We start from the raw sequence: 115,343 nt of genomic DNA, 5'->3' as shown, positions 1-115,343 counted from the left end.
GGCTATGCTATTGTTCAAAAAGATAATCACATTATTCAATCAACCCAACAGATCAAAAAAGGAGATCACTTGCATCTTGAAATGAAAGATGGGCAGATCCAAGTGGAGGTAGAAAATGTCAAACAAGAAGAAAACATTTGAAGAAAATTTACAGGATTTAGAAGAAATTGTGAACCAGTTAGAAAATGGCGAAGTTCCTCTCGAAGAAGCTATTGCTCAATTCCAAAAAGGAATGGTGCTTTCTAAAGACTTACAGAAAACCTTGGAGTCTGCTGAGAAGACCTTGGTCAAAGTCATGCAGGCTGATGGCAGTGAAGCAGAAATGGACGAGTTGTGAAAAATAAGATTAAATCCATTAATCAAGCTATTAAGCATTATTATGCGCAAACTCATGTGTCTCAGGATTTGGTTGAAGCGGTCTTGTACTCTGTTGATGCAGGCGGTAAACGGATTCGGCCTCTCTTACTATTGGAAATCTTGCAAGGCTTTGGTTTGGTACTTACAGAAGCTCACTATCAGGTGGCAGCAAGTCTAGAGATGATTCATACCGGCAGTCTCATTCATGATGACCTGCCTGCTATGGATAATGATGATTATAGGCGGGGACAGCTGACTAATCATAAGAAATTTGGTGAAGCAGCAGCCATCTTAGCAGGTGACAGTCTTTTTCTAGACCCTTTTGGTTTGCTGGCTAAGGCGGACTTAAGGGCTGATATCAAGATAAAATTAGTGGCAGAATTGTCAGATGCTGCAGGAAGCTATGGTATGGTCGGTGGACAAATGTTGGATATTAAGGGCGAACATGTTCAACTTGATTTAGACCAATTAGCTCACATTCATGCCAATAAAACAGGAAAACTCTTGACTTTTCCTTTTGTGGCCGCGGGAATCATAGCAGAGCTATCAGAAAAATCCCTTGCTCGGCTCCGTCAGGCGGGTGAATTAGTTGGTTTGGCTTTTCAAGTACGTGATGATATTTTAGATGTAACAGCTAGTTTTTCAGAACTTGGTAAGACCCCACAAAAGGATATCGAAGCTGATAAATCAACCTATCCCAGTCTCTTGGGCTTGGACAAGTCCTATGCCATTTTGGAAGATTCTCTCAACCAAGCGCAGGCTATTTTCCAAAATTTAGCTTTAGAAGAGCAATTTAATGCTGCTGGAATTGGAACAATAATAGAAAGGTTGCGTCTTCATGCCTAAGGAAAGAGTGGATGTTCTAGCCTATAAACAAGGACTTTTTGACACAAGAGAACAAGCCAGGCGAGGTGTTATGGCAGGTTTGGTTGTCAATGTCATCAATGGAGAACGTTATGATAAACCCGGCGAGAAAATTGATGAAGCGACTGAGTTAAAATTAAAGGGAGATAAATTAAAGTATGTCAGCCGCGGCGGTTTAAAATTGGAAAAGGCATTAAAAGTTTTTGCCATTTCAGTAGATAGACAGATAACTTTGGACATTGGCGCTTCAACGGGTGGTTTTACAGATGTTATGCTGCAAAATGGTGCTCAATTGGTTTATGCCGTTGATGTTGGAACCAATCAATTGGTGTGGAAATTACGTCAAGATGGGCGCGTTTGCAGTATGGAACAGTATAATTTCCGCTATGCAAAACGTGAAGATTTTGATCGAGGACGGCCAACTTTTGCTACCATTGATGTGAGTTTTATTTCACTCAATTTAATATTACCAGCCTTAGCTAAGATTTTAGCTGATGGTGGTCAAGTTGTTGCTTTAATTAAACCGCAATTTGAGGCAGGCCGTGAACATATTGGTAAGCACGGTATTGTTAAGGACAAGTCAGTCCACGAAACTGTTTTGAAGACAGTGACAACTTTTGCGACGAATTACGGATTCACAGTTAAAGGACTTGATTTTTCTCCCATTCAGGGTGGTCATGGCAATATTGAATTTTTAGCATATTTAGAAAAGTCCTCTCAAGCCCAAAATCAAGTCTTGGCTAAGATTAAATCAATTATTGAACAAGCACATAAGGAATTTTAAAAAAATGAAGAAAAGTGAACGATTAGAATTAATTAAAAAAATTGTTTTAGAAAATGAAATTGAAACACAAAAAGAATTGGTCAAACTTTTAGAGAACGAAGGCTTACAAGCAACGCAAGCGACAATTTCCCGTGATATTAATGAGGTCGGTATCATTAAAGTACCAGCTTCAAATGGGCGCTATATTTATGGCCTTTCTAAAGAGATAAGCAAAAAAGAGGTGTCAACACCAAAACCAGCTGAGACAGCAATCAAGGCTGTTTCAGATCAGATAGCAGGCTTAGAGCATCTCATTCATATTGATGTTGTTCCTGGAAATAGCTATTTATTGAAACGTTTTTTACTAGAGAGATTTAAAGGAATGATTTTTAGTTTGCTGGCAGATGATGACAGCTTGCTTTTGATTACTAAAAATGCTAAAGATAGTGATAAGATTCGTCGAGAAATCAAATCTTGGATGGCCAATTAGATCGATAAGGAGTGGGTATGCTTTTAGAAATTGCCATTAAAAATTTTGCTATTATTGAAGAAATCTCACTCAATTTTGAAAGGGGAATGACTGTTCTGACCGGTGAAACAGGTGCAGGGAAGTCTATTATCATTGATGCCATGAATATGATGCTAGGCAGCAGAGCCAGCATAGATGTCATTCGCCATGGCAGTCCTAAAGCAGAAATTGAGGGATTTTTCTCTGTGGATAAAAATCCCTCTTTAGAGCAGTTACTGTCTGATCAGGGAATTACTTTTTCAGATGAACTAATCATTCGCCGTGAGATTTTACAAAATGGGCGCAGCATTAGTCGTATCAATGGTCAAATGGTTAATCTGGCAACTCTGCGTGCCGTTGGGCAGTATTTAGTTGATATTCATGGACAGCATGATCAAGAAGAACTGATGCGGCCGCAAAAGCATATTCAATTGTTGGATGAATTTGGTGATGAGGCGTTTCAGGTAAGCAAGCAGCATTATCAGGACTTATTTGACCGCTATCGGGACTTACGTAAGCGCGTCTTGAATAAACGTAAGAATGAGCAGGAACATCAAGCACGTATTGAAATGTTGGAGTATCAGATAGGAGAGATTGAAGCAGCAGACTTACAATCTGGTGAAGATACCAAGCTCTTAAAACAACGTGATAAACTTATGAATCATAAGTTTATTGTTGATACCTTAACCAATGCTTATGTTTTGCTTGATAATGAAGATTTTTCGAGCTTAACCAATGTTCGTTCAGCTATGAATGATTTACAGAGTTTGGAAGAATATGATGCTGAGTACAAGGATTTGTCCAATAATCTCAGTGAATCTTACTATATTTTAGAAGATGTTAGCAAACGTCTAGAGACCATACTGGATCATATGGATTTTGATGCCAATGCTTTGGTTAAACTTGAAGCGCGTCTTGATGTTATCAACACCATCACGCGTAAGTATGGTGGCTCAGTTGATGATGTCTTGGCTTATTTAGACAATATCAGTAAGGAATACAATCATTTGACGGGAAATGACCTCGCTTTTGATGATATGGAAAAAGAACTTAAAACATTAGAACACTCATTATTGGAAGCAGCAGCTCAATTAAGTCAACAACGCCATAGCATTGCAGACGCTTTGTCTCAAGAGATAAAGCAAGAGCTTAAAGATCTCTATATGGATAAGGCTGATTTTAAAGTTGTTTTTGCTAAAGGAAAATTTAATCGCGAGGGAAATGAAACAGTTGTTTTTCATATTTCAACCAATCCTGGTGAAGACTTTAAGCCTTTGGTCAAAGTCGCTTCTGGCGGAGAGCTATCTCGTCTCATGTTAGCCATTAAGTCAGCTTTTTCACGTCGTGAAGATAAGACCAGCATTGTTTTTGATGAAGTCGATACAGGTGTTTCAGGACGTGTCGCGCAGGCCATTGCCCAAAAAATTTACAAAATAGGCAGTCACGGTCAAGTTTTAGCTATCTCCCATCTCCCGCAAGTCATTGCCATCAGTGATTATCAGTACTTTATTGAAAAACAAAGCAGCAAAGCCACAACTGTCTCAACGGTTCGCCTTTTAAATCAGGAGGAAAGAATTGAAGAAATCGCTAAGATGTTGGCAGGGGATAATGTGACCCAAGCTGCGCGCCAGCAAGCTAAAGAACTATTAAAAAAATAAGAGATTGGGGTATAGAAAGTATTTTAATAAATATGCTCTTACTTCAATCTTTTTGCTTTAATTTAGACTATTACTTCTAGTAGAAGAACTATTTTTAACTATCTTAAAGTTTAACAGCAAAGTGATTTTAATCCTTTCTGTCTTTTAAAATTTTCCCTAAATCTTGATTATTTGGTATAATAACAATACTAATATAATTTAGAAAAGAAAATGAAGCAGGATAGGAAATGAGTAAAATTAAAATTGTAACTGATTCTTCTATTACAATCGAGCCCGATTTAATTGAGGCATTGGATATCACTGTTGTTCCTTTAACCGTTATGGTTGATGGCATTGTTTATTCTGATAACGATCTTAAGGAAGATGGGAAATTTCTTTCTTTAATGCGAAACAGTAAGTCACTCCCTAAAACAAGCCAACCACCTGTTGGTCTGTTCGCAGAAACTTATGAAAAGCTTATTAAAGAGGGGGCGGAACAAATTGTTGCTATTCATATTACCCATTCTTTATCTGGAACAGTTGAGGCCTCACGTCAGGGAGCTAATATTGCTGGAGCAGATGTCACTGTACTAGATTCTGCCTTTACAGATCAAGCCATGAAATTTCAAGTTATTGCGGCTGCTAAGCTAGCTCAAAAGGGTAGCAGTCTAGAAGAAATTTTGGCAAGGGTTGAAAAAGTAAAAAAGAAAACCGAACTTTTTATTGGTGTCTCAACCTTAGAAAATCTGGTTAAGGGTGGACGAATTGGCCGTGTGACAGGCTTAATCAGTTCTCTTCTCAATATCAGAGTTGTTATGGAACTGAAAAACCATGCTCTTAATCCTATTGCAAAGGGACGCGGTAATAAAACGTTTAACAAATGGCTGGATAATTTGATTGTGACTATCAAAGACCGCAAAATTGCTGAGATCGGTATTTCCTATGCTGGGGCTTCAGATTTTGCTAATGGTCTTAGAGACAAATTGCAGGCTTATGTTGAGAAAGATATTGCTGTTTTAGAAACGGGCTCAATTATTCAGACTCATACAGGTGAAGGTGCTTTTGCAGTAATGGTGCATTATGAGTAAAAAAATTCCTAAAGGACCTGCTTTCTTTCTTGCAAACCTTCTTATTTTTAGCTTATTATTTTATTTTTTCATTCCAACAGCGAAGTTATCTTTTAAAAATAGCGGTCAGAAATCTTCATTAAACAAATCCAAAGCGACATTTTTTCACTATATTGCTATCGGTGATTCTTTAACACAAGGCGTTGGTGACACAACTGATCAAGGCGGTTTTATTCCCCTTTTATCGCAAGAGTTGAAATCGAATTATCACTATAATGTTTTAAGCAGTAATTATGGTGTTTCAGGCAATACAAGCCAGCAAATTTTGATACGGATGCGAAAAGAGAGAAAAATTCAAAAAAGTTTGAACAAGGCTAATTTAATGACCTTAACAGTCGGTGGAAATGATGTTATGACTGTTGTTCGAAAGGGATTAACAAACTTAAAAGTATCTTCTTTTAAGCGGCCAGCTAAAACTTATCAGAAGCATTTGCGAAAAATTATTCAGGTTGCTAGAAGAAAGAATAAGAATTTACCCATTTATATCATTGGTATTTACAATCCTTATTATTTAAATTTCCCTAATATGACGCAAATGCAGGATATTATTGACAATTGGAATAAAGGAACGCAAAAGGTTGTTGCAGAGTATAAAAATGTTTATTTTGTTCCCATAAATGATTTACTTTATAAAGGTGTTAATGGGGAGCAAAAGGCTGTTGGAACATCTGATAGTGAGGCGGAGTCAGGAGAAGTAACCAATGATGCTCTTTCTGAAGGAGATCGTTTCCATCCCAATAATATTGGTTATCAAATCATGTCAAAAGCAATAATGGAGAAAATTAGTGAAACAAAGAAGAACTGGAAATAAAAAAATTGGTGGAAATGGGCTTTTCTGCTTCTATTGGCCCTTAATATTGCTTTTTGGGGAGTGATTATTAGTCGTGTTTTGAGCGGCTACCATTCTAATACAACAACAAGTCAAACTGTAAGAAATCCTGTTAAGGTTGGAACAATTACGACAACCAAAGAACAATTAAATCAGACCTTGGCAAGTTATTTGAATGATTATCAGTCTAAGGGTATGACCTACAGTGTTCAACTAACTTCAACAAACATTGAATTTCAAGGGACTTATAAACTTCTAGGTTATAACGTACCTCTTTATATCTATTTTGAACCTTATCAATTAAAAAGCGGAGCTGTCCAGCTTAAAGTGGCTTCCTTTTCAGTAGGCAATCTTCCTCTGCCAGCATCAGAGGTTCTTAGTTATATTAAATCAAGTTACAAACTGCCAAATTTTGTTGATATCATTCCAGAGAAGTCTGTTGTTAATATCAATTTGCAAAAAATAGATAATGATGCAGGCATTTATTTAAAGTCAACAGCTATAAATTTGGTTAGTGATGAAATAAACTTTGATATTTTAAAGAAAAACGTTAAAATGGCATTAAATACTTGACCTATCTAAGTTTTTTAGGTAAGATAGAACCTGTTAAAGCCTATAAAGGCTTATAAAAATATTGGAGGATTTGTTAAATGGCTAACAAACAAGATTTGATTGCAAAAGTAGCAGAAGCTACTGAATTGACTAAGAAAGATTCAGCTGCAGCAGTAGACGCTGTCTTCTCAGCAGTATCATCTTACCTTGCAAAAGGTGAAAAAGTACAACTTATTGGTTTTGGTAACTTTGAAGTTCGCGAACGTGCAGCACGCAAAGGTCGCAACCCTCAAACAGGTGAAGAAATCAAAATCAAAGCTTCTAAAGTTCCAGCATTCAAGGCTGGTAAAGCTCTTAAAGACGCTGTAAAATAAGATTTCAGCAAATGTACGTTTCTAAAATTTAATCTTTAGATTTTAGAGTGTACAAACGTTTCAACTAAAAAGGCCATAGATTATGTACTGGCCCCAAAAAGTTGGACAAGAAATTATTGAAAGGATTTAGTCCTGTATTGCACAGGGCTGAGTCCTTTTAATTTTGTCTTGATTCGTTTATTATTGTAGTAAAAAATGAAGTTGGTGATGGCTTTTTCAAGTTGGTCGCGCATTTGAAAGTCTTTTCATATATGTTAATTTCATCAAAAAACACCCCTATCGTTAGATTTTCTGTCCAACTTTTAGGGTGCAGGTCAGTTTGTTATGGTCTTTTTAATGTTCTATTAGCATGTTTTCTTTTACAGTGAGTGCTACCATAATACTTGTTTGCTACTTCCCGTTCTAGCTGTGTCATATAGCTAAGTTATAATAATAGCAGATTATTTTTTCACAGTAATATAATCTTTTAAATTTCGACGAGGACCAACATTTTTACCATAACTGTTAACATAACCTACTCGTAGAATTAATTGAACAGGTTGTGATTTACCTAAATTTTGCTGCAACTTTTGATTATAGGAGGGAATTTCAATCATGGCACTAATCGGTTGAACTGCAATGTTATTTCTAACACAATCATACCAGAAAGCTTGCGATTTTTCACCAACAGCAATCCATTTAGAAATATTCTGTTCACCTGTAATTACAAAAAAACCTGCGCAGTTCTCTACTTGATTAATTAAAGTGTTCTTACTCTGTTTGACAAAATTATTACTCGTGGCATTCTTATGATTACTTGTTAGATAATAAAAGGTTTTAATTATAGGATTTAACCCTAACATATCACCAGAGATACCATCTTGTTTTTTCTCAGCTTCCTGATTAGAAAAACGCAACCATTTTCCCTGTTCTTTTAAAAAATCTTGACTTTTATACTGTTTAGCAGCAGCCGCGAGACTCCCTTTTTGTAGATATTTAAATATTTTACTTCCCTTAGCATAGTAGTAAACATTATCATATTTTTTAATTAAACTTGAAACGACTGTTCTATTAATTGGTTTTTTCTGGAATTTTCTTTTATCAGTATGACGTTTTTGGATGATATCCAATTGTTTATTGTTAATTTTATTATTTTTTATTTTTTGATAATTTATCAATACAACTTGATATTTGTTTTCTTTAGAAGGAGCAATATTAGAAATGCTAACATTATATCCATAAGCTTCGAATGATTTTTTTAGAGATTGAATATAACAACCAATTGAAATATAAAGTTCTCGATTATTTGGGTCAACGACATTTAAAGAACGCTTATTATTTAGAAAAACCCCTAATCTCTTTTGCTTAGGATCTAAATTAACTTTCCAACTCTGAGTATTATGAGAATTAGCTGCGAAAGAAGCATAGTATAACGCGTGTTCGATGTCTGATGAAGTTCTTTCTAATTGAATATTAGTTTGGGTATTAGCGGTTTTTCCAATAGTAAAAATAATGGCTCCTACACTAAAAAGAATAAATAAAAAGGCTGCTATTGTTGTAATAATAACTTTTTTCTTCATGTTCTTTTATCCTTTCTTGTAACATGCTAATAAAGTTAGAAATTCTTCTTCTAAAAAGGTTTTGTTATCAAGACCAAGTAAGCGATAATATTCTTTTTTGTTTTCTGCCATACGAATGATACCCGATAGTGCACTCCAGAAAAAAAGAGTTGATTGGTTAAAATCTAATTCTGTCTGAAGATAATTTAAGTGAACACCATCTTCAATAAGTTTGTTAATTAACTGATTTATATCTAACCCTAATTGGTAAATATCTCTATATACTTGAGGTGTTTCTTTAGAGGTAATATCAACATTGATATTACCAATCATTCCGTCAAAATATATTGGATAGTTTTCACATAGTTTTTGCAATGCAAAACAAATTTTTAAATAATTTTTCTGCCACTCTTCTTGAGTGCTTGGTTGAATCTGAATAATTTTTTCCATAGTCTCGTAAAGCCATTTGGCATGTTTATAAACTAATGAGAAAAAGATTTCTTCTTTATTTTCAAAATAAACATATAAAGTTGCTTTACTATATCCAGCTAATTTAGCAATATTATCCATTGTTGTATCAGTAATACCTTTACTGATAAAGAGTGTGTTAGCAGCATCTGAAATATTTTTACGATGAATACGAGCAGGTTCTTTTTTTCGTCTCGCCATAAGAGATCCTCCTATAATTAATTAAACTATTAGTTTAATTAATTATAGTATATTTCTTTTTTTGTCAATTTTAAACTTCTTTGAATTAATTATCTTAGGATTGTTTGAATGATTTTTAGAGTTAAAATTGATAGATAGTTTTTGGCATATTTTTTATCATTTAGGGAAAGTAAAGGCTGCTTGATGATGCTAGGCACTGATTTTCCTGTATCTTTAAAAAATAGTGTATAATAGAAAAAAAGAATAACGAAGGAGTCAAAAATGAGTCTGCATTCTCATAATAATGATCCGAATAAGGATGTTTATGATCATGTATTAACGCATTTAAAAGAAAAGCATATTCGTATTACTAAAACACGGGAAGCTGTTATTGCTTACATGATTAACTCCCATCACCATCCGAGTGCAGAACAAATTCATAAGGATCTTCTTCCTCAGTATCCAAGTATGAGTTTAGCAACGGTCTATAATAATTTGAAAGTCCTGATTGATGAAGGCTTTGTTGTTGAATTAAAGCTAAGCAATGATAATACAGCTTATTTTGATTTTATGGGGCATCAGCATTTGCATGTTGTTTGTGAGTTTTGTGGTAAGATTACTGATTTTGTAGACACTGATATTTCTCATATCAAGCAAGAAGCATACAAGCAGACAAATTATGTGATTACGAGAGCGCAGCTTTTGATTTATGGTATTTGTCCAGACTGTCAAAGCAAGAAAACAAAAAAAGCTGATTAATTTGCTTGTTGATTAGAGAGAGAAAACTTATCATATGAGGAACTAGGAGGTGAGTCATGAAATGAAATTTATTATCATTGTTTTAATGGTGTTTTCTATTGTTAAAATCATTAGTATTATTTGGGTAAGTAAAATAATGAAGCCAAAGCCGATGCCTCCAAAAGAAATTGAGGAGTATGATCACAAGGAAGATCAAAAAGATGGCTTTGATTTTTAAAAAGGCCTGACTGAGGAGATTCTCAGTCAGGCCTTTTTGTATACAGAAATAAAAAGATTTCTTTAAGCCATAGCCTTCAGCTTGCCACGAAAGTCTTCCAAAGTTTCATAACCTTTTTCTGTCATGATGGCTTTTAACTCTTTAGTAATGCGTTTGAAAATTTGAGGGCCTTCTTGATGAAGAGCTGTCCCGATTTGAACCATGCTGGCACCACAGAGAATATGCTCGAAAGCATCGCGACCTGTTTTGACACCGCCGGTTCCGATAATTTGAATAGATGGATTAAGCCGTTTGTAAAAAGCATGGACATTAGCCAGCGCTGTTGGTTTGACGTAATCCCCACCGATGCCTCCAAAGCCATTTTTGGTTTAATAACGACCGTTTCATCTTCAATAACTAAGCCGTTTCCAATAGAATTAATACAATTAACAAATGTCAGAGGATATTTATTGAAAATAGCAGCTGCTTGATCAAAATGTACAATGTCAAAATAAGGTGGTAACTTGATACCTAGTGGTTTAGTGAAGTAAGAGAAAACTTCTGAAAGGATTTGGTTCGTTGTTTCAAAATCATAGGCAATTTGTGGTTTACCGGGAACATTTGGACAGGAAAGATTGAGTTCCACTAAACCTTGATATTCGCTGGCTTCAACCATCTTAAGAATGGTATGGGTTTCTTCTGGTGACATGCCAACTAGGGATAAAAAGTGATTTTTGCTATCGGGCTGTTTTTGTAATTCTGTGACATAGTCTAAGTAATAGCTAATACCTAGATTAGGCAAGCCCATTGAATTAATAGAGCCTAATTTTGTGTCAGCATAGCGGGGTTGAGGATTGCCTGCACGTTCTTCTAGTGTACCAGTCTTGGTAACAAAAGAACCTGCTTCCGAATGATCAATAGCCGCTAATTCGTCACGTGTCATGCAGTAAACCCCTGCAGCATTCATGAGACAATTATCAAAGTCAAAAGAGCCAATTGTTGTATGAGTTGAAACCATGTGACCTCCAAAATAATAAATTTTTTCTATTGTAACACTAGATAGGGGCCGCTGCAAGCTTATTTAAGAATCTTCTTATGATTTTATGGCTTTCTTATTGGTGTCGACTTCTTTTTATTACTATATTTTTTCGGGTAATTTACGTTTTTTTATGAAATATACAGTTATGTTAAATTCAGTCGAATAGTCTTGATTCAGAAACATTAAATGCTAAAATGATTTTTAAATACTAAATTAACGCTTTAAGAGCTTGCTGCAAGCTGATAGAAGCTTAGATAAGGGGATTTTTATGAATACGGTAACTTTGGATTCAATGGCCCTTGACAACTTTGAGGTAGCAGATATGGCTGTTCTTTCAGATGCTGAAGGGGGAGGCTTGTTACTTGGCCTTGCGGGAGCTACTTTTGGATTCATTGGCGGAGCGGCTGTAGGTGCAGGGCTTGGTACGGTAACTGTGCCTATCTTTGGGACAGTGTCTGGAGCGGGAGCTGTAGGTGCGAGTACTGGCTTTGCCTGTATGATGGCCGGATTAAGTTATGATAAATGTGGACCATTGATTTAATAGGATTGCTTATGTTTTTAGAGAAATATCGGCGCTATATATTTTTAAGTTATATGCTCCTAGCTTTATTGTGTGTATTGATTCCCAACAATGACGCCAAGTTAATTATATTTACTTTGCTAATATTGCAATCTCTTTTTGTTATTGTAATATACTTAAAAAGTAATAGGTGATAATAATTAAGCTATTAGATAACTATTCATTAACTATACTAGTTGGGCTAACATTTACCACTATCCTTGTACCTAACGATTTCATAAGGCGACTGTCCGTAAGTTTAATTGTGATTGAGAGTATATAATATTAATCTTAATTTATACAGTAAAGATTATTTTCTTTCTTAAGAGAAGAAAATAATCTCCCTTGAATCTTTAAATCGCCCCGCTTCCGTCACAATGCCGGGGTAATTTTCTGAAATCTTCTTTTATATCTCTCTGAGGTGTTTTTTCATATACCCAAGTGGCTAACTTCATTTTAGAACTTTGGACTTTTGCTTTTGAAACAGGAGATTTCAATCTTTTTAGAAAATTTAGTAGATTTTTTCATGATATTTTTGTAAAATAAAACAGTAAACTATTTGACCTGTCGTCAAGAATAAAAGGAGAATTTTAATGGTAAAATTAGTATTTGCTCGTCATGGTGAATCAGAATGGAACAAGGCTAACCTTTTTACTGGCTGGGCTGATGTTGACCTTTCAGAAGAAGGAACGCAACAAGCAATTGATGCCGGCAAACTCATTAAAGAAGCAGACATCAAATTTGATATTGCTTTCACATCAGTTTTGACACGTGCAATCAAGACAACTAATTTGGCGCTTGAATATTCTGATCAACTTTGGGTCCCAGTTGAAAAGTCATGGCGTTTGAATGAACGTCACTATGGTGGCTTGACTGGTAAAAATAAAGCGGAAGCTGCGGAAAAATTTGGAGACGAACAAGTTCACATTTGGCGTCGCTCATATGATGTATTGCCGCCAGCTATGGCTAAAGACGATCCATACTCAGCACACACTGACCGTCGTTATGCAAACCTTGATGATACGGTTATTCCAGATGCAGAAAACTTAAAAGTCACCTTGGAACGTGCTCTTCCATACTGGGAAGATAAAATTGCTCCAGCTCTTAAAGATGGAAAAAATGTATTTGTTGGAGCACATGGTAACTCTATCCGTGCTCTTGTAAAACATATCAAACAATTGTCAGATGATGACATTATGGGTGTTGAAATTCCAAACTTCCCACCATTAGTTTTTGAATTTGACGAAAACTTGAATGTCACTGCTGAATACTATCTTGGTAAATAAGAAATAACAATTGTTTAAAAGTCTTATTTGTTTGGTTATAGAAGAAATTGGAATAATCAAGGATTAAGAGCTGGTTTTCTCCTATTTTCTTCTTTGATAATAGTGATTTGAGAGGTTAGGATTTTGTTATCTCGACCTCTTTTTTCTTGTTTTCATAATATTTTGTTAATTTTTGCACAGATTTGACGAAAATATCATAAGTTTTTATTTAAATTGTGATAAAATAAAAGACATAGTTTCATAAATAGGAGGAAAAATGGTATCCCAAAAAAATAAATCTAAAAAGGGTCAATCTAAAACGTTTACCTTAATTTCAAATAGAATTAATCTCCTATTTTTTTTGATTGTCGCTTTGTTTACTATTTTGCTTTTGAGGTTAGCTCAGATGCAGCTTTATGATGCAAAGTTTTACAAATCTAAATTGACAGAGTCAACAACATATACTATAAAGACCTCCAGCCCTCGCGGACAAATTTATGATGCTAAAGGGGTGGCTTTAGTGGAAAACGAGGTTAAAGAGGTTGTTGCCTTTACAAGAAGCAATACCATGACTGCCAAGGATATTAAAGCAAATGCAAAAAAGTTAGCAGATATGGTGACTTTAACTGAGTCTAAGGTAACCAAACGTCAGAAGAAGGATTACTATCTGGCAGATCCAAAAAATTATCAAAAAATCGTTAAAAAATTACCAAATAATAAAAAATATGATAACTTTGGAAATAACCTAACGGAATCGAAGATCTATGCAAATGCTGTTAAAGCAGTTCCAAACAGTGCTATTGATTATTCTGAAGATGAGAAAAAAATCATTCATATTTTCAGCCAGATGAATGCAACTTCTGTTTTTAATACAGCTTCATTAACAACAGGAGATTTAACAGCTGAGCAAATTGCAGTATTGGCTACAAGCAAATCAGATTTAAAGGGAATTTCTGTTAAGACTGACTGGGAACGTAAAACAGATAAAAATTCTATTACTTCTATTATCGGTAAAGTTTCCAGTCAAAAAACCGGTCTGCCTGCTGAAGAAGCCAATAACTATGTTAAAAAAGGCTATTCTCTGAATGACCGCGTTGGGACATCCTACCTTGAAAAGCAATATGAAAATGATTTGCAAGGCAGTCGTACTGTTCAAGCAATCAAGGTTAACAAAGAAGGTAAAATTATCAGTGATAAGACCACTGCCAAAGGAACTAAAGGAAAAAATCTGAAGTTAACCCTTGATCTTGAATTTCAAAAAGGTGTTGAACAAATTCTTAACCAATATTTTAATTCTGAATTAGCATCTGGAAATACCAAGTATTCTGAAGGCGTTTATGCTGTTGTTCTTAACCCGAACACAGGGGCAGTTCTTTCTATGGCTGGTTTGGAACATGACCTTAAAACGGGCGAAGTATCTTCTAATGCTCTTGGAGCAGTTACTGAAGTCTTTACTCCGGGTTCCGTTGTTAAAGGGGCGACTTTGACAGCTGGTTGGGGAAATGGTGTTTTATCAGGCAATCAAGTACTCAATGACCAGCCTATTCAATTTGCGGGTTCAAGCCCTATTAACTCTTGGTTTACCAATGGTTCAACTCCGCTTACAGCAAGTCAATCCTTAGAGTATTCTTCTAATACTTATATGGTTCAATTGGCTTTAAAATTAATGGGACAAGATTATCATAGTGGTATGACCTTATCAACAGATGGCTATAAGGAAGCTATGGAGAAATTAAGAGCTACTTATGCTCAATATGGTTTGGGTGTCTCAACGGGAATTGACCTCCCGGGAGAGTCAAAGGGCTATACGCCAGAACATTATGATCCTTCTAATGTTTTAACAGAATCATTTGGGCAGTTTGATAACTATACGACTATGCAGCTGGCACAATATGCTGCTGCTGTCGCAAATGGCGGCAAACGTATTGCTCCTCATTTGGTTGAAGGTATCTATGATAATAATAAAACAGGCGGTTTAGGAAATCTTGTTCAATCTATTGACACCAAAGTTTTAAATAATGTTTCTATCTCTAGCGATGACATGGGGATTATCAAGGAAGGTTTCTATAATGTTGTTAACGGTGGTAGTTATGCAACAGGGAAGACTCTTGCAAAAGGGGCAAGTGTTCCCATTTCGGCAAAAACAGGGACAGCCGAAGCTTACGTGACAGGAGATGATGGTAAGTCTGTTTATACATCCAATTTAAACGTTGTTGCCTATGCACCAAGCAGTAATCCTCAAATTGCTGTAGCTGTTGTCTTGCCACATGAGACAGACCTTCATGGAACCACTAGCCATGCTATTACGAGGGATATTATCAATCTTTATCAAAAGATGTATCCAATGAATCAGTGAGGAAAAAAAGAATGCTCTACCCAACACCTATTGCCAAACTTATTGAGAGTTTCACAAAATTACCGGGTATTGGTATCAAAACAGCGACTCGCTTGGCTTTTTATACGATTGGTATGAATGATGAAGACGTTAATAACTTTGCTAAAAATCTTCTAGCTGCTAAACGAGAATTGACCTACTGTTCTGTTTGTGGCAATCTGACAGATGATGATCCTTGCAATATTTGTACAGATGAAAGCAGAGACCGCTCGACTGTTTTAGTAGTTGAAGATAGTAAGGATGTTTCTGCAATGGAAAAAATTCAGGAATATCATGGTCTTTATCATGTTTTACACGGTCTGATTTCTCCCATGAATGGTATTGGTCCTGATGATATTAATTTGAAAAGTCTTCTGACACGCCTACGCGATAATAGTGATATTCATGAAGTCATTATCGCAACTAATGCCACAGCAGATGGAGAAGCAACGGCTATGTATATTTCCAGAGTTCTCAAACCTGCTGGTATTACAGTTACACGTTTAGCGCGTGGGCTTGCTGTTGGTTCTGACATTGAGTATGCTGATGAAGTAACTCTGCTTCGAGCAATTGAAAACAGGACAGAGTTATAAAGGAGTGGCATTGCATACCTCTTCTTTTGGTATTTATTTTTCTATAAAAAACCAATTGGCCGATATTTCCAATTGGTTTTTCGTTGAATTGGGAAAACATGATATTTCTTGTAAACTCTAGTCTGCAGCATATCTTTCCAATATTTTTTGAAAATGCTTCCTATTTGTGATATGATTATTAAGAATTATTAGAATAGAAAAGGAATCTTATGTCTAAAGAAACGCTTGTTTTATTATATGGTGGTCGTTCTGCAGAACGTGATGTTTCTGTGCTCTCAGCTGAGAGTGTCATGCGGGCCATAAATTATGACAACTTTTTAGTCAAAACTTATTTCATTACGCAAGCGGGTGAATTTATCAAAACACAGGAGTTTGACAGCCAACCATCAGAAACCGACAAACTGATGACAAATGACACGATTATTGCTTCTCAAAAGATTAAGCCAAGTGATATTTATGAGGAAGGAGCAGTTGTTTTTCCTGTCCTTCATGGACCTATGGGAGAGGATGGTTCTATTCAGGGCTTTCTTGAAGTTTTAAAAATGCCTTATGTGGGAACCAATATTCTGTCATCTAGTGTAGCTATGGATAAGATTACAACAAAGCAAGTTTTAGAAAGTACGGCTACTATTCCTCAAGTAGCTTATGTTGCTCTTGTTGAAGGCGAGCCTTTAGAAAGCAAGTTGGCAGAAGTTGAAGAAAGATTGATTTATCCTGTATTTGTTAAACCAGCCAATATGGGTTCTAGTGTTGGTATTTCTAAAGCGGAAAATCGCACTGACTTAAAACAAGCTATTGCACTTGCTTTGAAATATGACAGTCGTGTTTTAATTGAACAAGGTGTGGATGCACGTGAGATTGAGGTTGGTATTTTAGGAAATACTGATGTTAAAACAACTTTACCGGGAGAGGTTGTCAAAGATGTGGCCTTTTATGATTATGAAGCCAAGTATATTGATAATAAGATCACCATGGCTATTCCGGCAGAAATAGATCCTGTTATCACTGAAAAAATGCGGGAGTATGCTGCAATAGCTTTTCGAACTTTGGGCTGCTGTGGGCTTTCTCGCTGTGATTTCTTCCTAACAGAGGATGGGAAAGTTTATTTGAATGAACTCAACACTATGCCCGGCTTTACGCAATGGTCTATGTATCCCCTTCTTTGGGAAAATATGGGGCTGTCTTATTCAGATTTGATTGAAGAATTAGTTAGTCTTGCTAAAGAAATGTTTGTCAAACGTGAAGGCCATTTGATTTAAAGATAATAAAGCTCTTGCTTCATATCTTGTTCTTTAAGAAGAATAGATATGAAGCTAGGGTCTTTTTTCTTGCTTTTTGCAAAGCGTAAACTTGTCTATATTTGATTTTTATGGTCTGAAAATGTTGCTTTATGGGCTACAAAAAATCAGAGAGGGATGTCTCTCTGATTGACCATTTAAAAATTTGCAAGTTTTCGTAATTCTGGAATCCGCTGCAACTGAGGCACAATTGCCATAGTGACTAGGATCCAAACGGGAATTTCAAAGATTTTTAACCAACGCCCTGCTGCAAATTGTGCCCAAAATGGGACACCATAGTAAATCTGGATGAGCAATGGAGTGAAGATAAAGCTTCCGATAAGCATAATGACTGCTGTAGCCATAGTAACGTGCAGCCAGTCTTTTTATTTGCCCAGTTTAGTGATTTTTGATAAAAGAAAAGTCCATAAAAAAATCCCTGAATGGCTTTTAGTAGTGTCCACCAGATGATAAAGTTACCTGCACCACTAGATAAGTTATCCACCACATCCAAAATCGCTAGGCTAATAAAGGACCAGATTGGTCCGCCAATCATACCAATCATCACATTAACAATGAAAGTTGGGCTGATAATCAGTTGTTGGGGAATAATGGGAATGGAAAATTTTCCAATCGCAAAAGCTAAGGCAATCAACATGGCCAAAGTGACCAAGCGCTGCGGACTAAGCTTAGGTGATTTAAACATAGTATTCATTTTTGGCTCCTTAATGTAAAATGGAGCTGTTTAATCAAGCTGGTAGAGCTTGAGAACAGCGGATGCAATGATTCACCGCGCTTATAGCTTCGTTGTGTGACGACATCCCATTCACACACACTTAACGCGAATCATCTACTCTGTGCAAAGCAGGCTTTGCTCTTTTATTTTATCACAAATTTTAATGATGGCTAGAAAAATTTTGAAAATTCAGGAAATAGTTTTTGCAAATATATTGAAAATTCAAAAATTAAGCGTATAATGAAGTTTAAAAGGTGAAAATCTTATTTTCTCCCCTAGCCTTTTGGTTAGTAGATCTCTCTTTTTATTATTTTAGGAGGCAATGATGGAAAGTTTAACTCAATTTTCAAAAAAACTTAGTAAATGGTTTACACTTGTTGTCGTTATCTGGGCCGTTTTTAATTACTTTTTGCCCACAGCTAGTAGCTGGGTTATTCCCAATACGTCTTACTTGTTAGGTATTATTTTGTTCGGAATGGGGCTAACCTTGACTACTGAAGATTTTGTAAGAATCTCCAAACGTCCAGTGCCCGTTGCTTTGGGGACAGTCGCTCACTATGTTATCATGCCTAGTTTGGCATGGCTGCTCTGCTTGATTTTTCATTTGAAGGGTGCAACAGCAGCAGGAGTCATTTTAGTTGGTTCTTGTCCTAGTGGAACATCGTCTAGTGTTATGGCTTTCCTATCTGGTGGGGATGTGGCTTTGGACGTATCTATTGAAATCTTATCGACTTTGCTGGCACCTGTAATGCTGCCTTTGCTCTTATCTGTTTTGGCTGGGCAATATATTGCAGTGCCAGCGCTCAGCCTCTTTTTATCTACTTTACGAATTGTTGTTGTTCCCATCATTTTAGGGGTGCTGATTCATACCCTTTTTGGCAAGAAAATCGCTGCTATCATTAAGCTAATGCCCTTGATCTCACAGGTCGCTATTCTTTTGATTATTGGTGCTGTTGTTTCAGCTAATCATGCCAATATTTTCACAGCAGCTACAGCCTTAGTGATTCCGGTTGTTATGCTTCATAACCTGTGTGGATATAGTCTGGGGTATGCTTTTGCCAAATTATTGCATTTAGAAGAACCACAGCAAAAGGCTATTACTTTTGAGGTTGGTATGCAAGACTCTAGCTTGGGGGCAACACTTGCCATGAAATATTTTGTTCCGCAAGCAGCTATTCCTTCAACTATTTTTTCGATTTGGCATAATATTTCTGGTTCCATTCTATCATCTTGGTGGAAAAATCATTCACAATCTCATTTAACAGAAAGAAAGTAAATCCGCTGAGAATCTCTAATTTGTTTATGTTATAATAAAAGAGCGAAAAGCTCTTTTTATTTTTTAGGAGAAGCAAAATGAAGTTAACTTTACAAGAGATAGCCTCGGTTGTAGGTGCTCAAAATGATGTCAGTCTTTTTGAAGATCTTACCATCAATGCTATTGAATTTGACAGCCGCCAGATAAAGACAGGTGATTTATTTTTACCACTGCAGGGTGCACGTGATGGCCATGAGTTTATTGGTACTGCTTTTGCAAATGGTGCTGTTGCTACTTTTTCTGAAAAAAACATAACCAGTAATTATCCCTATATTTTAGTTGTCGATTGCTTGAAAGCTTTTCAGGATTTGGCGCAATACTATTTGGAGAAAATGCGGGTTGATGTTATTGCTATAACAGGCTCTAACGGAAAAACGACCACAAAGGACATGATAGCAGCTATTTTAGCAACTACTTACAAGACTTACAAGACACAAGGTAATTATAATAATGAAATTGGTCTGCCTTATACGGTTTTACACATGCCTGATGATACTGAAAAAATTGTACTTGAAATGGGTCAGGATCATCTTGGTGATATTGCCCTTTTGTCTAATCTTGCCCATCCCCACATCTCTGTTGTCACCTTGATTGGTGAAGCTCATTTAGAGTTCTTTGGCAGCCGTGAGAAAATTGCTGAAGGAAAAATGCAAATTACTCAAGGAATGGATGGTCATGGGATTCTTATTGCACCAGCGGATAAAATCATTAATTCATTTTTACCAGAAAAGCAAAAGGTTATTCGTTTTGGAGCTGATGAAGATATTTTTGTGACCGAATTAGAAGAGCATAAAAACTATCTGAACTTTAAAACGAATTTCCTAGATAATGAGATTAAATTGCCAGTAACTGGTAAATATAATGCTACCAATGCCATGATTGCTAGCTATGTTGGAAAACTGCTTAATGTCTCTGAAGAAAAGATTATCTCTGCACTGGCTCAGCTCAATCTAACCCGTAATCGGACTGAATGGAAAAAAGCAGCTAATGGTGCAGATATCTTATCTGATGTTTATAATGCTAATCCAACAGCCATGAAGCTTATTTTGGAGACATTTTCCAGCATTCCAGCAAATGATGGCGGCAAGAAAATTGCTGTTCTAGCTGATATGAAAGAATTAGGAGACAGTGAGTTAGCCTTACATGCAGCTATGATTAAAAGTCTAGATCCTGCAGTGATAGATTATGTCTTTCTTTTTGGACCACTAATGCAAGCTCTAGCAGATGAAGTCGCTAAGGTCTATCCAACAGATAAGTGGCACTACCTTGCTCAAGCTGATCAGGTAGATGACCTCACTGAGCAAATTCAAAAAGTATTAGGCCCTAATGATCAAATACTCCTAAAGGGTTCAAATTCCATGAAATTAACTCAAGTTGTGGAGTGCTTGGAGAAGTGAAAAGCAAAATCTTTTCTTTCTCTTTGATGATTGTTCCTAATCTATCTGAGAAACTTAAAAATAGTTATTCTTTAATAAAAGCAATAAACAATTGAAAAAAATTAACAATGAAAGCATTTTTAACGCCACACCAAACGCAGCCACCAGAAATCTCACCACTTTTATATCTTTTAATGGTAACCGTTTTGCTCTTACTCAGTTATACGTCTTTTAAGTATTACCAAAGTTCTTTATATACTCGAACTTTTAAAATGATTCAGGCTATTCAGTTACTTACTCTTTATAGTTGGTATCTGTTTTTTGCTATTCCGATTTCTAATAGTTTGCCGTTTTATCATTGTCGTCTTGCTATGTTTGCCCTTTTATTGCTACCGGATAAAACGAAATTGAAACAGTATTTTGCACTTATGGGAGTTAGTGGTGCTATTTTTGCTATTGGTTATCCTATCATGGATGCTTATACTTTTCCACATATTACTGCTTTTTCATTTATCATTGGGCACTATGCTCTTTTGGTTGGAAGTATTATTTACCTTATGCGTTATTATAAGTCAAATGTTCTCAGTTGGAAAGCTATTATTCTCTACACGTTTGTCTTAAACCTCTTTTTAGTGATTATTAATTATTTGACCGGCGGCAATTATGGGATCCTGCGTTATACACCCTTTATTGCCAATAGGCCCCTCCTAGTGCGCTATCTAGCCGTAACCCTTATTTTAACTGCTATGCTGCTGCTAATTGATTGGGTATTTATCAGGAGGGAATATGGAAAAAGCAAGAGCAGAAAAGGTAAGGTGACATTTTGAAAAGACTGAAGGGGACAACTGCGGGCTTTTTCCTTATTTGAATTCCTTTTTATTTTCTATTATAATAAAAGAACTGTTGTGGATGCAGCTCTTTTTGCATATCAAAAATAGCATTTTAGTATGAACACTATTAAAAGCTCTGCTATTAAACATAAAAAGAAAAGGAAATAAGATGAACTTACAAGAAGAAATTAAGAAACGTCGGACTTTCGCCATTATCTCTCACCCAGATGCTGGTAAGACGACAATTACAGAGCAATTGCTCTATTTTGGAGGCGAAATCCGAGAGGCTGGTACTGTTAAAGGAAAGAAAACGGGGAATTTTGCCAAGTCTGACTGGATGGATATTGAGAAACAACGTGGGATTTCGGTAACTTCGTCTGTCATGCAGTTTGACTATGCGGGAAAACGGGTCAATATCCTTGATACACCAGGGCATGAGGATTTTTCTGAGGATACTTACCGAACACTGATGGCGGTAGATGCTGCTGTTATGGTCGTGGACTCTGCCAAGGGGATCGAAGCACAGACAAAAAAGCTTTTTGAAGTTGTCAAGCATCGTGGTATCCCTGTCTTTACTTTTATCAATAAATTGGACCGTGATGGTCGCGAACCGCTGGATTTATTGGAAGAATTAGAAGAGGTATTGGGGATTGCCTCTTATCCTATGAATTGGCCTATTGGTATGGGAAGATCTTTTGAGGGTCTCTATGATTTGTACAATCAGCGTCTTGAACTCTACAAAGGTGATGAGCGTTTTGCCTCTATTGAAAATGGTGACAAGCTCTTTGCTAACAATCCTTTCTATGAACAAGTCAAAGAAGATATTGAACTTTTGACTGAAGCGGGAAATGAATTTTCAGAAGAAGCCATTTTAAAGGGTGAACTGACGCCTGTCTTCTTTGGCTCGGCCCTAACCAACTTTGGTGTCCAAACTTTCTTGGATTCTTTCTTAGCATTTGCACCAGAACCACACGGTCACAAGACCACTGACGATAAAGTGGTTGATCCTTTAGATAAAGACTTTTCAGGTTTTGTTTTTAAAATCCAAGCTAATATGGATCCCCGTCACCGTGACCGTATTGCCTTTGTGCGGATTGTCTCAGGTGAATTTGAACGCGGCATGTCTGTCAACCTTGCCCGCACTGGTAAGAGCGTTAAGCTATCAAACGTCACTCAGTTTATGGCAGAATCTCGTGAAAATGTGATGAATGCTGTTGCTGGTGATATTATCGGAGTTTACGATACAGGAACTTATCAGGTTGGTGATACCCTAACTGTTGGTAAAAATAAATTTGAATTTGAGCCACTGCCAACCTTTACACCAGAGCTCTTTATGAAAGTTTCTGCTAAAAATGTTATGAAGCAGAAGTCTTTTCATAAGGGCATTGAGCAATTGGTGCAAGAAGGTGCTATACAGCTTTATACCAACTATCAAACTGGTGAATATATGCTTGGAGCAGTCGGCCAGCTCCAGTTTGAAGTTTTCAAACACCGCATGGAAAATGAATACAATGCGGAAGTTGTCATGACACCTATGGGTAAGAAAACGGTGCGTTGGATTAAGGAGGAAGATCTTGATGAACGTATGTCTTCCAGCCGCAATATATTGGCTAAAGACCGCTTTGACAAGCCCGTTTTTCTCTTCGAAAATGACTTTGCTCTTCATTGGTTTGCAGATAAATATCCAGATATAGTTTTGGAAGAGAAGATGTAAAATGATTTGTTTAAAACTCACAGATAAGCATCAACCATTTTTGGTTTGGTGTTTTTTAGATAGAAAAAATCTCAAAAATACATTACGTAAGTATTGCTAAATATTTCTTTTATGTTACAATATAGATGAAAAAAAGAAGATGGAGAAAGATTATGAATCAAAAAGTAGTCGTTATTTCATCATTTTACATGTTCGTCGTCTATTAATTTTCAAGGGCAGTGTATCATAATGATAGGAGTGTGAAACTTATGAAAAGAATTGATATTAATCATCAAGCACAACGTTTTTCTATTCGCAAATATGCATTTGGAGCTGCATCTGTTTTAATTGGCTGTATCTTATTTTTAGGTACCCAAAATGTTGCTGCACAAGAGCAAGGTTCCCAATTGCCAGCAAGTGAGGACGCAGTTGTTAATGTAGCTGAAAATTCGGTTGCTGTCAACCAAGCAGTTACAGATAAGGCAGCAGATCAAACAACTTTAACAGAAACACCAGTAGTTGCAGTTGAGGAGAAAGAAAATAATGATGACAAAGGTGCAAAACCCGTCAAAGAAGATGTGAATCCTACTGTTTCAAAGACAGCAAATGAAGGGGAAGCTTCTGCAGTAACAGCTGTTGATACTAAAAATTCAGAACCGCAAGCCAGTGTTGAAACTGTCTCAAGTGAAAAAGCCGAAAAAGAAATGGTCGCTTCGGCTCCAGCTAAGGAGACAGAGACAGGACGAAATGAGAAAGCGATAGCAGCAAATCTTATGCAAAGACAAGCTAAGGCTGTCTCAATTCCATCGCAAGGCAATTATGTTTTCCAAGAAACAACTCCTGTTAAAAATGCAGCCAGTATGTCCAGTCCAACCCAATTTCATTTTAATAAAGGTGATAAAGTCTTTTATGATAAGGTTTTAGAAGCGGATGGACATCAATGGATTAGCTATGTGTCTTACAGTGGTATTCGTCGCTATGCTCCTATTGCTGTGACAATTGAAGAATTGAAGCAAAAAGAAATTGTTCAGCAAAATTTACCGGCACAAGGAACTTATCACTTTACTAAACAAGCAGACGTTAAAAATGATGCTAAACTGTCTAGTCCGACCCAATTCTCTTTTTACAACGGAGATCACGTTTTTTATGATAAGGTTTTAGAAGCGGATGGACATCAATGGATTAGCTATGTGTCCTACAGTGGTATCCGTCGTTATGTTGTTATTGGAAAGCTTACGACACAACCCTCTCCAATTGAAACTAAAGTATCAGGTACTATTGCCATCCAAAATAAAACGGCTCAACAATTCGATGTTATCATTTCTAATGCTTCCAGCAATCAAGGCATAAAAGAGGTATTAGTGCCAGTTTGGTCAGAACAAAACGGACAGGATGACATTGTTTGGTATCAAGCAGCTAAGCAAGGCGAAGGCGTTTATAAGGTGACCGTTAAGGTCAGTGACCATAAAAATAATAGCGGTAACTATCATGTCCATCTTTATTATCTTTTGGATAATGGTGAACAAAGAGGAGTCGGGGCAACAATGACTGAGGTGGAAGCACCGAAGCCTGTAGAAACAACAGGTATCATTAGCATTGCCAATAAGAGCAGCCAAGGATTTGATGTTTTGATTACTAATGCTTCTAGCAATCAAGACATAAAAGAGGTATTAGTGCCAGTTTGGTCAGAACAAAACGGACAGGATGACATTGTTTGGTATCAAGCAGCCAAACAAGGCGAAGGCGTTTATAAGGTGACCGTTAAGGTCAGTGACCATAAAAATAATAGCGGTAACTATCATGTCCATCTTTATTATCTTTTGGATAATGGTGAACAAAGAGGAGTTGGGGCAACAATGACTGAGGTGGAAGCACCGAAGCCTGTAGAAACAACAGGTATCATTAGCATTGCCAATAAGAGCAGCCAAGGATTTGATGTTTTGATTACTAATGCTTCCAGCAATCAAGGCATAAAAGAGGTATTAGTGCCAGTTTGGTCAGAACAAAACGGGCAAGATGACATTGTTTGGTATCAAGCAGCTAAGCAAGGCGAAGGCGTTTATAAGGTGACCGTTAAGGTCAGTGACCATAAAAATAACAGTGGTAGTTATAACATTCACCTTTATTATCGCCTTTCAACTGGTGAATTAAGGGTTGTTGGAGGAAAGACAACTGAGGTGGAAGCACCTAATAGGGTCACTCTTCCAGCACAAGGAACTTATGTTTTCACTAATAAAGTTGAGGTTAAAAATGAGGCTAGAATATCTAGTCCAACTCAGTTTACTTTTAATAAGGGAGAAAGCATTTATTATGACAGTGTCTTGAATGCTGATGGACATCAATGGATTAGCTATCGTTCATACAGTGGTATTCGTCGCTATATTATCATTGATTGAAGTAAAAAAGGTTAGGATGACAAAATCCTGACCTTTTTGTGCTTTAGAATTAATGTTGGATAAAGTGTGGAGTTTGCACTCAAAAAATAGCAGCGGTTGAATGTATTTATAATTTAAGTTTTTATTTTCAAGCAAAAAATTTGACAAATCAAATCAATTATATTACAATTTTTTAACGTATATTACAAAAATATATTTAGAAGATTTATTCAGATTTGGAGGATTTATGAAAGTCAAAAAACTTACGGTTTTCGTAAAAGTAAAATTAGTAAAACACTGTGTGGTGCTGTTCTAGGAACAGTAGCGGCAGTCTCTGTAGCAGGACAAAAAGTTTTTGCCGATGAAACGACCACTACTAGTGATGTAGATACTAAAGTAGTTGGGACACAAACCGGAAATCCAGCGACCAATTTGCCAGAAGCTCAAGAAAATGCGAGTAAAGAAGCTGAACAAAGTCAAAAGCAAGCTGGAGAGATAAATGGTTCAATACCAGTTGAAGTGCCTAAAACTGATCTTGATCAAGCAGCAAAGGATGCTAAGTCTGCTGGTGTCAATGTTGTTCAAGACGCCGATGTAGATAAAGGAACTGTTAAAACAGCTGAAGAAGCAGCCCAAAAAGAAACTGAAATTAAAGAAGATTACACAAAACAAACTGAGGATATAAAGAAGACAACAGATCAATATAAGTCGGATGTAGCTGCTCATGAGGCAGAAGTTGCTAAAATCAATGCTAAAAATCAGGCAACTAAAGAACAGTACGAAAAAGATATGGCAGCTCATAAAGCCGAGGTTGAACGCATTAATGCTGCAAATGCTGCTAGCAAAGCAGCCTATGAAGCTAAATTGGCTCAATATCAAGCTGATTTGGCGGCTGTTCAAAAGACAAATGCTGATAATCAAGCAGCCTATCAAAAAGCTCTTGCTGCTTATCAAGCTGAACTGAAACGTGTTCAGGAAGCTAATGCAGCCGCCAAAGCTGCTTATGATACTGCTGTAGCAGCAAATAATGCCAAAAATACAGAAATTGCTGCTGCCAATGAAGAAATTAGAAAGCGCAATGCAACAGCCAAAGCTGAATATGAGACTAAGTTAGCTCAATATCAAGCTGAACTAAAGCGTGTTCAGGAAGCTAATGCCGCAAATGAAGCAGATTATAAAGCTAAATTAGCGGCTTATCAAACAGAATTAGAACGTGTCCAAAAAGCTAATGCAGCTGCTAAGGCTGCTTATGAAAAAGCGGTCGCAGAAAATGTAGCTACCAATGCAGCCATTACAGCAGAAAATGCAGCGATAAAACAGCGTAACGCGACAGCAAAAGCAAATTATGAAGCTGCACTCAAACAATATGAGACTGATTTGTCAGCGGTGAAAAAAGCTAATGCCGCAAATGAAGCGGACTATCAAGCTAAATTAGCCGCTTATCAAACAGAGCTCGCTCGTGTTCAAAAAGCCAATGCGGATGCTAAAGCGGCCTATGAAGCAGCTGTAGCAGCAAATAATGCCGAAAACGCGGCGATCACAGCTGAAAACACTGCAATTAAAAAGCGCAATGCGGAAGCTAAAGCTGATTACGAAGCAAAACTTGCTAAGTATCAGACAGATCTTGCCAAATATCAAAAAGACTTAGCAGACTATCCGGTTAAGCTAAAGGCCTATGAAGATGAACAAGCTGCTATCAAGGCTGCACTGGCAGAGCTTGAAAAACATAAAAATGAAGACGGAAACTTGACAGAGCCATCTGCCCAAAATTTGGTCTATGATCTTGAGCCAAATGCTCAGTTAGCACTCACAACTGACGGAAAATTTCTCAAGGCTTCTGCTGTGGATGACGCTTTTAGCAAAAGCACTTCAAAAGCGAAATATGACCAAAAAATTCTTCAATTAGATGATCTAGATATAACTAACTTAGAACAATCTAATGATGTTGCTTCTTCTATGGAACTCTATGGGAATTTTGGTGATAAAGCTGGCTGGTCAACAACAGTAAGCAATAACTCACAGGTTAAATGGGCTTCTGTACTTTTAGAGCGCGGTCAAAGCGCAACAGCTACATACACTAACTTGCAGAATTCTTATTACAATGGTAAAAAGATTTCTAAACTTGTCTACAAGTATACAGTGGATCCTGAGTCCAAGTTTCAAGGTCAAAAGGTTTGGTTAGGTATTTTTACCGATCCAACTTTAGGTGTTTTTGCTTCCGCTTATACAGGTCAAGTTGAAAAAAATACCTCTATTTTTATTAAAAATGAATTCACCTTCTATGACGAAGATGGAAAACCAATTAATTTTGACAATGCCCTTCTCTCAGTAGCTTCTCTTAACCGTGAACATAACTCTATTGAGATGGCTAAAGATTATAGTGGTAAATTTGTCAAAATCTCTGGTTCATCTATCGGTGAAAAGAATGGCATGATTTATGCTACAGATACTCTTAACTTTAAACAGGGTGAAGGCGGCTCTCGCTGGACTATGTATAAAAATAGTCAAGCTGGTTCAGGATGGGATACTTCAGATGCGCCGAATTCTTGGTATGGAGCAGGGGCCATTAAAATGTCTGGTCCGAATAACCATGTTACTGTAGGAGCAACTTCTGCAACAAATGTGATGCCAGTTTCTGACATGCCTGTTGTTCCTGGTAAGGACAATACTGATGGCAAAAAACCAAATATTTGGTATTCTTTAAATGGTAAAATTCGTGCGGTTAATGTTCCTAAAGTTACCAAGGAAAAACCCACACCGCCGGTCGAGCCGACAGCTCCAACTAAACCAACTTATGAAACAGAAAAGCCATTAAAACCGGCACCAGTAGCTCCAAATTATGAAAAGGAGCCAACACCGCCGACAAGGACACCGGATCAATCAGAGCCAAACAAACCCACACCACCGACCTATGAAACAGAAAAGCCGTTGGAGCCAGCGCCTGTTGAGCCAAGCTATGAAGCAGAGCCAACGCCGCCGACAAGGACACCGGATCAATCAGAGCCAAACAAACCCACACCACCGACCTATGAAACAGAAAAGCCGTTGGAGCCAGCGCCTGTTGAGCCAAGCTATGAAGCAGAGCCAACGCCGCCGACACCAACACCAGATCAACCAGAACCAAACAAACCTGTTGAACCAACTTATGAGGTCATTCCCACACCGCCGACTGATCCTGTTTATCAAGAGCTTCCCACACCTCCATCTGTACCAACTGTTCATTTCCATTACTTTAAATTAGCCGTGCAACCGCAAGTTAATAAGCAAATTAAGAATAATAACGATGCTGATATTGACAGAACTTTGGTGGCTAAGCAATCTGTTGTTAAGTTCCAGCTGAAGACAGCAGATCTTCCTGCTGGACGTGATGAAACGACTTCCTTTGTCTTGGTAGATCCTCTGCCATCTGGTTATCGATTTAATCTTGAAGCTACAAAAGCTGCCAGCCCTGGCTTTGATGTCACTCATGATAAAGCAACTAATACAGTCACCTTCAAGGCAACTGCAGCAACTTTGGCTACGTTTAATGCTGATTTGACTAAGTCAGTGGCAACGATTTATCCAACAGTGGTCGGACAAGTTCTTAACGATGGCGCAACTTATAAGAATAATTTCACGCTCACAGTCAATGATGCTTATGGCATTAAATCCAATGTTGTTCGGGTGACAACTCCTGGTAAACCAAATGATCCAGATAACCCAAATAATAATTACATTAAGCCAACTAAGGTTAATAAAAATGAAAATGGCGTTGTTATTGATGGTAAAACAGTTCTTGCCGGTTCAACGAATTATTATGAACTAACTTGGGATTTGGATCAATATAAGAACGACCGCTCTTCAGCAGATACCATTCAAAAAGGATTTTACTATGTAGATGATTATCCAGAAGAAGCGCTTGAATTGCGTCAGGATTTAGTGAAGATTACAGATGCTAATGGTAATGAAGTTACTGGTGTTAGTGTGGATAATTACACTAGTCTTGAAGCAGCCCCTCAAGAAATTAGAGATGTTCTTTCCAAGGCAGAAATTAAACCTAAAGGTGCTTTCCAAATTTTCCGTGCCGATAATCCAAGAGAATTTTATGATACTTATGTTAAAACTGGAATTGATTTGAAGATTGTATCACCAATGGTTGTTAAAAACAAATGGGACAAACAGGCGGCAGTTATGAAAATCAAGCTTACCAAATTGACTTTGGTAATGGTTATGCATCAAATATCGTTATCAATAATGTTCCTAAGATTAACCCTAAGAAAGATGTGACTTTAACACTTGATCCGGCTGATACAAATAATGTTGATGGTCAGACTATTCCACTTAATACAGTCTTTAATTACCGTTTGATTGGTGGCATTATTCCTGCAAATCACTCAGAAGAACTCTTTGAATACAATTTCTATGATGATTATGATCAAACAGGAGATCGCTATACTGGTCAGTATAAAGTTTTTGCTAAGGTTGATATCACTCTTAAAGACGGTTCTATTATCAAGTCAGGTGCTGAGTTAACTCAGTATACGACAGCGGAAGTTGATACCGCTAAAGGTGCTATCACAATTAAGTTCAAGGAAGACTTTCTGCGTTCTGTTTCAATTGATTCAGCTTTCCAAGCTGAAAGTTATATCCAAATGAAACGTATTGCGGTTGGTACTTTTGAAAATACTTATATTAATACTGTCAATGGGGTAACTTACAGTTCAAATACAGTGAAAACAACTACTCCTGAGGATCCTACAGACCCTACTGATCCGCAAGATCCATCATCACCGCGGACTTCAACTGTAATTAACTACAAACCTCAATCAACTGCTTATCAACCGAGCTCTGTTCAAGAAACATTACCAAATACGGGAGTAACAAACAATGCTTATATGCCTTTACTTGGTATTATTGGCTTAGTTACTAGTTTTAGTTTGCTTGGTTTAAAGGCTAAGAAAGATTGACAGCATAGACATTACATTAGAAATTAAAAAGTGAGATAGAAGCGATAAATCACAGATTGAGCTTTTATCTCATTTTTTGATCAATTAAAAGAGAAATGACTAGCCTGCCTTTGTCCTGTTAAAAAAACAGTTAGGTTTACATAGGAATATCATTAACTAATTTTTGAAAATGATCATTTAGTGTGAGTCTTTAACTATCTTTCTTAAAGAAAAAATGCTATAATAACTTAGTTGCACATTACTAACGTTTGATAAGGTGGCTTCGCACTGCCTTTTAGAAAGAGAAAACATTGAAATTTACAGAATTACATTTAGCAGAAGACATTCTTTCTGCCGTTGCAAAAGTCGGCTTTGTTGAGCCATCACCCATCCAAGAATTGACTATTCCTCTTGCTCTTGAAGGAAAAGATGTTATTGGTCAAGCACAGACTGGGACAGGCAAAACAGCGGCTTTTGGCCTACCAACTCTAAACAAGATTGATGTGACTAATAATGTTGTTCAGGCTCTTGTTATTGCGCCAACACGAGAATTAGCCGTTCAAAGTCAAGAAGAGCTCTTCCGTTTTGGGCGTGAAAAGAAAGTTAAAGTTCGTTCGGTTTATGGTGGTTCAAGCATTGAAAAGCAAATCAAAGCTCTTAAATCGGGTGCCCATATTGTTGTTGGAACACCGGGACGTCTGCTTGATTTGATTAAACGTAAGGCGCTTAAATTAAATCATGTGGAAACCCTTATTTTAGATGAAGCAGATGAAATGCTTAACATGGGCTTTTTAGAAGATATTGAAGCTATTATTTCGCGTGTTCCTGAAACACGTCAAACTTTACTCTTTTCAGCAACCATGCCCGATGCTATTAAACGTATTGGCGTAAAGTTTATGAAAGAGCCAGAACATGTTAAGATTGCTGCCAAAGAATTAACAACAGATTTAGTTGACCAATATTATATTCGCATCAAAGAAAATGAAAAATTTGATACGATGACCCGTCTTATGGATGTGGAACAGCCAGAGCTTTCTATCGTTTTTGGCCGTACTAAGCGCCGTGTTGATGAGTTAACAAGAGGATTAAAACTGCGTGGCTATCGTGCGGAAGGTATCCATGGAGATCTCGACCAAGGGAAACGTCTGCGTGTCCTTCGTGATTTTAAAAATGACAACCTTGATATTTTGGTTGCGACAGATGTAGCGGCTCGTGGTCTCGATATTTCGGGCGTCACTCATGTTTATAACTATGATATTCCGCAAGACCCTGAAAGCTATGTTCACCGTATTGGTCGTACGGGTCGTGCTGGTAAGCACGGTCAGTCCATTACTTTTGTGGCTCCCAATGAAATGGGCTATCTTCAAATTATTGAAAAGCTCACTAAAAAACGCATGAAAGGCATGAAACCTGCTACAGCGCAAGAAGCCTTTCAAGCAAGCAAAAAAGTGGCCCTCAAAAAGATTGAGCGTGACTTTGCTGATGAAAAGATTCGTTCTAATTTTGATAAGTTTACCAAAGCTGCTGAAAAATTGGCTGCTGAATTTTCACCAGAAGAATTAGCACAATATATTTTGACTCTAACTGTTCAAGATCCAGAAATGCTGCCTAAGGTTGAAATTGCTCGCGAAAAACCCTTGCCATTTAAATTTGCTGGTAAAGGAAAGGGCGGCAATCGTCGTCGTGAGGATCGTCGGGGAGGTCGCGACAGTCGCCGTAATCATCGTGACGGTGGCCGTCGTGAATTTAAACGGATTTCTAACAAAAATCGCAAAGATTTTGAAAATAAGAGCAATAAACGTCCTCACCGTACTTCCAGCGAAAAGAAAAGCGGCTTTACCATTCGCAATAAAGGTGACAGATAATCATTCAAACTCTCTTGAAACATGTGTTTCAGGAGAGTTTTTTGAAAAGTTTGAAGAAAAAGTTTATTTTGAGACTTTCCCTTCAACTTCAAACCGTCCTTTAGACTGTTTGAGCCGTCGCCAGTAGATGATTTCAGGAATCTAGGATCCTATCCTCTTTCGAGTAGCAGAAATATTGAAGTTTCAGACGTATCACAACGGTGAGAAGTCTCGTTTAAAGCTCACTTCGCTTGCAATAAGGAAAATAATTTTGAATTTGCAGAGCTAAAAAAGATTTGTCTATAAGCAAGTTAATATTTTAAAAGTATTCAGAAAATTTTCTGATTTTTTACTATTAAATATCTTTTTATTAAATGAACCAAATTCCTTTGAATAAGAAAAAGTTAAGGATTAAAATGTACTTGTCGTTTTCACAAGGAGGCTTTTAAAAATATTTCATGTTTTATTAGAAAACTTGTAAGCTGATAAGCTTACTGTGAATTTTAGGAGGATTTTATGAACACAGTAACATTGATTCAATAGCCTTTGATAGTTTTGAAGTGGCGGACACAGATTGTTTAGCTGCTGTAGAAGGTGAGGGTTTTGTCTCGGCTGTTGCTGAAGGATTTGTGGGAGCTTGTATAGGGGCTACCGCTGCTTATAGACCTGCTACGTGGCTATGGAATATTCCGGCAGTAGGACCCTACTTAGCCTTAGGGACTGAAGCAATCGGTATCGTTTCAGGTGCCTATGCTGGTGCTAAAAATGGTTGGGGAGACGGTGGCTTCTGGTGATATATCGTTTTTTGATTAACTTCGCTCCGCCTTATTGTAATGGTTATACTATTTTATCAAATAAAGCAGACTTAGAAAAGGAAGGATAATGTCATGGAAAGATTTTCTGGATTTCTATTAATGCTGGTGCTCTGTGCTCTAGCAGTTATTTCTTACCGCAGTAAACACATTATTGTCTCATTTATTTGCTTTTTCTTTTGTCGGCCTTTGTATTTACGGCATTTTACATTAGAAAAGAAAAAGCAACAGGTGTTATTAACGGTGGCATTATTAGCGGTATTTATCTACTTACATGTGCTACTGCAGAAGGAGCTTGGACAGGTGCAGTAGGTGGTGGTATTGCAGGAGCAGTCGGAGGAGATGTGGTATTGCCCATTTTAGGAACAGTACCTGGTTATGTAGGTGGCGCAATTTTAGGCGGTATTGGCGGTGCCGTTGCAAACGGAAGTTGGTATTTAATAACGGGAGGCGATTGAGATTAATTATGAAGTATATTGTGCTTATAGTCATCGGTGCTATATCAGCAATTGTAGGACGAATTATTTTGAATAAAATAAATAATAAATAAAAACATGGTAACAAAGTGATGAAGTCTTCTCCTATCAGAGGTTTTGTCACTACTTTCTTGATGATTTTGTGGCAGTGGATATCACTTATCTTTCTGAATCAGAAGGAGGCGGTTTGATACTTGGTATTACGAGTGCTATCGTAGCGGTGTAATTTGTGATGTGCTTGCTGGCAGATTTGCAGGACTTGCAATCACAGCCCCTATTTTTGGACTATAATTTTCTGTAAAGAATACTGAGATTAAACAGTATTACTTAAGTATTTGTTGTTCTTGCTTCACTGTTCATAATAAAAGTGACAGATAATCATTCAAACTCTCTTGAAACATATGTTTCAAGAGAGTTTTTTGAAAAGTTTGGAAAAAAGCCTCAAATCTTCCGAGCAGCAGAAGCCTCAACGCTTCTGGTATTTTATCACAGCGAAAATTCTCGTTTAAAGCTCACTTCGCTCGCAATAAGGAAAATAATTCTGAATTTGCAGAGCTGAAAAAAGATTTGTCTATAAGCAAGTTAATATTCTAAAAGTATTCAGAAAGATTTCCTAATTTTTAATATTAAATATCTTTTTATTAAATGAACCAAATTCCCTTGAATAAGAAAAAGTTAAGGATTAAAATATACTTGTAGTTTTCACAAGGGAGCTTTTAAAATTATTTCATGTTTTATTAGAAAACTTGTGAAAGTAAAAAACTTGTAAGCTAATAAGCTTATCGTGAATTTTAGGAGGATTTTATGAACACAGTAACATTAGACTCAATGGCCTTTGACAATTTTGAAGTTGCAGATAGTCAACTGCTTTCTACCATGGAAGCTGGAGATGGTGTGGACTCTATCCTTGGCGGTGTCGCTACCTATGGTGCTGCAACAATGGGGCTTTGTGCAGTATCTGGTCCAATTGGATGGGGACTTGGAGGTGCTTATTTACTTACATGTGCCGCTGCAGGAGGGATGATAGGTTATGGTGCAGCAACATTAGATTAAAATGATTTGATTATAATATTTTCAATCATTTGAGGTATTGATAATGACAAAAAAATGGTCGTTTATTTTTGTTCATCTCTAAATGTTATAGCTAATTTATTAATGATTTGGCCTTTCAATAATGGGGAAGGAGTATTTTCTAATCTATTTTTGATTATTATTACGTTAATGTTACTTCCAGGTTTTTTACGAACCGTTGATAATCAAATGACTTCCCTGATTAGAATTGAATCCTCGTTGTTGATCATACTTACAGTCCTTTCATTTATGCGACTGTTATATAGAGTTGATGCTATATCTGGGACAGTTGCCAGTACAGCAGCACTTATCGCTTGCGGTTTAATAACAGTATTGTTGGTTGCTGGTATTGTCAGGTGGATAAAGACAGATAAAAATCATTGATTGCTAGCTTCTTTTTCTTTACTTCCGAAAAGTAAAACGGCTTCACTGTTCGCAATAAAGGTGACAGAAATCATTCAAACTCTCTTGAAACATGTGTTTCAGGAGAGTTTTTTGAAAAGTTTGAATAAAAGTCTTCTTTTGAGATCGAGATCGTCCTTTAACTTCAATAGTCTCCCAGACTGTTTTAGCTTAATACCTTAAATATTCCGAAAAGAAATAATCTTGAATATTATAGAAAATAAAAGAAAAGTTGATAATAGAACAAACAGTTTGTATTGTTTTATTAGTTGTAGGATTTAATGGTCTTACTTGAAGTCATTAAGCGTTTGACTAGAGGTGGAGCTATTGACTATTTAGTATCATGTTGGTAAGGAATAAGTGATGAAGTATTTTTTTATAGGTGTCATCTCATTTATCATTTTGGCGATAATTTTATACATATTTAATTTTATTAAATTTAAAAAATAAACATTTTTAAAGATATCTCTGTCTTCCTGTCTCCGTTTAGGGGTCGGGAAGTTTTATTTGTGGGAAAGCTAGCCTCTCTTATTTATGTTATCGGCACTTGAACATCACCAACAGATCAATCTTATTGAAATCTAGTAGAGATTTGTGAGGATAAGATTTTATGACTTGTGCTAAAGTAATGTCAAAGGAGTGCAGAAGTTTATCTAACACTACATTTTTATTAGTGCCAGTAAATTAATAGCAGCTGTCTAAAGAAATGTTGTAAAGAGACTTTGACATTCTTTAAGAAAATAAAAGAACAGCCCTATTAATACTGGTTCTTCAGTTGAAATTTTTTGTCCAACTTGAAGAAAGTAGTAAGCTTATTTTAAGGCTGTTCCTTTAAAATTGTGAGACTAAATTGATATGCTGGTGTTCTTCAATATAGTGCAATTTTTGAGCGCGTGTCTTTTGTTTCAATTTACCTTCTGCACTCATAGCAGCGTTTTTATGGTTAAACTGTTCAACATAAATTAATTCGACAGGCAGTCTTGCTCTTGTGTACTTAGCGCCCTTACCAGCATTGTGAGTAGCTAAGCGCTTTTTAATATCCGTTGTGTAGCCTGTGTAAAGACTATCATCAGCACATTTCAATACGTACATGTAGGCTTGATGACCTTTACCAAAATAGATTTCGTGGATGTCATCTGTGTAATCCCCATTGTCCTTATGTACGATTAGAGGTGGTAAAATTTTCATCCCATTAGGCGAGCCATCCTTAATTGCTTCGATGAGCAACATATTAGCGTCTTTTCCCAGCTTTGGATAAACAAATTGAAGGCGTTTGGGAGCCAGTTTGTATTTTTTAAACGTATCAATGATTTCAAGGAAGCGGTCAGGACGATGGACCATGGCCAAACGACCATTGGTTTTTAGCACTTGTTGGCTGATTTTGCAGATTTCCTCCAAATTAGTTGTTATCTCATGGCGAGCAAGCAGATAATGTTCAGAAAGGTTTTTCTTTGAAGTCTCTGCCGCTTTGAAATAAGGAGGATTGCAAAGGATAAGGTCAACTTTTGAACGCGGAACATGATCCAACAAATTTTTTAAGTCATCTCTAATCATCGAAACTTGATTGGTAAGGTTATTGAGATGAATGGAGCGCTGCGCCATATCTGCCAGTCGTTCCTGCAATTCAACTTCAATAATTTTAGCTTTCGTTCTGGTTGCAGCAAAAAGACCAACGGCTCCATTACCAGAGCAAAGGTCAACAATCAGACCTCTGCTAGGAATCTTGGGAAAACGAGAAAGCAAAACGCTGTCAATGGAGTAGGAAAAAACTTCCTTATTTTGAATAATTTTGACATCAGTTGAAAAAAGCTGATCGACACGTTCTTTCTTTTTTAAAATTGGTTTTGTCATAGTCTTTATTATAGCAAAAAAGTAAGACTGATGATAGTTGGGAAATTAGCTGTTCAACCATTTAGAAAAATGCTTACCTAGCCTGAGAGCAAGCAAGAGATTGAAGATAACAATTAGTAACCCAATCAAACCAAAACAGAACAATTCCATCACATTGACATGCAGAAAATGACAACTATTTAGGATAATGACAGAGCTAATTGGTAGACATAAAAGAGACGTTCCCACAGCTGGGATATACTGTCTTAGTATAAAGGCTTGTATGATATGAAACAGCAAATGTAAATTAAAGGCTATTAGTCCGCCTAACCAAATCAAATAAAGAAATCGGCTTTGACTGCAAAAAGCTGCTAGGGAGACAAGGAGAATCAAGCAGAATTCCTCAAAAACAGCCAGAGCGAAGCCCTCTGTTGTCAAATCCTTATGCGCCTTTAAAAGAAGAGGGGCTTTTTCTTTAAGAAGATCACTTTTTTTCACTATCCAAGGCATGAAACCAATGATTTCTTCTAAGTCATGAAAGATAAAAAGTAAAGGAAATAACCAAACATAAGTAGTCATTAATCGACCTCCTATTGATTAGATTGCCAAAAAATTTTTTCTGCTACTTGAAAAACAGAATGATAAAAAAGCAGAAAGTTATCTTTCTACTTTAAAATAGCAAATGTATAACCGCGATCTTTATAATAACGAATAATTTGCGGTAAACTTGCGAGAGTAACAGTTTTTTCAGAAATATCATGCATGAGAACAACCTGTACGTTAGGGTTGGTAGCAATCTTAGCACTGCCATCAAGAAAGGCTAACATGCTTGCTACTGTTGTAGGTCTTGTAGCCAGAGGTTCAGCATCACCAACAGCAGCATTCCAATCCATCCACTGAATACCTTGAGCTGCTAATTGTTTGTCAGCTGCTTCTAAGCCTGTCCAAGATAAATGTCCGCCGGGGTAACGCCAAACACCTGTCTTAAAATTTTGCCCTAATTGAGCCTTGAGGGCATTTTGCGTACGAGTCACTTCGCTGACTATTTGCTGTGTATTACCGACTCGATTAGGATATAAAAGTGAATAGACATGTGAAAAGCTATGGATACCAAGAGCATGCCCTTCTGTAATTTGTCTTTGTAAAATGGGTTTTACTTTATCAGTGATATTACAGCCGACAAGAAAAAAAGTAGCGTGAACGTGTTGTTGCGCAAGGACATCTAAAATTTTAGGTGTCATATTAGGGTCAACGCCATCATCAAAGGTAAGAAAAACTAATTTTTGTTTAGCAGAAGCTTGCTTATTGTTCATCATTTGTCTGACTGCTTCCGCAGAATAAGCATATCCTTCGGCCTGATTGTTATGATTGCTGCCTGACTTCAAGGCAGTCGGGTTAGGCTTAGGAGTGCTTATTGTTTTTTGAGAAATGTTGCTGGCTCTGATGTGGTTTCGCTGCTGTTTCTGCGCAGGGCGTATTTTTACAAGAAGGACTCCTAAAACCAGTCCAATAATTAAAAGACTAAATAACAGATTAGGTCTATTGTCTGCAGAGAAAATTTTGGTTTGCCATTTTTTCCAGTATTGTTGATATTTCATGTTATCTCCTAAATCTTATCTTTTTTATTATACACCAATTATTGCTTTTAGAATTACTTCTATCAAAAATTTTAAATTTTTAGTATAATAAGGTGGTTATATTGTAATTAAAAGGAGATTTTACAGTGTTTTATACCTACCTGCGCTCTTTGTTAGTTTTCTTAATTTGGGCTGCTAATGGTAATATTCATTACCATCATCGAGATAAGTTGTTGCCTGAAGATGACAATTATATTTTAGTTGCACCTCACCGTACACTATGGGATCCTATCTTTTTAGCCTTTGCAGCTCGGCCTAAGCAATTTATCTTTATGGCTAAGAAGGAATTATTTGGCAATCGTGCTTTCGGCTGGTGGATTCGCATGTGTGGAGCTTTTCCGATTGATCGTGAAAACCCAGGGACTGAGGCTGTCCGTTATCCTGTTAAAATGCTTAGGAAAAGTGACCGTTCTTTGATTATGTTTCCAAGCGGCAGTCGCCATTCCTCTGATGTTAAAGGTGGCGTTGCAGTTATTGCCAAAACAGCAAAAGTTAAGATTATGCCTGCAGCCTATACGGGGCCAAGATCCATCAAAGGCTTGCTTAAACATGACCGTATTGATGTTACTTTTGGCAATCCCATTGATATTTCAGATATTAAGCGCATGAATGATGATGGCATCGAAGAAGTGGCTCATCGTATTGAAAAAGAATTTGACCAAATGGATACAGAAGTTGCAACTTTCAAAGATGATGAGCGACCAAGCTGGTGGAGCTTGATTTATCGTTTGCCAGCTATGGTTTTGGTGGCTATTGTGCTGGCTTTCACCTACCTCTTTTCTTGGTTTGCTAGCTTTGTCTGGAACCCAGAAAAGCATCGTGATAAAAAGATAAAATAACAACAGGGAATTTGTACAAAGATAAAGAAATCTTAAAATCGGTTTATCCAATTGTCTTGCAAGTTTTTATACCTAAAAAGGAAGTTTAGGATTTTTCCTAATCTTCTTTTTTTACGAATAAAGAAGTAAGGAGGTTAAAATGATTGACGAATTTTTAGATAAACTCAGGGAAAAGAAAAGTGTTTTTGCCCTAGTAGGCGGTCTTGTAGTCTTACTGGGTTTGGGTGCTTATTTCTTTTTTCCTTCTGCCAATAAGCAGGAAGATAGTCTGGCTCGTTTAAAGGAACAATCCCTTCAGGTAACCACAAGGACTGGCAAAGAAAGTCAGAAGAAGACGCAGGTGACGAGTGCCAAATCAACAATAACTGTTGATATTAAAGGAGCCGTTAAGCATGAAGGCGTCTATACTTTACCAATGGACAGCCGCATTGATGATGTGATAAAAAAAGCGGGCGGTTTTTCTGAAAAAGCTGATCGCAAATCTGTTAATCTGGCTCAAAAATTACAAGACGAAGCAGTTATTTATGTGGCAGCTATTGGTGAGAATATTAGTGTCATTAGGGATTCTCAGGAAAGTAAAACCAATCAGACAGATAAAGCAAATACTAAAGAAACTTCGGTAAAAAGTAAGGTTAATCTTAATACTGCCACTTTGGCTGATTTGCAGACTATTTCTGGAATTGGTGAGAAGAGAGCTCAGGATATTCTTGATTATCGTGAAGCCAATGGAGGTTTTAAGTCAGTGGATGATTTGAAAAATATTTCAGGGATTGGCGATAAAACATTTGAGAAGTTAAAGGATTTAGTCAGTGTTGATTAGATTTTTTCCTATCAAGCCAATCTATTTAGCCTTTTTAACGGTTTTGCTTTATTTTGTTATTTGCTGCTTTTCTTTTTTGCCAGTTGGCTTATTTGTTTTAGCTTTAGTCTTTCTTGTTTTTCAATATGATAGGAAAACCTGTATCAAAACGCTTTTGTTTTTATTGCCTTTTACCGCTTTCTTTTTCTATTCTCATCAAAAAAGGCAAAGTGAGTATCAGATGGTACCCAAGCAGGTTCAAAAGTTAACTATCATTCCAGATACACTTAGTGTAAATGGCGACAGCTTGAGTTTTCATGCGAAATCAGGTCATTGGACTTATCAGGTCTTTTATAAATTAAAATCTGAAACAGAGAAACATTATTTTGAGCAATTATGGCAGACAGCAGAAATTCAAGTGACAGCAGATGTGACAGAAGCAGAAGAGCAGCGTAATTTCAAGGGATTCGATTATAGACACTATTTAAAGATGCAGGGAATTTACCGACTTGTTAATGTCACAGACATTAAAACAATTAAACTGAGCTCTAAACGCTCTTGGTTTGCTCGTTTGCATGAATGGCGACGAAGAGCCTTGGTATCCATTCAAACAAAATTTCCAGACCCCATGAAACACTATATGACTGGCCTGCTTTTTGGCTATTTAGACAAATCCTTTGATGAAATGAATGCTATTTATTCTAGCTTAGGTATTATTCACCTTTTTGCTTTGTCAGGTATGCAGGTTAGTTTTTTTATCGGGAAATTTCGTTATTTGGGTTTGCGTTTAGGTATCAGACAGGAATATATGAATGCTATTCAGCTGCCCTTTTCTTTGCTTTATGCTGGTTTGACTGGTTTTGCAGTATCTGTTGTGCGCAGTCTGATTCAAAGTAATCTTACTCATTTTGGTTTTAAAAAGCAGGATAATTTTGCTTTAACTTTATTTATTATGTTTTTTCTGATGCCTAATTTCTTATTAACAACAGGAGGTGTGCTTAGTTTTGCCTATGCTTTTATTTTGACCATGATTGATTTTGATGCTTTGTCACCCTTAAAACGGAGTCTATTTCAAGCCTTTTCTCTTTCTTTAGGAATTTTACCGCTGTTGATGTGGTATTTTAGCAGCTTTCAGCCCTTATCTGTCCTATTGACTGCCCTCTTTTCTTTCATTTTTGATGGTTTGATGTTACCCTTTTTGACACTTGCCTATTTTCTGTCGCCTTTTGTATCACTTGCTTGCTTCAATCCAGCTTTTAGATTATTAGAAAGAATAATTGTTCAAATTCACTTAATCTTTAGTCGTCCTTTTATTTTGGGCAGTCCGGCTTTGCCCATTCTCTTAATTTTATTGTGCCTTTTAGCCTTACTCTATGATTTTCATCAGAAGAAAAGAGTGGTATTAGTACTTAGCAGCATTCTCACCCTGCTATTTTTCATCAGCAAAAATCCTTTGACTAATGAAGTAACTGTTATTGATATTGGTCAGGGGGATAGTATTCTTCTTCGAGATATCAGCGGTAAGACTATTTTAATTGATGTAGGAGGAAAGGTAACTTTTAGACAGGCTGATAAATGGCGGCGGCGTATCAGTGATGCTAATGCTGAAAAGACTTTGATTCCCTATCTCAAAAGCAGAGGCATTGGTAAGATTGACCAATTGGTTTTGACTCATACTGATACAGATCATATGGGAGATATGGAAGTGGTGGCAAAGGCCTTTCATGTTGGTCAAGTTTTAGTTAGTCCAGGTAGTTTAACTAAAACAAATTTTGTCAATAAATTGAGAAGAATGAAAGTTAAGGTACACACCACTAAGCCAGAGGAGACATTATCCATTATGGGGAGTCATTTACAAGTACTTTATCCATTGAAAACAGGTGATGGCGGCAATAATGATTCTATTGTTCTTTATGGGCGCTTGCTAGGTTTAAATTTTCTCTTCACAGGAGATTTAGAAAAAGAAGGAGAAGCAGAATTGCTAAAGGCTTATCCCAATTTAAAAGTTGATGTCTTAAAAGCTGGACACCATGGTTCAAAAGGCTCTTCTTCACCTGAATTATTAGCTCAAATAGAGCCTAAAATTGCTCTTATTTCGGCAGGAAAGAACAATCATTATAAACATCCCCATCAAGAGACATTGGATAGATTTGCGCAAATAAAAAGTCGGATTTATCGGACGGATCAAGAGGGCGCCATTCGTTTTAAGGGTCTTAAGCATTGGCAGATTGAGACTGTACGATAAATACTTTATTTTCTTTCATCGTGTCAAAGTTTTTTTAAGTGATTATGATGTTAACTATTGATTTTTAGGTTGCTCAAATGATGATTTTTCTAGTAGAAATAACCTAAGCAATCCTTTTAGTGAACTTGTTTTCCCTTCAAAATTATGTTATCCTTGTAGAGAAAAAATTATTAGGGAGTTTCTTTTATGTTTACAGCTTATAAAAAGTTTTGGACAAATTATGTCAATTTTACAGGCCGTTCAAGTCGTTCAGATTATTGGTGGGCAATCTTGTGTAATTCTTTAATTATGTTGCCATTTGTTTTTACGGCTACCTCAATTTTCTATTCCAATTTAATTGAATTTATTAGGGGTTCTGCTATTTCTGCTTTTTCTGGTGAAGAATCAGTTTGGTCTATTTACTCAATAGATATTATTATTCTCTTTGTTATTATTGTCCTTTTTTCATTGGCTATTTTATTACCTACTTTAGCTATTTCTATCCGTCGCTTACGTGATGCCGGTTTTCATTGGTCCTTAATTTTTGTTCCGATAGGAGCAGCTTTATTTTCATTCTTAGAGCTGATTCCATTTTTACGTGCAATTGTATCTATCATAGTCTGGTTTGCATTGATCTTTTATTACATCTTGCTTTGCCAACCAAGTAAACCTTATCAGGCGCCTGTACAACCAATTGCTCCTCAGCAGCCTCAGCAAATGGCTCCACAAGGACAGCCAGTTCAGGCACAACCGCAACCACAGCCACAGACAACTCCTCAACAGCCGCAAACCCCACCAGTGCAGCAACCACAAGCACCTACTAATCAACAGTAAGATAACTTTATTTATCAAGGGAGTCAGAGATAAACGAATCTCAGACTCCTTTTTTATATGGTCATTAATAGAAGAAGCGCATAGGCTCACAAAAATGAAAAAAGAGTATTGGAGATTTTTCTAACCTTAATGTTCATGCTCTTTTTAATTTTTGCTATAATAAAAACATGATTGCTATAGAAATGATTGAAAAGTTAAAAAAGAGGAACTTGCATCCATTACTGTTTTAAGTGGAGAAGATTTTGGTCAATATGGGCAAATGAAAAAACTCTTTTTTAATAAAATTGGCTTTGAACCGAGTGATTTGAATTTTTCTTATTTTGATATGTCTGAAACGTCTTATCAGGATGCAGAAATGGATTTAGAAAGTTTACCTTTTTTTGCTGATGAAAAGATTGTTATTTTTGATAATTTTGCAGACATCACAACGGATAAAAAAACTTTTTTAAATAATAGCGAATTGAAGCGCTTTGAGGACTATCTAGGAAATCCTCTTGCCAGTACAAAATTAGTTATTTGTGCTTCTGGGAAATTAGATGGCAAACGCCGTTTAGTTAAATTGTTAAAACGAGATGCTCAGCTTTTCGAAGCGAAAGTGCTCAAAGAAGCAGAGCTTCGTACTTATTTTCAAAAGCGGGCACACAAGGATGGTCTTGTTTTTGAATCAGGTGTATTTGAAAGTTTGTTGATAAAGTCTAATTTTGATTTTAGTGAAGTTGCTAAAAATCTTACTTTCTTAACTTCCTATAAAAAGGATGGGCATATTAGAGCTCAAGACATCAGTGAGGCTATTCCCAAGACTTTACAGGATAATATTTTTGATTTAACACAATTTATTTTGACAGGACAGATTGATGCAGCGCGTGATTTAATCCGTGATTTGCGTCTTCAGGGAGAAGATGAGATTAAGTTACTTGCAGTCATGTTGGGACAATTCCGCATGTTCACTCAGGTAAAAATTTTAAGTAGCCAAAATAAATCTGAGACTCAAATAGTGACAGCTTTATCAGATTATTTAGGGCGAAAAGTTAACCCCTATCAGGTTAAATTTGCTTTACGTGATTCAAGAACACTCACTTTACCTTTTTTGAAAAAGGCTATGATGTTGTTAATTGAAACAGATTATGCTATTAAGAGCGGGACTTACGATAAGGACTATCTTTTTGATGTCGCTTTGCTTAAATTAGCTCATGAAAATCGGGGATGATTTCTGTCAAAGCAAGAATGTACATCTAGAATTATTTTACTAAGACCTCTTGCATGCCGTGTAAAATAAGTAAGCAGAATAGTTGTAAGCTCTATTTTTTTACGATATGATGAAGATGTATCAAAAAAGAAAAGAGGAAAATGATATGGCTATTCTTTTACCGGATCTTCCATATGCTTATGATGCACTTGAACCATATATTGATGCTGAAACGATGACCCTTCATCATGATAAGCATCATGCAACTTATGTCGCAAACGCTAATGCAGCTCTTGAAAAACATCCAGAAATCGGAGAAAATTTGGAAGTGCTTTTGGCTGATGTGGAACAAATTCCAGCGGATATTCGTCAGGCTTTGATTAATAATGGTGGCGGTCATCTTAATCACGCTCTTTTCTGGAAACTCTTGTCGCCAGAAAAGACAAAAGTTACTGCGGAAGTAGCCGCAGCAATCAATGAGGCTTTTGGTTCATTTGATGATTTTAAAGCAGCTTTTACAGCTGCTGCAACGACGCGTTTTGGCTCAGGTTGGGCTTGGTTAGTAGTTGATAAAGAAGGAAAACTTGAAGTGACCTCAACAGCTAACCAAGATACTCCAATTTCACAAGGCTTGAAACCGATTCTAGCACTTGATGTTTGGGAACACGCCTATTATCTCAATTATCGTAATGTTCGTCCAAACTATATTAAAGCCTTCTTTGAAGTTATCAATTGGAACACCGTTGCACGTCTCTATGCCGAAGCTCTTGCTAAATAAACCTTAAAACCTGTATTCACAGAAACTCTTTTGGCTATGAGATAAGTGCTACTTAGTAAACGCAACCGTAAGGCCGCTATAAAGGAATAGTTCCCGTCGTAGTGCAAAAATGCTGACCATCAGAGGCAATGAGAAGATTTTCGAGACCTTCAGTTTGACGTTTAAAAGGGGACTGAGGAAAGCTTCTGCGTTTTGTTTTCTCTTGCGACCTAAGAAAACTGTTAAAAGGGTTATAAATACAAGTTTCTAAAAAAGGAGAAAGCAGCGTTTTGCCTTCTCCTTTTTTAGTTGGTCAGTTTTCTGGGAAAATTTCATCGAATTTTTTGTATGACATCAATGCCTAGCCTATGTAATTGAGGAGCGAAGTAAATCCGTATGCAGCTGTGTCATAAAGTGATTATTTACCTTCTGTTTATAAGAATGGAATAGCTCGTTACAATTATGAGGTTATTTCTTTTTTGTTTCAAAAAAATTTCTATCTTACAAAATTTTTCTAATTCTCTTGTTATTCTGCTAATGGTCCTTTATAATGATAAGGCTAGGAGAAAATTTGTGAATAAAAAACAGTCAGTTATATTAGGTATTTGCATTGCTTTAGCTATCATATGTTTAGCATTTGTTTTACAATCGAAACACGTTATGAAGCAGTCCTTTTTTAATAATCACTCAATGGGTCAAAGAAAGAAAAACAGTAGTGCTAAGACTCCCGAATCAAGTGAGCCAGCTCCTCAAGTTATTGAAAAAACAGCAGAAGAGAAACAGGCTATCGTAGATGTCGATGCAGCAAGAATGGATGCTCTTGGCTTACATTATGATTATGCCAATCTCACACTTCCGCAAGTTGTTCAAACTTATATGGATGAAAGGGGGATTGATCATTCAAATATCGCTTTCTCTTATAAAAATACAAAGACCAATGAGGTCATTGCGATGAATGAAACACAGCCTATGACAGCAGGTTCAACTTATAAATTACCTTTAAATATGTTAGCCGTTGATGCTGTTAAAAAGAAAACTCTCAATGGATACTCCCTATGATATTACAGAACTTGATTATGAATATGCTGGGGAATATCAGGCCTATCGTCATCAATTTGGTAATGATATGACAATTTCTGAGATGCAGGAATATTCTTTGGTTTACTCTGAGAATACGCCTGCTTACGCTATGGCCAAGGCGCTTGGCGGTTTTGATAAGGTTTATCCACTGTTTAAGCGCTATGGTCAATCCAAGGGTGATGTCAAAACAATTGACCAAAATGGTAATAAGACAACGACAGATTATTATATCCAAGTACTTGATTATCTTTGGAAACACCAAGATAAGTATGCTGATATTCTTAATTTTTTAGGTCAATCTTTCCCAGATTTATATTATAAAACCTATCTTCCTGACATTGATATTCGTCAGAAACCTGGTTATGTGAGAGAAGCTTTAAATATTGATGCTATTGTTTATGAGCAGACACCATACTTGATTGCAATTTATACAGCTGGTTTAGGTGGTGTAACACCTGAAAATGATGAGGTTAATGGCCTTGGCTATTCACAGTTGTGTCAGCTTACTTATGTTATCAATGAATGGCATCGTGTTAATCGGAATTAATCATAAGAGAGGTTGGTCATGTTGATATGACAAACATGAACAGTTGGCGGCTTCTTTTGTTTTTGAAACTATTTAGAAAAAAATCAAAATACTTATTGACAATTTCCAGGCAAAGTAGTACAGTCTCTTTAGAAAATAGTCTAAATAAGAAAGAAGTTAAAAATGTTAATTCTTCTGGGGTCTGCCTTGTTCGTTTTACTTGTTGCTTTTCTTGTCGTTTTTATTTTCTGAAAAGAAAATATCAGTTTCGTTTTGCTCTTGTTGGTCTTGGAGCTCTGGGTTTTTTGGTCTCGTCACAGCTTTTGGAAAGACTGCTGCATCTGCTGATTTTACAGCCTCGGATGGATGGTAGTAACTGGTTGATGACTTCCCATCCTTATCTTTATGCTCTTTATGGCATTTTAGCTGCTGGTCTCTTTGAAGAAACTGCCCGTTTTCTGATTTTTAAGTACTTATCAGCTAGGCAAACCTTACAAAATAGAGATGCTATTGGTTATGGTTTGGGTCATGGTGGCATTGAGTTGTTACTTTTAGGAGTGTTACAATTACTTAATTTCCTGCTCATCTCACAGATGATAGCGTCGGGTCAAACAGAAGGACTTTCTCAAATAGTCATCAAACAAATGGAGAGCTTGACACCTTTATCAATTTTTTTGCCTGTCTTTGAGCGTCTTATAGCCTTAGCTGTACAAATTTTGTTGAGTATTTGGGTCTATTTGGCTGTCAAGAAAAAGCGAGTGAATCTCTATGTTATGGCTATTATTTGGCATGCTCTCATTGATTTACCAGCAATGCTTTATCAAGAAAAGATTTTGTCAAACATGCTTTTGACTGAGCTGATTCTACTAGGGGCTAGTCTTTTGCTTTGGTTCTTAACAAAGAGGATGATAAAAAAGGAGGGAGAAAAGGGACTTATCTGAAATTTTTATCTTCGTTCTCTTGACATTCAGCTGCTATATGTTAAGATACTTAACAAAGAGGTTTTTTTATGGATAGACAATCACTTATTGCTTTTAATCAGAAATTTCAAGATTTTCTTGAGGCCTATACTCAATTAGAAAAAAATCAGCATGTGATAAAAGGTGCTATCCCTCTCAATACAGCAGAAGTGCACACCCTTGTTAGTATTGCTCAAAATCAGCCTATTAATCTAGTTGGTTTGTCAAATTTACGGGGAATTTCTCGTAGTGCTGTGACTCAAATGGTTTCAAGATTAGAAAGTAAAGGGCTTTTAATTAAAGTTCCTAATGAAAGTAATCGTCAGGAAATGTTATTGTCTTTAACAAGGGCTGGTCAGAAAATTTATCAGGTTCATCAAAAGCAGCACGCTTATCTTGAAAAGAAAGTGATGGCTGTTTTACAAGCCTATCCTCAAGATTTCTTGGCCAATTTGGAAGCGATGATGGTTGAGCTGGAAAAGGTTTGGAAAGAATTGCCTTGGTTATCAAGGTAATTCTTTAAAAGTTTTGTTAAGCAACTTAACAAAATATGGAGGAAAGATGTTAACATTTAAACTAAAAAGTCAAAGTCATTTAGCAGATAGTCCTTTTGGACTCATCATTGAACATTTGCCCCCTTGCTGTCAAGTTAAAGTGAGACTAGATCTTGATCATTATTATAATATTAATGCTCCAATGAATCTATCTTCTCAGACACCTTGGCAGGCAGAAGCTTTGTTTTATTCAGATGATAAGGGAAGATTAGATTTATCGGAATCAAATCTTTATCGCAATATATCCATTATGGAGCTCTTTTTTAAGAATCAGCCGAGATCTTGTAAGAAGGAAAAGTTAAGTCAGCGCTTAGAAAGCATTCCTTTAAATCCTTTTTATGATCTGAAAATTAGTGTTTTTAAAGGTCACTCTTTATTGGGGGAGACAAACGTTAGACGCTATTATCAGCTTCCAAGCATTAGTCATTTAGATTTGAACTTTTCAAGAGCCAAAGGACGGTTTTTTTATGATAAAATGTCTTCTCAACAACCAGCAATCATCGTGTTAAGCGGCAGTGATGGCAGAATTGAAAAGGCACAAAACATTGCGCAGTTATTAGCTAGTCATGGTTTTACCACATTAGCTCTTGCTTATTTTGGTTTAGAAGGTCTTGCTTCTCATTTAGAGAAAATTCCGCTTGAAATTATCCAAGAAGCCATCGATTATTTGAAAAAGTCACCCTATGCGGATAGTATTCGCCTTGGACTTTATGGGCGTTCAAAAGGAGCAGAATTTGCTCTTTTGGCGGCTAGTCATTATGCTGATTTTAAGTGTCTAGTGCTTAATTCTCCTTCTTATCTTTGTTTGGAAGGTCTTAAGCAATGGCGCAATTCTAAGACCTCTTCGTGGACTTATCAAGGGCAAGAACTCCCTTATCATCCTTTTTTGTGGAAAGATTTTTTCCAACGTCTTATTTTTAAAAAAGATTTAAAGAATGTGAATCATCAGGCTGTTATTCCTGTTGAGAAAATTAATGGTCCTTTATTGCTCTTAGTTTCCAAGAAGGACGAAGTTTGGAACGCTTACGGTTCTGCTGTAACTATTGTTAACCGATTGCAGCAGAAAAGATTTAAATATCCTTATCAAGTAGAAAGTTATGAAAATTGTGGTCATATGATGACAGTAGCCTATCAGCCCAATCACCGTTATCAAAAGGTTGCCCTTGAAAAAATTATGGCAGATACGAATGATTCTTGGCAAAAGACGCTTGCATTTTTTAGAAATCATTTATAGCAGGGACTGGGCGGTTTGTAAAACAATATAAGACAGAGTCTATCAGATTTCTGATTTCAAAATAAATGCTTGCAAAATTTTTGATGGACAGAATAAAAGAAAAATTCCCCAAGATGATTTGCCTTGCCAAGGTTGGTGATTTGTCCTAACTTTTGGTAAGTTGTTCATTTTGAGGAATTCTTTTTATTTTACAAACATAGCATCGCCAAAGCTAAAGAAGCGATAATGTTTATCAACCGCATGTTTATAGGCTTTAAGGATAAAATCACGTCCTGCAAAAGCTGAAACCAGCATGACCAGAGTTGATTTTGGAAGATGAAAATTAGTTGAAAAAGCATCAACAATTTTAAATTGATAGCCCGGTTTAATAAAAATGTTGGTCCAGCCAGAATCTGCTTCAATTTGCCCAGCAAATTTATTACCGATAGTTTCTAAAGTACGAATTGATGTTGTCCCAACTGCCACAATACGACCACCATTTGCTTTGACATCTTTTAGTGTTTGGGCAGCCTCTGGTGATAGGCTGTAGAATTCGGAATGCATTTGGTGCTCTTCTACATTGTCAACTGAGACTGGACGAAAAGTTCCTAGTCCTACATGCAGAGTCAAATAGACTAGTTTAACGCCTTTGGCTTCGATTTTGCTTAAGAGCTCTTCTGTAAAATGGAGGCCAGCTGTTGGAGCGGCAGCGGAGCCATTTTCCTTAGCATAAACGGTCTGATAACGGTCACGGTCTTCTAATTTTTCATGAATATAAGGTGGCAAGGGCATCTCTCCGAGGCTTTCTAAGACTTCCAGAAAGATACCCTCATAAGAAAATTCCACAATGCGTCCACCATGATCTAATTCTTCTTTGATGGTAGCTTTTAAGCGGCCATCTCCAAAGGAAATGTGACTGCCAACCTTAAGACGTTTAGCCGGTTTTGCTAAAACCTCCCATTGATCTCCCTGAATATTTTTTAGAAGCAGCAATTCTACATGGCCGTGTGTCACTGTTTTCTCACCATGAAGACGGGCAGGCAAGACACGTGTATCATTCATAACTAAAGCATCACCTGAATTGAGCTCATCAATAATATGATCAAAATGAGTATCTTTCATTGTTTTTTTCTGATGATCAACGACTAAAAGTCTGGAACTGTCACGCTGTTTAAGGGGAGTTTGGGCAATTAATGCTTCAGGCAGGTTAAAATCAAAGTCACTTGTGTTCAAGAGATTCTCCTTTATCAGATATATAGCTTATCTATTATAACATGAGAGCCTTAATAAGGCTAAGAATGTTGCTATTTATTTTAAAGATAGGTTATTTATTTGTAATCATTCTAAATAAGATGTATAATAATATTATATGACAAAAGGAATTGGAACTATGGGGGAAGAAAAAATAGTACAAAAAGATGATAATTTTTCAGGACGTCTCAATATTTTAAGAGCAAGTGTCTTAGGAGCTAATGATGGTATTATTTCGGTCGCAGGAGTCGTCATTGGGGTTGCCAGTGCAACAACAAATATTTGGTTTATCTTTTTGTCAGGGCTTTCGGCTATTCTTGCAGGGGCTTTTTCTATGGCAGGCGGAGAATATGTCAGTGTTAGTACGCAAAAGGATACTGAAGAAGCTGCTGTTAAGCGAGAAAAGGCTCTTTTATTGACTGATAGTGAAAAGGCAAGACGCTCCCTTCATAATGCCTATCTTAAAAATGGTGAATGTGAAACTTCCGCTGAACTTTTAACCAGAAAGGCTTTTTTAAAATCACCTGTAAAGGCTATGGTTGAAGAAAAATATGGGATTGAGTACGAAGAGTTTGTTAATCCTTGGCATGCTGCTGTTTCAAGCTTTTTTGCTTTTACAATCGGTTCTATATTTCCTGTAATAACCATTTTGCTGTTTCCAGTCACGATTCGCATTCCGGCAACAGTCATTGTTGTTGGTTTAGCGCTTCTCATGACCGGCTATATCAGTGCTAGACTTGGCAGTGCGCCAACTAGGCCAGCGATGAGACGTAATTTGGTAGTAGGACTATTAACCATGCTAGTTACTTATTTAGTGGGACAACTTTTTTCAGTTTAAGTTTTTGAAGAAATTAGATCAGACGGTCGGGATTATACCATATTCTGATAGTCTGTTTTTTTATCTAAAGCTTGACAAAAATTGGTCTATACCTTATACTATTTGTATAGACCAATTAACAAGGAGATTATCATGAGAATTATTAAAGTAAAAAATAAAGCAGAAGGCAGCAAGGCTGCTTTTAAGATCTTACAAGAAGAGATAGAACCTGGTGCTAAGACTCTGGGGCTAGCAACTGGCAGCACCCCTTTAGAGCTCTACAAAGAAATGAGAGAGTCTGATTTAGACTTTTCAGATATGGTATCTATTAATCTTGATGAGTATGTTGGCTTATCAGCTGATGATAAGCAATCTTATGCTTATTTTATGAAGCAAAATCTCTTTGCTGCTAAACCCTTTAAAAAGACCTATCTGCCCAATGGATGTGCTGTGGATTTGGCAAAGGAGACAGCCCGCTATGATCAAATAATTGCTAAACATCCTATTGATTTACAGATTTTAGGGATTGGCCGCAATGCTCACATTGGTTTTAATGAGCCAGGAACAGCATTTTCAAGTCAAACGCATTTAGTTGATTTAACACCGTCTACAATTACAGCTAATAGCCGTTTTTTTGAGAAAGCAGAAGATGTTCCAAAACAAGCTATTTCTATGGGACTGGCCTCTATTATGTCTGCCAAGATGATTTTACTGCTAGCCTTCGGCGAGGAAAAGGCTGATGCTGTTTCTGCCATGGTTCATGGCCCTGTAACAGAAGAAATACCAGCTAGTATACTGCAAACACATCCTAACGTTATTTTGATTGTTGATGAAAAAGCAGGAGCAGGAATTTAAATTAATAGTCGCATTATATTTATTCACAGTGTAACTGTGAATAAATAAGTAAAATCAGATCGAAGAAAGGGATCATTTTGATCCTTCAGACTGAAGACAAATCTATTTTTCAGCGTAAAAAATTTTTAAGCCCTGCAAATTTCAATTTTAATTTTCCTTATTTGCGAGCGAAGCGAGCTCTAAACGAAATTTTCCGCCGTGATAAAAGTGCCTGAAACGTTAAAGTTTCAGGCACTCGGAAGATTTGAGACCTTGGGATCAAATTCTAACTGAACACCGGGCTACGGACGGCTGCAAAAAGATAAACATACCCTAGACGCATGCGTCGTCGGTTAGTTTCCTATTTTGCTCTTGTCCGCTTAACGCCCTTTGTATCTTGGTTTAACTGAACACGGGCTGCGGATTGTGGCAAAAAGATGAGTCCTCCTAGAATCTTAATGATTCCGCGTCGTACTCCCTATTTTGCCTTTATCCGCTTAACGCCCTTTGTATCTTAGTTTAGGTTGGGACATAAGGAAACGAAAGTTTCCTCATCGCTACCGTCCGTACCACCTAAGGAAAGTCTCAAAAGAAGACTTTTTCTACATTCTCAGGGATCATTTTGATCCTTTTCTTTTTGCTTGGGAACATAAAACTCTTATAGGATGTTTGCCTATGTTTTGAATTTTTAGTGTCTTTTTTAAAGATGCTAATCTAAATCTGGTCCGACAGAAACGATACTTGTAGGATTGATGGTCTTGTGGCTGCCGTAGTAATGTTTTTCATATGCTTAAAGTTAACCGTAGCAGCAATGCTAGAGATATTGTAAATGCGCTTGGTGTGATTCCAGTAATTGGGATGGTCAACGAGGCGACGGAGATTGCATTTGAAATATCCATAATAAACAGAGTCAAAATGTACAAGTGTTGTGAAGAGACCGATATTTGCCTCTGAGTAATGTGTCACTCATTTTAGTTTAATCTTTTCTCAGTGATGACTTGATTTATTTCTCTAATATAGATTTTAAAATATTGAGTCCTTTGTCAAGCTCCTCTAGTGTATTTGGTGAGCAAGTTGCAATGCGCAAAGCAGACTGTTCTGTCAGTCCACCGACAAGAAAGTGTTCCGCGCATAAAACGTCAACACCTTTTCTTTGGCCAAGGATTCAAATTGATAGCCGCTTCTATTTTTAGGTAATGGTAGCCATTGAAATAAATTATAGGGATTGGAAGAAGTGGATTCTGGGAAATAATGATGATAGAGAGCATTTCGTTCCTGAGATAAATGATGTTTTTGCGCTATTGTCCTGTCTGCTTGACCGTTTGAAATGAGATCGCTCGTAATCTTAGTATTTAATAGAGGCGGACGGGCATTGATAGCATCAGCAGTGAGATTAATCTCTTGAATAAGATAATCAGGAACCATCATATAAGCCATTCGCAGACCAGCAAACAAGGCTTTTGATAAGCCATGAATATAAATCGCTTGTTTAGGAATCATGGTTGTCAACGCGGGTAATTTTTCATAGTTTGTAAAAGCATAAGTGTCATCTTCTATTAACAGGAGATGGCTTTTTCTTATCAAAGCCGCCAGTTCCTGCCTTCGTTTCAATGGCATTGTTACTCCAGTAGGATTGTTGGAGGTCGGAACCAAGTAAATGCCTTTGATCATTTGCTGACGACATTTCTTTTTCAAGTCTTCTGGAATGATTCCTTTATGATCAGATATTATTGGGACAAGCTCAATCTTGAATTGCTGAGCTAAGGCAATGAAATTGGTATAAGTAAATGTATCGGTTGCTATTTTATCGCCTGCTTTAAACACTGTTAAGAACAGCAAGGCTAAAGCATTTTGTGTGCCATAAGTTAAAAAGATATTCTCTTTGGGAGTATTGATTTGAAACTTTTTCAACCATTGTTGAGCGATGGCTTTATGCTCTTGCGTATTGTTTTTTGTGTCAAATTCAAAAAGCCTATCAACAGATTGACTCTGTAAGATTCGTCTGGAAATATCAGATACAATATAATTGAGTTGGTAATAAGGGCACAGACTACCTAGAGAAATAAGGGATTCATTTTTTTGTAAAGCGGCTAAAGGTTTCGCCCTATTAGGTGAAATAAAGGTTCCTTTGCCGATAATAGCGTAAATAAGACCTTTTTGTTCACAGAGTTTAACAGCTCTTGTCACTGTACTTAGATTGAGATCCAAAAAGTCAGCTAATTCACGTTGGGGTGGCAATTTTGTTTCAGCAGTCAAACGTCCTTCTATAATATCTTTCTCTAAGAGTTCAGCTAGGCTGGCATATAGAGGAGCTTTTAATAATTGTTTATCTGGTTTCCAAGTCATAGGATAATTGTCAAAGGAATTAACAGGCATGTTTTTCTCCTTAAAATTGTCTTGCCTACAATTTTGGGCATATAAAGCAAACAGTTTCTTTTATAATGAATACATGGATTATTGCTATCATTGTAACATGTTTTAGAAAAAAGAGGGAAGGTGGAATATGAAGGCAGTTTATATTCAAAAAAAGGGAGGCCCCGCAAGGATTATTGTTGGTTCATTACCTGTTCCTAAAGTTAGACCGAAATCTGTTTTAATAAAAGTTATCGCCGCTTCTATTAATTATGTCGATCTCTTTATTCGTTCAGGTATTTATCAGACAAATCTGCCGAATCCTTATATTTTGGGACGGGATGCTATCGGCCAAGTTGTGGAGATTGGAAAAGATGTAACTCGGTTTAAAATAGGCGATTGCGTTTGGACAAATAGTATGGGCTATGATGGAAGGCAAGGTATCACTAGCGAGTATGCATTAATTCCAGAAGAGCGCCTTTTTCTTACTCCCAAGAATGCTGACTCTTTAAAGTTAATTGCTGCTGTTCATTCTGCGGCTACAGCAGCTATTGTCCTGCAAGATATCATGAAGTTGAAACCAAAACAAAAACTCCTTATTGAAGGAGCAGCTGGCCATGTGGGAAGTAAGTTGGTTTATCTTGCTAATGAGATGGGGGCAGAGGTGGTAACAACCTCTAGTTTACAGGATTTTTCAAGATTTAAACAATTGAGCAATGCTATCTGTTTTGATTATCATGATAAATTGCTCTTTCAGAAATTAAAAAGTGCTTGTCTTGATGGTTTTGACCATATTGTTGATACTTCTGGGGAAATACCTTTGCAGTTTAATTGCGATTTGTTAGCTCAAAAGGGTGTCATTAGTTTAATTACAGCACCGAAAGACAGTCAATTTGACAGTAGACAATTTTATATGAACTGTCAGCAAATGAAAGGGTTCGTGATTAGTCACGCCAGTTTAGAACAGCTGCAGAAGGCAGGAGGAATTTTAAACAGTGCTTTTGAAAAAGGACTGTTATTAGAAGAGGACATTGCCGTCAGAACATTTGATGAAGCAGCCCAAGCCCATCAGCTGATGGAAGATAAAAAGAAAAGTCGGAAAATTGTCTTAATTCCGTAAAGAAAAGGAGACTATCATGAAAATTAAAACACAGGCACTTTGGAGTGAACAAGAAAAAGCTGCTGTCACTTATACAGCTTATTTGGTTGAAAAAACAGCAGATATTAAAAATAGTAATCCTCGTCCGGCCGTCATTATTTGTGGCGGTGGCGGCTTTTTCAAGGTAACAGATAGGGAGAAAGAGCCTGTAGCACTATATTTTCTTAATAAAGGTTTTCAAGCCATTACGCTTGATTATACCGTTGGAAAAGGCAGTGGTTATCCTAAACCGCTTTATGATTTGGCCAAAATGCTTTTAGTTGTTAGAGAAAATGCACAAAATTGGAATATTGATACTGAAAAAGTCATTTTTATTGGTTTTTCAGCGGGAGCCACTCACAGTGCTTCTTTAGCAAATAGTTGGAACGAACCGTTTTTACAGAAATACTTTGATTATCCCGGAGAAGCTTTGAAACCAAATTTAGTTATCTTGTCTTATCCCTTGCTGGACTTTAATTATCAGTATGAGCAAGTATCAGCTGATCCAGATAATCAGATACCAACAAAATTATCACCAATGCCTAAAATAGATTTTCTAACAGGTGCCTTGAAAACAGTTGTAGGTAAAGCATTAACAACAGAAAATTTAAAAGAATATAGTCCTATAGCTCACATTTCTCCAGCCACTGTACCAACTTTTATTTGGGGAATGCAAGATGATGATTGCATTTATAATAACGCTCTTTTAGAATATGCTAAACGCTTGAAAGATAATGGTATCTTATATGAACTTCATATGTTTGCGGTAGGAGAGCACGGTTTATCCATGATTAATAGCAATACACAAGCGGAATTTTCGGATTACGAAGAGCTTGGTATTTGGAAAAAATTGTGCATACAATTTATTAATCGCGTTTTGCATTTAAAGTGAGGTTAGGTAAAAATAATAATACTTTAAAAATTTGGCTTAAAAATTTTCGAGAGTCTGATTCCTTGTCTTTCCTTCGCTGTTTAAAGTTAAAGTGCGGACTAAATTTTATTGATGACACTAAAAATTAAAAACTTTGAAAAAGGCATCAATTTTTGCTGGGATTTACGAATAATATAAGTGAAATCTACTTTAATTCTTTTTAAACTATTTGTTTGGAAATTTATTATTGATCATAATTGAAGTTGTAGCTTTTAAAACCTGCCTTTGCGCGGGCTTTTTTAACTATCCATTTAGAAAGGAATTTTTGATGTTAGTTGCAAGAGATAAAAATGGAAAGTTGATTAATCTTCTGGATGGCATTCCTGATAAAAGTGATTTTTATTGTCCTGCCTGCCAGTCGCCTGTACGTCTCAAAAACGGCAGGGTTATACGTCCGCATTTTGCCCATGTTGCTTTGCAAGGCTGCCAATTTTACAGTGAAAATGAGTCCGCTGAGCACCTAAACTTGAAAGCAGAACTCTATCAGTCATTATCTCAGACAGAAAGTGTTGAGATCGAAAAAGTCATACCAGAACCTGAACAAATCGCAGATTTGTTAGTCAATCATAACCTAGCTTTAGAAGTTCAGTGTTCCCGCTTGTCCGAAGCTCGTCTGTGTGAGCGAACGCAGGCCTATCAGAACAATGGTTATCAGGTACTGTGGCTGCTTGGGGAGAAACTCTGGTTGGGTAGGCGCTTATCCAGCTTGCACAAACAGTTTCTTTGTTTTTCGCAAAACATGGGCTTTCATCTCTGGGAATTGAATATTAATAGGCGTGAATTGCGACTCAAGTACTTGATTTATGAAGATATTTTTGGCAAAGTCTATTATCAGACCAAATCTTGTTCTTTCGATAATCACATGATGCTCTTTTTACGCCTGCCCTATGCTAAACAAGGATTAGTTTCTTATCACGTTCAGCAACGTAGGCAGGTTGGTTTAGCTATTCAAAAACAACTGCTAGCACGCAATCCGCGTTGGCTGCGTCAGCAAGAACTTGCTTATTCACAAGGGTGTAATCTGATAGCACAATCAGATGTTGACTTTTTCCCGCAGGTAAGACCACCGCAATGTTCAAGGGGCTTTTGTCAAATTAATCAGGATGTATCTCATTTTAGCGCAGCTTTTTTTCAATATTATCAAAAGCAAAAAGACAAAGAAACTCAAACACTGTATCCACCAGCCTTTTATGATAAAATGAAAGAAGAATAATCATAAAAGGAGAGGTTTATGTCTGATAATCGCAGTCATATTGAAGAAAAATACCAGTGGGATTTGACCACCATTTTTTCAAACGATCAAGCTTGGGAAAAAGAGGAGAAATCTTTAGTTAAGGATTTGGAAATAGCTGCTAAAAGAGCAGGTCATCTGCTTGACTCCAGTCAAAGTCTGTTGGAGATTACAGAGCTTTATCTGGTTCTTAGCCGTCGTTTGGAAAAACTTTATGTTTATGCTTCGATGAAGAATGACCAAGATACTACGGTCAGTTACTATCAAGAATTACAAGCTAAGGCAACAGCTTTGGTCGCTAAATTTAATCAAACTTTTGCTTTCTATGAGCCTGAATTTATGCTTTTATCGGCAGAAAAATATCAGGATTTTGTGAAGCAATGTCCAGATTTGTTGGTTTACCACCATTTTTTTGAAAAACTATTCAAGCAAAAAGAGCACGTCCTTTCTCAAAAGGAAGAGGCACTTTTGGCTGGGGCCAGTGAAATTTTTGGTGCTGCTGGTGAAACCTTTGAAATTCTTGATAATGCCGATATTGTCTTTCCTTGGGTAAAAGACGAGACAGGAGAAAAAATTGAACTGTCTCATGGTAATTTTATCAGTTTGATGGAATCCAAAAATCGTAAAGTTCGACAAGAAGCTTATCAGGCCATGTACAGCATTTATGAGCAGTATCAACACACTTATGCTAAAATGCTGCAAACCAATGTTAAAGTTAATAATTTCCAAGCGAAAATCAGAAACTATAAGAGTGCGCGTGAAGCTGCTCTGGCAGCTAATTTTATTCCCGAAACTGTTTATGACACTTTAGTAGAAGCGGTCCATAATCACTTACCTTTGTTACGGCGTTATATGAAGCTAAGGCAAAACGTTTTAGGCCTTGATGATCTTAAGATGTATGATATTTACGTACCACTCTCAGAAATGGATATGACTTTTACTTATGAAGCAGCCTTGGACAAAGCAGAAGAAGTGTTAGCTATTTTTGGGCGAGACTATGCTGAGCGTGTGCATCGTGCATTTAGGGAGCGTTGGATTGATGTACGAGTCAATAAAGGCAAGCGTTCAGGCGCTTATTCAGGCGGTTCCTATGACACCAATGCTTTTATATTGCTTAACTGGCAGGATACTTTGGATAACCTCTTCACTCTTGTGCATGAAACAGGACATTCTTTGCATTCTACTTTTACACGTGAAAACCAACCCTATGTTTATGGTGATTATTCTATTTTTCTGGCAGAAATTGCTTCGACAACCAATGAAAATATTTTGACAGAGACACTGCTCAAAGAAGCAACAGATGAGAAACAGCGTTTTGCGATTTTGAATCATTACCTTGATGGTTTCAAAGGAACGGTTTTCCGCCAAACACAATTTGCAGAATTTGAAGACTTGATTTATAAGGCTGATCAAGCAGGTGACGTTTTGACCAGTGATTATTTGAATAATCTCTATGCGGATCTCAATGAAAAATACTATGGTTTAAGCAAGAAAAATAATCCGGAAATTCAGTATGAATGGGCTAGGATTCCGCATTTCTATTACAATTTTTATGTTTATCAGTATGCCACAGGCTTTGCTGCAGCCAGTTTTTTGGCTCACAAAATTGTTCATGGCAATCAAGAAGATAAGGACAAATATCTCAATTATCTCAAAGCTGGAAATTCAGACTATCCTCTCAATGTTATTGCTAAAGCAGGTCTTGATATGACTGAGTCGACCTATATTGATCAAGCTTTCAAAGTCTTTGAAGAACGGTTAATAGAGTTGGAAGAATTGGTCGAAAAAGGATTTGATTAATAAGATAGCTTAAAAGCTATCTCAGACTGAAGACAAAGTCTTTAGAATTCATTTTCTAAGGGCTTTTATTGTTTCGCGTTTTTTTGCTATAATGATAAAATAAATCTTAATGAGATGAAAACGAAAAAGGTTCAGGAGGTCCGCTATGTTAGACATTCGTCAATTACAGTTGAATGATGCGCTTGCCTTTGAGCGCTTTCAAGCGAGTTTATTGGCTGAAGCTAAGAACAATCCCTTTGTTGAGCCTTTTGTTACGACAATAACCTCTTTTACTCAATTTCTTGAACGTAGCAAGCAATGTGAGCTTTCTGTAGGAAATAGTGCTTGGTCTATTTTTTCAAGTTACTATGCTTTTATTGATGGAGAAATCGTTGGGAAGTTACAGTGTTTTTGGCAATCAGATAAAGCTGATATCAAAAGGATTGGTAATATTGGTTACATCACTTTGGCATCTCATAGAAGGCAAGGGATTGCTGAGAAGATGTTGTCTTTTGCTTTAGAACGGTTTAAAGAACGTGGTCATCAAAAAGTTTTAGTGACTGTACCTGAAAACAATCTTCCCAGTCGTTCTCTGCTTGAAAAAATTGGTGGTCAATTGGAAGGAATTGTTAGGGAAACTTATCGTGGACAAGACATTCAATTAGCACGTTATTGGATAGATTTAGAATAGAAAGTAATCAAATATGCTATTCATTATTTTTGATGGTGGGAAATTTTAATGAAATGGAGAAAATATGCCACAAACAGCTTTTATTTGGGATTTAGATGGAACCCTGATTGATTCTTATGAGGCTATTATGGAAGCACTTGCGGTCACTTATGAAACTTTTGGTTTTGATTTTCAAGCGGAGTCCATTCGGCACTATATTATCAAAGAATCGGTTGGAAAACTCTTAGATATACTGGCAAAGCAGCACGGCTTTTCTTTCAAAAAATTAAAAACCTTCTTCACCCAAGAGCAAGTTAAGCGTGATGATAAGATCAAGTTGATGCCCTTTGCCAAAGAAGCGCTGCAGTGGGCCAAAGACAGAGGAATTAAGCAGTTTATGTATACCCATAAAGGTGCATCTACTGGAGCGGTGCTGGCAGAATTAGGGATTGCGTCTTATTTTACTGAGGTATTAACAAGTGTGTCGGGATTTGAACGCAAACCGCATCCGCAGGGAATCTTTTACCTGTTGGAGAAATACCATTTGGATAAGGATAGAACTTACTATATTGGTGATAGACGTCTAGATGTAGAAGTTGCTGAAAATGCAGGCATCAAATCTATTAATCTAGCTCAACCCCATTCAGCTGTTAATCAGAAAATTGACAATCTGCAAGTCTTGACTCAGTTGAAAGAATTCTAGAAATGTCTTCCTTAACCTAAGTTAGGGAATTTTTGTTATAATAAAAATCATGGTTAAATCTTACAGTAAAAATGCAAATCGCAACATGCGACGCCCTGTTGTCAAAAAAGAGATTCTTCATTACATGCGTCAGGAACAAAAGGAAAACAGTGGCTTTCTCAAGGAGATGGAACTATTTGCTCATGAGGAGAATATTCCAATCATTCCCCAAGAGACTGTGGTGTATTTTCGTTTTCTCTTGCAGACTTTTCAGCCTAAGAATATCTTAGAAATTGGGACAGCTATTGGTTTTTCAGCACTTTTGATGGCTGAAAATGCTCCGCAGGCAACTATCACAACGATAGAGCGCAATCCTGAAATGGTTGCTCTAGCTAAGGAAAATTTTGCAAACTATGATAGTCGAAAGCAGATTAGCTTGCTAGAAGGAGATGCTGCCGATATTTTAACTAAACTGAATGGAAATTACGATTTCGTCTTTATGGATTCGGCCAAGTCAAAATATATTGCTTTCTTGCCAACTGTTCTAGAGTATTTAGAGATTGGCGGTATCATTGTTTTAGATGATGTTTTTCAAGGCGGCGATATTGTCAAGCCAATTGACGAAGTTCATCGCAGTCAGCGTACCATTTATCGTGGTTTACAAAAGCTATTTGACGCAACACTGAAACATCCTGATTTGACTGCCAGCTTGCTGCCACTTGGTGATGGTTTGCTGCTGATTCGTAAAAACCGCAAAGAGATTGGTTTGATTGATTAAGTCATTTTTAAGAAATTATGATATAATAAAGGGGTTAATGACAAAAAGGAGTTTATCAAGAATGAAAAAACGTACGATTGCTACAGGACTTGTGACCTTGCTTTCTATTGTGACTTTAGCGGCTTGTTCAAAAACAAGCCAAAACAGTAAAATTGCCACAATGAAAGGTGACACGATTACTGTTGCAGATTTTTATAATGAAGTAAAGAATTCAACAGCTTCGAAGCAGGCTGTACTGTCGCTCTTAGTTTCAAAAGTTTTTGAAAAGCAATACGGCGATAAGGTTTCTGATAAGGAAGTGACAAAAGCTTATAATCAAGCTGCTAAGTACTATGGCGATTCTTTCTCAAGTGCTTTGGCTTCACGCGGCTATACAAAAGAAGATTATAAGAAACAAATTCGTTCTGAAAAATTAATAGAATATGCTGTTAAGGAAGAAGCTAAGAAAGAAATAACAGACGCTAGTTATAAGTCAGCTTATAAGGATTATAAACCGGAAGTAACAGCTCAAGTGATTCAATTGGATAGTGAAGATAAAGCAAAATCTGTTTTAGAAGAAGCTAAGGCAGATGGTGCAGACTTTGCTAAAATTGCCAAAGATAATACCAAAGGAGATAAGACCGAATATAGCTTTGATTCAGGCTCAACTAATCTTCCCAGTCAAGTTTTATCGGCTGCGTTGAATCTTGATAAGGATGGTGTTTCAGATGTCATTAAGGCGTCTGATTCAACGACTTATAAACCTGTTTACTATATTGTCAAAATCACGAAAAAGACTGACAAAAACGCCGATTGGAAAGCTTATAAGAAACGTCTGAAAGAAATTATCGTTTCTCAAAAATTAAATGACAGTAATTTCCGTAATGCTGTTATTGGAAAAGCCTTTAAGAAAGCTAATGTCAAAATTAAAGACAAGGCCTTTAGTGAGATCTTATCACAATATGCAGCAGCCAGCGGAAGTGGCTCTTCAGGGTCAGCGACAACTACAACAGCCGCTTCAAGCGCTGCAACAACGGCCGCTGATGATCAAACAACAGCAGCAGAGACAACAGCAGCAGAATAAAGGGCTTGTAAAGATTGACGAATGTTGAAAAAGTCAGTATAATTATCTTGTCAAGAATAATTTTTCTCTCATTTGCTTCAGAAAAATAGCGGTTGATGTGAGCTATGCAAATAGAAAAATTTGGCTGCTTGATTGATAAACAGAATAACATAATAAGAATGACAAGTTCATTGAATGAAGGTGGTACCGCGGTTTTTTCGCCCTTCTTACAGTGAACTTGTTTTTTGGAGAAAAAGCTATGAAGAGTTTTCAAATCAAACAAAAAATGTGGTCGCTCGGTGGTAAATTTACCATTACAGATGAGTTAGGAATCCCAACTTATCAGGTAGAGGGCTCCCTCTTTAAAATTCCAAAGACATTTATCATTTCGGATATGCAGGGTAAACAGATCAGTCGCATCCAAAGGAAAACTTGGACCTTCCTTCCTAAGTTTTATGTCAATTTACACGACGGTTCTACATTTTTTCTGAAAAGAGATCTGTCATTTTTTAAACCTCACTATACCATCAAAGATCTAGGTATGGAAATTCAAGGCGATTTCTGGGATATGAATTTTCGGCTCTTTCAAAATGGTCAAGAAGTTGCTAGTATTTCTCAGGAATGGCTGCGCCTGACCTCGACTTATAATATTGAAGTATATGATGATCAATATGCAGACTTAGTGATATCACTGGTCATTGCTATTGACTATGTCAAGGCGATTGAAAATAGCTCTGCAGCTAATGGTGGTAGCTAATTAAAAGAAAATAATAGAAAAGGACAAGAATTAAATGAAACAATTAACATCAGCTCAAGTCCGCCAAATGTGGTTAGATTTTTGGAAATCAAAGGATCATGCTATCGAACCGTCGGCTAATCTCGTCCCTGTTAATGATCCCACACTGCTGTGGATTAATTCAGGTGTTGCAACGCTGAAAAAATATTTTGATGGTTCTGTTATCCCTGAAAACCCACGCATTACCAATGCGCAAAAGGCCATCCGCACTAATGATATTGAAAATGTAGGGAAAACAGCTCGCCATCATACCATGTTTGAAATGCTGGGAAATTTTTCCGTTGGAGATTACTTCCGTGATGATGCTATCAAATGGGGCTTTGAACTTTTGACCAGCCCTGAGTGGTTTGATTTACCAAAAGATAAGCTCTATGTGACCTATTATCCAGATGATAAGGATTCTTACAATCGCTGGATTGAATGCGGTGTTGAGCCAAGTCACCTGATTCCGATTGAAGATAATTTTTGGGAAATCGGAGCTGGACCTTCAGGACCAGACACGGAAATTTTCTTTGATCGTGGAGAAGATTTTGATCCAGACCATATTGGTGTGCGCCTTTTGGCCGAGGATATCGAAAACGACCGCTACATTGAAATCTGGAACATCGTTTTGTCCCAATTCAATGCTGATCCAGCTGTTCCGCGTTCTAAATACAAGGAACTGCCTCATAAAAATATCGATACGGGAGCTGGTTTAGAGCGCTTGGTTGCGGTTATGCAAGGAGCGAAAACCAATTTTGAAACGGATCTTTTCATGCCAATCATTCGTGAGATTGAAAAATTATCTGGTAAAACGTATGACCAAGATGGTGACAATATGAGCTTCAAGGTCATTGCAGACCATATTCGCTCTCTCTCATTTGCTATTGGTGATGGTGCTCTGCCGGGAAACGAAGGCCGTGGTTATGTCCTTCGCCGTCTTCTTCGTCGTGCAGTTATGCACGGCCGTCGTTTAGGCATCAATGAACCCTTCTTGTACAAATTGGTTCCAACCGTTGGTAAGATTATGGAATCCTACTATCCAGAAGTGCTTGAAAAACAGGATTTTATTGAAAAAATTGTCAAGCGTGAAGAAGAAACCTTTGCACGCACCATTGATGCGGGCTCAAACATGTTAGATCAACTTTTGGCTGATTTGAAGGCCGCTAATAAAGACACGCTTGAAGGAAAAGCTATTTTCAGACTTTATGATACTTATGGCTTCCCAGTAGAATTGACCGAAGAATTGGCTGAGGATCAAGGTTTCAAGATAGATCATAAAGGTTTCCAAGCTGCCATGAAAGAACAACAAGAACGTGCGCGTGCCAATGTTGTCAAAGGCGGCTCCATGGGTATGCAAAATGAAACGCTGTCAAATATTACTGAGAAATCTGTTTTCAATTATGAAAAAGAAGTACTTGACAGCAGCCTTTCTGTCATCATTGCTGACAATGAGCGTATAGAAGCAGTATCAGAAGGTCAAGCTCTGCTTGTTTTTGCGGAGACACCATTCTATGCTGAAATGGGTGGACAAGTAGCTGACCATGGGCTTATCAAGAATGATAAGGGGGACACCGTTGCTCGTGTGACAGATGTGCAAAGAGCACCAAATGGTCAAGCCCTTCACACGGTTGATGTTTTGGGCAGCTTATCAGTAGGACAAGTCTATCATTTGGAAATTGATCATAAACGCCGCAATCGAGTTATGAAAAATCATACAGCTACTCATCTTCTCCATGCAGCTCTTCACAATGTCATTGGTAATCACGCCACTCAGGCAGGTTCTCTCAATGAAGTGGAATTCTTGCGTTTTGACTTTACCCACTTTGAAGCGGTAACGCCAGAAGAGCTCCGCCGAATTGAAGAAGAGGTTAATGAACAAATTTGGAAGGCTATTCCTGTGACAACCATTGAAACAGACCTTGATACCGCTAAGGGTATGGGTGCCATGGCTCTCTTTGGTGAAAAATATGGTAAAAATGTACGCGTGGTTTCTATTGGTGACTATTCCGTTGAACTTTGTGGTGGTACCCATCTTAAAAATACTTCTGAGATTGGCATCTTCAAGATTGTCAAAGAAGAAGGTATTGGTTCGGGAACTCGCCGTATCCTAGCTGTGACCAGTAAAGAAGCCTTTGAAGCTTACCGTCAAGAAGAAGATAGTCTAAAAGAAATTGCCGCAGCGCTTAAAGCGCCTCAAATGAATCAGGTAGCTAGCAAGGTAGTTTCGCTGCAAGACCAATTGCATAAACTGCAAAAGGAGAATGCCGAGCTGAAAGAAAAAGCAGCCGCAGCAGCCGCAGGCGATATCTTCAAAGATGTTAAGGAAGCCAAGGGTCTGCGCTATATTGCAAGTCAAGTAGAAGTTGCCGATGCAGGCGCGCTCCGCACCTTTGCTGACCAATGGAAACAAAAAGACTACTCTGACGTTCTCGTTTTAGTTGCTAGCATTGGTAAAAAGGTCAATGTTCTTGTTGCTAGCAAGTCTCAAGACGTTCACGCTGGTAATCTCATTAAGACTTTGGCACCAATCGTTTCAGGCCGCGGTGGCGGAAAATCAGATATGGCTATGGCCGGTGGTTCAGATGCAGCAGCCATCAAAGATTTGATTGCCGCAGTGGCAGAAAATTTGTAAAATTTATCTTTGCAAAAAATGATTTAATAACTAATCAAAAGGTTTTGGGTATGCCCCAAAACCTTTTTTGTAATGGTATAACTTTAGACCGTTTCCTGACTTCGTGTGAAACAAACCATGTGCAATTAAACCGCACCTCAATTGATAGATTTTGTATTCATCTTTTTTGGGGCGATATTGACAGGCTCCTGATTTTATAAGTGCTTTATTTAACACTTTTCACTTTTAAGAAGGAATTGGTTCTTAAAGCTTTTAGATCAACATCATTAGATAAAATGCCAATTTTTAGCAAGTCGCTGGCTACAGTATCGAAACTGTCATAAGCACCTGAATAGCTCGGTTTAAAAGTATAGCTCTTTAGACTGGTAAGATTGCTGTCTTTACTACCAGCAACATAGTTTTTATTTAGTTGAATATCAACCATTTCTTCTTTGTGTTTTTGTATCCAGTCAGCTGCTTTTTGCATAGCTAGCGTATATTTGGCTGCGACAGCCGGATGTTTTTTGGCTATATCGTTTGATACATAAGCGACACAGCAATATTCGTTTTTGAATCCTTTGTCAGTTGATGAATTAGCCAATGTTTTAAAGCCGTATTGTTTTTTAAGAACTTCAGTGTCCGGATCGCCGAGGGCAATGGCATCAACTTCGCCTTTGTCCAGAACCTGCCCTAACTGATCGCTTTGGTAAGTAACAAAACTGACATCGCCTTTCTCATCAGAGACTTTTAAACCAGATTTTGCCAGAACACGTTTAGCAAAGATAGCAGGACTACCCGCAACAGCAGTCACCCCGATTTTTTTACCTTTTAGATCAGCAGCAGACTTGATTTTGCCGTCCTTTGTTAATACCTGCAGACAGCCGGTATGCAGGCCGGTTGTGATTTTAAGTTTAGCACCATTAGTTAGAGGCTGGATAATACTTGCCATCAAAGAGTTAGAGGCATCAATCTTACCGGCATTTAAAGCATCAAGATTAGAAGTATCTTGTCCGATTTTAATAACCTTGTATTTCAATCCTAAATCATCAAAAAAGCCTTTTTCAATAGCTATCTGTTGGGGAGCACCGCAAAGATCAGAGTTTTCAGAAATTTTTAGGACGTAAGAATCTTTTTCAGAAGCATTATAATTTTCAGATGTCGAAGTAGAGGACTTTGAACAGGCTGCCAAGCTCACTGATATGATGAATAAAACAAGTCCAAGTCTGAGACATTTTGGGGTTGATGATTTTATCATTAGCGTTTTCCTCTTTTCTTTAGAAATTCAATATGTGTAAGATCTTTTCTTTAATAGCAATAAAGTTCTGAGAATCTCTTTCTCTTGGTCTTTTCAAGTCAACTGCAATCTTTTCCTTAATGACAGCTGGTCTTGGTGTCATGGCAAACACGCGCTCAGAGAGAAAAACAGCTTCTTCGACATCATGAGTTACCATAATCATAGTAATTTTGCGTTTTTGCCAAATATCAATAAGATCAGCCTGCATCTTGCTTCTGGTAAAGGCATCCAAAGCGCCAAATGGCTCATCAAGAAGTAAGACATCAGGATTATTAATCAATGCTCTAGCAATATTGACCCGTTGCTGCATACCACCAGATAGATGATGAGGATAGGCTTTTTCAAAACCACTTAGTCCAACTAAATTGATATAATCTTTAACTTCTGTCAGACGTTCTTTTTCTTTATTCAACTTTAGACCTAGGGCGATGTTATCATAAACAGTTAGCCAAGGATAAAGGGTTGCTTCTTGAAAGACAAAGCCAAGCTTTCGCGAGGGTTGGGTAATTATCTGATTATCCAGCCAAACCTCACCTTGACTGGCTTTCTCCAGACCTGCAATGATACGCAGAAGAGTTGTTTTGCCGCTTCCTGAAGGGCCGACAAGCGAAATAAATTCACCAGCATCAATATCCGTATTAATCTGATGCAGCGCCTCAATTTCTGTATGCGCATCATTAGTTGCTTTAAAGATCTTTTGAACGTGATTAATCCTGAGAGATCCTACCATTTAATAAATCCTTTCTGCCATGAGAGTAATCTGTCACGAACCTTGAAAAGAAGTGTAATAATCAAGCTAAAAGTAACAGCGATAGTAATTAGTCCAGCATAGACATTAGCATAGCCTAAGACTTCTCTCTGCCAGTTGATATACCAGCCAATACCGTATTTAACGCCCAGCATTTCTGCTGTCATCAGGGTTATAAAACTGGTACAGGCACCATTGAAAATACCGACAAAAACATTGGGCAGACTGGCTGGAAAAGCAACGTGAGCAATCTTTTGAAAAGTTGTAGCTCCAAGAGTATCAGCAACTTCAAAATAAGTCTTTTTGACATTCTGAATACCGGAGTTGGTTAAAATTGTTACAGGAAACCAGACAGAAAGACTAATCAGAAAAATACTGGCTGCAAAGCTTGTAGGAAAAGCCGTTAAAGCTAGAGGAACAAAGGCTGTGGATGGAATCGGTCCTAGAATTTTGACAATTGGATCTAACCAGTAATTAAAGGAGGTAAACCAACCAACTAAAACACCTGTTAATAAACCTAAAGCAATTCCGACAGCCCACGAAATAGCAAGTAACCGCAGTGAAAAGAGATCACATTTTAGAATAAAAGGACCACTTTTGACAAAGACCGCTAGAATTTTATTGGGACTGGGAAAGAAAATCTCAGGTAGTAAGCCCAACTTTTCAGTGACAAGATTATAGATAGCCAATGCCAAATAGCTGGTGCCAATAAAATAGCTTTTGTGATAAAAGTTTCCTTTTTTATGGCTTACAATACTGAAAAGGGCCGCTATGAGCGAAAGGGCAAAAGAAATCCAAAGAAAATATAAATACCAAGGCTGGATTTTAGTAAAACTGACAGCAGATTTAGGAATGAGAAGCTGTGCTAAAATCGTCAGTAAAATAGCAGAACTAGTGAAAAATAAACGATAATAGTCTTTTGCAGTCTTCAAAAAAAATCATCTCCTTTCTTTATTTTCCTCATTATACTACCAGTCAAATTATTTGCATAATTAATAAAAATTAGACTGGGGCATAAGAAATTTTTATAGGGTTTAAAATAAAAATAACTTTCCTTATAAAATCTTTAAATTTGTTTTTTATAACTAGAAAGCAGAGAAGGAGGATGGCATGATGGATTATATGCTAGAGACGAAAAATTTAACCAAACAGTTTGGGAAGCAAACAGCGGTTAACCAATTAAATTTGAAAGTTGAACGTCATTCAATTTATGGTTTGCTGGGCCCTAATGGTTCCGGCAAGTCAACAACACTTAAAATGGTTACAGGAATGCTGAGAAAGACATCTGGTCACATTCTTATAGATGGACACGATTGGAGTCGCGAGGATTTAGAAAATATCGGGGCTCTGATTGAATCACCGCCGCTTTATGAAAACCTGACTGCGCGTGAAAATTTAAAGGTAAGAACCTTGATGCTGGGTTTACCTGACAGTCGCATTGATGAGGTTTTAAAAATAGTGGATCTAACCAATACGGGTAAAAAAAGAGCAGGACAGTTTTCTATGGGCATGAAGCAGCGTTTGGGAATTGCGATTTCTCTGCTTAACCGTCCCAAGCTCCTGATTTTAGACGAGCCGACCAACGGCCTTGATCCTATTGGTATTCAGGAGCTGCGTGAACTCATTCTATCCTTCCCTACACAAGGAATTACAGTCATTATTTCCAGTCATATCTTATCTGAGATTCAGATGACAGCGGATCATATTGGTATCATTTCTAATGGCGTACTGGGTTATCAGGAGAAGATTCACCAAGATGAAGACTTGGAAAAACTCTTTACAGAGGTTGTGATGAAATATCGAGGAGGTAAGTGATATGCTGGGCATGTTTCAGGCAGAAAGATTAAAACTGAAGCGTACGATGGCAAAGAAATTATTATTTCTTGGTCCACTATTGGTAGTAATACATGGTTTTATGGTACCTCAGTATTTGATTACGAATGCTTATAATTGGTGGTATGTCATGATTTTTCCAGGGCTGCTGGCCTTATTTGCTGCTTTAATAAATACTTACGAAGAAAAAAAGCTGCATTATCGAGCAGTCTTTCCTTTGCCCATTTCTTTAAGAAAATTTTGGATAAATAAAGTGCTGACTTTGGCTTATTATTTGACTCTGAGCAGCTTCTTGCATTGTTTTATTTTAGTCTTGTTGAAATATTTTATTTTTCCTCATTATGGAGAAACTTACCTTATTAGTCAAATGCTTCTTGCTTCTATGGTCTTATTGCTCAGTGTACTTTGGCAGCTTCCATTTTGTTTATGGCTAGCAAAGAAATTGGGCTTAGTTATCACCGTGTTAGTCAATTTCACAGCTAATGTTATTTTGGGAATTGCTTTTTCAACGACTGCTTATTGGTTGCTGTGTCCTTATGCTTGGGGTATACGATTGATGATACCCCTTATGAAAATATATCCCAATGGTTTGAAAGCTGGATCAGAAGCCGCAGCACCGCTATTAGCAACCAGCAACTGGTCTATTATGCTCAGTTTAACTTTGGCGCTTACCCTCTTTGCAGGACTGACCTGGCTAACGGCTCTTTGGTTTGAAAAACAGGAGGTCAAGTAATGGTTAAATTGATTTGTGCAGAGTTTTTAAAATATAACCGTACCTTTTTACCTTGGATACATATTATTTTACCAGTTAGCATCGCTGTTTTAACGGCTGTCTTTGGTCTGGTGACACCTGCTTATTCTTGGGGGAGTATTACGAGTGGTTATTTACAAGTGCTGGGGATTGCTTTTCCGTTAGTCATTGCTATTATTTGCAGCAAAGCTGTTGAATTAGAGGCGGAAGCTGGTCATTTTCAAACTGTCCTAGCAAATAGTCAACGAAAAGTTCTTTATTTTATAAAGCTTGTCAGTCTTATGCTGATGGAAATTATCGCTGTTTGTCTAGCTTTGTCTGTCTTTGGTCTATTGTATCGTTCAAAAGCAGATGTCCCTTATCTTGCCTTTTACGGTTATGCGGGATTACTTTTGATAGCATCAACAGTTATTTTATATTTACTGCATCTGGTTATTGCTTTTTTATTTGGTAACGGGGCAACGATTGGCCTAGGCATTTTTGAAGTTCTGGTTTCGGCCTTGCTGTTAACAGGATTAGGTGATAGTATCTGGCAATTTGTGCCTGCTGCTTGGCCAGCACGGTTGATGGGAACCTTGTTTGAAATGCTGCAGTACCCAGATCAAAATCCTATTTTTACCCAGCAACTTCTCTTTTGGCTGGAAGTTGCTTGTCCGGCAACCTTACTTGGTTTATTTATCAGTCTTCTTTGGTTCGACAGATGGCAGGGGCGTAGCAGTGGGGAATAGGGTCGTCTATTTATTTGCTGATAAGAGGAGTTCTATTTATGGAAAAATTTAAAAGCTGACGGGCTTCCATCTCAAATACATTGCCTTGGTGCTAATGTTGCTAGACCATATTCATTATTTTTTTGTCTACACAGGAAAAATTCCGCTGTGGTTCACTCAGCTGGGGAGATTATCGGCTCCTTTATTCTTGTTTGCTATTATTGAAGGGTTTATCCATACGCATGACCGCAAAAAATATTTCCTAAAAATTTATGGCTTAGCTGTTGCCATGGGACTTATTCAGTTTGGCTTTCATAATGGGCTTCATCCTTTGGTGCGTGGGGATGGCTTTTTTCCAAGAAACATGATGCTGTCCTCATTTGCAATTTTGTTGGTTGCTTTACAAGGGATTGCATGGATTGAGGAGAAGAAGTACCTTCGAGGCATTCCGACTCTTCTTTTTCCGATTCTTCTGCCTTTTCTTTTCATGCCTTTCTACCGCATCTTTATGGATTCTGGTAATCAACTGGGGATGTTCTTTGTTAACTTGCTCAATTTCACTGTCCTGCCACTGCATCTTTCCATTATGGACGGTGGAACGGTGACTTTGATTGTAGGCATTGCCATGTATCTCTGCCGAAAAACACTCAAAAGGGAAGTTCTTGCCTTTGTCATTGTGTCTCTAATAGTTAATTTAGGTCGTGGTTTTCTTGGAGGTGCTCCGCTGACGCTTCACGCATTTTTATTTCTTAATTTGGAGTGGATGGAAATTTTTGCAGCGCCGCTCATGCTTATGTACAATGGCCAACGAGGTAAAGGCAGTAAACATCTCTTTTATATTTTCTATCCGCTGCATATTTACTTGCTTTACAGCTTGTCAGTATTACTCTATGGGTGATATGATAGAAATGGTACGCATAATATGGAAGGAAGTATGGTATGACACGTATTTTAGTAATTGATGATGAAGAAGATATTGTGACTTTGGTAAAAAATACCTTACAGCTGCAGAATTATCTGGTAGATACTTTTACGAGTGCTAAACAGGTTGATCGTTCGAAGCTGGCACGCTATGATTTGATTTTACTGGATATCATGATGCCGGATGTCGATGGGCTTAGCTTTTGCCGGAAGATTCGTCCTTTGGTGGACTGCCCCATTATTTTTTTGACAGCAAAGTCACAGGAAGAAGATGTTGTCACGGGGCTTAGTTATGGAGCAGATGATTATATTTGTAAGCCTTTTGGTGTGCAAGAGTTATTGGCGCGTGTTGACGCGCATTTGCGTCGAGAAAGGCGCGAGCACCATGCAGCTTTGCTTTTAGGAGATGTTTATTTTGATTTATCCAGCAAGCAGGTGAGGGTTAGTGACCAAGTCTTGGATTTGACTAAATCAGAATATGAGATCTGCGAGCACTTGGCTAAACATCGCGGTCAGGTTTTTTCTAAAGATCAGCTTTATGATTATTTGTATGCTTATGAAGAACGGGGAACACCTGCGGCTATAGCAGAGCATATCAAAAATATTCGGGCTAAGTTTAGAACTATTGGGCTTGAGCCCATTGAAACGGTCTGGGGGATAGGCTATAAATGGAATTAAAAAAATCAAATCGTTCTTTGAAAATGATTTTTACCCAGTATTTTGCGACAGTTAGTTTGGCATTCATTGCTTTACTATGCCTAGTTTGGCTTGCTTTTGTCATTAGTCTCAAGACTAACCTTGTCATTCCTGCCAACCAAACTGAGCAAAAACTACAACGCTTAGAAGATAAAATTGAAAAAGCTGATACTTTTCAAGCCAATCGTTTGCCCAAAGACACAACTTATCTTTTAATAACCAAAGATGGCAAAATCAAAGAAAGCAACATGTCTAAGAAGCTGCAGAAGCAAGCTTTAGCTAGCTATTCTGGGAAAGCGGTCAACTCTGCAGACTACGGTTATTTCATGGTTTTTAAACGTCAGAAGGAGGTCTGCATTGTCAATTATCGACTGGAAGCACATTATTCAGTTGCCTGGATGAATAAGTATCTTCCTAATGTGACGATGCTCTTGCTTATTTTGACAGGGCTTGGGGTATTGTTTGTGTTTACTTTGGTGACAATACTCTTTGCCCGCAGGCTGCAGCGACAATTGTCCCCGATTATTGCTGCTACGCAGAAAATAGCCAAGCAAGATTTGGATTTCACAGTACAATCATCTGATATTAAGGAATTTAATCAAGTTTTAAATAGCTTGGATACCATGCGAGCAGCCTTGAGAGAGTCCTTGATGTACAGCTGGCAAGTGGAGCAAGAGAAGCAAAATCAAATAGCTGCCTTAACACATGATATTAAAACGCCGCTGACAGTCATTAAAGGGAATACGGAACTGCTCAAGCAAACGGAGCTATCAGAGACTCAAGAGGCATTTGTTGGTTACAGTTTAAAAAATATTGGGCAGGTAGAGACCTATCTTCAGCAATTGTCCTATCTAGCTAAAAACAACCAATTACAAGATTTTCACCCTGAAAAGATAATAGTCGCAGCCTTTTTAGAAGAATTATCCCAAAACAGCCAATCCCTTGCTGCAACAAAAGGCATAAAGGTTCAGTTTTCCACTGATTTGTCCGATGCTCAGCTCACTGCTTATTGGGATAAAAGATTGTTGGCGCGTGCACTGATGAATATTATTTCCAATGCAGTGGAGCATAGTCCCCAAGACAGTCAGCTGCAATTAGTCTGTCATCTGGAAAAGGAGCTGTTTCACTTTACTTGTCTAGATAGCGGTCAAGGCTTTTCAAGAGAGGCCTTAGACAAAGCAAAGATGCAATTTTTCCAAGATGATACCAGCCGTCATGATCACAAGCATAGCGGTCTTGGTTTAACCATTGCAGATAACATCATTCGTTTGCATGGAGGAAGCTTGAGCTTATCCAATGATGCTAAAACAGCCAGCGGCAGAGTTGATGTCGCCTTACCACTGGCTAAAATGTAAACTTTATCTTATTACTATCTTTTATAAACAAAAACGGAAATCATTTTATTTCCGTTTTTTTGCATATTATTTTTAGATTTGACTATGATATTTGTCAAAAATAAAAGATATGTTACACTTTACTTGTAAGGAGAACAAATACGAGAAAGTCCTGATAAAAGATCAGTTGTCTGTTGAATGGGAAATATCCTTTTGAAAGGTATTCTAAGTTGGCTTAGAAACTTGCTTTATAGTGTTGGAACTTAGTTTGACCTAAAACATGCTGATGGAAAGGAGTGAGCTATGGAATACTTTGGTATATTTAGTCTATTTGGTATAATGGCCCTTATCATGTGGATGACAAGCTCAAGTAAGGTCAGGCAATTAGCAAGAAAAGTTAAAGAATAGACAAAAAGAACAAGGAAGAAAATACTATGTCACGTCTTATTACGAATTTGGTTGGGCAAAAGGTTGTCGTTCAATTAGAAGATGATCTTGGCAATTCAAAATGGACCATTATTGATACAGATGAAGAATGGCTTCATCTGTCACAGACCAATAGGAAGGGCAGTGAAATCAATAAATATGTCCATGTTGATGATGTCAAATCCATTCAAACAATAGCTCCCAAATAGGAGAGTGCCATGATTAAACTTAAAAATCGACTTAAAGAACTACGTGCTAGAGATGGCATCAATCAGACCCAACTTGCTAAATTAGCAGGCATTTCCCGACAGACAGTCAGTCTGATTGAGCGCAATGAATACACACCTTCTATTGTCATTGCTTTTAAGATTGCCAAAATTTTTGGTGAACCTGTGGAAAATGTCTTTAGTCTAGTGGAGGAAGAGAAATGAAACAGAAAAACAAAGTGGAAATGTAATGAGATTTTTCAAACAGCTGTTTATTGGAGGAATTATAGGAGCTGCTATTGGAGGCGCCACTGGCTTTGGGATAGCGTATTTTAACATTGATAAAAATGGCTTGCCCTTTACGCAGGCGTCTGTCATTTCTGTTTTTGTGATTGCTTTGCGAACCTTGTATTTGATTTCCTTGCTTGTATCGGTGGTTTATATCGTTAATGTCTTAAGAGATTTCAAGCAATATCAAACAATGGACGATAATGACTCAGAGGAACTTTATCGAGCTATGAATCGCAAACATTCTTGTGCGACAGTGTTTAACGGTGTGGCGACAGTGACTGCTATGGTTAGTCTCATTTTATCTGAAAAGGCAACACTTTTCTGTACAAAATTTATAAAGTGTTTTTATTAAGCAATGACTCGCCTAGTCATTGGTGTTTGGTAATTGAGACTGCCGTGGATGCGATGGTGATTCCACCAGTGGACATAATCCTTGGTTTTAAGGGTTAATTCTTCCAGAGAGTGGAAGGTTTCTTGGTTGATAAACTCAAGCTTAAAGGAGCGATAGGTGCTCTCAGCTACCGCATTATCATAAGGACAACCCGCTTGACTCAGCGAACGGGTGATGCCAAAGGCTTCTAACATCTCATCTATCAGCTGGTTATCAAACTCCTTACCACGATCAGAATGGAAGAGTTTGACCTTGGTCAGAGCTTAAGGGATGCTTTGAATGGCTTCTTTGACCAAGTCGGCGGTCTTGTGCCAACCAAGGGCTAGGCCAATGATTTCACGGTTGAAGAGGTCAATGATCAAGCAAACGTAAGCCCAACGCTTACCAATACGGACATAAGTCAAGTCTGTTACAAGAGCTTCAAGAGGATTTTCTTGGTTGAATTGTCTGGCTAGGAGGTTTGGAATGGGTGCTTCATTTTTCCCTTTAGACTGCGGTTTGAAGGCAGCCTTCTGGTAAACAGAAACCAAATTCAATCTCTTCATGATGCGACGAATCCGACGGCGAGACAAGGTGATCCCTTGTGCTTCCAGACATTTCTTGATTTTCCTAGCGCCGTACCTGGACTTACTGTCAAGAAAAATGCGCTTCACCATTTCTTCAAGTTGTGCCTCAGATACTGGCTCTACAGCTTTGTAGTAATAGCTGGAACGCGGAATAGTTAAACATCTACACATGGCTGAAATGCTGTATTTGTCCTTGTTAGCGGTGATTATTTCCCTTTTCGTGCCATAATCACCGCCGCTTGCTTTAGGATATCAACCTGCATTTCAAGCTCTTTATTTCGTTTTCTGAGTTCCATCAGCTCACGCTGTTCATCTGTCAGATTATCAACAGTTTTGAAGGAACCAGTTGTTCTTGCTTGTTTAACCCACTTGTCAAAGCTAGACGGGGTCAAGTCATACTCTTTGATAATCTCGCTTCGCTTCATACCTGCATTGTGAAGGTCAACAATTTGTTGTTTAAACTCATCTGTGAAATGACGGCGAATTTTTCTAGACATATCTGTTCTCCTCTTTTCTTTAGTGTAGAACACTTTATAGATTCTGTCTAGTTTAGTGTAACCGATTCAATCTTTTAAATTAACTTTTGGTAAGGATAAGGCAGAGTTCTTTTTCCCGATACTTGACTTTGTTTTTCTGATGATTGCTGCTGTTTTTCAATCCTACATTCTCAAAGTCTATAATCGTATTCGTGACATTAAGATGCCTCTTGTTCCAACTTTGAAAGAGCTAAAGCATAATGTCATGCAGATGGATGAAGCGGAGTTAGAGACCAACTACAAAATGTCTTTTGATATTGTCATGAATCTAAGTGGAGCTATTTTACCTGCTATTTACCTCATTCTTTTCTTCTGGTCCTTCATCACACAAGAGGTGGAGTTGACAGGAATTTTAGTAGCGACGAGTATTCATCTTTATATCATGATTAAGAGTTTCAAAATGACTAGAGAATATTATAAATAAATCAGAGGAGATTAAAATGAAAATTGTTTTAAATAGTATTAAAGTTATTGGATTGATTGTATTATCACTTGTTTGTAATATTATTCCTATGTATCTCTTGCAGTATCAAAACAAACTATCTTTGCCTGCTAAGTGGGGGTTAGGCTTAGCTTATATTGTTTTAATTATTTTGGTCATTTACTTCTTGTGGCAGGCTCACAAAAAGCATGAGTCAGCAGAAGTGGGAGAACAGAAAATGACAGCGAAAGACATTTGTATTGCTCTGCTATTTTTCTTAGTTGCTAGAGTAGTTGCCATTACAGGAACTTTAATCAATCAAATACTGTCTGGACAAAGTACGACAACCAATGATGCAGCTTTGCAAAGTTTAACGGCTTTCTTCAAAAACGGTTTCTTACTCTATGCACTTTTGTATGTGATTTTAGTTGGCATAGTTGGACCTATTATTGAAGAACTTGTTTATCGTGCTTTTCCTAGTCATCTTTGGTTTAATCATAGCCATAAGGTTTTAGCAGGTATCATCACAACATTTCTTTTTGCCTTTCCGCACGCAACAACACTTTTTGAATTTGTCCTTTATGCCTGTATCGGAGCTATCTTATATTTAGCCTATCAGCGTCGGGGCAACATTAAAGATTCCATGCTTGTTCATATTTTAAATAATTTGCCTATGGCGCTTTATTTCCTGTTCATAGCTTTGAAATGAAACATTTTTAATATTATACGAATAGAGTATCTAGTTTATCACTGGATACTTTTTATATTTTATTCATTTTCAACTTGACTTATGAATAAATATACGATAAAATAAACAACATCTTTATAAAGGAAGTGAATAAGTATGAAAGCGTCAATTGTAGGAATTACTGGATATAGTGGGTTAGAATTAGTCCGAATTTTGACTGGTCATCAGAAAGTTGAGCTTGTATCTGTCCATGCTACTAAGGGATTGGGAACGAAATTATCTGATATTTATTCATATTTAAAAGGAGTTTGTGATTTAGAAATTCAATCTTTTGATAGTCAAAAAATAATGGCGACAGCTGATTTGGTCTTTTTTGCAACCCCCAGTGGTGTTGCTAAAGATTTAGCTAAAGACTTCATTGCAGCAGATTTTCCAGTCATTGATATTTCTGGAGATCATCGTCTGCCTGCTGCTATTTATGAAAAATGGTATAAGAAAGCAGCAGCTGAGCAAGCCTCTTTGGATAAATTCACATACGCTCTGGCCGAATTGACAGATGTTAAAGGAAAGAAATTCATTGCTAATCCGGGCTGTTATGCGACAGCAACTGAATTAGCCTTGCTTCCTTTGGTGCAGGCCGAGGTTATTGATGTAAATAATATCATCGTGGATGCTAAGTCAGGGCTAACAGGAGCAGGCAAGGCCTTGTCAGAGTCCAGTCATTTTGTCAATGTCCATGATAATTACGTTACTTACAAGTTAAACTGCCATCAACATATCCCTGAAATTGTCCAAGAGTTGAAACGATTTGATAAGAACTTGGAACATATCCAATTTTCAAGCTCGCTTTTGCCTGTTAATCGCGGTATTATGGCAACCTGTTATGTGACTTTAAAGCGGCCTTTGAGCAATGAAGCCATTAGTAAAATTTATCAGGATCTTTATGCAGATAAGCCTTTTGTCCGCTTGCAGCAGAACTTGCCAGAATTGCATAATGTCATTGGTTCAAATTTTTGTGATATTGGTTTTGCTTATAATCCAGTAACCAATGTTCTAACAGTCATTTCAGTTATTGATAATCTGGTTAAAGGAGCAGCTGGTCAGGCTGTCCAAAATCTCAATTTGATGATGGGATGGGATGAGACAGAGGGCTTCCCGATGACACCTAGTTATTTATAAAAAGGATAAGAAAGGATTAGAACCTCAGTTCATCAACTTTAAAATGATGAGCAATGAAAACAATTGAGTGTGCTTGTTTTGGTCTTAGAGGAGAGCCATCTTTTAAGATATTACTTTGCAAGAGTGCTGCTTGTTAGGAGGTTGAAAGTTTACGATATGAAAATAATTGATGGGAATATTGCTAGCCCCTTGGGTTTCTCAGCAGATGGCTTACATGCTGGTTTTAAAAAGAGAAAAAAAGATTTTGGCTGGATTGTGTCAGAAGTACCAGCAAGTGTGGCAGGTGTTTATACAACCAATAAAGTCATTGCCGCACCGCTGATTGTTACCAGAGAGTCTGTGACAAAGGCTCAAAAAATGCAAGCTCTTGTTGTTAACTCAGGCGTTGCTAATTCATGTACAGGTCTTCAAGGAATGGAAGATGCTTATACCATGCAAAAATGGACAGCGACGAAACTAAAGATTGCTCCTGAATTGGTTGGTGTTGCTTCAACAGGCGTCATCGGTGACTTGATGCCCATGGATACTTTGCAAAAAGGCCTTTCTAAATTAGTGGTTAATGGGAATTCAGATGATTTTGCGCAAGCTATCTTGACGACAGACACAAAAGTTAAGACAGTGGCTGTAACAGAGCAATTTGGTCGTGATGAGGTTACTATGGCAGGTGTCGCCAAGGGTTCGGGTATGATTCACCCTAATATGGCAACCATGCTAGCCTTTATTACTTGTGATGCTGTCATTTCAAGCGAAACGCTGCAGCTGGCTCTTAGTCAAAATGTTGAAACGACGTTTAATCAAATTACAGTAGATGGTGACACTTCAACTAATGACATGGTCCTTGTCCTCTCTAATGGCTGTACCTTAAATCAGGAAATACTGCCAAATACACCGGAGTTTGATAAGTTTTCAGCTATGCTTCATTTTGTCATGCAAGAATTGGCTAAGAAAATTGCCAAGGACGGTGAAGGTGCTACTAAACTCATTGAGGTTGAAGTGATTAATGCTCCTAATAGTTTAGATGCTCGTATGATGGCTAAAAGTGTTGTTGGTTCTAGCCTTGTTAAAACAGCAATTTTTGGTGAAGATCCTAATTGGGGCCGTATTTTGGCGGCGGTTGGCTATGCTGGTGTCAATGTTCCTGTGGATAATATTGATATTTATCTGGCAGACATTCCAGTCATGCTAGCTTCTAGTCCTGTTGGTTTTGATGAGGAAGACATGCAGGATGTCATGCAGGCAGATGCCATTACGATTGTTGTGGATTTGCATGCAGGGGACAGTGTTGGTAGGGCTTGGGGTTGTGATTTGTCCTATGATTATGTCAAAATCAATGCTCTCTATCGGACCTAGCAGCTGAGCTATTTAGCAAAGGAAAAGAATGAAAGATATTATTGTTATTAAAATTGGCGGAGTAGCCAGTCAACAGCTGAGTGGGGATTTTCTCAGTCAGATCAAGGACTGGCAGGATGCTGGCAAACAGCTTGTTATCGTCCATGGCGGTGGCTTTGCTATTAATAAACTAATGGAAGAAAATCAGGTTGCAGTCAAAAAAATCAATAGCTTGCGTGTCACCAGTAAAGACGACATGGTTTTGGTAAGTCATGCTCTTCTTGATTTGGTTGGAAAAAATTTACAGGAAAAATTAAGGCAGGCAGGTATCAGTTGTCAGCAGCTAAAATCGGACATCAAGCATGTGGTGGCTGCTGATTATCTAGATAAAGATACCTATGGCTATGTTGGCGATGTGACGCATATTAATAAAAGGGTCATTGAGGGTTTCCTTGAGAACGAGCAGATTCCTATCCTTGCTTCTTTAGGCTATTCCAAAGAAGGGGATATGCTCAATATCAATGCTGATTATCTAGCGACAGCAGTAGCGGTAGCACTTGCAGCTGACAAGCTGATTTTGATGACCGATGTTAAAGGTGTTTTAGAAAATGAGGCTGTGCTGGAAAAGATAACAAGTCATCAAGTCCAAGAAAAGATTGATGCAGCTGTTATTACTGGTGGTATGATTCCTAAAATTGAGAGCGCTGCTAAAACAGTAGCCGCAGGCGTCGGGCAGGTTTTAATTGGGGATAATTTGTTGACAGGAACGTTTATCACAGCAGATTAATAGAAAGGAATTGGAGTTGAATAGAAGGGCAGGAATTCAGTTAAGGCAAAGTAGCATCATAAAAGGTGCTTTCTATTAATTGTTATAGTACTTATGCTCTAAAATTCTCTGCTTTCTATTCGTTCTCACTATTTTGGTTATGAGTAACTTATTTCAAAATTATAAAAGAGCAGATCTTGAGTTTGCCAAAGCAGAAAGTAATTATCTCTTTGATACACAAGGAAAAAAATACCTCGATTTTTCAACAGGCATCGGTGTGACCAATCTTGGTTTTCATCCGCAAGTTCAAGCTGCTTTGCAAAAACAGGCTGAGCAAATCTGGCACACGCCCAATCTTTATGAAAATAGTTTGCAAGAAGAAGTAGCTGCTAAGTTGATGGCTAATAAGGATTACTTAGCTTTCTTTTGCAATAGCGGTGCAGAAGCCAATGAAGCGGCTATCAAACTTGCCCGTAAGGCAACAGACAAGCAAGAGATTATTACTTTTCAGAATTCCTTCCATGGCAGGACCTTTGGCTCCATGTCAGCGACAGGACAGGATAAAATCAAAGTCGGTTTTGGTGATGCTGTCCCGCATTTTCACTATGCCGTTTTCAATGACTTGAACAGTGTGAAAGCTTTGGTGACAGAAAACACAGCTGCTGTTATGCTGGAACTCGTTCAAGGAGAGTCTGGTGTACTGCCTGCTGAGCATAACTTCGTAACAGCATTAGCTGATTACTGTCAGAAGAATGGTCTGCTGCTTATCATAGATGAGGTGCAAACAGGTATGGGACGGACTGGCAAGCTCTATGCTTTCCAGCACTATGGTATTGAGCCAGATATTTTTACGCTGGCAAAAGGTTTAGCCAATGGTGTCCCTGTCGGTGCCATGTTGGCAAAAGAGCAGTTTGGCAGTGCCTTTGGTCCCGGTTCGCACGGTTCAACCTTTGGCGGCAATAAATTAGCCATGGCAGCCAGTTCAACCGTTCTTGATATTATGACTAAGGCAGGTTTTTTAGAACAGGTTCGGGAGAATGCTCATTATTTACAAGAGCAGCTCACAGCTGCCTTGCAGGCTGCTGATAAAGTCATTCAAGTGCGCGGACTGGGTTATATGATAGGCATTGAAACGACGGCTGACCTCTGTCAGCTGGTTGAGGCTGCTCGCGACCGAGGTTTGATCGTCCTGACAGCAGGAACCAATGTTATCAGGCTCTTACCGCCGCTGACTCTGACCAAGGATGAGATCAATCAAGGCATAATGATTTTACAGGAGGTGTTTGAACAGCATAATTGCTAAAATAATAGTGATCAATACAATTAAAAAGAAGAAGCACTTATCAATATACCTAGCTCTAAAGCGAGACATTTGATAAGTGCTTCTTCTTTTTAATTTATTTGAATAATGATTGGCTTATTTTCCCATGAGATAATCGTCATCATGCATGGCTTCAACAGAACCAAGCAGGTAACCATTACCGACTTGTGAGAAGAAATCGTGGTTTGATGTTCCCGTCGAGATACCATTCATGACAATTGGATTGACATCATTGGCGGTATCTGGAAAAAGAGGATCCTGTCCCAAATTCATGAGTGCTTTATTGGCATTATAACGCAGGAAGGTCATGACTTCCTCAGTCCAGCCGACTGGATCATAGAGTGTTTGGGTATAAAGTTCCTCATTCTCATAGAGTTGGTAGAGTAAATCATACATCCAATCACGAAATTCGCTTTGTTCTTCTTCAGACAATTCATTAAAGCCAAGCTGGAATTTGTAGCCAATGTAGGTACCATGAACAGACTCATCACGAATAATAAGCTTAATGATTTCAGCCACATTGGCTAGTTTATTGTTACCAAGGTAGTAGAGTGGTGTAAAGAAACCTGAGTAGAAAAGAAAAGTTTCGAGGAAAGTGGAAGCGACTTTCTTTTGGAGAGCATTTCCATTTTCATAGATCTCATTAATAATCTTAGCCTTTTTTTGCAGATATTCATTATTATTAGTCCATTCAAAAATTTCTTCAATTTCTGATTTGGTATTAAGGGTTGAAAAGATAGAAGAATAAGATTTAGCATGAACAGATTCCATAAATTGGATATTGTTCAACACAGCTTCTTCGTGTGGTGTGCGAACATCGCCGCGAATAGCTTCCACACCTGATTGGGATTGCATGGTGTCTAATAATGTTAGGCCGCCAAAAACTTTACCAACGAGGTCTTTTTCTGCGGCAGATAATTTACGCCAGTCATCCAAGTCATTTGACAGAGGAATACGGGTATCCAGCCAAAATTGCTCGGTTAATTTTTCCCAAGTCGACTTGTCAATGACATCTTCGATTTCGTTCCAGTTGATTGCTTCATAGTAAGTTGTCATGTTTTTCTCCCTTAGTACATCGTACGCCCTGATTTGGTATCAGTTACTACTTCTTGAATACTATCCCAATGTTCAATGATTTTTCCCTTATCATCAAAGCGAAAGAAATCCATTGTGACGTATTCTTTGTTGTCTGGCTCGCCCCAAATTTGATGCGTGTGGAGTGCTACAAGATCCCCCTCAGCGATACTGCGAACAAAATTAACAGATTTGTCAGGATATTTTGTAGCCATATTCTCGAAATAAGCAATGAATCCTGTAGTTCCATCTTCAACTAAGGGATTATGTTGACGGTATTCTGAACCGACATATTGTTTTACTGCTTGTCGTGGATTACCTTCAAAGGCTGTTTTGTAAAATTGTATTGCAGTTTCTTTGTTTTTGTCTAATAGTGACATAGTAATACTTCCTTTTTTACCAACGTATTATATTCATCATAAAAATTCTTCTAGATCACACAGCTTTCACATTCATTAGCACCAACTTCATCACCATCATCAGTGAAGGTGCGGATATAGTAGATGGATTTGACACCCTTGTTGAAGGCGTAATTGCGCAGAATAGACAAGTCACGTGTGGTTTGTTTGCTCTCTGTTTTCCATTCATAAATGCCTTGTGGAATATCACTGCGCATAAAGAGTGTCAATGACATGCCTTGGTCAACGTGTTGTGTAGCTGCGGCATAGACGTCAATCACTTTACGCATATCCATGTCATAGGCAGAAGTATAATAAGGAATGGTACCTGTTGACAACCCAGCTGCTGGATAATAAATTTTTCCGATTTTCTTTTCTTGACGCTCTTCAATTCGACGGGTAATAGGATGAATAGATGCAGAAACATCATTAATGTAAGAAATAGAACCATTTGGAGCAACGGCAAGACGATTCTGGTGGTAGAGACCATCTTTCATAACAGCTTGACGAAGGGCTTTCCAGTCAGCAGCTTGTGGAATAAAGTGGTCTGCAAAAAGTTCTTTAACTTTGTCAGATTTTGGAACAAACTGTCCCGTCACATACTTATCAAAATAGGTACCATCAGCGTATTTTGATTTATCGAAACCAACAAATGTTTCTTGACGCTCGCGAGCGATATTATTGGATTCTACTAGAGTCCAATAGTTCATAAGCATAAAGTAAATATCAGTAAACTCGATGGATTCAGGACTGCCGTATTCAATGTGATTTTGTGCCAAATAAGAATGCAGTCCCATAGCACCAAGTCCAAAAGTATGTGCCTGCTTATTGCCGTTTTTAATAGAAGGGACAGCATCAATATGTGATGAATCTGTAACGAAAGTCAGAGCACGTGTCATGGCTTTTATAGAACGACCAAAATCAGGTGAGGTCATCATATTGACAACATTTGTGGAACCAAGATTACAGGAAATATCGGTTCCCATTTTAACAAATTCTTGCGCGTCATTGATTTGACTCGGTGTTTGAACCTGAAGGATTTCCGAGCAGAGATTGGACATGATAATTTTGCCATCAATTGGATTGGAGCGGTTAGCTGTATCAATATTGACAACGTAAGGATAACCAGATTCCTGCTGTAATTTAGAAATTTCAGTTTCCAAATCGCGAGCCTTAATCTTTGTTTTGATAATCTTAGGGTTGGCGACTAATTCATCGTATTTTTCAGTAATATCAAGATAGTTATAAGGAACACCATATTCACGTTCAATAGAATAGGGACTAAAGAGGTACATGTCTTCATTCCTGCGAGCTAATTCGTAAAACTTATCAGGAATGGTAATACCTAAAGAAAGTGTCTTAACACGAACCTTTTCGTCAGCATTTTCCTTCTTGGTTGAAAGAAAGGCCATGATATCTGGATGGAAGACATCTAAATAAACAACACCGGCACCTTGACGCTGTCCGAGTTGGTTAGAATAAGAAAAACTATCTTCAAACAGCTTCATAACAGGAACAACACCAGATGCAGCTCCGGCAAATCCCTTGATAGGAGCACCAGCTTCACGCAGGTTACTTAAGGAAATCCCAACGCCTCCCCCAATACGGGACAATTGCAAAGCGGAGTTGATCGAACGTCCGATTGAATTCATATCATCAGTCACTTGAATAAGGAAGCAAGAAACCAATTCACCGCGGCGGCTGCGTCCAGCATTAAGAAAAGAAGGTGTGGCAGGCTGATAACGCTGGGCAATCATTTCCATGGCTAAGTCATGAGCTAAATTCTCATTGCCATCAGCAAAATAAAGGGCGTTGAAAAGTACGCGATCTTCAATGCTTTCTAAGTATTCTTCCCCATCATTGGTTTTTAGAGCATATTGTTGATGAAATTTGTAAGCCGCCATAAATGATTTAAACTGAAAATCATAAGCATGAAGATCCTGAGACAGCTGTTCAATAAATTCCGACTGATATTTAGCAATAAATTCAGCTTCGATATAGTCATTAGCCACTAAAAACTGAATTTTATCAGTAATACTGTCAAATGTCTTGGTATTTGGCTTGACATTTTCTTTAAAGAAAGCTTCCAAAGCTTCCTTATCCTTATGAAGTGGAATTTGTCCATTAATAGGACGATTAATTTCATTGTTTAAGCGAAAGTAAGAGATATCGCCAAGATTTTTTAAACTCATCTATCTAATTCCTTATTATTTTTTTACATAAGAAGGGGGTTGGAAATTTCCCAACCTCTTTCTTTAAAATATAGTGACAAAACGCAAGGGTAAAAAAGTTTAATTGCCAAAGCAAATTGTGAGACATTCCCCAGTTCATTAGTTGTGGTACAGAAATGCCACAACTAATGAACTTATTGCTGATTTTGTTATCGAATTGCTTAAATAATGGTCTTCAATTTAGCAGGCTGAAATCCCGAGAAGACAAGATCGCCTGCTTCAATAACAGGAGCAGCAGTAAATCCTAGACTTTTGACATATTCGATTTTTTCTGGTTGTTCGTCAATATTGATTTCTTCAAAATCAGCGTTATGCTGTTCCAGAAACTTCTTAGTCATTTTGCATTGCATACAGTTATTTTTTGAAAAAACAGTAATTTTAGCCATTTTTTCCTCCTAAATTTTTTAACTTTTATAAGTTGCTTTATTAGCATATCTAAAAATAAGAAAAAAAGCAAGGGAAGTTGCTCAAAAAAACACAAAATATAGTACCAAAGTTTTCAAATCCCACAAGATATAGTGTTAGGTCCAATTGTCTATCTTTATGTTATAAAACATAACATAAAATGCAAGATTTTTCTTGTTTAATTATTCGGATAATTGTATAATTTTAATTAATTAAGAAAAAAGGAGGCTGATTATGATTAATTATGCATCAACTTTTACGTTAAATAAGCAAAAATATCACTATATTGATTTGGTAAAAGCTTCTAAAGACTATAATATAGAGCTTGATAGTCTCCCCTATACGATTAAAGTTTTACTTGAAAGTTTATTGAGAAAATATGATAACATTGATGTTAAAAAACATAACATAGAAACTCTTTTTCATTATAATTCAAAAGCTCCTCAAGGAGAAGTACCTTTTAAACCCAGTCGAGTCATTTTGCAGGATTTTACAGGTGTTCCTGTTGTTGTTGACTTAGCTTCTATGCGGGATGCTGTCGTTAAAAATGGTGGCAGTCCAGATTTAATCAATCCTGAAATTCCAGTGGATTTGGTTATTGATCATAGTGTTCAAGTTGATTTTTTTGGCAATCAAGACGCATTTGACGCTAATATTGATTTAGAATTTGAACGAAATAATGAGCGTTATGAATTTCTTAAATGGGCTGAAAAAACTTTTGAGAATTATCGGGCCATTCCTCCAGCAACAGGTATTATTCATCAGGTCAATATTGAATTTTTGAGTGATGTGATTATTAATAAGGATGGTTTCTTGTATCCCGATTCGATGTTTGGTACAGACAGCCATACAACCATGATCAATGGCATCGGTGTTTTAGGCTGGGGTGTCGGTGGTATTGAAGCTGAAGCAGCTATGTTAGGAGAAGCTTCTTATTTTCCCATTCCAGAAGTCATCGGTGTTCGTCTTTATGGAGAGCTTCCTAAAGTAGCGACAGCTACAGATTTAGCACTTAAGGTAACCCAAAAGCTTCGCTTGGAAAATGTTGTTGGCAAGTTTGTTGAGTTCTTTGGCCCCGGTTTAGCTGGCCTTTCTTTGGCAGATCGCGCAACGGTTGCCAATATGGCACCTGAATATGGTGCAACCTGTGGTTATTTTCCGATTGATAATGAAACCTTAAATTATATGAAATTGACCAATCGCTCAGCAGAACATATTGCACTAACAAAAGAATATGCTAAGCGAAATCATCTTTACCATGATATGACAAATCTGCCTTCCTACACTAAAATAGTTGAAATTGATTTATCAGCCATTAAACCTTCTATTTCAGGCCCTAAACGGCCTCAAGATTTGATTGAATTGGGTCAAGCCAAAGAAGAATTTCAGGCGAGTTTGGTACGTCAGTCTGGTGTCCGCGGTTTTGGTCTAGGAGCTGATGAGTTGGCTAAAAAGGCGACTGTTTATTTGGATGATGGTCAGGAACTGGAAGTCAAAACAGGTCATGTTGCCATTGCAGCCATTACTTCTTGTACCAATACTTCTAATCCCTATGTCCTTTTATCAGCTGGACTTTTGGCTAAAAAAGCAGTTGAGCGTGGTCTCTCGGTTGCCAAAACAGTGAAAACATCTTTAGCTCCAGGTTCTAAAGTGGTTACTGCTTATTTGCGAAAGAGTGGCCTACAACCCTATCTGGATAAGCTTGGATTCAATTTGGTTGGCTACGGTTGTACAACTTGTATCGGTAATTCAGGTGATTTAGTTCCAGAAGTTGTCAAGGCTGTTCAAGAGAAAGATTTATTAGTTAGTGCAGTTCTGTCAGGAAATCGGAATTTTGAAGGGCGGGTCAATCCGCTTGTCAAAGCTAACTTCTTAGCTAGCCCGTCTTTAGTTGTAGCTTACGCTTTGGCAGGTACTACCAATATTGACTTAACTTCTGAGCCTTTAGGCTATGACAAAAATGGTCAGGCTGTTTATCTTGAAGATGTCATGCCTGCAAAAGAAGAAGTACTGTTTTATATTGAACAGTTTGTAACGGCTGAATTATTTGAAGAAGAATATGGTCATATTTTTTCTGATAGTCAAAAATGGAATCAGATCGAAACAGAAAATTCAAAAAATTACCAATGGAATCAAGCTTCTACCTATATCCAAAATCCTCCTTATTTTGAAAACTTGGCAAATACTGAGAACAAAATAGACTTAAGTGCATTAAAGGTTTTAGCCAAGTTTGGAGATTCTGTAACCACAGATCATATTTCCCCAGCAGGTAATATTGCGAGAAATAGCCCAGCAGCTCGCTATTTAGAAGAAAATGGGGTGACTTATGCTGAATTCAATTCTTACGGTAGCCGTCGTGGTAATCACGAGGTCATGATGCGAGGAACTTTCGCAAATATTCGTATCAAAAATGAATTAGCTGATGGCAAAATCGGAGGTTACACAAAATATGAAGGAGAAATCTTACCGATTTATGAAGCTGCCATGAATTATAAGAAAAACGATGTTTCCACTATCGTTATTGCAGGAAAAGACTATGGTATGGGCTCTAGTCGTGATTGGGCTGCTAAAGGTGCCAATCTTTTAGGTGTCAAGGTCGTCTTAGCAGAAAGCTTTGAGCGGATTCATCGTTCTAATTTAGTCATGATGGGAATTTTACCTCTACAATTTCTTGATAGTCAAACGGCTGATAGTCTTCAATTAACAGGATACGAGACTTACACCGTGGAACTTCCTGAGCAGCCACAAGTTCATGATATCGTTAAGGTAAAAGCTATTTCTAAGGAAGGGACTAAAGAATTTCAAGTGCTCTTACGCTTTGATGCAGATGCTGATATTCGCTATTATCAAAACGGCGGTGTTCTTCCGATGGTTGTGCGTAAAAAATTGAATGGAGGTTAAGTCTATGGCAGAAACAAATGGCTTAAAGAACATGATTGCCTGTGATACAAGAATTAGTGCCATCAAGGATAATAAACTCTTGTATGCAGGTTATGATATTGCTGACCTAATGGACAATAAGGCTAGGTTTGAAGAGGTTATTTACCTCCTTTGGAATCTTCATTTACCAACAGCAATTGAACTGAAGCAATTTGAAGAGAAGTTACGCCAAAATTATGCGATAAGTGATGCCATCGAACAATGTATTCTCATTCAATCGCGCCAGCACCTGCACCCCATGAGCGTTTTGCGTTCAACGGTAAGTTTATTAGGCGTTTATCATTTAAAAGCTGAGGAAAGAAGTGTAGAAGCCACTTATGACCAAAGTATTCAGTTGATGGCCAAGATACCAACCATTATTGCAGCCTTTGCAAGATTGCGTCAGGGGCTGTCTCCTATCGCTCCTAGAAAGGATCTTGGTTTCGCTGCTAATTTTCTATATATGTTAAATGGCCGCCTTCCAAGTGAACTGGAGACTTTAGCTATGAATCGTGCGCTTGTTCTACATGCTGAACATGAACTTAATGCTTCTACCTTTGCAGCTAGAGTTTGTGCCTCAACTCTATCAGATATTTACTCTTGTGTAACAACAGCTATTGGAACCTTAAAAGGTCCCTTGCATGGTGGTGCCAATGAACGTGTATTTGACATGCTAAGAGAGATTCGTGCATACGGTGATGTTGACAGTTACTTGCAAGAAAAACTCAATTCTAAAGAAAAAATCATGGGCTTTGGGCATCGCGTTTATCAGACACAAGATCCACGGGAAAAATATTTGCGCGAAATGGCTAGAGAATTGACCAAGGGAACGGAGCGTGACATTTGGTATCAATTATCCAAAAAAGTTGAAAATTATATGAAGCAAAAGAAAAATCTAATTCCTAATGTTGATTTTTACTCAGCTACCGTTTACCATGTTTTAGGTATTGATAGTTCTATTTTCACCTTAATCTTTGCCATGAGCCGTGTTTCGGGTTGGATTGCCCATATTCAAGAGCAGCAAAAAAATAACAAATTAATCCGTCCGCGCTCTCACTATACTGGTATGAGGAAGTTACGCTATATTCCTATTGAAAGGAGATAAGATGGCAGAAACAGTAAGATTTGAAGAAGGGAAATTACAGGTGCCTGATAAGCCTATCATACCTTACATTGAAGGAGATGGTGTTGGTCAGGATATTTGGAAGAATGCGCAAATCGTTTTTGATAAAGCCATTGCCAAAGCTTATGGAGGTCACAAGCAGGTTGTTTGGCGTGAGGTTTTAGCTGGAAAGAAAGCTTATGATGAAACAGGCAACTGGCTGCCTGATGAGACTTTAGAAGTTATCAAGACGCATCTACTGGCTATCAAAGGCCCCTTGGAAACTCCTGTTGGAGGCGGCGTTCGTTCCTTGAATGTTGCTCTGCGTCAAGAGTTGGATCTCTTTGCCTGTGTGCGTCCAGTGCGTTATTTCAAAGGTGTCCCTAGTCCGCTTAAGCATCCTGAAAAAACGGCTATTACCATTTTTCGAGAAAATACTGAGGATATTTACGCAGGTATTGAATGGAATGCGGGTACAGCAGAAGTTCAAAAGGTCATCAACTTTTTACAAGATGATATGCAGATTAAGAAAATTCGTTTTCCTAAAAGCAGTAGTATAGGGATTAAACCTATTTCAATCGAAGGCAGCCAACGTTTGATTCGTGCAGCTATTGAATATGCTCTGACCAATAATCTGACCAAGGTAACTTTGGTTCATAAAGGAAATATTCAAAAATTCACTGAAGGTGGCTTTAGAAAATGGGGCTATGAATTAGCAAAACGTGAGTACGCTGCCAAACTTGCCAGTGGTCAATTGGTAGTTGATGATATTATTGCTGACAATTTCTTGCAGCAAATTCTGCTCAAGCCTGAGCGTTTTGATGTAGTTGCCTTAACGAATCTCAATGGGGACTATGCCAGTGATGCCTTAGCGGCACAAGTTGGCGGAATTGGTATTTCGCCCGGAGCTAACATTAACTATCAAACGGGACATGCTATTTTTGAAGCAACTCATGGAACGGCTCCAGATATTGCGGGTCAAGATTTGGCTAACCCATCTTCCCTTTTATTATCAGGCTGCATGCTTTTTGACTATATTGGTTGGTCAAAAGTCTCAGATTTAATCGTGAAAGCTGTTGAAAAAGCTATTGGAAATGGTCAAGTTACCATTGATTTTGCCAAGGCACTAGGGGTTGAAGCATTGACAACCCGTCAGTTTTCTGAAGTTTTATTGACTTATTTATAGATTTTTTAGAGAATAGGACAAAAATTGGTAATTCGTAATGAAATGGTAATTTCGATTTTGTTGGTTCACCTTCCGCAAAGTTGATTAGATATTGACATAAACTGACCTTCGTGATCTTAGATAAGTTCCAACTGTTTTTCAAACGATTGTGGACGCTACTTGCAGAGCAAAGGATACTTTAACAATTCAGTGGTCTATTAAAAGGTTAAGTTTAAAAGCCAAGTTGCGAAAATTCCAATAATTACTGTATTAGACGAGAACACTGCACAATAAAAAAAGGTTGGGATATTTTTATCTCAGTCTTTTCATTATTTTTAAATGTGTAAGAAAAGGGCTGTTATGGTAAAATTATTTTATAGAAGGACACTATTAAAAAACAAGAAAAATTTTTGACATCTTAATAGTGAAGGTAAATTCATGTGGTATTCTATATCGAATCTTGTTTTTCTCTTTTTTATTTATTCTTTTATCGGATGGCTTTGGGAAACAGTCTACTGTTCATTAAAAGATAAGCAGTTTGTCTATCGTGGATTTTTAGCAGGGCCTTACTGTCCTGTTTATGGTTTTGCGGTAACAACTGTTTTGTTTTTGACGAAACCCTTTCAGGAAAATTTGCCAATCTTGTTTTTTAGCGGTCTTATTATTGCGACAGTTTTTGAATATGTGGCGGCTTGTTTCTTGGAGAGGGTATTTCATATGAAATTATGGGATTACAGCCAAGAAGCAGGAAATATTAAAGGCCGAATTGCACCTCGCATTTCTTTGTTTTGGGGATTTGGTGTTGTTTTCTTGTGAAATTCATCCAGCCCTCAATTATGCAGCTGCTGGTAAGGGTGAATGCTTGGTGGGCTTTGGGTATAGCCCTGTTTATGACAATTGATTTTATTTGGACAGTGAGTGACTTGGCCAGCTTTCAGCGGGCAGCTTTATCTTTAGAGCAGAAAGTGAGCGCGGAAGGTAAGGATATTCAGGCATATTTAAGAGAAATCTGGGGAAATTTGGAAGAGGAAACAGACTTTTTTATCTGAGTCTCAGACAGTTTCATTTGCAGATTGAAAAGATGTTTCGAGAAAAAGGTATTCAGCCTTTTCGCTTCCATCAACGCCGTATGTTGCGCAATTACCACAAATTAAAACTCAAGGATGCTCCTTTTGTGACAGCTGTTCATAAGCAGCTGGCTTCTGTAAAAAATAAAGATTTCAGGAAAAGGTAGTTTTCTGATTTGACAATAACTGTCTTTACTGTTTTTTCATGGATTATTTTCAGAAAAAGTGGTTTAAAGATTGAAAATAAAAAAGCATTGTGCTATAATTTCTAATTGTAAGGGTTATCATTTGATAATTCAAAAAAACACATACTAAAAAAGGAGAACCATACTATGGCTTCAAAAGATTTTCACATTGTTGCAGAAACAGGAATTCATGCACGCCCAGCTACTTTGCTTGTTCAAACAGCGAGTAAGTTTGCCTCAGATATTACACTTGATTACAAAGGGAAAGCAGTAAACCTTAAGTCAATTATGGGTGTTATGAGCCTTGGTGTTGGTCAAGGTGCTGATGTTACAATCACTGCTGAAGGTGCAGATGCAGATGATGCAATTGCAGCTATTAATGAAACGATGACTAAAGAAGGATTGGCCTAAAGATATGACAGAAATGCTTAAAGGAATTGCAGCATCTGATGGTGTTGCTGTTGCTAAGGCATATCTACTTGTTCAACCGGACTTAACATTTGAGACTGTTTCAGTCACAGATACACAAGCAGAAGAGGCTCGTTTGGATGCAGCTCTAGAAGCTTCTCAAAACGAGCTTTCTCTTATCCGCCAAAAAGCAGTAGATACCCTTGGTGAAGAAGCCGCAGCTGTATTTGATGCTCATTTAATGGTTCTTGCTGACCCAGAGATGATTGGGCAGATTAAAGAGACAATTCGTTCAAAAGAAGTTAATGCAGAAAGTGCTCTCAAAGAAGTGACAGATATGTTTGTTACCTTATTTGAAAATATGGAAGACAATCCCTATATGCAAGAGCGTGCTGCAGATATTCGCGATGTTGCCAAGCGTGTTTTGGCACATCTTCTTGGTGTTGAATTGCCAAATCCAGCAACGATTAGTGAAGAATCTATTGTGATTGCTCATGACTTAACGCCATCTGATACGGCTCAATTGGATGCTAACTATGTTAAAGCTTTTGTGACCAATATTGGTGGTCGCACAAGCCACTCTGCTATTATGGCACGTACACTTGAAATCGCTGCTGTACTTGGTACAAATGATATTACAGAGCGTGTGAAAAATGGTGATATTGTTGCCGTCAATGGAATTACTGGTCAAGTGATTATTAATCCAACTGAAGATCAAATTGCAGAGTTCAAAGCAGCTGGTGAGACTTATGCTAAACAAAAAGCAGAATGGGCTCTCCTTAAAGATGCTGAAACGGTTACTGCTGATGGTAAGCACTTTGAATTGGCAGCCAATATTGGTACACCTAAAGACGTTGAGGGTGTCAATAATAATGGTGCTGAAGCAGTTGGCCTCTATCGTACAGAATTCCTCTACATGGATTCGCAAGATTTCCCAACTGAAGATGAACAATATGAAGCCTACAAAGCTGTTCTTGAAGGTATGAATGGTAAGCCGGTTGTTGTCCGCACGATGGATATTGGTGGTGATAAGGAACTTCCTTATTTCGATCTTCCAAAAGAAATGAACCCATTCCTTGGTTTTCGTGCACTTCGTATTTCAATTTCAGAAACTGGCAATCAAATGTTTCGCACACAGTTGCGTGCCCTTTTGCGTGCCTCTGTTCATGGTCAATTGCGTATCATGTTCCCAATGGTAGCTTTGCTCAATGAGTTCCGTAAAGCTAAAGGCATTCTGGAAGAAGAAAAAGCTAATCTTAAAGCTGAAGGCATTGCCGTTTCAGATGATATTCAAGTTGGTATCATGATTGAAATTCCTGCAGCTGCAATGCTGGCTGACCAATTTGCTAAAGAAGTTGATTTCTTCTCAATCGGTACGAATGATTTGATTCAATACACAATGGCTGCTGATCGTATGAATGAACAAGTATCGTACCTCTACCAACCTTATAACCCATCCATTCTTCGCTTGGTTGACCGTGTGGTTAAAGCTGCTCATGCTGAAGGTAAATGGGCTGGTATGTGCGGTGAAATGGCTGGTGACCAAACAGCAGTTCCCCTTCTTGTTGGTATTGGACTTGATGAGTTCTCAATGTCTGCAACGTCGGTTCTTCGCACACGCAGTCTTATGAAGAAATTGGATACTGCTAAAATGCAAGAACTTGCTCAGCGTGCTCTGACAGAATGTGCAACAATGGAAGAAGTTCTTGAGCTAGAAAAGAATATATTGATTTTGACTAATTCGCTTAATAAGAAGGGAGTAGTTGAGGTCTGTGATTGCCCAACAATCATAGGAAGCCATCTTACTTTCTTCTTTTTGTTTGCTTTTTTGAAGACAAATCTATTATATGCTGCTTGACAATAAAATGAAATTTTTTAATTTTCTGAATTTTATCGTATCAAAAGATTGAAAAAAATGAAAAAAATGATAGAATAAAATTATTACAGTAAAAAAGGAGACATTACTTTGACAAAACAATATAAAAATTATGTCAATGGCGAGTGGAAGCTCTCAGAAAATGAAATTAGAATCTACGAACCAGCCAGTGGAGCTGAATTGGGTTCAGTTCCAGCAATGAGTACTGAAGAAGTAGATTATGTTTATGCTTCAGCCAAGAAAGCTCAACCAGCTTGGCGAGCACTTTCATACATAGAACGTGCTGCCTACCTTCATAAGGTAGCAGATATTTTGATGCGCGATAAAGAAAAAATAGGTGCTGTTCTTTCTAAAGAGGTTGCTAAAGGTTATAAATCAGCAGTCAGCGAAGTTGTTCGTACTGCAGAAATCATTAATTATGCAGCTGAAGAAGGCCTTCGTATGGAAGGTGAAGTCCTTGAAGGCGGCAGTTTTGAAGCAGCCAGCAAGAAAAAAATTGCCGTTGTTCGTCGTGAACCAGTAGGCCTTGTCTTGGCTATTTCACCATTTAACTACCCTGTTAACTTGGCAGGTTCGAAAATTGCACCGGCTCTTATTGCAGGAAATGTTATTGCTTTTAAACCACCGACGCAAGGCTCAATCTCAGGGCTCTTACTTGCTGAAGCATTTGCTGAAGCTGGACTTCCTGCAGGTGTCTTTAATACCATTACAGGTCGTGGTTCTGAAATTGGAGACTATATTGTAGAACATCAAGCCGTTAATTTTATCAATTTCACTGGTTCAACAGGAATTGGGGAACGTATTGGCAAAATGGCTGGTATGCGTCCGATTATGCTTGAGCTCGGTGGAAAAGATTCAGCCATCGTTCTTGAAGATGCAGACCTTGAATTGACTGCTAAAAATATTATTGCAGGTGCCTTTGGCTATTCAGGTCAACGCTGTACAGCAGTTAAACGTGTTCTTGTGATGGAAAGTGTTGCTGATGAACTGGTTGAAAAAATCCGTGAAAAAGTCCTTGCGTTAACAATTGGTAATCCAGAAGACGATGCAGATATTACACCATTGATTGATACAAAATCAGCTGATTATGTAGAAGGTCTTATTAATGATGCCAATGATAAAGGAGCCGCTGCTCTTACTGAAATCAAGCGTGAAGGTAATCTTATCTGTCCAGTCCTCTTTGATAAGGTAACGACAGATATGCGTCTTGCTTGGGAAGAACCATTTGGTCCTGTTCTTCCGATTATTCGTGTGACATCTGTAGAAGAAGCTATTGAAATTTCTAACAAATCTGAATATGGACTTCAGGCTTCTATCTTTACAAATGATTTCCCACGCGCTTTTGGTATTGCTGAACAGCTTGAAGTTGGTACAGTTCATATCAATAATAAGACGCAGCGCGGCACGGACAACTTCCCATTCTTAGGAGCTAAAAAATCAGGTGCAGGTATTCAAGGGGTAAAATATTCTATTGAAGCGATGACAACTGTTAAATCTGTTGTATTTGATATCAAATAATAATCTAAAAAAAACTTGAGCTCATCTGTCAGTTGTAGTAGTTATATGAGTTCAGTATGTGAGGTTGGAACAAAAGTGTTCCAGCCTTTTTATTGTGCAGAGGTTTTAATTTAACACAGTGGTTGATGGGAATTTTCGCATTTTGGCTTTTGAACTCAACCTTTTAACGGACCATTGAACTGTTAAAGTATCCTTTATTTTGCAAGTGATAGCTCCAATTGTTTGGAAAACAGTTGGAGCATATATAAGTTCATGAAGGTCGGTTTATGTCAATACCTAATCCACTTTTCGGAAGGTGAACCGACAAAATTGAAATCGTCATTTCATTACGATTGACTGATTTTTATCCCACTCTCTTTTCGATCATTCATCAAGTTTATCAAAACATTTTTAAAATTAAACTAAGAGATTCAGAGTGTAGACAAAGTCTCGATTAGGGCTCACTTTGCTCACAAATCAACACCAATTAAATTGGCATTTGCAGGGTTTCAAAATATATATGTATAAAAAAACAAGTTTATCTTCAAGTTGCTAAGAGATTATTATATAATTTTCAGTCTTTATTTTTCTTTTTAAGGAGTATAAGTTAGATTTTCCGTTGGTTTTAACTTGACTTGAAGTGGACTTCAAGGGTTATAATAAACCTATCAATATCAAAGAAAGAGATGGTGTTATGAATATCAAAAAAGTTAGCGAGTTAACAGGTGTATCTGCTGATACCATTCGTTATTACGAACGTATTGGCCTTTTGCCGCGGATTACAAGAACAAAATCTGGCGTTCGTGATTTTACAGATCGTGAGATTGGCATTTTGGAATTTGTCCGCTGTTTTCGTAAAGCCGGCATGGGTGTTGAAGCCTTGATTGAATACATTGCTCTTCTGGAAGAAGGAGAGGGTACAGAAAGAGCACGGCTGCGTTTGCTGACAGAACAGCGTGATGAAATGGATGCTCGTATGTACGAACTTAACCAAGCGCGTGAACGCCTTAACTACAAAATTGAGAATTACCAAAACATGATCAAAAAGCGTGAACAGGAATTATTTACAGAAAAGTGAGGAAAAGAATGGAAACTGTAGTCTTATCAAATGGTGTGAAAATGCCTATTCTAGGTTTTGGTGTCTTTCAGGTGGCTGATCCAGAAATTTGTAAGGAATCTGTGCTTAATGCTATCAAAACAGGCTACCGACTCTTTGATACAGCGGCTGTCTATGGTAATGAAAAAGCATTGGGAGAAGCAATCCATGAAGCCATTGAGCAAGGTTTAGTGACGCGGGACGAGCTTTTTATCACGTCAAAACTTTGGGTACAGGACATGGACTATGAGGCTGCTAAGAAGGGTATTGAGCGTTCTTTGAAAAATCTTGGTTTGGGTTATCTTGACTTGTATCTCTTGCATCAAGCTATGCGCGATTATTTTGGTGCTTATCGTGCTCTGGAAGAAGCCTATCAGACAGGCAAGCTCAGAGCTATCGGTGTCAGCAATTTTTATCCTAATATTTTAACGAATTTCTGTGAAACGGTATCGGTTATTCCAGCAGTCAATCAAATTGAGTTGCATCCATTCTTTACTCAAGAAGATGCTCTGGAGACTGCTCGTTATTATGGTGTCGTGCCAGAAGCATGGGCGCCTTTGGGCGGCGGACGTTATGACGCTTTTAATAATGCTATTTTGCAGGACATTGCTAGTGCTCATCAAAAGACTGTTGGACAAATCATGTTGCGCTGGAATGTTCAACGCGGCGTTGCTGTCATCCCAAAATCCACCCACAAAGAGCGTATTGAAGAGAATTTCGCTATTTGGGATTTCAGCCTAACAAATGATGAGATGACTAAAATAGCTTCGCTGGATATGGGTTATGGAGATACGCGGACAAAACATTTCGATCCTAATTTTGTCAGAAGTGTTCTCAATGTTAAAATTCATGATTAAAACTGAATCATACTATTAAAAAGAAGGTAAAACTTATGACTATTAAACAAACCGCTGGGCGTGATAGACTTGGTGATTTCGCTCCAGAATTTGCTCATTTCAATGATGATGTGCTTTTTGGTGAAAACTGGAATAATCAGGATATTGATCTCAAAATGCGCTGCATTATTACTGTAGTAGCTCTCATGTCATCAGGCGTTACAGACTCTTCTTTGGTTTATCATTTGCAAAATGCCAAAAACAATGGTGTAAGCAAGAAAGAAATTGCTGCTATCATTACTCATGTCGCTTTCTATGTCGGCTGGCCAAAAGCTTGGGCAGTTTTCAACTTAGCCAAAGACGTATGGGAGTAAAAATCAAACAAAAGCCATTAATATTTGAAGGACATGACGAAGGTGATTGAAATATGGAAACAATTGATAAACTGATAAATTTAATTGCACTAAATGTTGATTTACCCTAAGGAGTAAACAAAGACATGTTTTTTCGTGGTTGGATGAATCAATGCTTGCCAGAAGATGTTAGTCAGGACTTTATCCACCTGCAAGATCAGTATTTACAAAATCAATTAGTCAAAAAAGTGTGATAGATGTAAATGATTTGACGCCTGTTCACGGAAATATCTATCTTTGGTGAGGAGATATTACAAAGCTGAAAGCAGATGGCATTGTTAATGCAGTTAACAGCAAACTACTGAGCTGTTTTGATCCCAATCATAATTGTATTGATAATGTTATTCATTTATAGACCGGAGTTCAATTGTGACTGGTCTGTTACCAGTTGATGTTAGAACAAGGGCATGATGAGCCAACTGGGCAAACAAAATCACATCTGCTTTTAACCTTCTATCCAAGTATGTTTTGCATACGGTTGATCCTATTATTATAGGACAGGTTAGTCAGAAAGCCAAGGACTTGTTGGTTTCCTGTTATCAATCTTGTTTAGATTTGGTCATTAAAAACAGATGAAGTCTTTTTCCAAAAACTTGCTGTTATCATTCCACTTGAAGTTTCCCAAAAAATCAATACTCTTAATTAGAAAATGAAACTCTGGATATCATAAGATAGAAAGCAGTCGTTCAAAAATCTGAGCGGCTGTTTTTTAATACTAGGGTAAATGGATTTATCTATCGTATTTTATTGTACTGTGATATTGTTTTCAAACTACCTTTGTTCTTTGGATAGCTGTTTTAATTGAATTCTTCAAGAATAAGTTAGTATTATAAATATGATATAATATTGTTAAAATAATAAGATGAAGTGGAGAATATGGTTAAAGTCAAGATTAGCAGTAATCCGTATCAAAAGGAAATTTTGTTTGATAAATGGAATAATCAAGCAGGAGTTTGGAAGTCTATCTCTTATCAGAATAATGAAAACAGCAAACTTATATCTGATAAGATGAAGCGATCATTTTTACCTTTTACAGTAAAAGAAATTATTGACATTATTATTGAAGAATATGATGATGGCAGTGATATTGAGCTGCAGTTTGAAGGAACAGATGATGAGTTTCAAGAACTTATTTACTTGGTTAAAGAGGCTCCTTATTCGAGAATTAAAGTTTTGAAAGGGGGAGATCCTTAGAAAATGCAAGAGAAGTGTTACCAAGGATTGCAACAATTTTTGATAAGATTTTAGAGATTATTCCTGAAAGTTTAGATGATGATTCCGATATCAAAAAATTCAAGCAATCATCGAATAGCTCCTTAATTCCATTAATCATCGTTGGAAATTATAGTTCTGGTAAATCAAGTTTTATTAATTCGCTTATTGGAAGTGATATCTTACCAAATAGTGACCGTCCAATCACAGCGAAAGTATTTGAAATTAGAAAATCTTATCAACCTAATGTTTCACAAATTAATTTTTGGGTAAAAGATACAGTTGTTCAAATTAATATTTCTGATAATGCTTATACTATTATTCAAGGTAAAGAATCTATTGTTGATATGTTACCAAACATTGAGCAGCAATTTGAACAGATTAATGTTCGAAATTCAGATACTATTTTGCACATGTTTTTAAAGGTTATCAATCAATATGAAGGTACAGATAATTCATTTACAATTTCTGATTTGATAACTATTAAAGTTCCCTTTAAACAAGGAATTTTAGCAGAATCAGACAAACAATATGTTATTTTTGACACACCAGGTTCAAATTCATCATCCAATAAAAATCATTTTAAGGTGCTAAAAAAGGCTCTGCAAAATATGAGCAACGGTCTCCCTCTTTTTGTATCAGATTATACTTCTTTGGATACAGTGGATAATGAGAATTTATATGAAGAATTACGAAATATCAAGGAAATTGATGATCGTTTTACTTTAATTATTGTTAATAAAGCTGATATGGCTGGTCTACCAAAAGAAGGGTTAGATGAAAGACAAATTCAACAAATTTTGAATCAATCTATACCAAGAAATCTTTATTCTGAGGGTATTTTCTTTGTATCTTCTGTCATGGGACTAGGTTCAAAAAATAACGGTCAATTCATTAATGATAATTATGACCGTATCTTCAAAAAGTCTTTGAATGAATTCAATAATAGCCAGTCAGAATATTATCAAGAACTTTATCAGTATAATATCGTTCCCAAACAGTTGGTCTCTCGGATGAAAGAGAATGTCAGAAGGAAAGGCAATCAACTCATCTATGTCAACAGTGGACTTTTTAGTATTGAAGATGAGATCGAGGTGTTTGCAAATAAATACTCTGCTTATAATAAATGTCAGCAAGCAAAACTCTACCTTGAAAAGATTATTGAGAGAACGGATGCTGAAATTAGTCGTTTGAAAGCTGATTCAAGCAGAGAATTAAAATCTCTGCAAGAGGAGCTTGAAAGAAATAAACAAAAGATAATTGAAGAAGTGGATCTTAAAAAACAAACTAATGACAAAATTTTTGAAGCTGATTACACTGAGCAAATGCAGAGTAAGTCAATTGATAAGGAGAAGCTGTTCTCTTTGTCACACTTGAAAGATTTGAGTGATAGTTTATATGTTAATGCGAGAGTTGATTTCAATTTAGATAGCTATGAAGAACTCAATAACCAGACAAATGAAAAATTAAAACTAACTTAAAACTAATTTTGAATCTTTTAAAAAGACCATAAATTTTGCAACGATTAAACCTGCTTATATTCAATTACAAGATGATTTCAGAGATAAAAATAAAAGCAATGAAGAATATGTAAAACAAAAGAATATGGCTTTTGAGCAAGTTTCTCAACAATTGCTTGATCACGCAAAGACAACTTACCAGAAAGAATTAATAGAGCTCAAAAATAAATTATTCAATTTATCTATTACATTCTGGGAGTCACATTCTAATAAGCTAAAAGATAATCTTTCAGAAGTTATTGGGGCTGCTGAAGCTCTTTCTTTTGAAAAGCGTGAAGATATTAAGAAATTGATTTTTGACTATGAATATATAACTCTTGAGAATGATGAGTCAAAAATTTTCAATCGTAACAATTTTAAACTAGGAATTCAAATTGGTGACCTAACTTTATTTGGAAATTCGCATAAAATTGATTTAAAAAAATTAACTAATAAATATAATCAATCCTTGAATGAAGAAACAGAGATTCTAATATCTCAAATTAAAGATTATCATCTCAATAACTATAAAGACTGGGCAGATAATCTGTTGCAAGTCATTAAACAAAATATTGTTGACTTTAATCCTGATTTAAAGAAAGCAAATGATTTAATTGTAGACAAAAATCTTCAAATTGATGATTATGAATTAAAATTGAATCAACTTAAGGTCTATTCTCAAGAAATTGTAAATTTATTAGCTTGGAAGAAAAGTAACTAGTTAGAGGATTAAATAATGGGGATTAAGAATGTTATCAGAAAAGTAGCTGGAAAAGGGGCTGATACTGTTGCAAAACTGTCGGCTCTTAGTCCAGAGCAGTTAGAGCAAGTACAAGCTAAACGTGAAGAGTTTTTATCAGATTTTCCCAATATGACAGGAGCTGAGACAGAAGAATTAACCAATCGTTTGTTAGCTGCTAATGCGGTAGAAATTTATAATGCCTATCTCTCGCAAATTGAAGATCTTTATATTCCAGTAGAGAAAGAAACTGAGTATGGTGAAGATTTTAGATCATCTAATAATATTCGCTACATTAATATCACCAAATGGGTAATTGACAAAAAAGAAAATAGTCTTGAAAAATTGGTTAATGTTTATGAAGTATTATCCAATGATGCTTGTAACATCTCTTTAGTTTTCCATCGCAAAGTTATTAAAACAGATGTTTATCTAGCCATTACTAATATTGACAATGCTGATAATAATGTTGATATTGAAAGCTATCGAAGAAGACTTGAATCTGCTATTCAAGGAAATTTTCCAGGTTCTTCTTGGAAAGAGATTGGACGAGGAAAGCTACCTTGCTTTAATAATAATGCACATTATTCTGTGGCAACTGCTTCTAATGTTCCAACTGAAAAATCTGAAAAATTCGTTAGTCAGACCATTGAGAAGTTGCTAGATGGTATCATTCCAACAACAGCTCAGCAAGAATATATTTTAGTACTTTTAGCCACACCGATTCAGGATATTGCTGAAAGGAAATTGACCTTATCGCAGATTTATTCTGATTTAGCTCCTTATGCTTCTTGGCAGACTAATTACACTTATACAGAAGCTGATGCGCGTGGTTCAGCAGCAACAGTCGGCATTAACGTTGGTGCCAGTGCTGGAACCCAGACTGGGACAAATTCATCTGTTACGGATACCAGTGGACAGACAAATACGGAAGGAATAACAGAAACAGAGGGTACCAGTACAACAAAAACAAATAATAAATCTAAAGGAGAGGGTGACTCATTGTCAGCTTCAGTAGGTTTTAAAGGAACTGGTATTTCAGCTACAAAAAGTTGGTTTACCTCTAAAGGTAAGTCAGTTGCAAAAGGAATCACAAAATCTGTTGCAGAATCTGCTGGTAATGCATTCTCAAAATCAACTGCTTTAGCTACAGGTGCTTCAAAAGCTCTTAACTTTGGCATGAACTTTGGTGCCAATTTTGCTCGTACATCTAATGTAACCGCAACTATTGGCAAAAATGAAGGGATTACCCAATCTTTTACCAATCATAATATTAAACATGCGCTTGAGCTGTTAGAAGAACAAATGAAGCGCTTAGAGAAAAGTACCGCTCTTGGTATGTGGGACTTCGCAGCCTATATTCTTAGTGAAGACCAAACTGTTGCTAACAATGTAGCCTATTCCTATCTCGCTTTAACGCAAGGGGAAGAATCTCATATGTCTCAGACTGTTGTTAATTTGTGGCGTGGAGATGTTCAAGAAGAACAAGCTAAAGCTAATGAAATTGTTGGTTACTTAAAAGATTTGCGGCATCCTATGTTTGCACTCAATCCAGCTCTTTTAGAAAATGATGAATCTTTCAGTGTCTATCCGGCCGTTGTGACTGCAACAACCGCTTTGTCTGGAAAGGAACTGGCTTATTCACTCAATTTTCCACAAAAATCAATTGCTGGACTTCCGGTTTTTGAATGTGCAGAGTTTGGTCGTAATATTAATTCTTATGAAGAGACAGAAGGAGACTTTGTTAAATTAGGAAAAATTTTCCATATGAACCATACTGAGCAGCTAGATGCTAGGATTAGTCTAAACTCTTTAGCTTCTCATACTTTTATCTCTGGGAGTACTGGAACAGGTAAAAGCAATACAGTTTACAAGATTTTGGATGAAGTCCGCAAACACGGTGTGAAATTCCTTGTCGTTGAACCGGCAAAAGGTGAGTATAAACATATTTTTGGAAATGATGAGAACGTTTCTGTATATGGAACCAATCCAGAACTCAGTGATCTGTTGCGTATTAATCCATTTGCCTTTCCAAAAGGAATTCATGTTTTGGAGCATTTGGATAGACTGATTGAAATTTTCAATGTATGTTGGCCAATGTATGCCGCTATGCCTGCAGTTCTCAAAAATGCTGTTGAAAAGGCTTATGAGGACAGTGGCTGGGATTTATTAAAATCGGTAAATTCTTACGGCGATCTTTATCCAACCTTTGCAGATGTCACACGAAATATCAAGGAAATCATTGATTCCAGCGAATATGATAATGAAAATAAAGGCGCTTATAAAGGGTCATTGCTTACACGTTTAGAGTCATTAACAAATGGGATTAACGGTATGATTTTTACCAATCAAGCCATTACTGACGAAGAATTATTTGATAAAAATGTGATTATCGATTTAAGTCGTGTTGGTTCAACGGAAACAAAGTCACTCATTATGGGAATGTTGGTCTTAAAGCTGCAAGAATATCGCATGACTCATACAGATAGTTTGAACAATCCTTTGAAACACGTAACCGTTCTTGAAGAAGCTCATAATATTTTAAAACGAACTTCAAATGAACAATCCATGGAAGGCAGCAATCTTGTTGGCAAGAGCGTTGAAATGATTGCTAACGGAATTGCTGAAATGCGGACGTATGGTGAAGGATTTATCATTGCCGATCAAGCTCCTGGTTTGATGGATATGGCTGTTATTCGAAATACCAATACAAAAATGATTATGCGTTTGCCAGATTTTTCTGACAGAGAGCTGGTTGGAAAATCAGCTAATCTCAATGATGATCAAATTACAGAACTAGCTAAACTTCCCAAGGGTGTTGCAGCACTTTATCAAAATGAATGGATTGAACCAATCTTGTGTAAAATTGATAAATTTGAAGGAGCAAATCAACTTTATCAGTATAATCGTACGAACAAAACTTATGATGACACAACGGATAAACTTGCTATCATAGAGCTTTTAAGTCAAAGTGAGCATCTTGAAGAAGCTATGTCAGTGAAAGAAATTCGAGAACTGATTGACCATTTAACTATTGATACATTGACAAAACATCGAATTATAGATTGGCTCACGAAACCACATAAGGAAATTAGTATGCACGACTATGCTAAAATTTCTAGTCAACTATATCCAGAGTTAGTTGAGGCAGTTCGTGAAAAATCTAAAAAGACGAAAGATTATCAAGAATTGACTATAACTCTTAGTGAAACAATTGCAACACATTTGCCTCTTTGGGTTCAAGAACAAACCAAACGCGACCTTATCCAAGCAACAATGATTTATTATTATCTCTATGAATTAAAAGATGAACCAGCTTTTCAGGACTGGGCTGCAAAAGGAGGAATTTTATGATAGAGAACTTAGCAAAACCAACTAGCGAAATAAAAACATCTGCTAATGAAATCAATAGAAAATCGGGTGAATTGTCTGGAAATAGAGTTGATTCGGATAAAAGAATTGGGAAAACGGAAAACAACACTGATTATTCTTATGACGGGCTTGGGTTAACCGATAAATTTATTATTGGCAGGGCTTGGGGGCTCCCAAAGTCAGTTTTAGATACTATGTACAATTTTCAAGAATTAAAGCATTATCATGAATTAAACTTAGCGCCTATGAAATTTGGAGAAACTGCCGATGGTAAAGATCGATTTGTTCTTGTGCCAAAAGATTTAGAAATGAAACAACCAGTAGATGTTCAGGGAAGAACCAATCAAGAACGTGCTGAACAGGGTTTGTCACTAAAAAAAGATGGTAAGATTTTGGAGGTTCATCATATCGGTCAAGTTGAGGGTGGACATTATGCACTTTTGACTAAGGAAGAGCATACACAAAATGGCTATGATAAAATGCTGCATAATCCTAATAAAGCAGGTGTTGATCATGGTATACCTTTTGAAGCAGATAAAAGAACTATATTAAAAGCAGTTGCAGAAGGAGTTTAATATGACAGTATTATCAGATAAAATAAGTTTAATTCCCAATCTTTATAAGACTCAACCAGCAAGCGAAGAACAAATAATAAATGCAGAAAGCAGATTGGGGTTACAATTTTCAGATGACTTTAAAGAATATCTAAAAAAATTTGGTTCTATCAGTTTTTATGGAACTGAGTGGATGGGATTAAATACAGATGAATTTTGTGATGTCATTTTGACTACACTGGAAGCGCGTCAATTATATGATAATTTTCCCAATGATAAATTTATAGTGGAAGATCTACATATTGATGATATTATTATTATTTCAGATTCAGAAGGGAATATTTACCAATGGCAGGCTGGAACAGCTGAAAAAATTTACAATTCTCTTCTTGGTTATCTTGAAGCATGTATTGAAAGAAAATCATAAAATAACAATTAAAACGTTTTCAGACTTTGGCAGCACTATTTATAATACCCTATGTTAAATATGAATAAAAGTACTTATTTTTCTGAGTGCTTTTTTGGTTTGTCAAAACAGGTCATCTAAATTTCTTTTACTATAAAAATAAGCTGCATTTTTTTGGTAGATTCAACGATAACACAGAAGATATGATTAAGGCAGGATAGATAATATGAATTGTCTATTTTCCATTAGTTCTGTTTCTTACTCTCTTAAAAACATCATCGGTAGAAAATCTCTTAGCTGTAGTGACAGTTCGTTTGTCAGCTTCATCAAGTTTGTTTTCAAGCTTATCTGTTAGTAAAAAGTATTATTCTAAACTCATCACTACCATGGAGGGATAACTATTTTTTATCAGAAATACTGATTTTTTATTCTGAATCACCTCAGGTTCCACTTCGCTGAAATGATTTTTCAAATTTGATACTAGCCTGATATTAAGCGTGAGTGTTTCTCCCAAATTTTAGATGAAATGACAGAAAGAAAATGATATAATTTCAAGGACTAGAATTAAAGAAAGTATAATAATGACACAAGAAATTGACATCGAAAAATACCACCAATTAGCACTACAGAAACAGAAAGAACACCGCAAATTTCTAGCGACTCTTAAGAAAAAAGCACCTAAAAATTTAGATAGTATCGTTCAGGAGGTTCATACAGAAGTTTTTAAGGAAATTGACTGTACTAAGTGTGCTAACTGCTGCAAAACTCTGGGGCCGCTCTTTACAGAGGCAGACATCAGTCGTATTGCAAAGCATTTTCGCATGAGACTCCCGATCTTTGAGGATATGTATTTGCGTGTGGACGAAGACAATGACAAGGTTTTTAAGTCTATGCCCTGCCCATTTTTAGGAGAGGATAATCTCTGTTCTATCTATGATATTCGCCCCAAGGCCTGCCGTGAATTTCCCCATACAGATCGTAAAAAAATTTATCAAATTAACCATCTGACTATCCAAAATACTCTTATTTGTCCTGCTGCCTATCTTTTTGTAGAAAAATTACAAGAAAGGTTGGCTTAAAAGTAGAACTCTTGGTTTCTATTGAGTAATGAAATAGAAAAGGAGCTCCTTTTGTGAGATAAGATTTCTGCGTGCAGTGAGAAAGGGAATCATATACTCTTGTAATGATAAAAAACAGCCTTATAGAGTGTATATTATTTTATGACACAATTATTGGAATATATATAGCACAATGCTTAATCTTGAGACGTCCTGATAAACATGATATAATGAACAAATAATATTTTAAGGAAATTAGGAAAAGAATGAAAAGCAAAACTTATTTGATGATTCCATTAGCATTGACCCTATTTATGGCTGCTAATACAGTATCTGCGGATGAGCAAAACCAATCCCTAAGTGCATCAGAAATTATTTCTTCTGATGCGACATCAATATCTGAATCACCAGTGACAACAGCACAGATAAGTCAGGAAGTCAGCAATAATGGACAAGACAGCACTGTCCAATTGCAGCAAACACAGGAACAATCTAATCCGATAACAAGTACGTCTGAGACAACTGTTTCCTCTATGAAAGCGGCCACAAATGGCTCACCTGCCAAAGCAAATGAGACTGAAACAGCTCCGTCTCAAGCAAGTACTGCTAGTTCTGTGCAGACTGCTGATCAGATTTCGACTGTTCCCTCTGTAGAAGCAGAAACTGCTCCTACTGCAGATCAATTACAATCAACATCATCTGCTCCTTTGGATCAACAAACTGATGCCAAACGTCTTTCTAATAAAATGACTGCAGCAAGCAGCGTACAAGCTCGTTCTTCTCTTACACAAGAAAAGCAAACACAGGCACAAGAAGTCACAAGTGCTGTAGTGGAAGAAAAAGGGATTAAGCTACAGTATAACGGTCAAATCGCTCGAAACACTAAGATTCAATTTGCTGTCTGGTCAGCTCGAAATGATCAAGATGATCTTAAATGGTATACGGCAAATAATATGGGAGCGGCCTATGCCGAATTCAAGAATCATCGCGAGTATGGGACCTATTATGTTCATACTTATGCCAATCAAAATGGCAAGATGATAGGACTTAACGCAACAGCTCTTACAATTGCTCAACCTCAGGTACAAACTAATATTCAAAGAAAATCAGCAACGAGTTTTGAGTTAACCGTTTCTAATGTTCCTAATACTATCAGCAGCATCATGGTGCCTGTCTGGTCAGATCAAAATGGTCAAGATGATCTTAAATGGTATAATGCCAGCAAGGCTGATGATGGCAGTTATAAGGTTTTGATTGATACTCAAAATCACAAGAATGATTTGGGACATTATGAAGCTCATATTTACGGCTACAGCACAGTAACCCAATCTCAAATTGGCTTAGCTGTTAGTTCTGGTTTTGACCGCAATGATACTAGGCCCAATGCAAGGATAACTGTTGCTAATTATGACCAAAATAAAACGACCTTTGATGTTGTTGTTGAAGGGTCATCTGATACAAAGACTGTATCTGCTGTTAATATTGCTGTTTGGTCTGAAGATAAAGGTCAAGATGACCTTAAGTGGTATTCACCAAAAATTGTCGACAATAAGGCAACTGTGACGATTAATATCGCTAATCATTCAAATACTTCAGATAAATACAATGTCCATGTTTATACAGACTACACTGATGGGACAAATTCTGGTACTATTTTAGGGGCTTATCAGATCAATAAACCGCTTGAGAAAAATGCTGTTTCAGCTGATTTAACTAGTGATGGCATTGCTCTCAAATTAGATTCAAACACGGTTACAGATTATACCAAAGTACGATTTGCCGTTTGGTCGGATCAAAATGGTCAAGATGATCTCAAGTGGTATAGTGCAAATAGTGATGGGGTGGCAACTGCAGCTTACAGTAACCACAGTGGTTATGGGCTTTATCATATTCATACTTATATCATTAAAGATGGGAAAATGGTTGGACTCAATGGCAGAACGATAACTATTAATCAGCCTAGTGCCAAGGTTAATATTGCTAAAGAATCTGATGCTCTTTATAAAGTGACTGTTTCTAACCTGCCAGCTTACATTAGCTCAGTAGTTATTCCTGTCTGGACAGATAAAAACAATCAAGATGATATTCAATGGATTCCTGCAACAAAACAAGGCGATGGAACCTACGCAGCGCAAATTCAGTTAGCTGATCATAATGGGGAAACAGGCCATTATAATGTTCATGTCTACGGACAAAGTAAATTTGACAATAAAACGGTTGGCTTAGCAGCAACCGATGGCTTTAATGTTGCAGAGACAAGGAATGCTGCTATCGCTGCTTCAAATTATAATGCCAATGCAGGAACGATAGATATGATTGTTAAACAAGAAGCGGGTGGTAAAGCGATCAAAGAAGTTCGGATAGCTGCTTGGTCAGAAGCTGATCAATCTAACCTTCATTGGTATGTTTCATCAACTATTATTGATGGTAAGGTAACAGTCACCATTGATGAAAAAAATCATCAATATATTAAAGGAAATTATAACATTCATGTCTATGTTGATTATACTGATGGCACTAGCAGCGGAACCAATATTGGAAGCTATAGCTTGAATGCTGACAAACCTGCTGTTGCTCTACCATCTTACTTTATTGATATTAGTAGCCACAATGGAATCATTTCTGTGGCCGAATTCAGTAGTTTGAAACAACAAGGTATTCAAGGAGTGGTTGTTAAGTTAACAGAAGGTACAAGCTATATCAATCCTTATGCAAGTTCTCAAATTGCCAATGCCAGAGCTGCCGGTATTAAGGTTTCTGCATACCACTATGCTCACTATACTTCTGTGTCCGGGGCGCAAGAAGAAGCCCGTTATTTTGCTAATGCAGCCAGATCCCTTGGTTTGGGAGCTTCAACTGTCATGGTAAATGATATGGAAGAGTCCTCTATGGTGAATAATATTAATAATAATGTTCAAGCTTGGCAAGATGAGATGAAGCGTCAAGGTTATAGCAACCTGATTCATTATACTATGGCTAGTTGGTTGGATATTCGCGGTGGACAAGTAGACACTACAAGGTTTGGCATTAATAATTTTTGGATTGCTCATTATGCCAAAGGGTATACTTATATGACTCAAGAAGAAGCTAAATCCTTTAATTATTATGCAAATGCGGCAGCTTGGCAATATACTAGTGTATCGCCTAAATTATCTCATGCTTTGGATGAAAATATTGATTATACTGGCCGATTTACTCAGCAGTAAAGAAACGAGGCGTTTGATTTATGAAAAGAAAACGAAATTTTTGCTTTCTTATTAGTTTATTTTTGACAGTCTTTCTTTTGATAGGGTGTTCAACTCAGAAAAAAAGCACATCAAAAAACAGCTCGACTTCTCAAAAGACTACTTTGCAAACAAAGCAGTCACAAGCTGGTAAAACGAAAAGATCAACTGATACTAAGCAAACGACAGAAGCTCATTCAGAAAGCAGTCAGTCTTCTTCTCATTCTAATAACGAGGAAATCCTGGCTCCCATTGATACAGGCGCTGTTTTAAGGGCTGATTACAGTAGTATGTCAGGAACTTGGAAAAATGAAGAAGGTCAAACGTTGACATTTGATCAGCGAGGTCTGACAACCTCTGGAATGACAGTCAGTCTGTTGAACATTGATCAAGACGGCAATCTTTTATTAAATGTTGAGACTGGAACAAAAAATAATTTGACTCTTTATATTGTGCCAGCCAATAAAATCCTATCTAATCAATATTTTTCTAATGGTCAAAGCGATGAATCCGATAAAACAAAAGATCGTATTATTTCTTCTGAGAGTTTAAATAGTGGCAAATTTACAAACCGAGTTTATTATCATGTTTCAAGCCATTAATCAAAGCAAAAAATTCTAAATAATATTTAAAAAACCACAGATAAACGTGGTTTTTTCTGTTATAATTAAGGAGATAGGGTAAGGGGTAATAAATGACTTATGATAATTTATTGAATCGCTTTTTAACCTATACCAGGGTTAATACAAGAAGTGATGAAAGTAGTGAAACAACACCAACAACACAAGCTCAGGCTGATTTTGCTTTAACCATTTTAAAACCTGAAATGAAAAGTATTGGGCTTCAAAATGTTCATTACTTGGAAAATGGTTATTTGGTAGGAACTTTGCCTGCAAATGGTAATTTTCCTTATAAAATCGGTTTTATTGCACATATGGATACAGCCGATTTTAATGCTGAGGGCGTCAATCCTCAGATTGTTGACAATTATAATGGTGAAGTTATTCAATTAGGACAGACTGATTTCGTTTTGGATCCAAAGGAGTTTCCTAATTTAAATAACTACTTAGGCCAAACTCTGATTACCACAGACGGAACTACTCTTCTCGGCAGTGATGATAAGTCTGGCATTGCTGAAATTATGACAGCCATTGATTATCTGGTCAAACATCCTGAAATTGAACATGGCGAAATTCGAGTTGGTTTTGGACCTGATGAAGAAATTGGTAGAGGTGCTGATCAGTTTGATGTTGAGGATTTTGATGTTGACTTTGCTTATACTGTTGATGGCGGTCCTTTAGGAGAACTGCAATATGAGACTTTCAGTGCTGCAGCAGCAGAAATTGATTTTGTGGGACGCAATGTTCATCCGGGTACAGCTAAGAATCAGATGGTTAATGCATTGCAATTGGCAATGGATTTTCATGGGCAATTGCCACAAGAGGACCGGCCTGAAAAGACTGAAGGATATCAAGGCTTTTATCATCTTTTGAGTCTTAAAGGGACTGTTGATGCGGCACATGCCAGTTATATTATTCGTGATTTTGATGATGAAGCTTTTGCAAGGCGCAAAGATCTCATGCAGAAAATTACTGATAAGATGAATGCCCATTTAGGAGCAGAGCGCGTGCAATTGCAAATTTATGATCAGTATTATAATATGCGAAAAATTATTGAAAAAAGATATGACCTGCGTGAAACTAGCTAAAAAAGTTATGGAAAACCTAGCGATTGAACCGATTATTGAACCGATTCGCGGCGGGACAGATGGTTCTAAAATTTCCTTTATGGGTCTGCCGACCCCCAATCTTTTTGCTGGCGGTGAAAATATGCATGGTCGCTTTGAATTTGTCAGTTTAGAAACGATGCAAAGAGCAGTTGACGTTATCATAGGAATTGTCTGTTTCAAACAATAAATTTTGGTAAAAATGACATAACTGTGATAAAATAATGTGACATGGAGGAAACGAAGTGATTAAGATATTTGGGAAAGTTAGATATCATTGGCAGCCTGAACTGTCATGGTTGATTATTTATTGGTCTATCACTATTATGCCAATTTTTATTGCCTTATCACTTTTGTATGAACAAACATCTATTCCGCAGTATTTCTTTATTTTATTCATTACATTTGTTGTTTTAGTTGGTGCTGGTTTTCATCGCTACTTTGTGATTGAAAATAATGGCATTTTACGGGTTGTTTCTTTAAATGTTTTTAAGCCTTCAAAAATTGCTATTGCAGATATCAAAAAAGTGGAGGTAACAAAGTCAACAGTAACTCTGGTTGTAAAAGGTAAGAAAAAGTGTCTCTTCTATATGCGTAAGTGGCCTAAAAAATATTTTTTAGATGCTTTGGCACTTCATCCGGACTTTAAGGGAGAAGTAGAGCTCATTGATAATTTTATCAATCTTGATTATTTTGAAGCTTATAAAAAGAAAAAAGCCTTTACGGTAATGTAAGAGCTTTTGTTGGACAATTTTTAACAGCCATAAGGATATCTGGATCATCGGCAACTGTTTTTACCTTTTCCTTGCTGTCTGTAAAAATGACAATACCATCATCATTATAATCAAAAACGCCTGAATAGGTTTGACAAAGCCCGCAGGCAATACATTTTTCTGGGATAATTGCTACTTTCATAGTAACATTGTAATACTATTATTAATTTTTAACAAGGGGAAAATCATGTCAAATAAACCATGGGAAGAAAAAGTAACTGATGCAACTACTGATAATGAAGAAATGACAAGAAATTCAAAGGATGCTAGTATTATCAGTACACCTATTTTAACAATCCTATTGAGCCTCTTTTTCTTGATTATTATTGGTATTTTATTTTTTGTACTTTATACTTCAAATGGCGGAAGCAATGAAAAAGCAGCCACTTCGGGTTTCTATGGTTCCTCTAAAACGGTCAAAAAAGATACAAATAAGGCAAGTAGTCAAACTGATGAACAGACAACAGAAGCAGAAACAAGTTCAAGTGAAACGACAAGTTCCTCTTCAGACAGTGATGGTGAGACAATTACAGTTCAAGGAGGTGAAGGGGCTGCAGCAATTGCTGCGCGTGCAGGTATTTCTGTTGATAAACTCTATGAGCTGAATCCAGAACATATGACGCAGGGTTATTGGTACGCCAACCCTGGGGATAATATCAAGATTAAGTAGAGAGGTTGATATGACGAGTATTAAAATTGCTATTGATGGCCCTGCTTCCAGCGGTAAAAGTACAGTAGCTAAGCTTATCGCTAAAAAGTTAGGTTATGTTTATTTGGATACAGGTGCCATGTATCGTTCAGCAACCTATTTAGCCTTGCAAAATGATACATCGCTAACGGACGAGCGGGCCATTGTTAAACTTTTGAAGGATTATCCTATCAGTTTTGGGCGTCGTAAGGATGATAGTGAACAACTCGTTTTTGTTGGTGATGTTGAAGTTAGTCACCCTATTCGTGAAAATGAAGTGACCAATAATGTATCAACCGTTGCTGCCTTGCCCTTGGTGCGTAAAACATTGGTTGATTTGCAACAACAATTGGCCAAAAAAGGCGGTATCGTAATGGATGGGCGTGATATTGGGACAGTTGTTTTGCCTGATGCTGAGCTCAAGATTTTTTTGATTGCTTCTGTTGAGGAAAGAGCTGAGCGACGTTACAGAGAAAATCTTGAAAAAGGAATTCAAACAGATTTTAATACATTAAAAAAGAAATTGCTGAGCGTGACTATAAGGATAGTCATAGGAAAATTTCTCCGTTA

General features: G+C 37.3%; 89 protein-coding genes, 20 pseudogenes and 1 riboswitch (2 of these 110 only partly in view). Of the genes and pseudogenes, 88 read left to right on the top strand and 21 right to left on the bottom strand.

Annotated elements, in window-relative coordinates; all coding sequences use genetic code 11:
• The 10 genes and pseudogenes from xseA to hbs form a co-directional block, all read left to right on the top strand.
• Nucleotides 1–141 carry the 3' portion of an exodeoxyribonuclease VII large subunit gene (xseA, locus tag SRT_RS07505; RefSeq protein WP_128833633.1) on the top strand. Its footprint begins 1,203 nt before the window's first position, so only the last 141 of its 1,344 coding nucleotides appear in the window; its start codon lies beyond the left edge, outside the window; it ends in the stop codon at nt 139–141.
• On the top strand, nt 116–337 hold the full coding sequence (locus SRT_RS07500) for an exodeoxyribonuclease VII small subunit (protein WP_128833632.1): 222 nt from the start codon (nt 116–118) through the stop codon (nt 335–337). The genes xseA and SRT_RS07500 overlap by 26 nt, the downstream gene beginning before the upstream one ends.
• Nucleotides 334–1,203, top strand: a complete 870-nt coding sequence (locus SRT_RS07495; protein WP_128833631.1) for a polyprenyl synthetase family protein — start codon at nt 334–336, stop codon at nt 1,201–1,203. The genes SRT_RS07500 and SRT_RS07495 overlap by 4 nt, the downstream gene beginning before the upstream one ends.
• Nucleotides 1,196–2,005, top strand: a complete 810-nt coding sequence (locus tag SRT_RS07490) for a TlyA family RNA methyltransferase (RefSeq protein WP_128833630.1) — start codon at nt 1,196–1,198, stop codon at nt 2,003–2,005. The genes SRT_RS07495 and SRT_RS07490 overlap by 8 nt, the downstream gene beginning before the upstream one ends.
• 4 nt (nt 2,006–2,009) lie before the next feature.
• Complete coding sequence (locus SRT_RS07485) at nt 2,010–2,474, top strand: arginine repressor (RefSeq protein WP_128833629.1); 465 nt, start codon at nt 2,010–2,012, stop codon at nt 2,472–2,474.
• A gap of 17 nt (nt 2,475–2,491) precedes the next feature.
• Nucleotides 2,492–4,150, top strand: a complete 1,659-nt coding sequence (recN, locus tag SRT_RS07480; protein WP_128833628.1) for a DNA repair protein RecN — start codon at nt 2,492–2,494, stop codon at nt 4,148–4,150.
• Between the two features lie 227 nt (nt 4,151–4,377).
• Nucleotides 4,378–5,217, top strand: a complete 840-nt coding sequence (gene fakB / locus SRT_RS07475; RefSeq protein WP_128833627.1) for a fatty acid kinase binding subunit FakB — start codon at nt 4,378–4,380, stop codon at nt 5,215–5,217.
• On the top strand, nt 5,210–6,067 hold the full coding sequence (locus tag SRT_RS07470) for an SGNH/GDSL hydrolase family protein (protein WP_128833626.1): 858 nt from the start codon (nt 5,210–5,212) through the stop codon (nt 6,065–6,067). Before fakB ends, SRT_RS07470 begins: the two co-directional genes overlap by 8 nt.
• Nucleotides 6,042–6,658, top strand: a pseudogene (locus SRT_RS07465) (YpmS family protein). Before SRT_RS07470 ends, SRT_RS07465 begins: the two are co-directional and overlap by 26 nt.
• 77 nt (nt 6,659–6,735) lie before the next feature.
• Nucleotides 6,736–7,011, top strand: a complete 276-nt coding sequence (hbs, locus tag SRT_RS07460) for a non-specific DNA-binding protein Hbs (protein WP_002262099.1) — start codon at nt 6,736–6,738, stop codon at nt 7,009–7,011.
• Nucleotides 7,012–7,124: 113 nt separating this feature from the next.
• On the opposite strand, the pseudogene SRT_RS10435 reads toward hbs, so the two are convergent.
• The 3 genes and pseudogenes from SRT_RS10435 to SRT_RS07445 form a co-directional block, all read right to left on the bottom strand.
• Nucleotides 7,125–7,232: pseudogene (locus SRT_RS10435) on the bottom strand (IS3 family transposase); the annotation flags it as partial.
• Nucleotides 7,233–7,451: 219 nt separating this feature from the next.
• Nucleotides 7,452–8,570, bottom strand: coding sequence for an Acg family FMN-binding oxidoreductase (locus tag SRT_RS07450; RefSeq protein WP_128833624.1), 1,119 nt, complete (start codon nt 8,568–8,570; stop codon nt 7,452–7,454).
• A gap of 6 nt (nt 8,571–8,576) precedes the next feature.
• A complete protein-coding gene (locus tag SRT_RS07445) occupies nt 8,577–9,218 on the bottom strand; it encodes a TetR/AcrR family transcriptional regulator (RefSeq protein ID WP_128833623.1) in 642 nt (213 codons plus the stop codon).
• A gap of 261 nt (nt 9,219–9,479) precedes the next feature.
• Here SRT_RS07445 and SRT_RS07440 point away from each other — a divergent pair, with 261 nt between their 5' ends.
• Nucleotides 9,480–9,956, top strand: a complete 477-nt coding sequence (locus tag SRT_RS07440; RefSeq protein WP_128833622.1) for a Fur family transcriptional regulator — start codon at nt 9,480–9,482, stop codon at nt 9,954–9,956.
• A 61-nt stretch (nt 9,957–10,017) separates the two neighbouring features.
• Nucleotides 10,018–10,173 (top strand): hypothetical protein, encoded by a 156-nt coding sequence (locus tag SRT_RS10430; protein ID WP_128833621.1) that lies wholly within the window; start codon nt 10,018–10,020, stop codon nt 10,171–10,173.
• Between the two features lie 62 nt (nt 10,174–10,235).
• Here the strand turns inward: SRT_RS10430 and SRT_RS07430 are convergent.
• Nucleotides 10,236–11,170, bottom strand: a pseudogene (locus tag SRT_RS07430) (dihydroorotate oxidase).
• Between the two features lie 289 nt (nt 11,171–11,459).
• Here SRT_RS07430 and SRT_RS07425 point away from each other — a divergent pair.
• The 5 genes from SRT_RS07425 (at nt 11,460) to SRT_RS07405 (ending at nt 17,241) form a co-directional block, all read left to right on the top strand.
• Nucleotides 11,460–11,732, top strand: coding sequence for a bacteriocin (locus SRT_RS07425; RefSeq protein ID WP_128833620.1), 273 nt, complete (start codon nt 11,460–11,462; stop codon nt 11,730–11,732).
• Between the two features lie 611 nt (nt 11,733–12,343).
• Entirely contained in the window at nt 12,344–13,036 is a 693-nt protein-coding gene (locus tag SRT_RS07420; RefSeq protein ID WP_128833619.1) for a phosphoglycerate mutase, read from the top strand.
• Between the two features lie 256 nt (nt 13,037–13,292).
• Nucleotides 13,293–15,371 carry a penicillin-binding protein PBP2B gene (pbp2b, locus tag SRT_RS07415; RefSeq protein ID WP_128833618.1) on the top strand — a complete coding sequence of 693 codons (2,079 nt, stop codon included), beginning with the start codon at nt 13,293–13,295 and terminating at the stop codon, nt 15,369–15,371.
• A gap of 11 nt (nt 15,372–15,382) precedes the next feature.
• On the top strand, nt 15,383–15,982 hold the full coding sequence (gene recR, locus SRT_RS07410; RefSeq protein WP_128833617.1) for a recombination mediator RecR: 600 nt from the start codon (nt 15,383–15,385) through the stop codon (nt 15,980–15,982).
• 209 nt (nt 15,983–16,191) lie between these two features.
• Nucleotides 16,192–17,241, top strand: a complete 1,050-nt coding sequence (locus tag SRT_RS07405; protein ID WP_128833616.1) for a D-alanine--D-alanine ligase — start codon at nt 16,192–16,194, stop codon at nt 17,239–17,241.
• A 271-nt stretch (nt 17,242–17,512) separates the two neighbouring features.
• Here the strand turns inward: SRT_RS07405 and SRT_RS07400 are convergent, their stop codons facing one another.
• Complete coding sequence (locus tag SRT_RS07400) at nt 17,513–17,974, bottom strand: folate family ECF transporter S component (RefSeq protein ID WP_223213936.1); 462 nt, start codon at nt 17,972–17,974, stop codon at nt 17,513–17,515.
• A gap of 54 nt (nt 17,975–18,028) precedes the next feature.
• Nucleotides 18,029–18,119: riboswitch (THF riboswitch) on the bottom strand.
• A gap of 201 nt (nt 18,120–18,320) precedes the next feature.
• Between SRT_RS07400 and SRT_RS07395 the strand changes: the two genes are divergently transcribed.
• The 12 genes and pseudogenes from SRT_RS07395 (at nt 18,321) to SRT_RS07335 (ending at nt 35,096) form a co-directional block, all read left to right on the top strand.
• Nucleotides 18,321–19,271 carry a bile acid:sodium symporter family protein gene (locus tag SRT_RS07395; protein ID WP_128834057.1) on the top strand — a complete coding sequence of 317 codons (951 nt, stop codon included), beginning with the start codon at nt 18,321–18,323 and terminating at the stop codon, nt 19,269–19,271.
• A gap of 77 nt (nt 19,272–19,348) precedes the next feature.
• Complete coding sequence (locus SRT_RS07390; RefSeq protein ID WP_128833615.1) at nt 19,349–20,707, top strand: UDP-N-acetylmuramoyl-tripeptide--D-alanyl-D-alanine ligase; 1,359 nt, start codon at nt 19,349–19,351, stop codon at nt 20,705–20,707.
• Between the two features lie 107 nt (nt 20,708–20,814).
• Nucleotides 20,815–21,513, top strand: coding sequence for a YwaF family protein (locus SRT_RS07385; protein WP_128833614.1), 699 nt, complete (start codon nt 20,815–20,817; stop codon nt 21,511–21,513).
• Between the two features lie 172 nt (nt 21,514–21,685).
• On the top strand, nt 21,686–23,230 hold the full coding sequence (locus SRT_RS07380) for a peptide chain release factor 3 (protein ID WP_128833613.1): 1,545 nt from the start codon (nt 21,686–21,688) through the stop codon (nt 23,228–23,230).
• A gap of 248 nt (nt 23,231–23,478) precedes the next feature.
• A complete protein-coding gene (locus SRT_RS07375) occupies nt 23,479–25,605 on the top strand; it encodes a GBS Bsp-like repeat-containing protein (protein ID WP_128833612.1) in 2,127 nt (708 codons plus the stop codon).
• A 147-nt stretch (nt 25,606–25,752) separates the two neighbouring features.
• Nucleotides 25,753–29,685: pseudogene (locus SRT_RS07370) on the top strand (antigen I/II family LPXTG-anchored adhesin); the annotation flags it as partial.
• Between the two features lie 47 nt (nt 29,686–29,732).
• The gene (locus tag SRT_RS11385; protein ID WP_373276251.1) at nt 29,733–30,530 is read left to right on the top strand and encodes an LPXTG cell wall anchor domain-containing protein; all 798 of its coding nucleotides are present in this window, start codon (nt 29,733–29,735) and stop codon (nt 30,528–30,530) included.
• A 290-nt stretch (nt 30,531–30,820) separates the two neighbouring features.
• A complete protein-coding gene (gene cshA, locus SRT_RS07365; protein ID WP_128833611.1) occupies nt 30,821–32,374 on the top strand; it encodes a degradosome RNA helicase CshA in 1,554 nt (517 codons plus the stop codon).
• Between the two features lie 495 nt (nt 32,375–32,869).
• Nucleotides 32,870–33,147: pseudogene (locus SRT_RS07360) on the top strand (hypothetical protein).
• A 183-nt stretch (nt 33,148–33,330) separates the two neighbouring features.
• Nucleotides 33,331–33,606, top strand: a pseudogene (locus SRT_RS07350) (hypothetical protein).
• 839 nt (nt 33,607–34,445) lie between these two features.
• Complete coding sequence (locus SRT_RS07340; RefSeq protein ID WP_002263747.1) at nt 34,446–34,694, top strand: hypothetical protein; 249 nt, start codon at nt 34,446–34,448, stop codon at nt 34,692–34,694.
• Nucleotides 34,695–34,737: 43 nt separating this feature from the next.
• Nucleotides 34,738–35,096 (top strand): annotated as a pseudogene (locus tag SRT_RS07335) (hypothetical protein).
• A gap of 849 nt (nt 35,097–35,945) precedes the next feature.
• Here the strand turns inward: SRT_RS07335 and SRT_RS07330 are convergent.
• The 3 genes from SRT_RS07330 to SRT_RS07320 all read right to left on the bottom strand — a co-directional run bounded on the left by SRT_RS07330 (nt 35,946) and on the right by SRT_RS07320 (nt 38,542).
• Complete coding sequence (locus SRT_RS07330; protein ID WP_128833609.1) at nt 35,946–36,965, bottom strand: GIY-YIG nuclease family protein; 1,020 nt, start codon at nt 36,963–36,965, stop codon at nt 35,946–35,948.
• Between the two features lie 45 nt (nt 36,966–37,010).
• Complete coding sequence (locus SRT_RS07325; RefSeq protein WP_128833608.1) at nt 37,011–37,523, bottom strand: HXXEE domain-containing protein; 513 nt, start codon at nt 37,521–37,523, stop codon at nt 37,011–37,013.
• A gap of 86 nt (nt 37,524–37,609) precedes the next feature.
• Entirely contained in the window at nt 37,610–38,542 is a 933-nt protein-coding gene (locus SRT_RS07320) for a polysaccharide deacetylase family protein (protein WP_128833607.1), read from the bottom strand.
• A 125-nt stretch (nt 38,543–38,667) separates the two neighbouring features.
• Between SRT_RS07320 and SRT_RS07315 the strand changes: the two genes are divergently transcribed.
• The 10 genes and pseudogenes from SRT_RS07315 (at nt 38,668) to SRT_RS07265 (ending at nt 49,573) form a co-directional block, all read left to right on the top strand.
• Nucleotides 38,668–39,420, top strand: coding sequence for a lysophospholipid acyltransferase family protein (locus SRT_RS07315; RefSeq protein WP_128833606.1), 753 nt, complete (start codon nt 38,668–38,670; stop codon nt 39,418–39,420).
• A gap of 139 nt (nt 39,421–39,559) precedes the next feature.
• Nucleotides 39,560–40,240, top strand: coding sequence for a helix-hairpin-helix domain-containing protein (locus tag SRT_RS07310; protein ID WP_128833605.1), 681 nt, complete (start codon nt 39,560–39,562; stop codon nt 40,238–40,240).
• Nucleotides 40,230–42,464, top strand: a complete 2,235-nt coding sequence (locus tag SRT_RS07305) for a DNA internalization-related competence protein ComEC/Rec2 (RefSeq protein ID WP_128833604.1) — start codon at nt 40,230–40,232, stop codon at nt 42,462–42,464. Before SRT_RS07310 ends, SRT_RS07305 begins: the two co-directional genes overlap by 11 nt.
• Nucleotides 42,465–42,650: 186 nt before the next feature.
• Nucleotides 42,651–43,277: a DUF805 domain-containing protein gene (locus SRT_RS07300; RefSeq protein WP_128833603.1), complete on the top strand. Its 627-nt coding sequence runs from the start codon at nt 42,651–42,653 to the stop codon at nt 43,275–43,277.
• Nucleotides 43,278–43,444: 167 nt separating this feature from the next.
• A pseudogene (holA, locus tag SRT_RS07295) lies at nt 43,445–44,484 on the top strand (DNA polymerase III subunit delta).
• 145 nt (nt 44,485–44,629) lie between these two features.
• On the top strand, nt 44,630–45,241 hold the full coding sequence (gene sodA, locus SRT_RS07290) for a superoxide dismutase SodA (protein WP_128834055.1): 612 nt from the start codon (nt 44,630–44,632) through the stop codon (nt 45,239–45,241).
• 552 nt (nt 45,242–45,793) lie between these two features.
• Nucleotides 45,794–46,847 (top strand): annotated as a pseudogene (locus SRT_RS11215) (serine hydrolase).
• 162 nt (nt 46,848–47,009) lie between these two features.
• Nucleotides 47,010–47,767, top strand: a pseudogene (locus SRT_RS07275) (YhfC family intramembrane metalloprotease).
• A 68-nt stretch (nt 47,768–47,835) separates the two neighbouring features.
• The gene (locus tag SRT_RS07270; protein ID WP_128833599.1) at nt 47,836–48,300 is read left to right on the top strand and encodes a MarR family transcriptional regulator; all 465 of its coding nucleotides are present in this window, start codon (nt 47,836–47,838) and stop codon (nt 48,298–48,300) included.
• Between the two features lie 46 nt (nt 48,301–48,346).
• On the top strand, nt 48,347–49,573 hold the full coding sequence (locus tag SRT_RS07265) for an acyl-CoA thioesterase/bile acid-CoA:amino acid N-acyltransferase family protein (RefSeq protein ID WP_128833598.1): 1,227 nt from the start codon (nt 48,347–48,349) through the stop codon (nt 49,571–49,573).
• Between the two features lie 183 nt (nt 49,574–49,756).
• Here SRT_RS07265 and queA read toward each other — a convergent pair whose 3' ends face one another.
• A complete protein-coding gene (gene queA, locus SRT_RS07260; RefSeq protein WP_128833597.1) occupies nt 49,757–50,785 on the bottom strand; it encodes a tRNA preQ1(34) S-adenosylmethionine ribosyltransferase-isomerase QueA in 1,029 nt (342 codons plus the stop codon).
• A gap of 136 nt (nt 50,786–50,921) precedes the next feature.
• On the opposite strand from queA, the gene SRT_RS07255 reads away from it, so the two are divergent.
• Together SRT_RS07255 and SRT_RS07250 are read left to right on the top strand one after the other, a co-directional pair.
• Nucleotides 50,922–51,641 (top strand): VIT1/CCC1 transporter family protein, encoded by a 720-nt coding sequence (locus SRT_RS07255; protein WP_128833596.1) that lies wholly within the window; start codon nt 50,922–50,924, stop codon nt 51,639–51,641.
• Between the two features lie 132 nt (nt 51,642–51,773).
• Nucleotides 51,774–52,475, top strand: a complete 702-nt coding sequence (locus tag SRT_RS07250; RefSeq protein WP_128833595.1) for a glucosamine-6-phosphate deaminase — start codon at nt 51,774–51,776, stop codon at nt 52,473–52,475.
• A gap of 688 nt (nt 52,476–53,163) precedes the next feature.
• Here the strand turns inward: SRT_RS07250 and SRT_RS11275 are convergent.
• A pseudogene (locus SRT_RS11275) lies at nt 53,164–53,411 on the bottom strand (glutathione S-transferase family protein); the annotation flags it as partial.
• A 46-nt stretch (nt 53,412–53,457) separates the two neighbouring features.
• A pseudogene (locus tag SRT_RS07240) lies at nt 53,458–54,830 on the bottom strand (aminotransferase-like domain-containing protein).
• 127 nt (nt 54,831–54,957) lie between these two features.
• Here SRT_RS07240 and SRT_RS07235 point away from each other — a divergent pair.
• The 10 genes from SRT_RS07235 (at nt 54,958) to alaS (ending at nt 66,467) form a co-directional block, all read left to right on the top strand.
• Nucleotides 54,958–55,926 (top strand): alcohol dehydrogenase catalytic domain-containing protein, encoded by a 969-nt coding sequence (locus SRT_RS07235; RefSeq protein ID WP_128833594.1) that lies wholly within the window; start codon nt 54,958–54,960, stop codon nt 55,924–55,926.
• Between the two features lie 16 nt (nt 55,927–55,942).
• Complete coding sequence (locus tag SRT_RS07230; protein ID WP_128833593.1) at nt 55,943–56,836, top strand: alpha/beta hydrolase; 894 nt, start codon at nt 55,943–55,945, stop codon at nt 56,834–56,836.
• A gap of 307 nt (nt 56,837–57,143) precedes the next feature.
• Nucleotides 57,144–58,088 (top strand): competence protein CoiA, encoded by a 945-nt coding sequence (locus tag SRT_RS07225; protein WP_128833592.1) that lies wholly within the window; start codon nt 57,144–57,146, stop codon nt 58,086–58,088.
• An 18-nt stretch (nt 58,089–58,106) separates the two neighbouring features.
• Nucleotides 58,107–59,906, top strand: coding sequence for an oligoendopeptidase F (gene pepF / locus SRT_RS07220; RefSeq protein WP_128833591.1), 1,800 nt, complete (start codon nt 58,107–58,109; stop codon nt 59,904–59,906).
• A gap of 145 nt (nt 59,907–60,051) precedes the next feature.
• Nucleotides 60,052–60,576: a GNAT family N-acetyltransferase gene (locus tag SRT_RS07215; RefSeq protein ID WP_128833590.1), complete on the top strand. Its 525-nt coding sequence runs from the start codon at nt 60,052–60,054 to the stop codon at nt 60,574–60,576.
• A 64-nt stretch (nt 60,577–60,640) separates the two neighbouring features.
• The gene (locus SRT_RS07210; protein ID WP_128833589.1) at nt 60,641–61,258 is read left to right on the top strand and encodes an HAD-IA family hydrolase; all 618 of its coding nucleotides are present in this window, start codon (nt 60,641–60,643) and stop codon (nt 61,256–61,258) included.
• 49 nt (nt 61,259–61,307) lie between these two features.
• On the top strand, nt 61,308–62,015 hold the full coding sequence (locus SRT_RS07205) for an O-methyltransferase (protein ID WP_128833588.1): 708 nt from the start codon (nt 61,308–61,310) through the stop codon (nt 62,013–62,015).
• Nucleotides 62,016–62,076: 61 nt separating this feature from the next.
• Complete coding sequence (prsA, locus tag SRT_RS07200; protein ID WP_128833587.1) at nt 62,077–63,078, top strand: peptidylprolyl isomerase PrsA; 1,002 nt, start codon at nt 62,077–62,079, stop codon at nt 63,076–63,078.
• 238 nt (nt 63,079–63,316) lie between these two features.
• The gene (locus SRT_RS07195) at nt 63,317–63,814 is read left to right on the top strand and encodes an LURP-one-related/scramblase family protein (RefSeq protein WP_128833586.1); all 498 of its coding nucleotides are present in this window, start codon (nt 63,317–63,319) and stop codon (nt 63,812–63,814) included.
• A gap of 34 nt (nt 63,815–63,848) precedes the next feature.
• Nucleotides 63,849–66,467 (top strand): alanine--tRNA ligase, encoded by a 2,619-nt coding sequence (gene alaS, locus SRT_RS07190; protein WP_128833585.1) that lies wholly within the window; start codon nt 63,849–63,851, stop codon nt 66,465–66,467.
• 205 nt (nt 66,468–66,672) lie between these two features.
• On the opposite strand, the gene SRT_RS07185 is transcribed toward alaS, so the two are convergent.
• Genes SRT_RS07185 through SRT_RS07175 form a run of 3 tightly spaced genes read right to left on the bottom strand, consistent with a single transcriptional unit; the run spans nt 66,673 to nt 69,420 of the window.
• Nucleotides 66,673–67,701, bottom strand: a complete 1,029-nt coding sequence (locus SRT_RS07185; protein ID WP_128833584.1) for an ABC transporter substrate-binding protein — start codon at nt 67,699–67,701, stop codon at nt 66,673–66,675.
• Between the two features lie 19 nt (nt 67,702–67,720).
• A complete protein-coding gene (locus SRT_RS07180) occupies nt 67,721–68,470 on the bottom strand; it encodes an ABC transporter ATP-binding protein (protein ID WP_128833583.1) in 750 nt (249 codons plus the stop codon).
• Nucleotides 68,464–69,420 (bottom strand): ABC transporter permease, encoded by a 957-nt coding sequence (locus SRT_RS07175; RefSeq protein ID WP_128833582.1) that lies wholly within the window; start codon nt 69,418–69,420, stop codon nt 68,464–68,466. Before SRT_RS07175 ends, SRT_RS07180 begins: the two co-directional genes overlap by 7 nt.
• A gap of 181 nt (nt 69,421–69,601) precedes the next feature.
• Here SRT_RS07175 and SRT_RS07170 point away from each other — a divergent pair, with 181 nt between their 5' ends.
• From SRT_RS07170 to SRT_RS07130, 9 genes are all read left to right on the top strand, one after another.
• Nucleotides 69,602–70,303: a lantibiotic protection ABC transporter ATP-binding protein gene (locus SRT_RS07170; protein WP_161940069.1), complete on the top strand. Its 702-nt coding sequence runs from the start codon at nt 69,602–69,604 to the stop codon at nt 70,301–70,303.
• 1 nt (nt 70,304) lies between these two features.
• On the top strand, nt 70,305–71,054 hold the full coding sequence (locus SRT_RS07165) for a lantibiotic immunity ABC transporter MutE/EpiE family permease subunit (protein ID WP_128833580.1): 750 nt from the start codon (nt 70,305–70,307) through the stop codon (nt 71,052–71,054).
• A complete protein-coding gene (locus SRT_RS07160; RefSeq protein WP_128833579.1) occupies nt 71,054–71,800 on the top strand; it encodes a lantibiotic immunity ABC transporter MutG family permease subunit in 747 nt (248 codons plus the stop codon). The genes SRT_RS07165 and SRT_RS07160 overlap by 1 nt, the downstream gene beginning before the upstream one ends.
• Nucleotides 71,801–71,894: 94 nt before the next feature.
• Complete coding sequence (locus tag SRT_RS07155; RefSeq protein ID WP_197702785.1) at nt 71,895–72,677, top strand: TraX family protein; 783 nt, start codon at nt 71,895–71,897, stop codon at nt 72,675–72,677.
• 41 nt (nt 72,678–72,718) lie between these two features.
• Nucleotides 72,719–73,378: a response regulator transcription factor gene (locus SRT_RS07150; protein ID WP_128833577.1), complete on the top strand. Its 660-nt coding sequence runs from the start codon at nt 72,719–72,721 to the stop codon at nt 73,376–73,378.
• Nucleotides 73,369–74,751 carry a sensor histidine kinase gene (locus SRT_RS07145; RefSeq protein ID WP_128833576.1) on the top strand — a complete coding sequence of 461 codons (1,383 nt, stop codon included), beginning with the start codon at nt 73,369–73,371 and terminating at the stop codon, nt 74,749–74,751. Before SRT_RS07150 ends, SRT_RS07145 begins: the two co-directional genes overlap by 10 nt.
• 413 nt (nt 74,752–75,164) lie before the next feature.
• Nucleotides 75,165–75,365, top strand: a complete 201-nt coding sequence (locus SRT_RS07140; RefSeq protein WP_128833575.1) for a hypothetical protein — start codon at nt 75,165–75,167, stop codon at nt 75,363–75,365.
• Nucleotides 75,366–75,374: 9 nt separating this feature from the next.
• Complete coding sequence (locus tag SRT_RS07135) at nt 75,375–75,587, top strand: helix-turn-helix transcriptional regulator (RefSeq protein ID WP_128833574.1); 213 nt, start codon at nt 75,375–75,377, stop codon at nt 75,585–75,587.
• Nucleotides 75,588–75,612: 25 nt separating this feature from the next.
• Entirely contained in the window at nt 75,613–76,005 is a 393-nt protein-coding gene (locus SRT_RS07130; RefSeq protein WP_223213934.1) for a DUF3169 family protein, read from the top strand.
• On the opposite strand, the pseudogene SRT_RS07125 reads toward SRT_RS07130, so the two are convergent.
• Nucleotides 76,002–77,107 (bottom strand): annotated as a pseudogene (locus SRT_RS07125) (IS3 family transposase). The gene SRT_RS07130 and the pseudogene SRT_RS07125 sit on opposite strands and share 4 nt — an antisense overlap.
• 139 nt (nt 77,108–77,246) lie before the next feature.
• On the opposite strand from SRT_RS07125, the gene SRT_RS07120 reads away from it, so the two are divergent.
• The 6 genes from SRT_RS07120 to SRT_RS07095 all read left to right on the top strand — a co-directional run bounded on the left by SRT_RS07120 (nt 77,247) and on the right by SRT_RS07095 (nt 82,832).
• A complete protein-coding gene (locus SRT_RS07120) occupies nt 77,247–77,570 on the top strand; it encodes a DUF3169 family protein (protein ID WP_128833573.1) in 324 nt (107 codons plus the stop codon).
• Between the two features lie 16 nt (nt 77,571–77,586).
• Complete coding sequence (locus tag SRT_RS07115; protein WP_128833572.1) at nt 77,587–78,276, top strand: CPBP family intramembrane glutamic endopeptidase; 690 nt, start codon at nt 77,587–77,589, stop codon at nt 78,274–78,276.
• 135 nt (nt 78,277–78,411) lie between these two features.
• Nucleotides 78,412–79,434 (top strand): N-acetyl-gamma-glutamyl-phosphate reductase, encoded by a 1,023-nt coding sequence (gene argC, locus SRT_RS07110; protein ID WP_128833571.1) that lies wholly within the window; start codon nt 78,412–78,414, stop codon nt 79,432–79,434.
• 156 nt (nt 79,435–79,590) lie between these two features.
• The gene (argJ, locus tag SRT_RS07105) at nt 79,591–80,784 is read left to right on the top strand and encodes a bifunctional glutamate N-acetyltransferase/amino-acid acetyltransferase ArgJ (protein ID WP_128833570.1); all 1,194 of its coding nucleotides are present in this window, start codon (nt 79,591–79,593) and stop codon (nt 80,782–80,784) included.
• A gap of 28 nt (nt 80,785–80,812) precedes the next feature.
• Nucleotides 80,813–81,550 (top strand): acetylglutamate kinase, encoded by a 738-nt coding sequence (argB, locus tag SRT_RS07100; RefSeq protein WP_128833569.1) that lies wholly within the window; start codon nt 80,813–80,815, stop codon nt 81,548–81,550.
• A 139-nt stretch (nt 81,551–81,689) separates the two neighbouring features.
• Complete coding sequence (locus SRT_RS07095) at nt 81,690–82,832, top strand: acetylornithine transaminase (protein ID WP_128833568.1); 1,143 nt, start codon at nt 81,690–81,692, stop codon at nt 82,830–82,832.
• 114 nt (nt 82,833–82,946) lie between these two features.
• On the opposite strand, the gene nrdF is transcribed toward SRT_RS07095, so the two are convergent.
• The 4 genes from nrdF to SRT_RS07075 form a co-directional block, all read right to left on the bottom strand.
• Nucleotides 82,947–83,906: a class 1b ribonucleoside-diphosphate reductase subunit beta gene (nrdF, locus tag SRT_RS07090; RefSeq protein ID WP_002268821.1), complete on the bottom strand. Its 960-nt coding sequence runs from the start codon at nt 83,904–83,906 to the stop codon at nt 82,947–82,949.
• A gap of 11 nt (nt 83,907–83,917) precedes the next feature.
• Nucleotides 83,918–84,304, bottom strand: a complete 387-nt coding sequence (locus SRT_RS07085) for a nuclear transport factor 2 family protein (RefSeq protein WP_128833567.1) — start codon at nt 84,302–84,304, stop codon at nt 83,918–83,920.
• Between the two features lie 50 nt (nt 84,305–84,354).
• Nucleotides 84,355–86,514: a class 1b ribonucleoside-diphosphate reductase subunit alpha gene (nrdE, locus tag SRT_RS07080; protein ID WP_128833566.1), complete on the bottom strand. Its 2,160-nt coding sequence runs from the start codon at nt 86,512–86,514 to the stop codon at nt 84,355–84,357.
• Between the two features lie 200 nt (nt 86,515–86,714).
• Complete coding sequence (locus tag SRT_RS07075) at nt 86,715–86,939, bottom strand: redoxin NrdH (RefSeq protein ID WP_002265418.1); 225 nt, start codon at nt 86,937–86,939, stop codon at nt 86,715–86,717.
• A gap of 253 nt (nt 86,940–87,192) precedes the next feature.
• On the opposite strand from SRT_RS07075, the gene acnA reads away from it, so the two are divergent.
• From acnA to SRT_RS07000, 15 genes and pseudogenes are all read left to right on the top strand, one after another.
• On the top strand, nt 87,193–89,859 hold the full coding sequence (gene acnA / locus SRT_RS07070) for an aconitate hydratase AcnA (protein ID WP_128833565.1): 2,667 nt from the start codon (nt 87,193–87,195) through the stop codon (nt 89,857–89,859).
• 4 nt (nt 89,860–89,863) lie between these two features.
• Nucleotides 89,864–90,982 (top strand): citrate synthase, encoded by a 1,119-nt coding sequence (locus tag SRT_RS07065; RefSeq protein ID WP_128833564.1) that lies wholly within the window; start codon nt 89,864–89,866, stop codon nt 90,980–90,982.
• Nucleotide 90,983: 1 nt separating this feature from the next.
• Nucleotides 90,984–92,165 carry an NADP-dependent isocitrate dehydrogenase gene (gene icd / locus SRT_RS07060; RefSeq protein ID WP_128833563.1) on the top strand — a complete coding sequence of 394 codons (1,182 nt, stop codon included), beginning with the start codon at nt 90,984–90,986 and terminating at the stop codon, nt 92,163–92,165.
• A 417-nt stretch (nt 92,166–92,582) separates the two neighbouring features.
• Nucleotides 92,583–93,378 (top strand): annotated as a pseudogene (locus tag SRT_RS07055) (putative ABC transporter permease).
• A gap of 165 nt (nt 93,379–93,543) precedes the next feature.
• Complete coding sequence (locus tag SRT_RS07050) at nt 93,544–93,807, top strand: phosphocarrier protein HPr (RefSeq protein ID WP_002262984.1); 264 nt, start codon at nt 93,544–93,546, stop codon at nt 93,805–93,807.
• 4 nt (nt 93,808–93,811) lie between these two features.
• A pseudogene (gene ptsP / locus SRT_RS07045) lies at nt 93,812–95,544 on the top strand (phosphoenolpyruvate--protein phosphotransferase).
• Nucleotides 95,545–95,770: 226 nt separating this feature from the next.
• Nucleotides 95,771–97,198 (top strand): NADP-dependent glyceraldehyde-3-phosphate dehydrogenase, encoded by a 1,428-nt coding sequence (gene gapN / locus SRT_RS07040; RefSeq protein ID WP_128833562.1) that lies wholly within the window; start codon nt 95,771–95,773, stop codon nt 97,196–97,198.
• A gap of 673 nt (nt 97,199–97,871) precedes the next feature.
• Nucleotides 97,872–98,255, top strand: a complete 384-nt coding sequence (gene nmlR, locus SRT_RS07035; RefSeq protein WP_128833561.1) for a stress response transcriptional regulator NmlR — start codon at nt 97,872–97,874, stop codon at nt 98,253–98,255.
• 8 nt (nt 98,256–98,263) lie between these two features.
• Nucleotides 98,264–99,130 carry an aldo/keto reductase gene (locus tag SRT_RS07030; protein ID WP_128833560.1) on the top strand — a complete coding sequence of 289 codons (867 nt, stop codon included), beginning with the start codon at nt 98,264–98,266 and terminating at the stop codon, nt 99,128–99,130.
• Between the two features lie 35 nt (nt 99,131–99,165).
• Nucleotides 99,166–99,483 (top strand): carboxymuconolactone decarboxylase family protein, encoded by a 318-nt coding sequence (locus tag SRT_RS07025; protein WP_128833559.1) that lies wholly within the window; start codon nt 99,166–99,168, stop codon nt 99,481–99,483.
• 430 nt (nt 99,484–99,913) lie between these two features.
• Nucleotides 99,914–100,098, top strand: a pseudogene (locus SRT_RS07020) (macro domain-containing protein).
• Between the two features lie 300 nt (nt 100,099–100,398).
• Nucleotides 100,399–102,954 (top strand): annotated as a pseudogene (locus SRT_RS11270) (dynamin family protein).
• Nucleotides 102,955–102,969: 15 nt separating this feature from the next.
• The gene (locus SRT_RS07010) at nt 102,970–106,326 is read left to right on the top strand and encodes an ATP-binding protein (protein ID WP_128833558.1); all 3,357 of its coding nucleotides are present in this window, start codon (nt 102,970–102,972) and stop codon (nt 106,324–106,326) included.
• Nucleotides 106,323–106,919, top strand: a complete 597-nt coding sequence (locus SRT_RS07005; protein ID WP_128833557.1) for an HNH/ENDO VII family nuclease — start codon at nt 106,323–106,325, stop codon at nt 106,917–106,919. The genes SRT_RS07010 and SRT_RS07005 overlap by 4 nt, the downstream gene beginning before the upstream one ends.
• Nucleotide 106,920: 1 nt before the next feature.
• Nucleotides 106,921–107,325: an SMI1/KNR4 family protein gene (locus SRT_RS07000; RefSeq protein WP_128833556.1), complete on the top strand. Its 405-nt coding sequence runs from the start codon at nt 106,921–106,923 to the stop codon at nt 107,323–107,325.
• Nucleotides 107,326–107,668: 343 nt separating this feature from the next.
• Here SRT_RS07000 and SRT_RS11440 read toward each other — a convergent pair whose 3' ends face one another.
• On the bottom strand, nt 107,669–107,818 hold the full coding sequence (locus tag SRT_RS11440; RefSeq protein ID WP_128833555.1) for a type II toxin-antitoxin system Phd/YefM family antitoxin: 150 nt from the start codon (nt 107,816–107,818) through the stop codon (nt 107,669–107,671).
• A 67-nt stretch (nt 107,819–107,885) separates the two neighbouring features.
• Between SRT_RS11440 and SRT_RS06990 the strand changes: the two genes are divergently transcribed.
• From SRT_RS06990 to SRT_RS06970, 5 genes and pseudogenes are all read left to right on the top strand, one after another.
• The gene (locus SRT_RS06990; protein ID WP_128833554.1) at nt 107,886–108,383 is read left to right on the top strand and encodes a YkgJ family cysteine cluster protein; all 498 of its coding nucleotides are present in this window, start codon (nt 107,886–107,888) and stop codon (nt 108,381–108,383) included.
• Nucleotides 108,384–108,628: 245 nt separating this feature from the next.
• The gene (atlA, locus tag SRT_RS06985) at nt 108,629–111,568 is read left to right on the top strand and encodes an autolysin AtlA (protein ID WP_128833553.1); all 2,940 of its coding nucleotides are present in this window, start codon (nt 108,629–108,631) and stop codon (nt 111,566–111,568) included.
• A 20-nt stretch (nt 111,569–111,588) separates the two neighbouring features.
• Nucleotides 111,589–112,188: a DUF6287 domain-containing protein gene (locus SRT_RS06980; RefSeq protein WP_128833552.1), complete on the top strand. Its 600-nt coding sequence runs from the start codon at nt 111,589–111,591 to the stop codon at nt 112,186–112,188.
• Between the two features lie 92 nt (nt 112,189–112,280).
• A pseudogene (gene pepT / locus SRT_RS06975) lies at nt 112,281–113,502 on the top strand (peptidase T).
• A gap of 55 nt (nt 113,503–113,557) precedes the next feature.
• A pseudogene (locus SRT_RS06970) lies at nt 113,558–114,041 on the top strand (EbsA family protein).
• Here the strand turns inward: SRT_RS06970 and SRT_RS06965 are convergent.
• Nucleotides 114,033–114,227: a ferredoxin gene (locus SRT_RS06965; RefSeq protein ID WP_128833550.1), complete on the bottom strand. Its 195-nt coding sequence runs from the start codon at nt 114,225–114,227 to the stop codon at nt 114,033–114,035. The pseudogene SRT_RS06970 and the gene SRT_RS06965 overlap by 9 nt on opposite strands.
• A gap of 45 nt (nt 114,228–114,272) precedes the next feature.
• Here SRT_RS06965 and SRT_RS06960 point away from each other — a divergent pair, with 45 nt between their 5' ends.
• A complete protein-coding gene (locus SRT_RS06960) occupies nt 114,273–114,755 on the top strand; it encodes an SAG1386/EF1546 family surface-associated protein (RefSeq protein ID WP_128833549.1) in 483 nt (160 codons plus the stop codon).
• Between the two features lie 10 nt (nt 114,756–114,765).
• Nucleotides 114,766–115,343: pseudogene (gene cmk, locus SRT_RS06955) on the top strand ((d)CMP kinase) (it continues 105 nt past the right edge of the window).

It is taken from the genome of Streptococcus troglodytae, from assembly GCF_002355215.1.
GTDB classification, from domain to species: Bacteria; Bacillota; Bacilli; order Lactobacillales; family Streptococcaceae; genus Streptococcus; species Streptococcus troglodytae.
This window is presented reverse-complemented; position numbering and strand designations above follow the sequence as displayed.

Coding starts and splice junctions, on each gene's coding strand:
- SRT_RS07500 (WP_128833632.1), top strand. CDS start 116: ATGTCAAACAAGAAGAAAACATTTGAAGAAAATTTACAGGATTTAGAA.
- SRT_RS07490 (WP_128833630.1), top strand. CDS start 1,196: ATGCCTAAGGAAAGAGTGGATGTTCTAGCCTATAAACAAGGACTTTTT.
- SRT_RS07485 (WP_128833629.1), top strand. CDS start 2,010: ATGAAGAAAAGTGAACGATTAGAATTAATTAAAAAAATTGTTTTAGAA.
- recN (WP_128833628.1), top strand. CDS start 2,492: ATGCTTTTAGAAATTGCCATTAAAAATTTTGCTATTATTGAAGAAATC.
- fakB (WP_128833627.1), top strand. CDS start 4,378: ATGAGTAAAATTAAAATTGTAACTGATTCTTCTATTACAATCGAGCCC.
- SRT_RS07470 (WP_128833626.1), top strand. CDS start 5,210: ATGAGTAAAAAAATTCCTAAAGGACCTGCTTTCTTTCTTGCAAACCTT.
- hbs (WP_002262099.1), top strand. CDS start 6,736: ATGGCTAACAAACAAGATTTGATTGCAAAAGTAGCAGAAGCTACTGAA.
- SRT_RS07450 (WP_128833624.1), bottom strand. CDS start 8,570: ATGAAGAAAAAAGTTATTATTACAACAATAGCAGCCTTTTTATTTATT.
- SRT_RS07445 (WP_128833623.1), bottom strand. CDS start 9,218: ATGGCGAGACGAAAAAAAGAACCTGCTCGTATTCATCGTAAAAATATT.
- SRT_RS07440 (WP_128833622.1), top strand. CDS start 9,480: ATGAGTCTGCATTCTCATAATAATGATCCGAATAAGGATGTTTATGAT.
- SRT_RS10430 (WP_128833621.1), top strand. CDS start 10,018: ATGAAATTTATTATCATTGTTTTAATGGTGTTTTCTATTGTTAAAATC.
- SRT_RS07425 (WP_128833620.1), top strand. CDS start 11,460: ATGAATACGGTAACTTTGGATTCAATGGCCCTTGACAACTTTGAGGTA.
- SRT_RS07420 (WP_128833619.1), top strand. CDS start 12,344: ATGGTAAAATTAGTATTTGCTCGTCATGGTGAATCAGAATGGAACAAG.
- pbp2b (WP_128833618.1), top strand. CDS start 13,293: ATGGTATCCCAAAAAAATAAATCTAAAAAGGGTCAATCTAAAACGTTT.
- recR (WP_128833617.1), top strand. CDS start 15,383: ATGCTCTACCCAACACCTATTGCCAAACTTATTGAGAGTTTCACAAAA.
- SRT_RS07405 (WP_128833616.1), top strand. CDS start 16,192: ATGTCTAAAGAAACGCTTGTTTTATTATATGGTGGTCGTTCTGCAGAA.
- SRT_RS07400 (WP_223213936.1), bottom strand. CDS start 17,974: ATGAATACTATGTTTAAATCACCTAAGCTTAGTCCGCAGCGCTTGGTC.
- SRT_RS07395 (WP_128834057.1), top strand. CDS start 18,321: ATGGAAAGTTTAACTCAATTTTCAAAAAAACTTAGTAAATGGTTTACA.
- SRT_RS07390 (WP_128833615.1), top strand. CDS start 19,349: ATGAAGTTAACTTTACAAGAGATAGCCTCGGTTGTAGGTGCTCAAAAT.
- SRT_RS07385 (WP_128833614.1), top strand. CDS start 20,815: ATGAAAGCATTTTTAACGCCACACCAAACGCAGCCACCAGAAATCTCA.
- SRT_RS07380 (WP_128833613.1), top strand. CDS start 21,686: ATGAACTTACAAGAAGAAATTAAGAAACGTCGGACTTTCGCCATTATC.
- SRT_RS07375 (WP_128833612.1), top strand. CDS start 23,479: ATGAAAAGAATTGATATTAATCATCAAGCACAACGTTTTTCTATTCGC.
- SRT_RS11385 (WP_373276251.1), top strand. CDS start 29,733: ATGGGACAAACAGGCGGCAGTTATGAAAATCAAGCTTACCAAATTGAC.
- SRT_RS07340 (WP_002263747.1), top strand. CDS start 34,446: ATGAACACAGTAACATTAGACTCAATGGCCTTTGACAATTTTGAAGTT.
- SRT_RS07330 (WP_128833609.1), bottom strand. CDS start 36,965: ATGACAAAACCAATTTTAAAAAAGAAAGAACGTGTCGATCAGCTTTTT.
- SRT_RS07325 (WP_128833608.1), bottom strand. CDS start 37,523: ATGACTACTTATGTTTGGTTATTTCCTTTACTTTTTATCTTTCATGAC.
- SRT_RS07320 (WP_128833607.1), bottom strand. CDS start 38,542: ATGAAATATCAACAATACTGGAAAAAATGGCAAACCAAAATTTTCTCT.
- SRT_RS07310 (WP_128833605.1), top strand. CDS start 39,560: ATGATTGACGAATTTTTAGATAAACTCAGGGAAAAGAAAAGTGTTTTT.
- SRT_RS07300 (WP_128833603.1), top strand. CDS start 42,651: ATGTTTACAGCTTATAAAAAGTTTTGGACAAATTATGTCAATTTTACA.
- sodA (WP_128834055.1), top strand. CDS start 44,630: ATGGCTATTCTTTTACCGGATCTTCCATATGCTTATGATGCACTTGAA.
- SRT_RS07270 (WP_128833599.1), top strand. CDS start 47,836: ATGGATAGACAATCACTTATTGCTTTTAATCAGAAATTTCAAGATTTT.
- SRT_RS07265 (WP_128833598.1), top strand. CDS start 48,347: ATGTTAACATTTAAACTAAAAAGTCAAAGTCATTTAGCAGATAGTCCT.
- SRT_RS07255 (WP_128833596.1), top strand. CDS start 50,922: ATGACAAAAGGAATTGGAACTATGGGGGAAGAAAAAATAGTACAAAAA.
- SRT_RS07250 (WP_128833595.1), top strand. CDS start 51,774: ATGAGAATTATTAAAGTAAAAAATAAAGCAGAAGGCAGCAAGGCTGCT.
- SRT_RS07235 (WP_128833594.1), top strand. CDS start 54,958: ATGAAGGCAGTTTATATTCAAAAAAAGGGAGGCCCCGCAAGGATTATT.
- SRT_RS07230 (WP_128833593.1), top strand. CDS start 55,943: ATGAAAATTAAAACACAGGCACTTTGGAGTGAACAAGAAAAAGCTGCT.
- SRT_RS07225 (WP_128833592.1), top strand. CDS start 57,144: ATGTTAGTTGCAAGAGATAAAAATGGAAAGTTGATTAATCTTCTGGAT.
- pepF (WP_128833591.1), top strand. CDS start 58,107: ATGTCTGATAATCGCAGTCATATTGAAGAAAAATACCAGTGGGATTTG.
- SRT_RS07215 (WP_128833590.1), top strand. CDS start 60,052: ATGTTAGACATTCGTCAATTACAGTTGAATGATGCGCTTGCCTTTGAG.
- SRT_RS07210 (WP_128833589.1), top strand. CDS start 60,641: ATGCCACAAACAGCTTTTATTTGGGATTTAGATGGAACCCTGATTGAT.
- SRT_RS07205 (WP_128833588.1), top strand. CDS start 61,308: ATGGTTAAATCTTACAGTAAAAATGCAAATCGCAACATGCGACGCCCT.
- prsA (WP_128833587.1), top strand. CDS start 62,077: ATGAAAAAACGTACGATTGCTACAGGACTTGTGACCTTGCTTTCTATT.
- SRT_RS07195 (WP_128833586.1), top strand. CDS start 63,317: ATGAAGAGTTTTCAAATCAAACAAAAAATGTGGTCGCTCGGTGGTAAA.
- alaS (WP_128833585.1), top strand. CDS start 63,849: ATGAAACAATTAACATCAGCTCAAGTCCGCCAAATGTGGTTAGATTTT.
- SRT_RS07185 (WP_128833584.1), bottom strand. CDS start 67,701: ATGATAAAATCATCAACCCCAAAATGTCTCAGACTTGGACTTGTTTTA.
- SRT_RS07180 (WP_128833583.1), bottom strand. CDS start 68,470: ATGGTAGGATCTCTCAGGATTAATCACGTTCAAAAGATCTTTAAAGCA.
- SRT_RS07170 (WP_161940069.1), top strand. CDS start 69,602: ATGGATTATATGCTAGAGACGAAAAATTTAACCAAACAGTTTGGGAAG.
- SRT_RS07165 (WP_128833580.1), top strand. CDS start 70,305: ATGCTGGGCATGTTTCAGGCAGAAAGATTAAAACTGAAGCGTACGATG.
- SRT_RS07160 (WP_128833579.1), top strand. CDS start 71,054: ATGGTTAAATTGATTTGTGCAGAGTTTTTAAAATATAACCGTACCTTT.
- SRT_RS07155 (WP_197702785.1), top strand. CDS start 71,895: ATGTTGCTAGACCATATTCATTATTTTTTTGTCTACACAGGAAAAATT.
- SRT_RS07150 (WP_128833577.1), top strand. CDS start 72,719: ATGACACGTATTTTAGTAATTGATGATGAAGAAGATATTGTGACTTTG.
- SRT_RS07145 (WP_128833576.1), top strand. CDS start 73,369: ATGGAATTAAAAAAATCAAATCGTTCTTTGAAAATGATTTTTACCCAG.
- SRT_RS07140 (WP_128833575.1), top strand. CDS start 75,165: ATGTCACGTCTTATTACGAATTTGGTTGGGCAAAAGGTTGTCGTTCAA.
- SRT_RS07135 (WP_128833574.1), top strand. CDS start 75,375: ATGATTAAACTTAAAAATCGACTTAAAGAACTACGTGCTAGAGATGGC.
- SRT_RS07130 (WP_223213934.1), top strand. CDS start 75,613: ATGAGATTTTTCAAACAGCTGTTTATTGGAGGAATTATAGGAGCTGCT.
- SRT_RS07120 (WP_128833573.1), top strand. CDS start 77,247: ATGATTGCTGCTGTTTTTCAATCCTACATTCTCAAAGTCTATAATCGT.
- SRT_RS07115 (WP_128833572.1), top strand. CDS start 77,587: ATGAAAATTGTTTTAAATAGTATTAAAGTTATTGGATTGATTGTATTA.
- argC (WP_128833571.1), top strand. CDS start 78,412: ATGAAAGCGTCAATTGTAGGAATTACTGGATATAGTGGGTTAGAATTA.
- argJ (WP_128833570.1), top strand. CDS start 79,591: ATGAAAATAATTGATGGGAATATTGCTAGCCCCTTGGGTTTCTCAGCA.
- argB (WP_128833569.1), top strand. CDS start 80,813: ATGAAAGATATTATTGTTATTAAAATTGGCGGAGTAGCCAGTCAACAG.
- SRT_RS07095 (WP_128833568.1), top strand. CDS start 81,690: ATGAGTAACTTATTTCAAAATTATAAAAGAGCAGATCTTGAGTTTGCC.
- nrdF (WP_002268821.1), bottom strand. CDS start 83,906: ATGACAACTTACTATGAAGCAATCAACTGGAACGAAATCGAAGATGTC.
- SRT_RS07085 (WP_128833567.1), bottom strand. CDS start 84,304: ATGTCACTATTAGACAAAAACAAAGAAACTGCAATACAATTTTACAAA.
- nrdE (WP_128833566.1), bottom strand. CDS start 86,514: ATGAGTTTAAAAAATCTTGGCGATATCTCTTACTTTCGCTTAAACAAT.
- SRT_RS07075 (WP_002265418.1), bottom strand. CDS start 86,939: ATGGCTAAAATTACTGTTTTTTCAAAAAATAACTGTATGCAATGCAAA.
- acnA (WP_128833565.1), top strand. CDS start 87,193: ATGATTAATTATGCATCAACTTTTACGTTAAATAAGCAAAAATATCAC.
- SRT_RS07065 (WP_128833564.1), top strand. CDS start 89,864: ATGGCAGAAACAAATGGCTTAAAGAACATGATTGCCTGTGATACAAGA.
- icd (WP_128833563.1), top strand. CDS start 90,984: ATGGCAGAAACAGTAAGATTTGAAGAAGGGAAATTACAGGTGCCTGAT.
- SRT_RS07050 (WP_002262984.1), top strand. CDS start 93,544: ATGGCTTCAAAAGATTTTCACATTGTTGCAGAAACAGGAATTCATGCA.
- nmlR (WP_128833561.1), top strand. CDS start 97,872: ATGAATATCAAAAAAGTTAGCGAGTTAACAGGTGTATCTGCTGATACC.
- SRT_RS07030 (WP_128833560.1), top strand. CDS start 98,264: ATGGAAACTGTAGTCTTATCAAATGGTGTGAAAATGCCTATTCTAGGT.
- SRT_RS07025 (WP_128833559.1), top strand. CDS start 99,166: ATGACTATTAAACAAACCGCTGGGCGTGATAGACTTGGTGATTTCGCT.
- SRT_RS07010 (WP_128833558.1), top strand. CDS start 102,970: ATGGGGATTAAGAATGTTATCAGAAAAGTAGCTGGAAAAGGGGCTGAT.
- SRT_RS07005 (WP_128833557.1), top strand. CDS start 106,323: ATGATAGAGAACTTAGCAAAACCAACTAGCGAAATAAAAACATCTGCT.
- SRT_RS07000 (WP_128833556.1), top strand. CDS start 106,921: ATGACAGTATTATCAGATAAAATAAGTTTAATTCCCAATCTTTATAAG.
- SRT_RS06990 (WP_128833554.1), top strand. CDS start 107,886: ATGACACAAGAAATTGACATCGAAAAATACCACCAATTAGCACTACAG.
- atlA (WP_128833553.1), top strand. CDS start 108,629: ATGAAAAGCAAAACTTATTTGATGATTCCATTAGCATTGACCCTATTT.
- SRT_RS06980 (WP_128833552.1), top strand. CDS start 111,589: ATGAAAAGAAAACGAAATTTTTGCTTTCTTATTAGTTTATTTTTGACA.
- SRT_RS06965 (WP_128833550.1), bottom strand. CDS start 114,227: ATGAAAGTAGCAATTATCCCAGAAAAATGTATTGCCTGCGGGCTTTGT.
- SRT_RS06960 (WP_128833549.1), top strand. CDS start 114,273: ATGTCAAATAAACCATGGGAAGAAAAAGTAACTGATGCAACTACTGAT.